Here is a 115,343-nt window from a genome sequence, read left to right as displayed (position 1 = left end):
CTATAAAAACTACGATTATATTATTACAGTTACTGCACCCGAGAAAACTCGAATAGATCGCGTACTAAAACGTGATAATGCGAGTATTGAAAAGGTGAAAGCAATTATTGCTAACCAATGGCAAGATGATGAAAAAGTTCGCCTATCGGACTTTGTAATAATAAATACTAACCTCGATAACACAAAAGCTGAGGTTCTGAAAACACATAACAAACTCTTAAAAAAAAGTAAATAAGATTAAGATTTTAACATTTTTGTTAATGTAAGGTTAAAAGCAAGGCTTACTAAATGTTAAAATATTAATTTTGAATGGATGAGTAAAAAAGTGTTTTTTGTACTAGTTATCCTAATGAGCCTGTCTTTGATAGGTATTATATTTGTGCAGAGCTACTACATTTCCAATTCTATTAGCAATAAGGAAGAAAACTTTAATTTTAATGTTAAACAAGCCTTAAGTAGGGTTGCTAAAAACATCGAAAATGAAGAATTTAGAGATCACGTTAATAAATTAAGGCCATTAATTATTAAGGATGTTGATGTTATTAAAGATACAACAGCAATACGTAATCTTTATGTTAAACAAGAAAACGACGCTATAAACGAAACGTTTGTTTATAGTTATGGAATACTAGAAGAAAATTACAAATTATCTCCTGCGCTCTTTGACATTGGTTTAGATACTATTAGTATTAAAAAAATTATTAGTGAAAAGCAAACGAAGGTTTTTAAAACAAACGAAATAGACGGTAAGGTTACTAATAATGAAGTTTTTGCTAATTATGGTAAAACTGAAAAAATATTAATCGATGATTATTACCGAGATTTCGCCTACAGAACACCAATACATCAGCGTATAACAAAAGAAAAATTAAACAGACAGCTAGAGCTGAAACTACATCAGTATGATATTAATATTGATTATGAGTTTGCTATTTATAGTAACGATTTGGCAACAAAAATACAGACAGAAGATTTTGAATTGGAAGACCAAGCAACAATGCAGGTTCCTATTTTTTCAGAAGATAATGGTAATTACAACTATCGTTTATTAGTTAATTTTCCAGACAGTAATAAATTTATATGGTCCTCTGTAATAGGTATGCTGGGCTTATCTATTTTATTTACGTCTATTATACTTATTGCTTTTGTTACAGCGTTAACACAAATAATGAGACAACGACAAATAGCAGAAATAAAAACAGATTTTATTAATAACATGACGCACGAATTTAAAACGCCAATTGCAACAATAAACTTGGCTTTAGATTCTATTAAAAATCCTAAAATAATAAACGATAAAGAAAAGGTAAAGCGTTACTTAGGTATGATACGAGAAGAAAACAAACGTATGCATGCACAAGTAGAAAATGTACTTAGAATATCTAAACTAGAAAAAAACGAATTAAACATTAGTAAGGAAGGTACTAGTTTACACGACTTAATAGAAGACGCTATATCTCATGTAGAGTTAATAGTAGAAGATAGACAAGGACATATAGAAACAGAACTTAAGGCAAGTAAATCTTCTGTATTAGCTAACGAGACGCATTTTATTAATGTTTTAGTTAACATATTAGACAATGCAATTAAATACTCGCCAGATGCTCCAAAAATTACTGTAGAAACAGTAAATGTTGGAAATAACATACTAGTAAGTATAAAAGACGAAGGTAGCGGAATGAGTAAAGCTGCTGTAAAGCGTGTTTTTGAAAAATTTTATAGAGAACATACAGGAAATATACATAACGTAAAAGGCCATGGTTTAGGCTTATCTTATGTAAAAAGAATAGTAGAAGACCATAGTGGTCATATATCAGTAACAAGTGAAAAAGGAAAAGGAAGTGCTTTCACGATAAAACTTCCGTTAATATCATAACATTATGGACGAACAAGAAAAGAAAATATTATTAGTAGAAGACGATCCAAACTTTGGAACAGTTTTAAAAGATTATTTAATGATGAATGACTACGAAGTTGTTCATGCTAAAAATGGTATGGAAGGCTTCGAAAAGTTTAAAAAAGACGATTATGATCTTTGTATCTTAGATGTTATGATGCCTTATAAAGACGGTTTCACTTTAGCGAAAGAGATTAGAGAGAAAAATGCCGAAGTGCCAATTATCTTTCTTACTGCTAAAGCAATGAAAGAAGATGTACTTAAAGGATATAAAGTAGGTGCAGACGATTACCTTAATAAACCTTTTGATAGTGAAGTGCTTTTAATGAAAATTAAAGCAATCATGACTAGAAAGGCAACAGATACGGTTGCAGATAGTAAGCAGTTTGAATTTAAAATAGGTAATTTCGATTTAAACTCTAAATTAAGATTCCTTACTTACAAAGGAGGAGAAGCTACCAAGTTATCGCCTAAAGAAAACGAGTTATTACGTTTATTAGCTTTACATGAAAACGATTTAATGCCAAGAGAATTAGCATTAACAAAAATATGGAGAGACGATAATTACTTTACTTCAAGAAGTATGGATGTTTACATAGCAAAATTACGTAAGTATTTAAAAGTAGACGATAAAGTAGAAATACTAAATATTCATGGTGAAGGCTTTAGATTAGTTGTAAACCCAGAATAATATATAAGACTATATAATATAAAAAAAAGCTACTGCATTTGCAGTAGCTTTTTTAGTTTTATTTATAAAAAAGATAAGTCTCTATCATTTTTAATAGTGCTTTTTGCATCTTTTTTTAATTCTTCAATTTCTTGACTTAAAGCTTCAGTGTAAGTATTGTTTTTACAATTTTTCTTTACATTATATAGCATGGCTAAAAGCTTTTGAACAAGAATAATATCATGTTTACAATAGGTTCTTAAAGCTGCCATAACTTGAAATAGTAACAATTTAAAATTTACAGTAGACATAGAAACCTTTATTTCATTATTAACAAGGCAGTAGGTAACATCTTTCTTTTTAGCTCTAATTACAAATAGCTGAGTTAAATAATCAATAGCATTAATTGCTGTTCCAGGATCGTTAACACCCGGAGACATTGCTTTTAATGCAATTTCGGTTAGTTGTTTAAAAGCTAGTACGTAATTGTCTTCAATCATTTCGCTTTTTGTAAACTCAAAATGCCTTAAAATACCATCTACTTGTTCTTCGTTTAATGCTTCACTTGCTTTAAATAAATCATCTTTAACTAGTATAAAACTACCTTTTACAGGTGTTATTTCAATTTTAGCATTTACTTTATCTGCAATTTCAGCGATATCTTTAATAGATACGTTTTGTAAATAACCACATACATTAGAGGTATAAACTTTCCAATTACTTGTATCATCAAACGTTCTTGTATCATCGTTTTCAATTAATACCTCAAGTCTCTTTTTAGAAGTATTAAATATTTTCTCCATAATATTACTAATCTGTATTTCTTGAGAAATAGAATGAATAAAGTAAATAAATGCAGCCAAGCAATTAAGCATAAAAAGTATAGCAAATAATATAGAAAATGCCGGTAACTGGTATTTGTTACTGTTAGGTTCTATAGATACCAAAATAAAAATACAGTAAATAATAGTTGCTAAATATAAGCCTAACACTATTTGGTGTCTTGTATTAGAAATTAATCCAGGTAATAATCTTGGAGAAAAATTACTAGAAGCTTGACTTAATAATATCATAACCATAGAAAAACTAAAAACCATTATAGAAATTAATCCAGCTATAAAAGTAGTAAGTAATGCTCTTGCAGTATCGGTGTTATTAATGGCTAATTCCGGAATAAATTCTAGTAAGTGTTTAGATACGCCTAACTTTTCTAGATAAAACATTAGGTAAGCAACTAAACAGCCTAAAAACCCTATTAAAGAAGGATAGAAGGCGATTTTATCTTTTAATCTATAAATTAATCTAAAGAATTGAATAGTTTTATCTTTCATAAAAAGTGTAATAAGCACTAATATAATATTAGTTTCTCTAAACTAGAGCTTATTTAAATTTACTTTCTATGGTAGTAAGTATTTCATTAACACTTGTTTCATAATCAAACCACAACGTGTTTTCATTACGTTTAAACCAAGTTAATTGGCGTTTAGCAAAACGTCGCGAGTTTTTTTTCATTTCTGCAATAGCAAAATCAAGCGTCCATTCGTCTTTAAAATAATTAAAGAGCTCTTTGTAACCAACAGTATTTAAAGCGTTAAGATGTTGCTTGTCTATAAGAGATTTTGCTTCTTCAAGCTGTCCTTCGGCCATCATAATATCAACACGTTTATTAATACGATTGTATATGGTTTCTCTTTCGGCAGTTAAACCAATAGTTATGGTTTTAAAATTACGCTTGTTTTTGTCTTTATTTAAAAACGAAGAATATGGTTTTTCACTTCCAATACAAATCTCTAAGGCTCTTATAACACGCTTAGGATTGTCTATCGCGATGGTATTGTAAGCTTCAATATCTAATTTTTTTAGCTGAAGCTGAAGCGCCTCCAGGCCGTTTTCAACCAATTCCAAATTTAGCCGTTCTCTGATGCTTTTATCCACCTCAGGAAAATAATCTAATCCTTTTGTAACAGCATCTACATAAAGGCCAGAACCACCAACCATAATTACATAATCATGAGATTTAAATAAAATATCTAAAGTTGCAATAGCTTCTTTTTCAAAAGCACCAACATTATACTCTTCTTCAATAGATTTGTTATGAATAAAATGATGCTTAGCTTGAGATAGTTCTTCAAGCGTTGGAGCAGCAGTACCAATTTGCATCTCTTTAAAAAACTGTCTAGAATCTGCAGATAGTATTTCGGTATTATAATGCTGGGCAAGTTTAATACTCAAACTTGTTTTTCCTATTGCTGTAGGTCCAACAATAGAGATAAGGTATTTGTTTTTAGAGTTCAATGAGTGGGTTTATTCTATATGTAAGTTGTGGCCGCAATTATAACAATACTCGGCACCATCTTTATGTCTTGTTGTTAAGCAATTCTGGCAAGATTGAGAGTTAAGCTGAACTTTATCAGGCTCACCATTATTTTCTTCGTCTTTTTTAGTAAGTGATTTGCTATACTCGGCAGAAACAATTCCTGTTGGTACAGCAATAATGCCATAACCTAAAACCATAATAAGCGTAGCAAGAAATTGACCAAAAGGAGTTTGTGGTGTAATATCACCAAAACCTACAGTTGTTAATGTTACAATGCACCAATAGACACTTTTAGGAATGTTAGTAAAACCATTTTCTTCGCCTTCTACTAAATACATTAACGTACCAAAAATAATTGAGGCAATAATTACAGCAAATAGAAACACAGATATTTTTGCACGACTAGATTTAATAGCACTAGCTAATTGGTTCGATGCTCCCATGTATCTCGCCAATTTTAAAATTCTAAAAACGCGCAATAAACGTAATGCTCTTAAAGCCACTAAAGCGTGACTTCCTGCTAATATAAAAGACAGATACATTGGGATAGTAGATAAAAAATCTATAATTCCATAAAAACTAAATATGTACTTTTTTGGTTTTTTTACGGTAATAATTCTGGCAATATATTCAATAGAAAAAAGAATAGTTACTAGCCATTCGCCAATGTATAATGCTTTGTGGTATCTAGCGTCAATAGAGCTAACACTCTCAAGCATTACCAGAGCAATGCTTGCAAGAATAAAAATAAGTAACACAACATCAAATAATTTACCGGCAGGTGTATCTGCTTCGTAAATAATCTCATGAAGTCTATTTCTCCAGTTGGCTTTAATTGGTTTACTCATAATTCAAAAATACTAAAAAGATTATTCCTTTGTATTAGGCTCAAATTTTAAAACCTTAAGGCGTTTATTTTTTCGTAAATAACTTTGTATTATATGCTGTGTGTATCTATTATTACTCATAGGAATGATAATAGATTTAAGAATGTCAATATTGTTTATTTGGTGATTTAAGTCGTAAAAACCATAGCCTTTAAAAGCGCCGTTTTCAATTAAAATAGCACTACGTTCATCTACTTTTCTACCTTTATCTATAATAATCATGTTTTGATCTTTATAGCTGTATTTTTCAATAAACTCGTTAACACGATTATTGTAAAGTACTGTGTTTTCTTCATTTAAACAAGCACCTTCACATTCTTTTAATTCGTATCTAAAACAACTATTGGTCGTTTTTTCTAAATCGCATAATTTTAAACATAAAGAATATGTTTCTACTGCACGATGTAAAAAGTCTTTAGCACTTTGCTTATTATTAAAAGTTGTTATAACCTTTTTGCGGCCGTCTGCATTAGCAATCGTTAAATTTATATAACCATTACTATCTGTAGAACTGTACAATGCATGAGAAATTTTTGTCTTTCTCATTGCACGGTTAAAAATAGGTTTGTTTTGTTTTATTTCGTGACTCTCTTTTAATAAAGCTATAAGTTCGCTTCCTGTAGCATCGTAAGTTACTGTTGCTACTTGAATTTGAATTTTTTTAGACTTTCTATCTGTACCAGTAAAATGCTGATTTATTCGTTTTTTAATATTCTTACTCTTGCCAATATAAATAATATTGCCCTCTTTGTTATGTATGTAATACACGCCTGTTTCCGAAGGCATTTGAGCAATAATATCTGTTAGTTTCGGTTCTAGTTGTAGCTTAGGATGCTTTCTTAAAAAGGTTTGAATAATGGTTTTTTCAACATCTTTACTCAATAATAATTTAAAGAGTTTTACTGTAGCTAGTGCATCTCCAGAAGCACGATGCCTGTCTGTAACCGGTATACCTAGAGAACGTACTAATTTACCTAAACTGTAAGATGGTAAATCTGGAATAAGTGTTTTTGCTAGCTCTACAGTACATAACGTTTCTCGATCGAAATCGAAACCTAATCGCTTAAATTCTGTAGTTAATATTCGGTTGTCAAATTGCGCATTATGTGCCACAACTACGCAGCCTTCAGTAATTTCTACAACTCGTTTTGCTATTTCGTAAAACTTAGGTGCATTTTTTAACATGTTACTGTTAATACCAGTAAGGTTTACAACAAATGGTTGGATTTCTCTTTCCGGATTTACTAAACTAATAAACTGGTCTACAATCTCGTGACCATCAAATTTGTAAATAGCAATCTCTGTTATGCCTTCTTCGTTATACTTACCACCTGTGGTTTCTATGTCTATTATTGCGTAGATACTGTATGTTGTTTTATTATATTACTAGTTGTAATTTCTGTTTCCAAAGATACTACTTCCTACGCGAACCATTGTACTTCCACAATCTATTGCTAGTTTGTAATCTCCACTCATTCCCATAGAAATAGTTTGTAGTTGGCAGTTTGTAGTTTCAGTCACTTTTAAATTTTCTAAAGTAGACTTTAAAAGTCTGAATTCTTTTTCAATTTGAAGTATGTTTTCTGTAAAAGTTGCCATTCCCATAACACCAATTACTTTAATATTTTTTAATGCTGAAAAATTTTCCGATTGTAAAATATTTGAAGCTTCTTTTGCAGACATTCCAAATTTAGAATCTTCTTCGGCTATTTTAATTTGAAGTAAACAGTCTATAACTCTGTCGTGTTTTAAAGCTTGTTTATTTACTTCTTTCAATAATTTAAAACTTTCGACACCATGTATTAAGCTAACAAAAGAAGCCATGTACTTTACCTTATTAGTTTGTACGTGTCCAATCATATGCCATTCGATATCTTTTGGCATTTGCTCGAACTTGTCTGCCATTTCTTGGATTTTGTTTTCTCCAAAAATGCGTTGCCCTGCATTGTATGCTTCCATTAAATCACTCACCGGTTTTGTTTTAGAAACGGCAACTAATGTTACGTGTTCAGGAAGTGTTTGTTTTATGTTGTTTAGGTTGTTTTCTATGTTCATTATTAATCAAATAGTTTTATTTCTTACAAATTTGTCCTTTTTGAGATATTGTTTGACCTTCGTTTGTAGTCATTGTTGCATCGTAAAACATGCACTTATTTTCAATGTTAATTTTTGAGACAATGATTCCTTTATTTGAATTAACCCAATTTTCATATTCATCCAATTCCATTTTAGATTCATCATAAGTCAACCGATAAGAACATTTATCAATCCATTCAATTTTTTCATATGTTGGATTACCATTATTTATTCCATTCTTCCATTCAGTTTGAGTTTTTATGTCCCTAATTACAATGTACTGTTGGACTTGTTTGTCTCTTTCTTTGTCAATTTTTCTAATACTATCATTTGAAACAATCGTGTAGCTTTTTGAAACTGATGTTTGAGGAATATAAAATTCACCTGTTTTAAAATCGTCACAGGTTAAATTTTGTGACCACGAATTCATCATTGTTAATAATGTTCCAATAATTAATATTTGTTTAATACTCATTGATTTTGTTTGTTTTAAAGAAGTTTGTTGTTTAGTTGTTTCAAAGAAATGACAAACACCTCAATAAATAACATTTGTCAAAACTCATAAATAGTAACGCCACTTCTCAGTTTAGGCTCAATATAAGTGCTTTTTGGTGGCATTTTAAGTCCATCGTCTGCAATGCGTTTCATTTGTTCTATTGTAGCAGGAATCATACCAAAACCGACTTTAAACTCACCACTGTCTATTTTACTTTTAAGGTTTACAATATCTTTTTTACCGCTTAAATAATCGATGCGTTTATCGTGTCGTAAATCTTCTATTTCTAAAATTGGTTTTAAAATGGTTTGATAGAGTAGTTGTGCATCGAGTTCATCTAAAGAGGTTTCAAATTTATAACTTGCTTTACGTAAGTATAGCGAATAAAACTCGCCATCTAAATACATACTAAAATGATGAGGTTTAGATGGTTTGTATGGCATAATACCACGGTTTTCTATACGGTACGTTGTGTCTAGTTTAATTAAAAACTCTTCTTTTGTTAATCCGTTTAAGTCTTTTGCAAGCCTATTAAATTCATGAATTTGCAACTCGGACTCTGGAATTAAGAAACTCATAAAATAATTATAAGTCTCATCGCCATTGTGGTTTTTGTTTTCGGCTTTTAAATTTTTACAAAGTAAATTTGATGAAGACGAACGATGATGTCCATCTGCAATATAAAGCGTGTTCATGCTAGCAAATGCTTCAGTAATTATTTTAATATGGGCTTCGTTATCTATTTGCCATAAATAATGTGTGTCTCTATAAGTGGTTGTGAATTCGAATTCTGCGCGCTCTTTCTGTATTTCGGTAATAACATTTGAAATAGCGTTATTATCAGGATAGGTGAGGAGCACAGGTTCAGCATTAAAACCAACCGTTTTTAAATAGTCTTTAAAAACAATTTCACGACTAGCTATAGTGTCTTCGTGTTTTTTTATAACATCGTTTTGGTAATCTTCTACACTTGCAGCCGCAACAATACCATTAAAGGTTTGCTGGTCGCGATCTACAATTTTATAAATGTAAAACGATGGTTTTTTGTCTTGTTTAAAAACACCATCTTCTTTAAATTCTAAATAGCGGTTTTTAACCAGTTGATAGCGTTCTGCACCAGAAATCTCCTTGGCATATTTGTAACCGGGATTAACAATATGTAAAAACGAAAACGGATTGTAATTTAAACGGCCTTCGCGTTCTGCTTGCGTATAACTTTGGTACGAGCGTGAAGCTACAAGGCTTACTTTATCTCGTGTTGGTTTTACTGCGCAAAAAGGTTTTATGTTTGCCATAATTTACTTCCTATAAATTCAGGAACCTATTTAATTAATTTTGTTATCGATATTATAATATGTAATTACGAATTTTTTCAATAAAAAAAACGTGGGAATCTATTTAATTGGATTTCAATTTAAGAGATTGCCACGTCCTTCGTCCTCGCAATGACAGCCTATTTAGCAATCAAAAAAGGAGGTTTATTTCAAAAATTGTTTAGCAACTTTTTCAGCTTTTCTACTTTCAGAGTAATCGTAAAAACCTTCACCAGATTTTACACCTAATTTTCCTGCACGTACCATATTTACTAATAATGGACATGGTGCATATTTAGGGTTTTTAAAACCGTCGTACATTACGTTTAATATAGATAAACAAACGTCTAAACCTATAAAATCTGCTAATTGTAATGGTCCCATTGGGTGTGCCATACCTAGTTTCATAACAGTATCAATCTCTTCAACTCCAGCAACACCATTATAAAGTGTTTCTATAGACTCGTTAAGCATTGGCATTAATATTCTATTGGCAACAAATCCAGGATAATCGTTTACTTCTGTTGGTGTTTTACCTAGTGTTCTAGATAATTCCATGATAGTATTTGTTACTTCGTCGCTAGTGTTATAACCACGAATAATCTCTACCAATTTCATAATTGGCACTGGATTCATGAAATGCATACCAATTACCATTTCTGGTCGAGAAGTTACTGCACCAATTTGAGTTATTGATATAGACGATGTGTTTGTTGCTAGAATAGTATCTTCTGGGCAAACCTCATCTAACTGCTTAAAAATCTTTAGTTTTAAATCAATGTTTTCGGTTGCTGCTTCTACAACTAAACTTGCAAATTCTACACCTTCTTTTACGCTAGTATATGTTGTTATATTTGATAAAGTATCAATTTTATTAGCTTCTGTAATTTTTTCTTTAGCGACCATTCTATCTAAATTCTTAGTAATGGTTGCAATTCCTCTTTTTAGTGAGTCTTCACTAATATCTATTAATTGTACTTTAAAACCTGATTGTGCAAAGGTATGAGCGATACCATTTCCCATAGTTCCTGCTCCAATTACTGCTACGTTTTTCATAAAAAAAAATATTGTTTTTTGTTTCCGCGAAGACGGAAAACTTATTTGTTTATTTAAAATATTTATAAAACTCCTCTTTCTTTTGATTTCTTTAAAATGAGAAATCAAAATTCATTCTCCTCTTTAGTTAAAGAGGAGAGTTAAAAACAGATTTAAAACTGATCGATAATCATACTAGCAACACGTAAAGCTTCAGTACCGTCATGTAATGTAACTATTGGTTTTGTGTTGGTGTTTATAGCATCAGCAAAACTTTCTAATTCATCTAAAATCGCATTGTTACTAGGCACATCTGGATTATCGAAATAAATTTGCTTTTTGATACCTTCAGCATTTTGAAGAATCATATCGAAATCTCCAGGAGTTTCTGGAGCGTCTTTCATTTTTACAACTTCACATTTTTTCTCTAAGAAATCTACAGATATGTAAGCGTCTTTTTGAAAGAAACGTGTTTTACGCATATTCTTTAGCGAAATTCTACTTGCTGTTAAATTAGCAACACAACCGTTTACAAATTCTATACGTGCATTTGCAATATCTGGTGTATCACTAATTACCGAAACGCCACTTGCAGAAACACTTTTAACTTTAGATTGTACAACGCTTAAAATAACATCTATATCATGAATCATTAAATCTAAAACCACAGGAACATCTGTTCCTCTTGGGTTAAATTCTGCTAAACGATGCGCTTCTATAAACATTGGGCTATCTAGTTGGTGTTTTATTGCTATAAAAGCAGGATTAAAACGCTCAACGTGCCCAACTTGTCCTTTAACACCATGTTCGGCAACTAAAGTTCTTAATGTTTCGGCTTCTTCAACAGTATTTGTAATAGGCTTTTCTATAAAAATATGTTTGCCCTTAGCAATGGCTTGTCTAGCACAATCGTAATGAGAAAGTGTAGGTGTTACAATATCTACCATGTCTACGGCATCTATTAAAGCCTCTATAGAATTAAAGTATTTATAACCAAATTCTGCTTCTACCTTTTTACCGTTCTCTTCACTAGAATCGTAAAAACCAACAAGGTTATATTTATTAGATTGATTAAGTAATCTTAAATGAATTTTCCCTAGGTGTCCAGCACCTAAAACTCCAGCGTTTAGCATTCTATTTACGTTTTTTTCAAAAATAAGATATTTACCTACGAATTTGGCAAATTTGATTATATTTTTAATGGGTATTAACAATATAATTAAAATCCATTATTTGCTTTTAAAACGAAAATTGTTTCATTAATTTTATCGTTCTAAACTTTCCACCATTTTGCAAGATACTTTTAAACATAAAGGCCTAAGACAACAATTAGTTAATATATTAGTAAACAAAGGTATTACCGATAAAGCAGTGCTAAATGCTATTGGAAAAATACCAAGGCATTTGTTTATGGATTCTAGTTTTTTAGACCATGCTTACCAAGATAAAGCGTTTCCTATTGCTGCGGACCAAACAATATCACAACCTTATACTGTAGCTTTCCAAACAGAATTAATGGAAATTACTAGAGGAGATAAAGTACTTGAAATTGGTACAGGTAGTGGTTACCAAACAGCTGTTTTGTGCGATTTAGGTGCTAAAGTTTATAGTATTGAAAGGCAGCAAGAGTTGTTTAAAAAAACAAGTAAGTTTTTACCAAAATTAGGATTTAGAGCTAAGAAATTTATTTTTGGCGATGGTTATAAAGGTTTGGTAGAAGAAGCACCTTTTAAAAGTATTATTGTTACAGCAGGAGCACCTTTTGTACCTAAGCCATTACTTGCTCAGCTTGAAATTGGTGGTCGCTTGGTTATACCTGTGGGAGATAACGTGCAAACCATGACGCTTTTTGTTAGAAAAGGTCTTAAAGAATTTGATAAAACGGAGTTTGGTGAGTTTCGATTTGTTCCGCTTTTAGAGGATAAGAATTAGTAGTTGGGTAAAGCTTTGGCCGAATCTAATTTTGTTACTCTGTTTTTATTTTGAAAAGATTCGTTTAACCCGACGAGGGTTATGAGTTGTTTTGATCTGTAAGATATTGGAAATATCTGTAAGGTTAAAATAACTTATAACCAAGAGTTCTTGTTTAGTGCGAAGCGTAGCTTTGCAATGAAGAAGAACTCGGGCGAAGCCCTCGTCGGGTTCTGGTTAATGCGAGCGTAGCGTAGCATTAACCAGAACGTGATTGTGTATGATTAGTGGCGTGTTTAAGCAACTAATTTAGCAAATAATTACTGAATAGAAAATCCGCGAGGATTTTCGTAAGTAGGCGAGAACTAGACATTAATTATACACGGTGTTGTGCATAGTTATTTTAATCTATCCATTCTCCTTTATTCGAATCGACTCTGATGAATTTTCCGTTAAAAGCATTATAGAATATTTCTTCTTTCAAATAAGTGTAATCTTTATTATATGTCTCATTAACAAATTTCCAAACTAAAATATTACTCTTTGAAAAATACTCCATTGCTATTTTAGTTTTGTCATTTTTGTAATAACCATCATCAGTTGCTTTTTTCTTTATTTCCGACAAACTAATTAAGCTGACTTTGTTTTTTGTTTTTGGAAATCCAATATCTTTTAAAATATTTCCATTTTCATCAAGATGAATTTTTGAAGAATACATAGCAATTCCTGATTCCAAATTTCTATAACCGAAACATAAATAGTAAGCTATTTTTGTCTTCGATTTTGGATTTCTTTTTTTGTATTCATCAATTTCGATTATTTGACCACCAATTAGATTGAAATCAGAATAATTTTTTGAACCAACTCTATTTTTTAAATACTCTGAAACCTTTTCCGCAATGTTTTTTGGCAGGTCAGACAGACTTCTTGGTTCTTTCGGATAATAATTACTGAAAGAGTATTGACTGCATCCTTTGGATAATAACTCGTTTGAACTAGCAATATAGTATTGATTCTTTTTTACGGAAATTGTCAAGGTATCATTTCTTGTAAGGTCAATTTCTTTCCAAATAGGTTCATATTTCAGATTGCTCACACTAATTTGGTAAGTAGCTAACGAATCAAAATCACGAACTCGTATTTTTTTTAATCCGATTTCATTTGTTGCTCCACAATTAGCAAATGTGTTTCCATTTTTATAAATATTTGAATAAAATCCGCAAACAGGTTCTCCAGTTTCCGAATCAACAAATTTCAAAGTTGATTGAGAATAACAGCCTAATGTAAGCATTAGTATTATTATGTTAATTGAGTTTCTCATAATTATGCACAATGTTTCGATGATATAAAAGCGTTTCAATGTTTTATATCATACGTTAAACGAAGTTCGACTATTTTTTTGAAAAGTCAAATTTGAACATAGATGAAATTTTTAATAGTCTTCTTAAGACTCTGTATAAATCTCATTGGTTTTTCTATATTCTGAAGGACGTTTACCCATAACTTTACTAAAGGTATTACTAAATGTAGGTAAGCTGCTATAACCAACCATATTTGCTATTTGAGAAATGTTATAATCGGAATTCATTAAATATTCTAGCGATTTAAATATTCTTAACTGTGTGTAATATTTAATAAAAGACATGTTTAAATCTTTCTTGAAAAGGCGGTATAGTGATTTATCTGTCATACTAAAATTGGAAGCCAATTTGGGTAATAGGTGTTCTTGATCAATTTTATCCGAAAGATATTTGGTAATGCTTATTAGTCTACTATCTGTTGGGTGTGGTAGTTCTAAGTGTAACGAATGCGATACACTTTGTTCTAAAAGTGTTTTAAAAGCATAAACAATTGGGTATTTGTTTTTGTGAGCTTTAGTAATATCGCCATTCCAGTTTTTTGTGAATAATAATAACTCCATTAATAGATTATTAATGTGATAAATGCCTTCTTTTTTATAAAACTCTGTAGTGTTAGATTGCATTGGAAAATACAAGTTTCGCATAACAACTTTTGGAGAACTAGGGTAGATGGCGTGTTTTATACCTGCTGGAATCCACATATAATGTCTAGCTGGTAAATAATACATTCTGGTATTAGTTTTAACATGGACTACGCCACCTTCGGTATATAAAAATTGTCCTTTATCATGACTGTGATGTTCAATAAATAAATCGTTCATAGTAGTATGGTAACAAAATATGCTGCTAGGATTTTTATCGACCTCTGTTAAGTAATATTTATTGTTCATAATAAATGGAGCAATTATATTTAATGCACTAAATTAATAAAACATTGTCTTTTATCAATAAAAAGACACTAAATATCTTACATAAATTGCCGAAGTATTTTTATTTAAAACACAGTATGCAGTCCAATTTTAATTAAATACTAAATTTTTTAACCCAAAAATTATAAAATACTCAGATTATGCAAAGAATAAATTATACACCTTATATCGATAAAATACAGACAGCAGAAAAGCGGCTTTATTAATAAATAATAATGATATTTTAGGTGTTAGTGGTTTTACAAAGGCAGGCGATAGTAAAGCTGTTTTGCCTATGATTGCAGAAAGAGCGCTTTATGAGGAGTTAAAGGTAACGGTATTAAGTGGCGCATCTTTAGGATATGATACGGATGCTAATTTAGCGAAAAATGGCGCTTTGCATAAGCGTATGCCATTTCAAGCAGATGCGACTTTAAGAAAAAGCATTAATAGTCATGATGTGCTTTATGTAGATCAGCATTTAGGGCAGACTGCAGATATGCTTCAAAAAATAGATACTTTTAAAATTGATGTTGCTATTATTGAAGCTGTTTCAATTACTGCTGATGGATTTATTGTACCAACAACATCTGTGGGTAATTCGCCTATATTTTTAGAAAAAGCAGATAAAATTATTATCGAAATTAATACCAGTTTTCCTGAAAGCTTTTTAGGATTACATGATATTAAAGTATTAAAAAAGCAACCTAATCGAGACATTATTCCTGTTGTAAGTTCGGATACTAGAATTGGTGATCCGTTTATTAAAATAGATCCTAGCAAAGTGGTTGCTATTGTTTATACTGCAATGCCAGATTCGCCTGCTGTTATTTCCGAACCAGACGAAAAAACTAAAGCTATTTCCAATCATATTCTTGAGTTTTTAGGTAAAGAAGTAGATGAGGGCAGACTAACAGAATCACTTTTACCATTGCAAGCAGGTATTGGGAAAACGGCTAATGCTATTTTAGCAGGTTTTACTACTAGTCGATTTAAAAATTTGACAATGTATTCTGAGGTGCTTCAAGACAGTACTTTTGACCTTTTCGATTCTGGAAAATTAGTGTTCGCTTCGGCATCCTCTATAACAGTTACACAAAAATGCTCGGATAAAATATTTAAAGATTTCGAGAACTATAAAAGCAAGCTGGTGTTAAGACCGCAGAATATTAGTAATGCTGCTGAGGTAATAAGCCGTTTAGGAATTATTGGAATTAATACCGCAATTGAGTTTGATATATACGGAAACGTGAATTCTACACACATTACAGGAACAAAAATGATGAATGGTATTGGCGGATCTGGTGACTTTGCTAGAAATGGCTACCTAAGTATTTTTGCTTGTCCTTCAATTTCTAAAGGAGGTAGTATTTCGCATATTGTACCAATGGTATCTCATACCGACCATACAGAGCATGATGTAGATGTTTTGGTTACCGAGCAAGGTTTAGCAGATGTTAGAGGTTTAGCACCTGTAGAACGTGCAAGGCTTATTATTAATAATTGTGTGCATCCAGAATATAGAGCGCAATTACTAAGTTATTTTGATAAGGCTTATAGTTTAGGCGGACAAACACCACACATTCTTAAAGATGCTTTTAGCTGGCACACGCAGCTTAAAACTAATGGTACTATGAAAATGAATACCTATGCTAATTGTGATGTTTAATTATTTTTTTTAAGGTTGTAAAACGTCATGCATCCCATAAAAAAACCAAAAATTAAAGCATGAATTAAAAACCGTCATATTTTAAAATTTTCACCATCAGCATAGTCAAATCCAGCCATAATACTTGCATAAACAATACCTCCAAATAGGCCGCCTGTTATTATAGATTTAACTTTTTTGGACATAGTGTTTTAAATATGTTAAGAGATAATTATTAATCTTTGTCTTGATCTTTATTTGCTTTAATAGTTAACGCCATAGAGACTATTATCAATGCACTAGATAATGTGGATAGCCAAAATCCACGGTTTATATAATCAGACATTATATAATTTACAAGCAATAAAATGACACTTGCAATAATTACTATTAATGGAAGTGTCTTTTTCATTGTTCAATTTTATAAGTTTCAACAAAAGGTTCCTGTTTTTATAAAACCTTTTCTCTGGTATAAATTAACTCTTTTTTTTATTCTATACTATTTATTCTGAAACAGCTTTAAGTCCTACAATTGAGATAATTAATGTAGTAATAAAAAATAGTCGCCATAATGTGGCAGGTTCTTTAAAAACAAAAATTCCAACCAACACAGTTCCTACAGCTCCAATACCTGTCCAAACCGCATATGCTGTACCAATAGGTAATTGTTGTGTTGCTTTTAAAAGAAGAAGCATACTTATAGCTACGCAAACAAAAAAGCCAATGTACCAATATGTTGACTCGCTTCCTGTAGCTTCTTTAGCTTTGCCAAGGCAAGCAGCAAAAGCAACTTCAAAAAGTCCGGCTATTATTAATAGTATCCAATTCATTTGTAATTAATTTCTTTATTTTGAAAATGCATTTAAAACTTCCATTGCTTTTTCAGTGTCTTTTGTATCTACAAAAATGTGATCGTGATAATAAGCAGCAACAACATTGCAGCTAATTCCGTTATGGGATAACGCATTCGAAAAAGCAGCTGTTAAACCAATGGCTTCTAAAGAGGAATGTACGGTAAGTGTAATCCATGAAGCCACAAAAGAATAGTCTAAGTTTAGTTGGTCTGCAACTTCCTTTTTAGCAATAATAGTGGTGCTTTCTTCTTCTTTAAAAGACATAACAATTTGGTTCAGGTTTATTTGTTCCAAATCATCAGTTTTACAAAACACAAATTCACCAACATTATGTTTTGGTTTCATAGACTTTAAAAGGACGTCTAATTTCGTTTCTCCGCTCATTTATTTAGTGTTTTTATCTAGTTTTTGTAATTCATTTAAAGTCGCTTTTCCAACACTGTGTGCAGATTGTGGGTTTTGACCAGTTACTAATCTTTGGTCTGTAACTACATGTGCTGTAAAAGGTGCAGATTTTTCGAAAATAGCACCGCGTTCTGTTAATTTATCTTCTAGTAAAAACGGAACTACATCTTCTAATTTTACTTTAACCTCTTCTTCGTTTGTAAACGCGTTTACTTTTTTACCATCTACAAGATACAATCCGTTACTTAATTTTATGTTTACAATTCCTGCAGGTCCATGACAAACAGCACTTACTACACCGTTGTTTTCATAAATTTGCTTTGCTATTTCTGCTATTTCTGTATTATCTGCAAAATCCCACATAGCACCATGTCCACCTGCGTAATGGATTGCTACATAATCTTCCGGGTTTACTTGGCTAGGTGTTTTTGTGTTTTCAATTTTATTACGATACTCTTCGTTATCCCAAAATTTCTTGTTGATAGCATCAGTCATATCAAAAGCATCTACAGGTGCTTTTCCTCCTTTTGGGCTAACAAAATCTATTTCGTAACCAGCGGAATGTAATACGTCCCAAGGATGAGAAACTTCGCCTAAATAATAACCTGTTTTTTCACCAGTATTTCCTTTTTCATTGTGGCTTGTAACTACAAATAGTATCTTTTTTAATGCATTGCTTTTTGTAGTTTCTGTTTTTACAGTTGGTTTTACCGCATTGTTTTTATTATTACAACTTGATAGTAAAGCTGTAAATGATAAAAGAAAAAATAGTGCTTTAATTTTTGTCTTATTTAGCATATCTAAAATGTGTTTTAAAATTAGTTTTTAGATTATTCTTAATTTATTAAAAGATGAATTTATCATCCCTAACAAAGAATAATATTACAGAGCAAAAATCTTAAACATTTTGAAGAAACTATTTAACAAATGATAAAAACGAAATTTATTTTATATTCGCTCTAATTCTACTTAAACTCACTTGAGTAATACCTAAATAGGAGGCAACATGAGATAACTGCACGCGCTGTATAATGCTAGGATAATTTTTAAGAAGCGCTAAATATCTTTGGGTTGCAGTGTTGAACTGTAAGGCAATAAGGCGTTCTTCGGATTTTATAAGTTCTAATTCCGCAAATTTACGTCCCCAATTAGCAATTTCAATGTCTTCTAAAAAAAGCTTTTGTAATTGTTCTATTTTTAACTCATAAAGCTCGCAATCTTCCAATAACTCTACATCTTCGTATCCTTTTTCATTATTGACATAGCTTTTCATAGAAACAATAGGAGCACCTTCTTTACCAAACCAAAATGTTATCTCATTTTCATCTGAATAAGCATAAGCTCTTGCTATTCCTTTTTTGATAAAATAAATACTGGTTTCAACTTTATTTGCTTTAAATAAAATATGTCCTTTTGGAAGTTTAGTTTCAATTATCGACTGCTTTATTAAATCTTTCGATTTAGTAGGTAGTGGATATATGTTATCAATAATTTGATTTATTTCCATGTACTTATTGGTGCTCAATTTTTCTAAAGTTAAGTTAGTTTTATGATAGAGGATTACTGTTTACTTAGTAATAAGTTAAAGACTAATCCCGAACATAACAGCATCGTTAATAAAACCACTTTGGTACGAACGTACATAATCCACACGTAAGAATCTAAATTTACCAAATCCAATATTATCTACACCAATAGAATATTCCGAATACGGTTTATTCTCTTGAGTAAACGCAGCTTTAGCGCCTAAAATAAGATTAAAGTTTAGTTTATTTATTAATGGAATCTTGTTTAATATATAACCATTAAAACGATATTCGGTATGCAGTTCTGCATAGCTATCGTTTGTACTTAGTCCATAGTAAGGTAGGTTTTTAAACGAGTATAAATAAGAACCGTCTAGCTTTACATTGGTTTGGTTACCATTAAAGTGGTGGTAATCCATAAAAGCAATATTATCTGCATTTGCAAAAAGACCACCTTGTGCATTGTATTCAAATTCACCCTTGTTACCAATATCTATACGTTGTCTTAATCGGGCTTTAAATTGGTCGAAATTATAATTAGAATCTGTTGCAGCAAAACCTTTTTCGTAACCTAAAGTAAGTGTTGGGTACTTGCTGTTAGGGATGTTGTATTTACCATCTGGATAGCTTAAATAGTCTTGAGCAAAATTAATTGTTGCATTTACATTAAGCTTTGCAATGTTGTGCGTGTTAAATGGTTTTGAGGTGAAATCGGTTTCGTCTAAAGGATTATTGCTTGTGTAAGCATCTCTAACTTCGTTAACCAATACATAATCCGAATTATTAAATAATGCCTTTCTACGTTCGAAACCTAATACAGAATTTAATCTAACACCATTAATAATTTCTTGGTAATATTGCCCTTGTACAAAACTTCTATCGTAAAGCTTCATATAATTATCTTCAAAAATAAGTGTGCTTACAAGGTTTTCTGTTTTAGAAATAGGGTTAGAGCTATTAAATTGTTCCGTTTTTACACCTCCAGATAAAGAGATATAACGATTGTTAGTACTATTGAATTTATAGCGAGCATTAATTGTTCCGCGTAAGCGATCGTCTGCTTCTCCATAATTAACATCTCCAGAAACACTAAAATAACGTTTGTACTCGTCGTAATTTTTAGTGTAACGCATACCAAGAGTTCCGTTCCAGCCTTGTACGGTGTTAAACGATATCTTCTCAATTGGAGAATCTATGCTAAAACGATAGTCTTTATGAGAGTTTTGGTAACTGTAACCGCCTAAAATATCTCCCAGTTTAAAAGTGTTGTGCTTTTTATCGATAGAATCTAAATAAGGTTTAGACTCTTTAATCAATTGGATACTGTCCTTTTTAAGGTAGTCTGTAGATTCTTCAATAGTTAAAGGCACAGGACGTTTTGCATCCCAAAAAAGTGAGTCTTTTTTATTAGAATTTTCTTCGAAAGACAAAACTTCTCTAGTAAAGTTTTTATCACTAAATCCCGGTGTAAAATTATAATTGCTATAAACAGAAGTATATCTGCCTTCTCCATTAAAACCAAAAAGGCCATATTTAAAATCGAGCGTTTGCGAAATTAAAGCCCAAACAGAATCGGTTTCCGAAAAGGAAAAGGTTTGTTTTATTTTAAAGACATCTATAGGTGGTATTCCTGATCTTTTTCCAGTAATACTAACGTCTGCTGCATAAATTACCCATTGGTCTTCTACAATGTAAATGTAACCTGAAAAAGCGGCATCGTTATCGCGTTTTGGTGTGATAAGTATTTTATTGATGAGGTTATTGTTGTTATCATAAAAAGTACCTTCAAGCTTGTATTTGTAATAATTAAAAGCATAATCTGCAATTGGAGAAATTACATTGTTTTCAAGTTCTATTGTGTTGTCGTAAAAGTTGTAATCTACATCTGAAGCGTTGTTAAAACTAAATCCATTAGAGTCTCCACTCACTTTGGATGCTAAAATTTTCTCTTTTAAACGTCTAGGTTTTTTATATTCAATTTCCGAGATAGTTTCAGATAAATAAATAATACCACTTCTTGTAGAGTCTAATGCTACATCTAACATTTCGTCAACATCTTGACCAAATACTTTTTTAGGAGCACCTTTAATTTTTATAAGTCCGCGAGAATAGAAATTGGCTTTGTATTCACTTAGTTTTTCTAAAACGTCTTTACGTTTTGCAATGGTATTTCTTATAATTTCATTTGCAGGATTTTCTTCGGAATTGATTACTACTTCACTTAGTGTAATATTTTCATCAATAAGCTTAACATCTAGAACATATGGAAAAGACGTAATAGAAACCTCTTTTTTAAGTGTTTTAAAACCTAAATATTGAAAAACAATAGTGTAGTCTCCTGTTTTAGAAATGTCTAAAGTGTAATTGCCTTCTTCATTTGTAGTTGTTCCTGTATAGGTGTCATTTAAATAAACATTAACAAAAGGAAGCGTTTCGGAAGTGTTGGAGGTTACGTTTCCAGTAATTTGTGCAAACGAAAAATTTGCAATAATAAACGAAAGGCAGAGTAGTTGGTATTTATTCATATTTAAAGGTTGGTTTTATTACTATAGACGCAATTTTTTGTAAAATGGTTGCCTGTAGATTAACCAAACTTAAATAAAATAAACAATTAAGGTTTTAGTTTTAACGGAACTTTAATTAATTATTAGTTTTTTGGTAGTTAAAGTGTTACTCGTTTTTACCGTTACTAGATATAATCCTTTAGAAAGATTGTTAACAGAAATACGGCTATTACTTTTGGTTAAATTAGTAGTAAACACTTGCTGTCCTAATAAATTATGAATCTCTAAACTTACGGCGTTATTAAAACTATTTAAATTAATATTTAAAACACCATTAGTAGGGTTTGGATACATTATAAAATTTGAAACACTTTTAGAGTCGACACTTAAGGTATTGTCTAAAGACAACATAGCAGCTTGCATATTAGGAAATGGACCAATGTTATTACCAGAGCCTTGTGGGATACCAGTATTAACCATTAACGTTCTTAATTCTTGTGAGGTCGAATAGTTTCCAGTTTGCGCTAACGCATAAGATTGTAGAACAGCTGTAAAACCTCCTATGATTGCAGTTGCAGAACTTGTGCCATTAAAGTTTGTTATATAGCTTTGATTAAAATCATCTCCATAATTTGTAGAAACCCATTGGTAGTATCCAATGGTAGATGCTCCAGTTCCCCAAGACTGAATGTTTACGCGTGAACCATAAGTTGAAATAGAGCTTGGAGCATGATTTGTATTCCCAATTCCTGCTCCAACTATTATAGCGCCACTGTCTCCTCTTGCATGGTAGTTGTTGTAAAAAGGGTCATCTAAGTCTTCACTTCCATTTCCTGCTGCTGCAACTATTACTATTCCTGCATCTGTGGCCGCTTTTGTAAGATCCCAAATGGCTTGTTCATATTCAGCAAGAACAAAATTATCATTTTGTCCATAAGTTTGCATTTCGTAAATAATTAGATCTCCAGCAGTAGAATTTGCAACAGCGTTAGAAGTTGCTAAAACGCGATTATAATCATATTCTTCTGTCCATTCTGGATATAAAATATATTCGTTTGCACCATGTGCTAGACCGCTTATTCCATAAGTTCCTTTATTTGCAATTATAATACCAGCTACGCTAGTACCATGCTCTGTATAACTAGTATTTATAATACTAGCGTTTATGGTAGTGTTAGGAGGAAGAGAAGTATTAGTGTGATCTAACTCTTCATGGTTTAGGTTAACACCATATTCAATTGCTCTAATATTTATTCCTGCTCCATTAACGCCATTGTTCCATGCATACCTTATATTATGACCTGGATCAGACTCTATGTAGTCTTGTGTGTTTTCTAAATTATTTGTTATAGGAGCAATATCATGTGGAGGAGCAATAGGTGTTGTTCTAGCACTATACGCGTAAAGTAATTGGTCTGTGTTTTTTAAGGTTTCAAGAAAAGATTCTTTTTCAGATTCTGTAAAAAGGCCTTCTATTCTAAAGGTGTTTTTTAAAGTGAAATTGGTTTTAGATAACCGACTTAGGTTTTCAATTTTAGCTTTTGTAAATCCGTAGGCATTATTAATTTCAAACACATAGTTTTCGTTTAAATTGACTAATTCAGAATGATTTAATACGGCTTTAGGTGAAGAGAATTCTAATTCTGAACTTAATTTAAAGTAAAAACGACTAAACTCTTTATTGGTTTGAGCCCAACTTGTTAATGTTGCTAATAATAAGGCGAAAACAAATACTATGCGTGTTTTATTAAAAGTCCTTAACATACGCTTTGAGTTTAGTTATTATGATCTTTTTTTATACGTGCTAAATCACGTTTGTTATCGCGATCTTTAATTGTTTCACGCTTATCGTATAGCTTTTTACCTTTTGCTAAAGCGATGTCTATTTTAGCGTATCCTTTTTCATTTAGAAATAAACGAAGTGGAATAATAGTTAAACCTGAATTTGTTACTTCCTTTTCAAGTTTTTTTAATTCCTTTTTATTTAAAAGTAATTTACGCTCTGCTTTTGGTGCGTGATTATAATAATTACCATAAACATATTCTTGAATCGTCATGTTAATTACAAATAGCTCTCCTTTTTCGTTAAATTCACAAAAACTTTCGGCAATAGAAGCTTTGCTATCTCGAATAGATTTAATTTCTGTACCTGTTAAAACAATTCCAGCCGAATATTTGTCTAATATCTCGTATTGAAATCTCGCCTTCTTGTTTAGTATGTTTACTTTTTTCTGCATTATGATACAAAACTAATCATTTTTAACTGTTTTAAAAGAAATATTATATTTCCTTACTCATTATTAACATTCCTCTTAATGGCTTGTGTAGTAAATCGAAATCTAAACTTGTTTTACCTGTTATTTTAAAGTGTTTTTTTGTGTAGAATTTTATAGCCTGTTCCTGCGTATCCATTGCTTTTAGCCACAAAAAAGTGTTGTTTTTTTCTTTAGCTCTTGTTTCAATCCAATTAAAAATGGTTTTTGCAACTCCTTTTCCTTGAGCTTCGACGCCTAAATACATTCTATGAATGTAGGTTCCATTTTTAAAGTTGTTTAAAGGCTCATTAAACTGTATCCTACAAATCCCTACAGGTTTGTTTTTGTAGATTATAAAATAATATTCAGCATTTTTATTGCTTAGTTCTAGTTTTAAGTTTGCTATGTTGTAAAACGTATTGACATAAAAACTACAATCTTCATTTTGCCATAAATGCTTGTAAGCTGGAGGATAAATACGATGGATTAGTTCAACTAAATTTAAATGAGAGTTTATAGTAACAGTTTCTAATTGTACGTTTTCACTAAGATTAATCAATATTAGTTACTTTAGAGGTGATGTTATTATCTTGTATGGTAACAGTAAAAAGTTTGCTATTAATAGTTTCGTCTATAGATTCATATTTCTCTTCACCAATAATTTTATTTACAAATGCTGGTGTAGTATTACTATGCCCAACAATTAAAACGGTTTTGTTTTTAGTATCCTTTAAAAAGTTTTTAATATCTAAAGTCTTAGGATTGTAAGGTGTAATCTCTATGTCCTTATCTATTGCTGTAGGCAGGGCAGTCTCGATAGTGCGTTTGTAATCCGTACTGTAAATAGCGTCTAAATCAATATTTTTAAAATGATTCGACCACCTTTTTGCTCTTTCTAAGCCTTTTACTACCAAATTTGGGTTTTGATTATTAGCATCGCTTTTATCCTTTTCGGCATGACGAATAAGGTAATAAGTGGTTGTTTCTTCATTTATCTGTGTTTCATTTTTAGTCTTAGCACAAGATATAGTGATAACAAGAATAAAGGATAGTAGTAGGTTTTTCATAAAAATAAATAAATTTAGGCAAGCTCTAATGCAATTTCTATCATCCCTTTAAAAGTGGTTTCCCTTTCTTTACTAGTTGTAGATTCTCCGGTAACTAAAGAATCTGAGATAGTAAGTAGTGTTAATGCATTAACGTTATGTTTGGCAGCAACGGTGTATAATCCAGCTGTTTCCATTTCAACACAAAGTACGCCAAATTTACTCCATTTTTTGTAAGATTCGAAGTCATCTTCATAAAACTCGTCACTAGTAAATACGTTTCCAGCTTTAACAGGTATGTTTTTAGCTTTTGCAGCCTCAACAGCTTTTTGGAATAATTCAAAATTTGCAGTAGGAGCGTAGTCTGCACCACCAAAACGTAATGTGTTTACACCAGAATTAGAAGAAGCGGCCATTGCCAAAACCACATCTCTAATTTTTATATGTTTTTGGTAAGAACCAGCACTACCTACACGAATAAGGTTTTTAACACCAAACTGTGTAATTAATTCATGGGTATAAATAGAAATACTTGGCACACCCATTCCTGTTCCCATTACCGAAACACGTTTACCTTGGTAAGTGCCAGTGTAGCCAAGCATGCCTCTAATTTCGTTAAAGCATATTGGGTTTTCAAAAAAAGTTTCGGCAATCCATTTTGCTCTTAAAGGATCTCCAGGTAATAAAATTGTTTCTGCGATATCGCCTTTTTGGGCTCCAATGTGTATGCTCATTTTGTTATTTTTAATAATTTTTTTCTTCGGAAGGGCTTTCGGTTACAATAGCAATTCCGTTAGAAGTTCCTATTCTTTCAACACCAATATTAATGTATTCTAATGCTGTTTTAGTATCTCTAATACCGCCTGAAGCTTTTATTTTAGCACCAGATTTTCCAATAACACTCTTCATTAGCTTTACATCGTTTAATGTTGCGCCTCCAGTTCCGAATCCTGTAGAGGTTTTTATAAAATTGGCGCCAGAGCTTATGGCAAGTTCACTTGCTTTTATAATCTCAATTTCTTCCAGATAGCATGTTTCTAGAATAACTTTAAGTGTATTGTTTGGCATTTCGTTTTTTACAGCTTCAATATCTTTGCAAACAGCATCAAAATCTTTGCTTTTTAGAAATCCAATATTTAAAACCATATCAATTTCATCTGCACCATCTTTTAAAGCTTGTTTGGTTTCTTGAACTTTAGCATTCGTGCTCATAGCTCCTAATGGAAACCCAATAACGCTACAGACTTTTATATCTGTGTTTTTTAATTCAGCTTTAGCTAAAGAAACATAGCAAGAATTTACACAAACGGAAAAGAAATTATATGTTTTGGCTTCGTTACAAAGTTTAATAATATCATTCTTTGTTGCAGTAGCTTTTAAAAGCGTGTGGTCTATGTATTTGTTTAACTCCATAAACTCAAAGTTACCGTTTTTACAAAAGTGATACAATGACATTTGTCATAAAAGTATATCTTTATAGCATATAACTATTTTAGATGGACATCAATAAAGATTACGATTTAGTATGCGTAGGAGGAGGTATCATGAGTGCAACATTAGCATTAATGGTAAAGCTTGTTAAGCCAGAAATTAATATTTTAATTTTAGAGCGCTTAAGTAAGCCTGCTCAAGAAAGTTCTGCTGCGTGGAATAATGCAGGAACAGGACATTCTGCTTTATGCGAGTTAAATTATACACCAGAAAAAGAAGATACGGTAGATTGTTCTAAGGCTTACAAGATTTGTACTCAGTTCGAGTTGTCTAAACAGTTTTGGAGTTTTTTAGTTGAAGAAAATTTGATTACAGATCCTAAAGATTTTATAAATCCGGTACCACATCATAGTTGGGTTACAGGAAAAGATAATGTTACTTTTTTAAAGAAAAGATTCGAAGCTTTAAAAGATCATTTTATGTTTGAAGGTATAGAGTTTACTGATTCTTTAGAGAAAATGAAAGCCTGGTTTCCGTTAATTGCAAATAATAGAAGTGAGGATGAGGTTATGGCTGCTACACGTATAGAACGTGGCGCAGAAATGAATTTTGGCTCTTTAACCGAAAAGTTATTTCATATTCTAGAAACTAAATACAATACACCTGTACATTGTAACGAAGAGGTTTTAGATATTGATCCAGACGATGATATTGAATGGTCTGTTGAGGTGGAAAATACAATAACAGGAGATAAGCAGTTATTCGATGCTGAACATGTATTTATTGGAGCTGGAGGAGGAAGCTTGTTGTTATTACAAAAAGTTGAAATAGAGGAAAAAGACGGTTATGGAGGTTTTCCAGTAAGTGGAGAATGGTTGGTTTGTAAAAACGAAGATTTAATAAATCAGCATTTAGGAAAAGTATATAGCAAAGCAGGACCAAACGATCCTCCAATGTCGACACCACATTTAGATACTCGTTTTATAGATGGTAAAAGACAATTAATGTTTGGACCTTATGCAGGTTTTAGTCCTAAGTTTTTAAAAGAAGGATCAACTTTAGATTTGTTTAAATCTATAAAAGCAGACAATATAAAACCAATGTTAAGTGCCTTTTGGGATAATTTACCGCTTACTAAATATCTTATAGAGCAAGTAATATCGTCTCATGAAGATAGAATGAACGATTTACGAAAATTTGTAAAAGATGCTAAAAGTGAAGATTGGGAACTTTTAGTAGCAGGACAACGCGTTCAAATTATTAAAAAAGATGAATATGAAGGTGGAAAACTACAATTTGGAACAGAGGTAGTAAAAAGTAAAGACGGAAGTATTACTTGTTTACTAGGTGCTTCTCCTGGAGCTTCAACAGCAACACATGTAATGTTAGAAGTTTTTGAGACTGCTTTTCCTGAAATTGTAAATTCTGAGGAAGGAAAACGAAAATTAGAAAAAATTGTTCCGATGTGGAAAACAGAGATGAATGCCGAATTGTTTAAAAAGACCATTGAAAACTCAGCCAAAGCTTTAGAACTATAAAATAAAAAAAGCGACATTAAACTTTACGTTTCATGTCGCTTTTTCAAACTAACTAACTTAACCATTACCCTAAAAACGAACTTATTCTTCGTTTATTTTAGCATTATTTTGATTTAACAATACTTTGTGATTTTATACGTCATTCAGAGCAAGGCGAAGCACCTTTTCAAAGTTTAATTTAATAAGATTCTTCAGTCATACTTCCTTCTGAATGACAACTTGTTTTTCATAGTTTAAACCTCTTCGGCAACCAAATCTCCTTGATTTCTAAACACTAATTGCTTATCGAAAGCATCAAGTAAGATAATACTATCTGTTGTTACTTTTCCTGATAAAATTTCTTTACTTAAAGCATTTAAAACTTCTTTCTGTATTACTCTTTTAACTGGTCTTGCTCCAAATTCTGGATCGTAACCTTTTTCTGCTAAGTAAGTAATAGCTTCTGGCGTAGCATCGAATATTATACCTTGTTTGGCAATCATTTTAGTAATACCTTTTATCTGTAGACCAACAATTTCTGTAATATTCTCTTTAGATAAAGGTGTAAACAAAATAGTATCGTCTATTCTATTTAAAAACTCTGGTCTAACGGTTTGTTTTAGTAAACCTAAAACATCCACTTTTGCAGCTTCCATGGCTGTTTCAATATCTTTTGTTGCAGCAAAACGGTCTTGAATTAACTGGCTTCCCATATTTGAAGTCATGATAATAATTGCGTTTTTAAAATCTGCAGTTCTACCTTTATTGTCTGTTAAATGGCCTTCGTCTAACACTTGTAATAAAATATTAAAAGTATCTGGATGGGCTTTTTCAATTTCATCTAACAATACAACAGAATATGGTTTTCTACGTACAGCTTCAGTTAATTGTCCACCTTCTTCGTAACCTACATATCCTGGAGGTGCACCAACCAATCTGCTTACTGCATGACGTTCTTGATACTCACTCATATCTATACGCGTTAAAGCGCTTTCGTCATCAAATAAATACTCTGCTAATGCTTTAGCGAGTTCGGTTTTACCAACACCAGTTGTTCCTAAAAATAAGAAGGTTCCAATTGGTTTTTGCGGATTCTGTAATCCAGCTCTCGAGCGTCTTACAGCATCACTTACAGCAACAATAGCTTCTTCTTGTCCAACAACACGTTTGTGTAACTCGTCTTCTAATTTTAAAAGTTTTTCGCGATCACTTTGTAGCATTTTGGTAAGCGGAATACCTGTCCATTTTGCAACAACTTCAGCAATGTCTTCGTAAGTAACCTCTTCTTTAATTAATGATGTTTCAGACTGTGCATTAAATTCTGTTTGCATTATCTCAAGTGCTTCTTGAGCTTCCTTGATTTTTCCATAACGCAACTCTGCAACTTTTCCATAATCACCATCGCGTTCTGCTCTTTCGGCTTCAATCTTAAAGTTTTCAATATCCTGTTTTGTATTTTGGATATTATCAACTACTGCTTTTTCACTTTTCCACTTTGCATTAATCTCGTTACGTTCTTCTTTTATATTTGCTAAATCGCTTCGTAAAGATTTTAATTTTGTTTCATCTTTCTCACGTTTAATTGCTTCAATTTCAATTTCTAACTGCATAACTTTTCTGTCTAAAACATCAAGTTCTTCAGGTTTAGAGTTTATTTCCATACGCAGTTTTGCTGCAGCTTCATCCATTAAATCAATGGCCTTGTCTGGTAAAAAACGATTGGTAATGTAACGTGTAGATAGTTCTACCGCTCCAATTATAGCTTCATCTTTAATACGTACTTTGTGGTGTGTCTCGTACTTTTCTTTTATTCCTCTTAAAATAGAAATAGCACTTTCAGTATCTGGTTCGTTAACCATTACCTTTTGGAATCTACGCTCTAAAGCTTTGTCTTTCTCAAAGTATTTTTGGTACTCATCTAAAGTGGTTGCACCAATAGCACGAAGTTCTCCACGAGCTAATGCTGGCTTTAAAATGTTTGCCGCATCCATTGCGCCTTGTCCGCCACCAGCTCCAACTAGTGTATGGATTTCGTCTATAAATAATACAATATCACCATCACTATTTGTTACTTCTTTAATTACGGCTTTTAAACGCTCTTCAAATTCACCTTTAAATTTTGCACCTGCAATTAACGATCCCATGTCAAGTGCAAATATTTGTTTGTCGACAAGGTTTTCTGGAATGTCTCCATCTACAATTCTATGTGCTAAACCTTCAGCAATTGCTGTTTTACCAGTTCCTGGTTCTCCAACTAATATTGGATTATTTTTGGTTCTACGTGATAGAATTTGAAGTATTCTTCTAATCTCTTCATCACGACCAATTACTGGATCTAACTTTCCGTCTTTAGCTAATTGATTTAAGTTTTTAGCGTACTTGTTTAATGCATTGTATGTTTCCTCTTGACTTTGTGATGTTACACGATCACCTTGTCTAAGCTCATCTATAGTTGCTTTTAAAACTTTTTCTGTAACTCCTTGGTCTTTTAAAACCTGAGCAATTTTACTTTTAGATTTAAAAATGGCTAATATTAAATGTTCGATAGAAACATACTCATCGTTCATTTTTTTAGCAATAATAGAAGCTTCGTTTAATGCCGTTGATGCTTCTCTTGAAATTGTTAATTCGCTTCCTGAAACTTTAGAGAAACTTTCAATTTGCTTGTCTAAAATTTGCTTTAACATAGGCACGTTTACATTCATTTTCTTTAAAATGAAAGGCAAAACGTTTTCATCAACTTCAAAAATAGCTTTAAAAATGTGTTCGTTTTCTATTTGTCCGTTGCCTAAACCTTGAGCAAGCAACTGTGCTTGCTGTATGGCTTCTTGCGATTTTGTTGTATAGTTATTAAAATTCATATTATAGTGTTTTATGATTTCTAAGCCTAAAACTTTGGATGTAGAAACCTTATTGTTTTTCTTTTTACTTTTAGCTATATTTCAATTATCTTACCAAACAGAAAGGCAGGACAAAATGACTGTTACGCGCTGAGTTTAGGTGACTTTTTGTCAGTTACAGGTTTTTTGTTTTGCATTTGTAAGTTAATCAAAAGGTCTCGACATAAATAATGATATATGTCATTAAATTGATATTTTTGTTTAATCTAAAGCAGTGAAAACTGCTAAAATAGAATTACTATGTTTGGAAAATTATTTGGAGGATCGAAAGAACCAAAAGAAGAGAAAATATTACCTTGGAAACAGTTAACAACTGTAGACCAACTTAATACTATAGAGAAATTGTCTAAAGGTAAAACGCAAGTTATCTTTAAACATTCTACGCGTTGTGGGATTAGTAAAATGGTTATGAATCAATTTGTATCTGCGTTTGATGTAGACGTTAATTTAGATTTGTATTATTTAGACTTACTAAGTTTTAGAGAAGTTTCTAACGAAGCTGGTTTTAAGTTTCAAGTGATGCATCAATCTCCACAATTATTAATTATTAAAAATGGAGTAGCAGTTGCTCATGCAAGCCATGGTGGTATTAATGAGATTGATTTAGCTAAATTTGTATAATAAATTAAAAAAATGAAAAAGGTATCGTTATTAATTTTTGTAAGCTTATTTGTTTTTGCATGTGGTAAAAACACTAAAAACGATGAGTTGCCTTCCAACAATTGGGAAGCTATGCAGTGGAATAATAAGCTAGATACTTCTTTGGTTTCTGGAGCTAGTTATTTGTCTGTTTATTCTCAAATTTATAGTACTACAGAGCATAAAACGCACGATTTAACATCTACTGTTAGCATAAGGAACATAAATAAAAAGGATACTGTTTTTATTAAAAGTGCTAAGTATTATGATACTAAAGGCGAATTAATGAGAACTTATTTTGAATCTCCAATTTTTGTAAAACCTATGCAAACCATTGAGATTGTTATAGACGAGAAAGACAAGACTGGTGGAACAGGAGCAAATTTTGTATTCGATTGGTTAGCTCCTAAAAAAGATAAAGCACCTTATTTTGAAGGTGTAATGATTACGACCTATGGACAACAAGGTTTGTCTTTTACTACTAAAGGTATAACTATTAATGAATAGAAACTCTTCTAGAGGCTATATTTTTTATAAATTCACATAATATTTAAATTTATAAAAATGAAAGTTTTAAAAGTTGTACTCTTCCTATTGCTGGTTACAAGTTTTTCTTGCAATAATGAAGATGATAGTTGCAACGATAGTGACATTCCAGTTAATTTTAATGTTAAAGTAAAATTGATTTCTACAACTGGAGAAAATTTATTTAATGATAATAATTTTGATGTATCATTATTAAAATTAACAGATCCCAACAGTGCTGTAGATAATCGTATGTTTTCTGAAATAATCGAAAACGGAGAAGCATTGATTGAGTTTGATGCTCTAAATATGAGTAGTGTTAGTTTTGTTTATAATGGTACAGAAAAGTTTTATTTTGGGTTTCATGATATACAAATGGAAACAGTGGACTGTACTATGCATGTTGCAAGTTACAAAGCAAAAAAGTTAAACGGAGATTTATTATGCGACTGTACCACAGGAGAAGTTGTAATTGTGACCTTATAGAACAATTGAGTGCTATGTAATTGATAATAAGACTTAAGTTAAGAAGAGAAACCTATAACAATTATTAGTTATAGGTTTTTTTTATTCAGAAAAGGCTTATTTTTGGTTGACCAGTTTGGTTAACCAATTATTACTAATCGTATATTTATCGAAATTTATTCACCTATATTAATTATAAATTAATGGCATTTTTAAAAAGTAGTATCAAATTTATTATTTTAATATCTGTTTTGTTGTCATTTTCTTGTTCGGAGAATACAGAAGAAGATGCATCTCCGCAGAATGAAACAATTGATGGAGATGGAGCAACTAATCAAGATAGCACAAATGAAGAAGGCTCAGGAGATGAAAATACAGATAATGATGATTCTCCAGGAAACGTATTAGGCTTAACAATGGATAATTGGAAGCTTAATGGATTTACAGGAAATCCAAATTCTAATGCCGTATATGAGGATAATGTTTTAGAAGCAATAAATAGTGACTACGACTCCTATAATGACCTTAATTATTTTTATACAGATAATGAATGGACTTATTTTAAATGTTATAGAGGTTTAGGAGGTTCTGCTAACTCTAATAACCCAAGAGTAGAATTAAGGGAGCTAAGTAATGGTAATAATGTTTATTGGGACGGTGGAAGCGGTAACAATACAATGACGTTTACCGTTAAAGTAGATCGATTACCTCAAGACACAGATAATGATGGAGGTGTTTTATGTTTTGCGCAAATACATGGACCTTCAAATACTGTGGACGATGTAATAAGAGTACAGTTTATTGGAGATGAGAACCAAACAACGGGAGGTGTAAGGTTAAAAATTAGTGGGTATATTACAGAGGTTGTTCAAAATAGTAGTTTAATAATTGATGATGGTTATCAATTAGGAACATCTTATACTTTTACAATAACTTATAATAACGGTACTGTAAAACTTTTTAAAGGATCGGAAGAAATATTTTCTGAAGATATAGGAACAAGCACTACTGGAAATTATTTTAAAGTTGGAAATTATTTGCAATCAGTACAAGGAGCAAGTTATACTGGTTCCCATGGTATTGTAGGAATTAAAGATTTAAGCATTACACATTAAGCATATTTGCATTTTAATTAAATATAAAAAAACGCCCAAAGTAATTTGGGCGTTTTATGCTTTTAGCTTCTATGGCTATAACGTGTTATTATATTTTTTAGTTTCAGTTTAAGGTCTTCACCAGTATCAAAAACCATTTGCTCATTACTAGGGAAACGTAATCTTCTATTTTTTAGAATTTGAACATCTTCATTTGTTAAAGCTCTTTTATCACCTCTTACGGTTGCATAAAGGTTGTCGAATACAAATTCACTATTTATAGGGAAGCTTTCTAAAATTTGATTCTGTTTTAAATCGCTATACACAACGTTAGCTATTACTTGAGTAGATTTAAACTGATTAAACTCATTAAGCCTTGCTTTTGCTATAATTATTTTATCTTGTTTTATGTCGTTACCAAGACTGTCTTTTACAACATTTCCATTTCCATCTAATACATATTCCCAACCATCGATAATGTTCTTTTGTCTCAATAATTGTTTCTCGGTAATACGTTCTGGAGATATATTTATTCTTTTTAATTGTAAAGCCATGGCATAGTCGTAATCTATAGTATTATTTGCGTTTGCATGATATACTGTCCAAAAATCGTTTAAACCATAAGTGTCAAAGTTTAGTAAATCGTTTTGTAAACGTGTTGGTATTATTTGTTGTGTTTGGTTTTCTATTTCTACAATAACATAATCTGTGCCTTGGTGATGTGCAACATCTATAAGCTGTCTTACATCTCTAAAGTTGGCATTTATACTTTCAATATATTCTAGAGTATCAAAAGCATTTCTATTATCTATTTTATTATCGCTTTGCATTAAGCTTACGGCAGTATCGTATTTGTAGTTAGATACTTTAGCTCTGTATTCTACTATAGAGTTAGTATAATTATTAAAATTTAAGTTTAATAATTTTCCATTAATATGTAAAGGCATTACGGCTTTTATAGCACGTTGTCTGTCTTCCATATCTAAATAAATATTAAATATATTTTGATACTGCTCAGGATTACCATCTTTTTTTAAATGATTGATATCATTATGGTTTTCTTCAACTACTTTATAAAAGGCATCTTGAAGCATAACAATGTAATCTTGCTTACGTTTTTTGTCTTTGTTGTTCTCCAACTTTTTAAGAGCATTGCTAATAGCCTGGTCGTAATTTCCAGAGTTTAGTTGTTTTTCAATTTGTTTTCTTCCAACACAAGATGTTAGTACAAGAAGAAGTACCGCTAATAATGTAAAATTTTTCATCTGTTCGGTTTTTATTGGTTTATACATAGTATAAAACCAATTAACGTGCCAAACTAAAAAAAGCCTTTAAACACTGGGTGTTTAAAGGCTTTTTTGAAAAGTAATGATTGTTGTTTATTTTTTATTAGAGTTAAAAACAGGTAACAGTTTAGTAGAAACTTCTCCAAAACCTATTCTTGTCCCGTCTTTTTCGCAGTAGCCACGCATAATAACAGTATCATTGTCATTAATAAATTTACGTTCTGTACCGTTATTTAATTTTACTGGTTTTTCACCTCTCCAAGATAGTTCTAGCATAGAGCCAAAAGAGTCTGGTGTTGGTCCAGAAATAGTACCACTTCCCATCATGTCTCCCGAGTTTATTGGGCAGCCATTAATTGTATGGTGTGTTAACTGTTGAGCCATTGACCAGTACATGTGCTTAAAATTAGAACGACTTACAATAGTTTCTTTAGCTTTTTCTGGTTGAATAGAAACTTCTAAATTAATATCGAAACTCTTTTTACCTTTTTGTTGAAGGTATTCTAGTTGTTTTTTTAATGGCTTTTGTCCTTCAACTCTATAAGGTTCTAAAGCATCTAATGTTACAATCCAAGGAGAAATAGATGAAGCAAAACTTTTTGCTAAAAACGGTCCTAATGGTACGTATTCCCATTTTTGTATGTCTCTTGCAGACCAGTCGTTAAATAAAACCAATCCGAAAATGTATTCTTCAGCTTCTTCAATTGGAATAGGTTCACCTAAATCGTTAGCATCTGTAGTAATAAAGGCCATTTCTAATTCGAAATCGACTAATTTACTTGGGCCAAAAACTGGTTGTGTTTCTCCTGCAGGTAAAGTTTGACCTTGTGGTCTGTGAACAGGTATTCCAGAAGGAATAATAGAACTACTTCTACCATGGTATCCAACAGGAATATGTAGCCAGTTTGGTAATAATGCGTTATCTGGATCTCTAAACATAGTACCTACATTTGTTGCGTGTTCTATGCTAGAGTAAAAATCTGTATAATCACCAATTTGTACAGGTAATTGCATTTCTATTTCGTCTAAACGAAATAATACAGCTTCTTTATGTTTAAGGTTTCCTTTTAGTGTCTCGTTTTCATCATCAAATATTTCAGCAATTCTATTACGAACTAAACGCCATGTTTTACGTCCATCTGCAATGAAATCGTTTAAAGTATCTTGAAGAAAAATATCATCAGTAAGTGGAATGCCTTCAAAATAGCCTAATTGGTGTAAAGCACCTAAATCTATTGCTGTGTCTCCAATTCTTGTTCCTATGGTAATAATATCGTCTCTTGTTAAAAAGACACCAAAAGGAATATTTTGAATTGGGAAGTCCGAATTTTTATCGACGTGTAACCACGATTTTCGGTCTGGATTATTAGCTGATAATGACATATGTATAATTGTTGATTTGTTGTTTATAAATTCTAAGTAAATATATGTTTTTTGAATTATTTACCGTGGTTATTTCTTATTTTTGATAAATTTTTAACGTTAATCAATTTTCGAAATCACGGAAATTACCAAAAGATAAGCATATGCAACGCGACGAACAAATATTTGAATTAATTGAAGCCGAAAAAAACAGACAATTAGAAGGTTTAGAATTAATTGCATCAGAGAACTTTGTAAGCGACCAAGTTATGGAAGCTACAGGTTCTGTTTTAACTAACAAATACGCCGAAGGTTATCCTGGAAAGCGTTATTATGGAGGTTGCGAAATAGTAGATGAGGTAGAGCAAATAGCAATAGACAGAGCTAAAACATTATTTGGTGCTGTTTATGCAAATGTACAACCGCACTCTGGAAGTCAAGCAAATACAGCTGTTTATCATGCGTGTTTAAAGCCAGGTGATAAAATTTTAGGTTTCGATTTATCTCACGGTGGGCATTTAACACACGGTTCTCCAGTAAATTTTTCTGGTAAATTATATAACCCTGTATTTTACGGAGTAGAAGAGGAGACAGGAGTATTAGATTACGATAAAATTCAAGAAATTGCAACGCGCGAGCAACCAAAATTAATTATTGCTGGAGCTTCAGCATATTCAAGAGATATTGATTTTAAACGTTTTCGTGTAATAGCAGATAGTGTAAATGCAATATTATTAGCAGATGTTTCTCATCCTGCAGGATTAATTGCAAAAGGAATTTTAAACGATCCTATTCCACATTGTCATATAGTTACAACTACAACTCACAAAACATTACGTGGCCCAAGAGGTGGAATGATTTTAATGGGTAAAGATTTTGAAAATCCCTTCGGAATTAAATTAAAAAATGGAAATTTAAGAATGATGTCTTCTTTATTGGATTCTGGTGTATTTCCAGGAAACCAAGGTGGCCCATTAGAGCATGTTATTGCTGGTAAAGCAATTGCTTTTGGTGAAGCTTTAACTGAAGAGTTTATGCATTACATGTTACAGGTTAAAAAGAATGCATCGGCAATGGCTGAAGCATTTGTAGCTAGAGATTATAAAATAATTTCTGGAGGTACAGATAACCATATGATGCTTATTGATTTAAGAAATAAAAATATTACAGGAAAAGAAGCTGAGCAAGCTCTTGTAAAAGCAGATATCACTGTTAATAAAAACATGGTGCCTTTCGATGATAAATCTCCTTTTGTAACCTCAGGAATTAGAATTGGAACTGCTGCAATTACAACGCGTGGTTTAAAAGAAAATGAAATGGAAGCTATTGTTAACTTAATAGACGAAGTTATAAATAATTATGAAGATGAAGCGGTACTAGAAGCAGTTGCTGTTAAAGTAAATGCTATGATGAGCGATTTACCTTTATTTAAGATGTAATTTTTTATATTCTAAATAATTACACATAAAAAATCCCACGCATTAACGTGGGATTTTTTTATGTGTAATTTTATTAACCTTGTATGGTTATTTTAGTTTTTGGACAAGGTTTTGCTGTATTGAGTTTAAGCTTTACTCGTTTTATTTTTTTTAGTTTATAATGGCTAGTAAGATTATTATTAAAATCATAAAATAAAAACTCTTCATAAATACCATTTGGAATATTTTTCTCTTTTTTCCATTCGTTATATGCAGTTGGATGTAAGAGAATAGGTGAGTGAAACTCTGTGTCTTCTTTGATGATATATTGAATTGCACCAATTTTTTTTCTCGTTTTCTTCTTCTTACTCTTTACATAGGTTAGTTTGTAGTTTTTAAGAAGTATATTATTTATTAATGTGTCTTGTAGATTAATAAACTTGTAATCTTTAATCCTATTTTTATATTGATTATAAACATTAGCTACATCTTTACAGTCTAAAATATCAATTTCAGCAGATTTAAAAAGCTTGTTTTTTAGAACTTTAACTTTAGAGTAATGTTTATCGGTATCAACAAATTCTAAAGAATAATTTAAGCTGTCGAGATTCTTAATTGTAATATAATAGCTATTATTTTTAGAATTAGTATAGAGATATTTTGTAAACGTACTATCTTTTATTGGAGTTATGGATTTACAATCATATTCTAATAAAGTATCGAACACATAAGATTTTTGAGCGAAGCAAAATGTAATATTTAGCAATACAGCTAAGGTGAATATTTTCATGATAGTATTTTTGTATTAAAAAGTAATATGCTGATAAGCACCTAAATCTGAAGAAGTAGTTCTATTTACGCCTAAAATATCAAGCGGAACTTGAGACGAAAATATTGTATTTCCTTCTGCATTTGCAGCAGAATCATTACCAATTAGCAAATCGTTATTAAAAGGTGCTCTAAAATCTGGCTCTTGATTACGGATTATGTTCTCGTAGTGTGTTGTATCATTAAAATCGTAATTATCACCACTTGGACTGCTAGACGAATCTTCAAACTTTACTAAACAATTTGTAAACTTAAAATTAAAGGTTACTGCAGGATCTGTTACTTCATCTAAAATAAACTCAGGATTATCGTTTCCGTAGATTATAGAGTTATTAAAATTAGCTTCGGTAAAAACGGTAACATTTGTAATGTTATTAGTATCTACAAAGAAGTTGTTAACTAAAAGTGCAGGGAACTGTCTAAAACTGTTATTCCAATAATTAGCAATTGTACTGTGTGTGAAATTATATTTTCCACCTTGTGTTAAAGCAACCGAAGACTGTCCAGCATTATTTACTACTAGATTTTCAGCTGTAATAGATGTGTTTCTTGCTAAAATACCATAGTTACTAAAGTTGTATAATTGAGAGTTAGTAATTGTTAATTTAGGTAGTGCTGTATCTGCATTGCCATCAATTAAAATACCGACTGTTCCATTTTTAATAGTAGCGTGGTTAATTGTGTTATTTATGCTATTTTCGAAAAGCCAGATGCTTCCCCATTGTCCAGGAACATCTGCGAATGCTGGTTCTAATCTGTCGCTTTCAAAAATGACTTCATTCTCCATAAGCTCTGGATCTGTACTTAAACTCCCGTTAACTTGCAATGATGCATTGTCTGAAACTAATAGACCTGAATTGGCATGGAAATGTACTCGTGCTCCAGCATCTATAGTTAGTGTTTCTCCGCTTGGTACAGCAGCATAACCATATATAACGTAAGGTCTTTGGTTGGTAAAAGATAGTTCAGATGGTAATAACTCACGACCTTGTATTTCTGTTTCTACCGGTTGCCCATCTACAGTTATAGTTAATGTTTCTATTACTCCTGTGGTGTTATCGCGATCTGGATAGATAAATACAGCATCTTTAACCAGTGTTACTAAATCTACGGATTGTAAATTACTACCGGCATCAAAATTTATTTTATCTGTATAAAGAAATTCATTTTCTAAAAGTGTTTGATTTTGAATGTCTATAGTTGTTTCTACAAAAATAAACAGGCTGTCTTTAGCTTGTATTTCTACATTGTTAAATGTTTGTCCTGCATTTCCATCTACATTTAATCTGTAGTTAGAAGCGGTGCCACGTTCTAAACCAATTGATGGAATAGAGATGTCATTATCACTTCTGTTATATACTTTTAAATTATAAGTGCTTGATCCTATGTTTGTGAAAACAGTATCTAAATAGACAGTATCTTTAGAGAATTCAAGGTTCCCTGTACTAGGAGCGAAGTCGAAATCTTGTCTGCAAGAGCTCCAAAACAGTAAAAAACTAAAAACAAAAAAAAAGTAAAGAATGCGTTTCATGTGGTAATATTTATTGTTTTTTATGCAACATGTTGTTTCGCATCTTTAATTAAAGAAGTAATTAACATACTTGTTGCATAAAAAGTAATGTATATAGTAGCTTTAAGCGACTAAAATATAACTTTTGAATTTATGTTTTAGTATGTATTTAGTTTAATTATAAAAATATTAGTCTGTTTTTTCTCTTTTGAAGTTTTTAATAATTGTATTGAATTCTTCACTAGCTTTAATAATGTTTTCTAATAAATCAAGGTCTTTATTTTCTGTCAATAATTTACTGTCAATATTTTTTGCTTCAACAAACTCAAAGAATAAGAATTTTTTATCTTTTTCTATGTCTAAGGTTTCTGTTAGCAGTGCGTCGTTAAAGAGCGAATGTTTGTTATTGAATAAGGAGATTAAATTCTCGTAAGAGACAGGTACAAAAGGATCTGCTTTGTTTTTATTTTTAAATAATTTAGCAACCAAACCAATAATTTTAATAATATCTAAATTGCCTTCTGGCATTTTACCGTATAAATGAGGATTGTTTTTTATGTCTTCTAAAAGCGCATTTTTTAAATTAGTTTCCGTGGCTTTTACGTCTGCTATTTTTTCTTTTTCAGTGCCATTAATGTTAACCTCCTCTAGTGTGTTTTTTGTTTCTTTAAGCTGAATAACTAAAGCTTCTTTTTCGTGAATAGGCTTCACGATAATATTTTGTGTTTTATAAAGAAAGGCACTTACTTTTAAAGTATCGTTAGTTTTCGCGGTAATGGTAAACGCTCCATTTTTATTAGTGTAGGTTATCTTTTTATTAGAAAGGTTCTCAATTTTAATATCTTCTATAGTTGAAGTAGCATTATAAATTACACCATTAACCGTTTGCGCTAATAATGTAATAGGACAGAATAAAATAAGGAGAATGTAAAATGGTTTCAAATGATTAATGCTATTGGTTGCGTTCCAAAAATAGGATTATATCATTATTATGTATTAGTATTTATAAAACTTTAACAGCTCATTTAGTAGGCTTTATGGAAATAATTTTAAAATATCTTCTGTTATACGAGCCGGTCTAAAAGTTTTGGAAGCCATAAAACACCATTTGGTTTCAGACTTAGCTAAAAGAGTGTTTGTTTTAGCATTTAAAATTTCGACTATTCTAATGCAAGTAACACCTTTTATATCTCTAACATAGGTTTTTAAAACAAGTTCATCATTTAAAAATGCTGGTTTTTTGTAATCGATTGTATGCGATAATAGTATCCAAAAATATTTATCGGTAATATTTTTAGGCGCATTCTCTAACCAATGCGATTTAGCCACACTATTAACCCAGTCTATATAACGCACGTTATTAACGTGGTTAAGTTCGTCGAGATCATCTTCTGTTACGGTGATGTTTTTTGTAAATGCTAACAAACTATTCTTTAATTATTTTAACCTCAAACAATTTATCCCAACGTTTTCCTGTAACAAAAATAGTTTGTGTTTCAGGATTGTAAGCAATACCGTTTAAAACATCAAGACCTTTATGTTTTGTTACGCGCTCTTTTAAAGGAGAGAAATCGATAACAGCCTCTGTAGCTCCATTTTCTGGATTAATTATTACAACACCATTTTTTTGATAAATGTTAGCGTATATTTTTCCGTTTATCCACTCTAGTTCGTTAAGCTTACCAATTTTACCTTTATTAGTATAGACTTGAATATTACCATCTTCAACTAAAGTTTCAGGATTTAAGTGCCATATTTTTTCGGTACCATCACTTTTATAAAGCATTTTACCATCGTTGCAAATTCCCCAACCTTCTTGGCTTTTGCCAAATTTAAACGTACTAGTACGCTCGAAAGTATCTGCATTATAAACAAAACCTTTACCGCTTAACCAAGTTAATTGGTAGATGTTGTTATTTAAAACAGTTAATCCTTCTCCAAAATAATTATCGGCTAAGTCTACGTTTTTAAGTACTTCTCCTGTTTTGTAATTTACTTTACGCAATTTACTTTCTCCTTTTTGTCCAGTACTTTCGTATAATTCGCCATTAAAAAATTCTAAGCCTTGCGTGTAAGATGTGATATCGTGAGGATAGGTATTTATAATTTCGTACCCAAATACTTTAGGAGCAACGTTATTTACAATAGATACATTTTGTATCGCAGTTTCTGTTTCTCCGTCGTATTTTATTGTAGCGATAATATCATGGCTTCCAAGTTTAAAATCTGTAAGCTTAGTCGTTTCACTTATTTCTTTATTATCTAGAGAATATGCTACCGATTCTATCTCAATATTTTTCGGATTTTGGATGGTAACTATCAATTCTTCGCCTAAAGCAATCGTTTTATTGGTAGTATTTGTAGAAATACTAAAGTTTTTTTTAGCAGAACTGTCTCCGCAATTAAATAATGTAATTGCTAAAATTATGATAAAGAGGTGTTTAAATACGTTCATTTTGTTCTTGTAATTTTAAGCAAGATATTTATTAAAATTCGGTTTAAAAAATGATTGTGATAAAAATAAAAGATTGTATATTTGCACCGGCAAGTCCTACACAACTAGCTCCTGTTGAATCCTCCAGGTCGGGAACGAAGCAAAGGTAAATGGTCGTAGCAGTGTGATGTAGGTAGCTTGCCTTTTTTTATACAAAAAACTTAAATCTTGAAAGCCTAGGCTAGTCAGGATTTTTTTTGTTTAATACATTCTCTTAAAAGAGAAATATCATTATTTAAGTATATTGTATTTTAAATTTTAATGTCTAATAATAAGGTATGTCTAAAGTTATATTAATTACAGGAGGATCATCGGGAATTGGAAAATCTATTGGAGAATATTTAAAGGCGTACGGTTATACTGTTTATGGTACAAGCCGAAGTCCTGAAAAATACGTCAATCATCCTTTTAAAATTGTAGGTTTAGATGTAAAAGATGTAGCGACTATTAATAACGCTGTAGCGGAAGTAATTGCTGCCGAAGGAAAACTAGATGTCCTTATTAACAATGCAGGAGTAGGTATAACAGGACCTATTGAAGAGATTCCTGAAGCCGAAATACAAAACAATTTCGATACTAATTTTTTTGGACCAATAAACGTTATTAAAGCTGTTTTGCCGCAAATGCGCAAGCAAAATAGCGGATTGGTAATTAATGTTACATCTATTGCTGGTTATATGGGGTTGCCTTATCGTGGAGTTTATAGTGCTAGTAAAGGAGCTTTAGAGTTATTAACGGAAGCTTTTAGAATTGAGTTAAAAGATTTTAATGTTAACATGACTAATATAGCACCTGGTGATTTTGCTACCAATATTGCAGCAGGTCGTTACCATGCACCTTTAAAAGACGATTCTCCTTATAAAAAATATGGAAGTGTGTTAAGCGATATAGACGAGCATGTAAATAATAGTAGTGATCCTATTGCTGTTGCAAAAATGGTTTTAAAAGTTTTAAAGACTAAAAAGCCAAGAACGCATTACAAGGTAGGCGATTTTATGCAAAAGTTTTCTATTGTTTTAAAGTTCTTACTTCCTGATAAGGTATACGAGAAAATGCTTATTAATCATTATAAGCTTTAACGGTTCTATTTTAATTAAAAAGTACTGATTAAAGATAAATAGTTAGCATCATAACTATTATGCTATTGCTTTTATTAATATCATTTTTTTAGGCATAACTTTAATTGTAACTTTGTAGTGCGTTAAGGATAGCAGCGGCATCCTTTTTTGCCATTAAAAGCAAAAAAGATATAGCGTATAGCCTGACCTTTAGGTAACGCCCAAAATAATAAACACAACTAAATATTTAATATGAAATTTTTTATTGACACAGCCAATCTTGCGCAAATTAAAGAAGCAGAAGATATGGGAATCTTAGATGGCGTAACTACAAACCCATCTTTAATGGCTAAGGAAGGCATTACAGGAACAGATAATATTTTAAAACATTACGTAAAGATTTGTAATCTTGTTGAAGGTGATGTAAGTGCCGAGGTTATTTCTACCGACTTTGAAGGTATGGTAAAAGAAGGTGAAGCATTAGCCGAATTACACGAACAAATCGTTGTAAAATTACCAATGATTAAAGATGGTATTAAAGCTTGTAAATACTTTAGCGATAGAGGTATTAGAACAAATGTAACTTTAGTGTTTTCGCCAGGTCAAGCTTTACTTGCTGCAAAAGCAGGAGCAACGTATGTGTCTCCTTTTATTGGGCGTTTAGACGATATTTCTACAGATGGTTTAAACCTTATTGCAGAGATTAGACATATATATGATAACTACGCTTTCGATACGCAAATTCTTGCTGCATCTGTGCGCCACACAATGCATGTTATAGATTGTGCTAAGTTAGGTGCAGATGTAATGACGGGTCCTTTAAGTTCTATCGAAGGTTTATTAAAACATCCTCTTACAGATATTGGTCTTGCTAAGTTTTTAGAAGATTATAAAAAAGGAAACTAAGTTTAAAAATTTAGTGCATAAAAAAAGGTCATGAAAATTAATTTTCATGACCTTTTTTCTTTATAATAATAATTAACTATTGGTTTAATAAGCCTAATAGTTCTTGTTCGAAACCTATACCAAACATATTTGCTTTCGCATTAACAATTTCTCCTTTTTTATCAAGGATAAATACTTTTTGTATTGGTTCTATAAATAGTGTTTCTTTAGCTTGCCTTGGTGCTTTAAAACGGTATTCGTTGTGCAGTCTAACATCGTATTTTGCTATAATATCAGATTGCTGCTTATAAGAAATAACATCTATATTAATGGCAATAAAATTAAACTCTGGATATTTTACATTTAATTCTTTTACTCGCTTGTGTGAAGAAATAAGATGATTTTTGTTGCCTTTAGACCAAAAATAAACAACTGTTGGTTTTTTTATTAGTCCGTGTAAGCTAACTTCTTTGTCGGCCGTATTAAGTAATTTAACTTCTGGAATTTTGTTTCCAGGGCTTAGCCTTTTATAAGAACATACAAATTGAGAAACTCTTTCTTTATCGCTATTGTTTGTGCTTTTTTCTTTAAAAGATTTAAGCATTGCATCGTAATCTTCGGGGCTTTTAGAGACGCTAATAAATTGCCCAATAACAAATCTTAATAAGCTATTTTTAATGTCTTCATTACTTACTTTTTTATCTATAAGATCAAGCTTGTCTAGGTTGTAATGGATATCTAATTTGTTATAAACACTATCGTTAGAGTGTGTGAAGTGTTTTTGTAATGCTAGGTTGTTAAAATGAAATCTTAAAAATGATATATAAGGACTGTAATCTTTTAGATTTACATTATTATAATCTATGCTCTCTCTGTAGGCGTAAAAGTCTCTAGGTAGACTTTTAAAAGCATCTAATTCTGATATTTTATAATTTGCTAAAGGATAGAGTTCTTTGTGTGCGTAATATTCGTAATAAATACTTGCTTCTGCAATTTCATTAAATAAGTTAGAAGTTTCTGTTTTGCGTTTAATTCTATCTAGTTTTTTTAGTTTTAAATCTCTAGATGCTCTATAAATACTATCGAATTCTTTAGATGTTTTTTGTCCTAAATCAAGAATTTTTTCATCTTCTTCTTCATTTAATAAATACATTTCCATTAGGAAATTATTTTCTTTAGCGCCTTTACCAACATAAACAAGAGACTCATCAAAATCTAAAGTATTTAAACGTAACATTAAACTATCGTTAGATTCAATTAGAAAATTTTGAAATTCTCTACCATCAAAAAAGCCAAAAATACCTGGCTCGAAATTGGTTAATGTATAAGAAAATCTATTCTGATGATTAAGTCGTACAGTATCTAATGGGATGTCGGCTTTTTTAATAACTATATAATCACTGTTTGGATTAATAATTTCTCCTCCAATATATGCTTTGTTAATAGAGCCGTCTACCTTATCTTTTTTACAAGACAATAGGGATGCCGCCAATATTACAATAAGAAATAAGGAATTAGATTTCATAGATAAGTACATGCAATAGTTATGGAAACAAAAATATGTTTTGAAATCGAATTGTGGTGTTAATGCGTTGTTAAATTGAATATAAAATAAGTTAATTGTCTAGACTTTAGAGTGTTGGTTAATAGATATAACAGAGCATTTGTTTTAATAAACCGAAGATATTATTTACTTTTGCAAAAAACTTACAAACGCTTTTATGTCAAGGAGTAATTAGCAATAGATTTATAAGTTTTTAGATTAAAAAATAGAATAAAAATTTTCTGAGATAAAAATATATACAATAGATGTTATCAGTTTCAAATCTTTCGGTACAATTTGGTAAACGTGTACTTTTTGACGAAGTAAATACAACCTTTAACAATGGAAATTGCTACGGAATTATAGGCGCAAATGGTGCTGGAAAATCAACGTTTTTAAAAATAATTTCTGGACAGCAAGATGCTAATTCTGGAAGCGTGCACTTAGAGTCGGGAAAACGTTTATCGGTTTTAACACAAGATCACAATAAGCATGATGAAGACACGGTTTTAGAAACTATTTTAAAAGGAAATCAGCCTTTATATAAATTGAAGTCTGAAATCGACGCATTATACGCAGATTATACAGATGCTAATGCAGAGAAAATAGGAGAGCTTCAAGTACAGTTTGAAGAAATGAACGGTTGGAATGCAGATAGTGATGCTGCTGCAATGTTATCTAATTTAGGTATTAATGCAGATTATCATTACTCTTTAATGGCAGATTTAGATGGTAAGCAAAAAGTACGTGTGTTATTAGCACAAGCGCTTTTTGGAAATCCAGATGTGTTAATTATGGATGAGCCTACCAACGATTTAGATTACGAAACTATTTCTTGGTTAGAAAACTTTTTAGCAAATTATGATAATTGTGTAATAGTTGTCTCTCACGATAGACACTTTTTAGATGCGGTTTGTACGCACATTAGTGATATTGATTTTGGTAAGATTACTCATTTTTCTGGAAACTATACGTTCTGGTATGAGTCTTCTCAATTAGCAGCAAGACAACATGCACAGCAAAACAAAAAAGCTGAAGACAAGAAAAAAGAATTAGAAGAATTTATTCGTCGTTTCTCTGCCAACGTAGCAAAAAGTAAGCAAGCTACTAGTAGAAAAAAGATGATTGATAAACTTAATATAGAAGATATTAGACGTACAAGTCGTCGTTATCCAGCTATTATTTTTGAACGCGATAGAGAAGCGGGAGATCAAATTTTAAATGTAGAAGGCTTATCAGCTAAGTTAGATGGTGAAGTTTTATTTAAAGACATCGATTTAAGTTTAAATAAAGGAGATAAAGTTGTTTTGTTTTCTAGAGATTCTAGAGCAACTACTGCTTTTTATCAGATTTTAAATAATAATTTAGAAGCAGATTCAGGTAAATTTGCTTGGGGAGTTACAACTACACAATCTTACCTTCCTTTAGATAACAGTGAGTTTTTTAATAACGATTTAACTTTAATAGATTGGTTACGTCAATGGGCTCAAACAGAAGAAGAAAGAGAAGAAGTAAATATTCGTGGATTCCTTGGTAAAATGATTTTTAGTGGAGAAGAAGCTTTTAAAAAATCTACAGTTTTATCTGGAGGTGAAAAAGTCCGTTGTATGTTATCTCGTATGATGATGACTAGAGCAAACGTTCTTCAATTAGATGAGCCTACAAACCACTTAGATTTAGAAAGTATTACTGCTTTTAATAACTCTTTAAAGAATTTTAAAGGAACTGTATTGTTTACTACTCATGATCACGAGTTTGCACAAACTGTTGGTAATAGAGTAATAGAAATAACACCAAATGGAGTTATAGATAAATACACAACTTTCGATGAGTATATGCAGGATGCTAAAATTAAAGAGCTTAGAGAAAAAATGTACGCGGTTAAAGCTTAATTAGTTTTAATTAACGATATAAAAAAAGCCTCAAAAATCTATGATTTTTGAGGCTTTTACTATTTAGTATAAATTACTATTCACTAGTTTCTAATTCTCCACGAACAGTTTCTACAATGCGTGTTGCAATAGCGATTTCACTTTCGTGAACGTAAACTTCTGGTTGTCCAATTAAGGATGCTCCAAATCCAGCTAATCGCCCAGACTCTGTTTCGTCTTTAATAACTGGATTTATGCCTTCGTCTTCCAAACGTTGTTTTATTACTTGAACAATAATAGTTCCTCCTGTGTAAATTTTTATGTATTCTGAATCATTCATAGCTTGTTGTATTAAAGGTTATACTTAAATATACGAAATAATAGGCATAAACTTACAGAGCAAAGTATAGTTTAAGTTTATTTTAAGAGATCTAAAGTCATGTTTTTTTCGTATATTATATAAAATGATTGTTAAATTGTTATGAGATGAATACTTCAGAAAGATTAAAATATAGAATATTGTTATTCCTTTTTGGTTTTTCGGTAATTATCAACGCACAAGAGACTTTTGAGATTGAAACGGCAACGACTCAAGATCTTTTAACGCATTCTCAAGTAGATATAGTTTCATTCTTATCGACTTCAAAAGAACATTCTACATTTTTAAAATTACTTAAAGCTACAGGAGTAGATGAAAAGATTTCTAGTGGAACTAGTTTTACGCTCTTTGCACCAACTAATGCCGGTTTCGAGAAGTTGCCAAAAGGAACCGTAGAGAATTTACTATTACCAGAAAATAAATACAAACTTATTAATATACTACAGTATCATATTATTGCAGGAAACATTAATACTACTGTAATGTCTAAGAAAATTAAAAGGAGTCGAGGTAAAGCCCAATTTAAAACTGAAAGCGGAGGTGTAATTACCATTTTTAATAAACATGGCATTTTTACAATTGAAGCAGAAAAGGGTAAAGGGATATTAATAGAGAACCCAGATAAGTTACAAAGCAATGGTTTTGTACATATAGTGGATACCGTATTAATACCTAGATAACTTAAAGGTTAAAACGAGTTTAACTCGCTTTATTCCGCTTTTAGGTAATTGTATATGCTGTAAGCTCCATAAGCGATAAATACAGCAGCAAGTATTAGTCTAAAGTTTCCGTAGTCTACACTATCAACATATAAGTGATTGTATATTCTATAACCTCCAATAGCAATAAAAGCTAAACCGGCAATTAAGGTCCATATATTTTTTTGCTTAGTTTTATTATTTTGTGTATCCATAGTATTGCTAAGTTTGAAGTGTTAAATAACAAAAAAAGAGCTTAATTAGTTCAAAATCTAATTAAACAGAATCTTTTTGTTATAAAAATGCCCAAAAAAGCATTTAACTTTTTTGGGCATTATGTAATTGTTTGTCTTGTATTTAAGAGTTTAAGTTAAATTCTTAATCCAACAGGAAGCAACTTTTTGTATTGTCTATTTCGCCTAATAAATTTAGCAATTTCAGGATTTGTAGGTACAACACTTAAATTGCGTTCTTCAATATTATCGAAAACTAATTTAAGAAAATCTGAGGTAAAGTTCTCGTCTTTAATCTCTTCAGGAATAATTAACTTAGTAAGGAAGATTTTTCGTTCTTGCAAAGAGTATTCAATCTTAGCAAAATGATCTCCAATTTTTAATTCAAATTGACGTTGAAATTCATTGTCAACTAATTCAGCAGCATCAGTCATATTTATAATAAGTTTAATTTATTGTTAAGGGAATAAAAAGAGTGCTATCTATTTTATAGCTTTACACAATTCAAAAATACGAAATTTTATTGTTAATTAATTCCTAATTACTGTTAAATACTTATGAATCAAGACGTAATACATGTTTATTTAATGCCAGGAATGGCGGCAAATCCGTCAATTTTTGATAATATCTCATTACCAGAAAATCAGTTTCAATTACATAAGTTACATTGGGAGATTCCTTTAAAAAATGAAACCATAAGTAACTATGCCTTAAGGATTATCGAAAAAATTGAGCATGAAAACATTGTGTTATTAGGTGTGTCTTTTGGTGGGATTTTAGTTCAGGAAATGAGTAAACATATTGCTTTAAGAAAGCTTTTTGTAGTGTCTAGTGTAAAAACAAAACATGAGCTTCCAAAAAGATTTAAAGTATTAAAAGCAACAAAGGCTTATAAGTTATTACCTACACAATTAGCAAGTAATCTGGATTTATTGGCTAAATTTTCGTTTGGGAATTTAATAAAGAAGCGTATAGACTTATATAAAAAGTATCTTTCTGTTAACGATAAATATTATTTAGATTGGTCTATAGATCAAGTTATTAATTGGGAGCAAGAAAATGTTATTACCGAGGCTATTCATATCCATGGAGAGAAAGACATGGTTTTCCCTCATAACTGCATTGAAAACTGCATTACGGTAAAGAATGGAACACATATAATGATTATAGATAAATACAAATGGTTTAATGAAAATTTACCCAAATTAATCTTAGAATAAATAAGGGTTTATGGTTAAATTATTATAATTTTATAAAAAATGAAATGAAGATGAAAATTGTACAAAAAACATTAGCAGGAATTGGTCTTTTATGCCTAGGAGCATTATTTATAAATGCCTTTCAAGAGGCTCCAACAGACGAAAATTTAGAAAAGAAAATTATAAACGATTATAATGTTTACGCATTACAAGTTCCCGATTATTTGGAGTTTGCAGGAGAGCGCGTACCTTTAAGTGATCCGGATGTTTTAGAACGTATGGATAAGGAGTTGTTGGTAAATACATACTGGCAGTCTAACGGTTTATTAATGTTTAAAAGAGCACAAAAATACTTTCCTATTATCGAGCCTATTTTAGCTAAAAATGGTATTCCAGATGATTTTAAGTATTTAGCAGTAATAGAAAGCGGATTAACAAATGCAAAATCTCCTGCAGGAGCAAGTGGTTTTTGGCAGATTATGAAAGCAACCGCTAGAGAAAATGGACTAGAAGTTAATGATAATGTAGATGAGCGTTACAATCTTGAAATGGCAACACAGGTAGCTTGCGATTATTTAAACAAATCTAAAGAACGTTTAGGTTCTTGGACTAATGCTGCTGCTGGATATAATGCAGGTAATTATGGAATCTCAAAAAGATTAGATGCACAGAAGGTCGACAATTATTACGATTTACTTTTGGGTCAAGAAACTGGTCGTTATGTATTTAGAATTATAGCTTTAAAAGAGATTTTGTCTAACCCAACAAAATATGGCTTTAATTTTAGAACTAAAGATTTGTATACAGCAATTCCAACATATAAAGTGTCTGTAGATACAGCTGTTACAGATTTTGCACAGTTTGCTAAAGATTTAGGAATTAACTATAAGATTTTAAAAATACATAATTCTTGGTTAAGAGAAAACAAATTAAATAATGCATCAAGAAAGCAATATTTTATTGATGTTCCAGAAAAAGGATATTATTCTACAACTCCATAAATGATAGAAATTTTAAAAGACAATTGGTTCAAGTTAATTATAATAGTTAATTATCTATTAGTTATTTCTGCTGTTGTAACTATTTTATTTAGAAAGATAAATCCAACAAAAACACTAACATATATTATTGTGCTAGTGTTTTTTCCGTTTTTAGGACTTTTGGTTTATTACTTTTTTGGTCAAGAATACAGGAAAAATAAAATATTCAATAGAAAGCATATTTTAAACGAGAAAATAATTAAAGATCTAAATAGGGATTTAAGCCAAGATAAAAGTGAACTTAAAGAACTTGAAGACGATTTATTAGAAGATAAAATAAAATTAGTAAAACTCCTTCAAGGAAGTGATAAATCGCCTTTAACACGATGTAATAAAGTTGAAATTTTAAACAATGGAGAAGTTAAATTTAAACGTCTTTTTGAAGATTTAAAGAATGCAACTCATCACATTCATCTAGAGTATTACATTATAAAAGATGATAATATTGGTACAGAACTATTAAATATACTCTGTGAAAAGGCTAAGAATGGAGTAGAGGTAAGGTTAAGTGTAGATGATGTGGGCTCAGATATTTCGCATAAAATGAAACAAAAGCTAAAAGATAGTGGCGTTCAACTTTTTTCTTTTATGCCAGTATTATTCCCGAAGTTTACAGGGCAAATGAATTATCGAAACCATAGAAAAATCGCTATTATAGATGGTTCTATTGGTTATTTAGGAGGTATAAACGTATCAGATAATTATGTTAATAAACCTGATAAAAAAGACTATTGGAGAGATACGCATATTAGAATAGAGGGAGAAGCTATAGTTACTTTACAAGTTCAGTTTTTAATCAATTGGGAGTTTGTATCAGAGTCTCAAGTAAAAATAATAAAAGATTATTTTCCTAATAAAGAATGTAAAGATAATGTAGCAGTACAAATAGCTGCTAGTGGTCCAGATACAGATTGGGCAAATATTATGGAAGTTATGTTTTCTGCAATTACTTCGGCTAACGATTATATATATTTAACAACACCATATTTTATTCCAAATGATGAGTTTATTATGGCATTGCAAATAGCATCGCGTAGTGGTATTGATGTTAGGTTATTAATTCCAGACGAAAGCGATTCCTGGATAGCTAAACATGCAACCAATTCGTATTTAGAGCGTTTGTTTGATGCTAATATAAAAGTGTACCGCTACACAAAAGGATTTATACACGCCAAAACAATGGTTGTAGACGATGTGTTTTCAACTATTGGAACTTCGAATATGGATTATAGAAGCTTTAAAATTAACTTCGAAATTAACGCTGTTATTTACGATAAGCAGAAGAGTGAAGAATTAAAAAGTTACTTTATTGAAGATCTTAAAAATGCTGAAGAAATGTCTGCCGAAGCTTGGCTACAAAGATCAAAGTTTAAAAAATTAAAAGAAGCCTATTGTAAACTTTGGGCACCTTTATTATAAGACTTTAAAACAAAAAAAAAGCTCACTATTGTGAGCTTTTTTTTTAATCTATTTTATTAGTTGGGCCTTTATTATCTAGAAGCTCTTCTTTGCGCTCTCATAGAACCACCTTGTCCATAGTGCTGTTTTGGAGCACCTTGAGCACGTTTCATGTTTGCTTTCATTTCTTTAATTTGATCTTTAAGCATATCATTCTTATCTAATTTTTGAGCTTCGTTAATAAGAATAGTAGCCTCTTGCTTCTTACGTTTAGAAAAAGCAATACCAGCTAAGTTTAATTTTGCCATAGCCATATCTTGATCCATACTTAAGCCTAAAGTAACCGCTTTTTTAAAGTGCTTTTCTGCTGTATTCATATCGCTTTGAGAAACCATTATACCTTGTAGATAGTAAAAGTATCCTTGTTGCTTAGTAACTAAAGCTGCTTCAGGATTTTTTATCTTATTAAGCCATTTTTGAGCACCTGGAAAATCTTGTTTACGTAATTTTAAAAAAGCTAGTAAAATAAATTCATTCTTAAAATATAAAAAGATAAAGATTAGTGCTAAAAAGATAAGCATAATACCATTACCAATACCACCTTCGGTAAACTGCCAAACTGCTGTTGCTAATATTAAACCAGCTATTATTAATTTAAATACTTTATTATACATTGTAATGCGTTTTTATTGTTTTTTAGAAATGCTTATTTATCATATAAGAGTGCAAAGAAACTCATTTTTTCTGAAATACCTATTGTTACGAATTGGATTTATGCTTCATTTTAGCCTTATTTTATTGCTAAATGCTTCATATTTAAAAATAAAACAATACTTAGTAAAATATTTTTTAAATAAGGTTTGTGAAATTAAAAAGTCGTTGTATATTTGCGCTCAGTTTTAGGGGTCACCCAAAACAATTAGATAGATTTTACAATTCAGATTTAAAAAAATAAGACAATGCCAAAAAGAACGTTTCAGCCATCGAAAAGAAAGAGAAGAAATAAACATGGTTTTAGAGAGAGAATGGCTTCTGCTAATGGTAGAAAGGTATTAGCTCGTAGAAGAGCAAAAGGAAGAAAGAAAATATCTGTTTCATCTGAAACTAGACATAAAAAATAATGATTAACAATTGTTAATATATTAAAGGCGTTACTTAGGTGTAACGCCTTTTTTTGTATCCTAGATTTACTATTTTTGCATCACATAATAAAAAACTAAAATGCCAAAGAACTCTAAATTAAAATCGATACTTATTATTGGCTCAGGACCAATTGTAATTGGGCAAGCCTGTGAATTTGACTACTCTGGAACACAAGCTTTACGCTCGTTAAGAGAAGATGGAATAGAAACTGTTTTAATAAATTCTAATCCAGCAACTATAATGACGGATCCTTCAATGGCGGATCATGTATATTTGTTGCCTTTAACTACAAAGTCAATAGTTAAAATATTAAAAGAACATCCTCATATTGATGCTGTTTTACCAACAATGGGAGGACAAACTGCTTTAAATTTATGTATTGAAGCAGATGAGAAAGGAATCTGGAAAGATTTCGATGTAGAAATTATAGGTGTTAATATCGACGCTATTAATATTACAGAAGATAGAGAAAAGTTTAGAGAGTTAATGCTTGCTATAGATATTCCTATGGCACCACAAGCAACAGCTACTTCTTATTTAAAAGGAAAAGAAATCGCTCAAGAGTTTGGCTTTCCTTTAATAATTAGAGCCTCTTTTACTTTAGGTGGAGCAGGTGCTTCATTTGTACATAAAGAAGAAGATTTTGACGAGTTATTAACACGTGGATTAGAAATTTCTCCTATCCATGAGGTTATGATCGATAAGGCTTTAATAGGTTGGAAAGAATATGAATTAGAGTTACTTAGAGACTCTAACGATAACGTTGTTATTATTTGTGCTATTGAAAATATGGATCCAATTGGTATTCATACTGGAGATTCTATTACAGTTGCTCCAGCAATGACATTAAGTGATAAAACGTATCAAAAAATGCGTGATATGGCAATCCATATGATGCGTAATATTGGTGATTTTGCAGGAGGTTGTAACGTACAATTTGCTGTAAGTCCAGATGAAAAGGAAGATATTATTGCTATCGAAATTAATCCTCGTGTGTCTAGATCTTCAGCATTGGCCAGTAAAGCAACGGGTTATCCAATTGCTAAAATTGCAGCAAAATTAGCTTTAGGTTATCACTTAGACGAATTACAAAACCAAATTACTAAATCTACTTCTGCCTTATTCGAGCCTACTTTAGATTATGTGATTGTTAAAATTCCACGTTGGAACTTTGATAAATTTGAAGGATCTGATAGAACTTTAGGTCTTCAAATGAAATCTGTTGGTGAAGTCATGGGAATTGGTAGAAGTTTCCAAGAAGCACTTCACAAAGCAACGCAATCTTTAGAGATTAAGCGTAATGGATTAGGTGCAGATGGAAAAGGTTATAAAAATTACGATCAAATTATAGAGAAATTAACCAATGCAAGTTGGGATCGTGTATTTGCTATTTACGATGCGATACAAATGGGAATTCCATTAAGTCGTATTCATGAAATCACAAAAATTGACATGTGGTTTCTTAAGCAATATGAAGAATTATATTTCATAGAAAAAGAAATTTCAACGTTTACAATAGATACAATCCAAAAAGATTTATTGCTTGAAGCAAAGCAAAAAGGTTATGGAGACAGACAAATAGCACACATGTTAAGCTGTTTAGAAAGTGAAGTATATAATAAAAGAGAAGAGTTAGGTATCAATAGAGTTTATAAATTAGTAGACACTTGTGCTGCTGAGTTTGAAGCAAAAACACCTTATTATTATTCAACTTTCGAAAGTGATGTTGAAACTGCAGATGGTAAACGTTTTGCAGATAATGAAAGTATTGTTTCCGATAAGAAAAAAGTAATCGTTTTAGGATCAGGACCAAATAGAATCGGGCAAGGTATTGAGTTCGATTACTGTTGTGTACATGGTGTTTTAGCTGCTGCAGAATGTGGTTACGAAACTATAATGATAAACTGTAATCCTGAAACTGTTTCTACAGATTTTGATACAGCAGATAAATTGTATTTTGAACCTGTATTCTGGGAGCATATTTACGATATAATTAGACATGAAAATCCCGTTGGTGTTATTGTACAGTTAGGCGGACAAACCGCTTTAAAACTAGCAGAGAAACTATCTAAATACGGTATTAAGATTTTAGGAACTAGTTTCGAAGCTTTAGATTTAGCAGAAGATAGAGGGTTGTTTTCTAACATGTTAAAAGAAAATAATATTCCTTATCCAGAATTTGATATTGCTACAACAGCAGATGAAGCAGCTGCAATTGCAGATGTTTTAGACTTTCCAATTCTAGTAAGACCTTCTTATGTACTTGGTGGACAAGGCATGAAAATTGTAATTAACAAACAAGAATTAGAAGAGCATGTTGTTAGCTTATTAGCACGTATGCCTGGAAACCAGTTATTATTAGATCATTATTTAGATGGCGCAATAGAAGCAGAGGCAGATGCTATTTGCGATGGTGAAAATGTTTATATTATTGGTATAATGGAACATATTGAACCTTGTGGTATTCATTCTGGTGATAGTAATTCTTTACTTCCTCCTTTTAATCTTGGACCTTTAGTAATGCAACAAATAATAGATCATACTAATAAAATTGCATTAGCTCTAAATACAGTAGGTTTAATAAATATTCAATTTGCAGTAAAAGACGATATGGTTTACATTATTGAAGCCAATCCAAGAGCATCTAGAACGGTACCGTTTATAGCAAAAGCTTATGGAGAGCCTTATGTAAATTATGCTACTAAAGTAATGTTAGGAGAGAAGAAAGTAACAGATTTTAATTTCAATCCGCAATTAAAAGGTTACGCAATTAAGCAGCCCGTTTTCTCTTTTAATAAATTTCATAATGTAAATAAAAAACTAGGTCCAGAAATGAAGAGTACTGGAGAAAGTATCTTATTTATAGACGATTTAAAAGACGATGAATTTTACAATTTATACTCACGTAGAAAGATGTATTTAAGTAAATAATAAGCATATTTATTATATTTTTAAAAGCGTGAATTATTTTATAATTCACGCTTTCTTAGTTAATGTATTGATGTAAATTCATAATAGTGGTGATTATTTTGTATTTTTAATAAAATTACACGATATGATTAAAAAATTACTCCTTACAATATTAACACTTGCAACGATAAATTTATCTGCGCAAACTGAAACAGTTACTATAGATTGGTCCATTGGGTCTAATTCTGATGTAATGCCTGCAACTGCTGTAACGAATGCAGATAGAACCATTGAGGTTGGAGATACTGTAGTTTGGAATTATTATGCAACAGGAACGCATACTGTAACTAGCGAACCTGGAAGCACAGAGACTTGGGATAGTGGTCTTATAGCATCTGGAACAAGTGTAACTTATAGCAAAACGTTTACTACTATTGGTACAAATGCTTATGTGTGTACACCTCACAATGGCAATATGTATGGAACAATAACGGTAGTAGCCGATGGAACATTAAGTGCTCCTCAATTTGAAGCACCAACAAAATTTTCAATTTATCCTAATCCAAGTAGTGATGTTATGAATATTAACATTCCTATGCTAACTGACGAAGGATTAAAACTAGAAATTTTTAATGTTTTAGGAAAGAAAGTATATACGCAACAGTTAAGTAAGCTATCGTCTAGCGTTAATATCGCGAAGTGGAATAGTGGATTGTATTTGGTAAGGTTAACATCTCCAGATCAAGATATTACTTTAACCAAGCGCTTTGTAAAACTTTAACGGTACAATTTGAACAAATAAAAAAGCCTTCAAAATATAATTGAAGGCTTTTTTATTTTTTAGTAGTTGTCCGGAAGCTCAATTTTTACTTTATAGTCTCTTAATTGATCTAAATAATCATGATGCGAAAAATCTTGATGATTAAATTCAGCTTGTCTTGATTTTTTTGTGTCTATACGTTTAAGAGCTTTTAAATATCTCTTTACTTCAGTTTTATCGTTTAATATTATACCGGGAACTTCAATAGATTTTCCATTATCATCCTTAGCTACCATTGTAAAATAAGAAGAATTACAATGTTTCATCTTACCAGTCTGTATGTTTTCTGCTTCAACACGAATACCAACAACCATAGAGGTTCTCCCAACATAGTTAACAGAAGCTTTCATTGTAACAAGTTCTCCAACTTCTATTGGACTTAAAAAATCTACAGTATCTACAGAAGCAGTTACACAATAGGCTTTAGAATGTTTGCTAGCGCAAGCAAAAGCAATGTTATCCATAATACTTAATATATAGCCTCCATGAATTTTTCCGCTAAAATTAGAATGAGAAGGCTTCATTAATTCTGAAAGGCTAATCCTTGAGCTGTCAACTTTTTTATAGTTTGGCATAATCTATTGTTGGTTATTAGAATTGTTTAACTCTACTTTGGTAATAAAATATTTAGTGTCTCCAAGCCAAAACAACGTTTTGTAGCGTTCAAAATAAGTTAATTTTACCATACGTCCTTGGTATTTGTTTAGGTCTTCAACAACTTTGGTTTCTCCGCTTTCTACAGAAAATTCAAAAATTTGTGCTTCGCTAACACCTTGGCTAATTTCTCCTTCCCAAGTTTTAAACATAAAGCCTTTGTTAGTAAATTTAACTAATTCACCAGCGCGAACACCTTCACTATAAGATACGTAGTATATAAATGCAAAATAACCTGCAGCTATAAGTAAAATGACTACAATGGATTTAAATAAAAATTTTATCATAATATTAGTTTGTTAATCGTCGATTTGAGCGCGTTTTATAATTTTTTCAGGCAATGCTTTTTTAGCTTTGGCACCAAGTTTTTTAATTTTTTCTACACTAGTTACAAGGTTTCCTTTGCCTTCAACTAACTTATTCATTGCGGCAGAGTAGTCCTTTTTAGCATCGTCAATTTTCTTGCCAACGCCAGTTAAGTCTGTTACTAAGCCATGAAATTTATCGTATAAAGCACCTGCTTGACGCGCAATTTCGATAGCATTTTGTTGTTGTTTTTCGTTATTCCACATACTATCTACAGTACGTAAAGTCGCTAAAAGCGTAGATGGTGTAACAATAACAATGTTTTTTTCGAAAGCTTTATTGTATAGTGAGTTGTCTGCATTTATAGCTACTGCAAAAGCAGGTTCAATTGGTACAAACAATAATACAAAGTCCGGACTTTCTATGTCGTATAAATCTTCGTATTTCTTTTCAGAAAGCTGATCTACGTGTCTTCTAATAGAATTAATATGTGCTTTTAAATACGTTTCTCTATCTTCATCTTCTGCATTAACGTAACGCTCGTAATCTGTTAAAGAAACCTTACTATCAATAATCATTTTTTTGTTATCTGGTAAGTGTAGTACAATATCTGGTAATACTCTTGAGCCATCTTCTCTTGTAAAATGTTGTTGTACAAAATACTCTCTGTCTTTTTCTAATCCAGATTTTTCAAGCACGCGTTCTAGAACAAGTTCTCCCCAATTTCCTTGCATTTTACTATCACCTTTTAAAGCTCTAGTAAGGTTTGTTGCCTCTTTGGTCATTTGTTGGTTTAAATCTTTTAAGCCTAACAATTGTTCTTTTAAAGCAGAATGCATGCTTATGCTTTCCTTTTGGGTATCGTCTACTTTCTTTTCGAACGTAAGTATCTTTTCTTGTAACGGATTTAAAATGTTTTTAATGTTTTCTTTATTCTGAAGTGTGAATTTCTCACTCTTTTCATCTAAAATTTTAGTGGCTAGTAATTCAAAATCCTTACGTAATTGTTCCTGTCTTAATTCAACTTCTTCATCACGCTTTAAGTTTAACTTCTTAAGATTTTCGAGATCTGCATTTTTTCTAGCAAGTTCTTCATTTAAAAAGTCTTTTTCACGACGAATACCTTCACGTTCAGTTTCAATTTTAGAAATAGTGATTTTAAATTCATCTAATTTAGAATTTAGGACTGTATTTTGTTTTTCAGCTTCTGTATTATGAAACTGTTTAAACTCGTTAAGTTGCTGTTGTAAGTTGTTATTGCGTTCTTCTAAGGTGCTTTTTTCGCTTTTACTTTTTAGTTTAGTAAATACCATGCCTATGTATGCTCCAGCTATGGCAGCAATAAAAATGGCAAGAATGAGGATTATGTTGTCGTTCATAATAAGTAATTATAAGTAGATGTAAAAGTAATAAATTATATAGGTTATAATTTATTCGTTAAGAGTCTTTCTTAACATTTGAAAAATCATATTTTTTCATTGTTTTCTGAAGTATTTTCCAATGATTACGCAACTGTCTTTTTATTTCTGGAGCTTCTAATTCGTCTGCAGCTCTGTATGCATATCTTAAATAATTACCTCTAAATTTTCTGTCAAAATATTCAGTCTTTGCTTTACCGTTAATGTAATCTGTTCTTTTTGCTGGTAGTAACCTAGATTTTTCTCCTTTATAACTAAACAGTCTGTATATTTTTCTTTTAAATATAGGCGCTTCGTCTAGAAGGTGTCTTTCTTTTATGGTTTCTACTCTTTTGTGTTTTCGTTTTACGGTTTCCTTCATTTCTCTATAAAACTTAGCTAAGTTTTTAGATTTAATTAATGTTTGATACCCATAAAATTCGAAACCTAAATAATTTAAAGGTAGGTTTTCTTTTAAACTATTATCATTTTCAATTTTGTATGATTGTAATCGGTCATTATTTATTTTGAAAAGTGTTTTTTCTGTTTTCTCTAATGATACGGTTAACTTGTTCTTTATCATTTCGCTTTTAACAAATTCCTCAATTAATGCTATTTGGTTTTCATTACAAAGCATAACAATATCATCTGAATAACGTCTATAAAACACATCGTGCTTTAAAGTTAATTCTTTTATAACAGACTCATCAAAAGCAAGCATATAAATATTGGCTAATAATGCACTAATAGGAAGTCCTTGAGGTATTCCCATTAGTTTTTTGTCTTTATCTTGTTTCTGGTTCTTATGAATTATAATATCAGAATCAATTAAATCTTTAATGCTATTAAAAAACGTGTGTTTTCCTTCTTTTTTAAGTTTGGCTAATTCCTTCTCATCAAAATGACCATTTTTTGTTTTTAAGTCTTTAAGCTTTACATAAGAAAACCTCGTAGTTGCTTTAAAAACGTTAAAGTGATCTTTAGGTAATGTTTTATAGCCTAAAATTTTCGCCCAAGCTAATTTTAATTTTTTATGATTTAAACTAGGAAAGAAATTTTCTATATCTAAAACTAGTGCAACACAATTTTCTCGTCTTTTAATTTCATCAAAAACATCTTTTGCAAAATGCACATTGTTTTTAAATTTTACTTTGTCCTCAGTTTCTATTTGCCTATAGGCAGTTATAGCATTAGACAATAAAGTGTTTTGTTTTAAGTAAGCCTCGTATTTTGGTGTAATAATTTGTTGTGCATAATACGAATATACATGCGCATCTAAATGTGTAGCATACAGTATTTCTCTAATTTTAGTATTTGAAATTACATTACCATCTTTAACCTTTTTATGAGACCTTTTTTGTACACCGTTAAAGTCTGATAATTTATAACGCCTTTGTTTAATTTCTTTAAAAATAAGAGGAGAGAAGGCGTGTTTAGCCACCTTTTTTTGATTGGTTACATAGTGCTCAATATTTTTTCTAATAGACATTGGTGTCTTATTAGTAAAATGTGGATAACCTCTGTCTTTAAACCAATCTTTTTGTGCTTTCATATTTTAAATAAAAGTAAAAGAAGTTCTCGCACGTATTTATAACAGAATAAAACTTACACCTTAAAAAAGGATTGAACCATTAGCCGAGTTCTCGACTCACGTTGCAATTATACGTCTAATAATAAATAACTATATGATAGCACTTACAAAATTAATATTCAACTTAGTCTTAGAGACCTTAGATATAAACCAGATGATGGTGTTTCTAACGGACCTTATAAGAATTATTGAGGTAGTAACGTTACTACCGAAGATAATTTCTTATATTTACTGTAACAAAGCTGACAGAAATACATTTTACTTAATCACCATATTTATTATCCTTTTTCACTTGAAAAAGTCGGATTAAGTGATTGGTTAAAAACCAATACAGCAGTTCAACAAATGTTTTATTCCTTTTAACTAAAGAACTTCCTTACTTTGAGGTAAATATACTATTATTCTTATCTTTAGTGAAAATTAAATCAAGAATATGACTGTATTTGAAATAGGAGATATTGTAACAATTAAATCGCATCCATTATTTAGTTCTGCTCCAAAACAAATTAATGAATTTCCAGCTCAAGTACCACCACTAATGTTAGTAAAAGAGGTGATATATGAAAAGGAAGATAAAAAGAAAGTTTATAGTGATGTAATTGAAAATGCACAAATAGCAGATGTAGTTAAATATATATGTGTTTTCTTTAATGCAAATAAAAGTGAATTTGTAGAAAAGGAAGTATACCATTCGTTATTAGAATCTTACTTAAAATTGATTTATTACAGAAAACCTGAAAAAGATGATAAGAAAATTGATTTAGATAAACAACTTGTACCTGAAGTTTCTAAATACACTCTTGTTTCTAATTACTTGTATGGTAAAAAAGTTCAGTTTAAAACAAAAAAATTAGAGCATAGGAAATCTTATAGTAATTCAGGTGAAAGAATTCCAGGTTCATCATTTCAAACACCAGATTTTATATTGTCAGGAATAAAGAATGAAGAACAAAAAGATTTGTTTTTTCATGATGGAGAACCAAAAAGGAAGATAACCAAGCAGTTGTATAGAGTAATGTGGTTTAACCATGTTCAACAAAAATTTAGCGAGCACTATTTACCTAAAGAGTTTTTTGTTGAAAATTTAGATATTTAATACTTCTATTTCTTAACTCGAAAACTACCAGAAGCTTCATCAAAAACAATTAAATCGCTTGGAAATAAATTATTAAAAGCACCTTGCTTTATAAGGTTTGCAGGTGAGTTTGAAACGACTTCAGTTTTAGTCATAACTATCATTGTATCGCATAATTGGATTGCCAAATCTATTTCGTGAGAAGAAAATAATATGGTTTTACCAGTTTCTTTAGCTAGCTGTTGAAGTAGTTTAAGAATGTATGCTTTGTGATACATATCTAAATGGGAGGTAGGTTCATCTAGAATTATTAAGTCTGTATCTTGTGCTAATGCACGTGTAATCATTACTTTTTGAAGCTGTCCATCACTAAGTTCAAAACATTTTTTATGTTTTAAATCTTCAATGTTTGTTTGTGTAATGGCTTTGTTTATTATCTCAATATCAGTTTCAGATAAACTACCTACCCAATTAGTGTATGGTTGTCTACCAAGTGCAACAAGTTCGAAAACCGATAAGTTTTTAGAGGCTATTTGTTCGGTTAAAACTAAACTCATAGCTTGTGCTAACTCTAAATTATCGTATTCATTTAAAGGTTTATTATTTAAATAAAGAGATCCAGCTAATTCGGGTTGTACTTGCGTTAAGGTTCTTAATAATGTAGATTTTCCAATACCATTAGCACCAACTAATCCTATTAATTGTCCTTCTTTTAATTCTAAATTAATATTAGAAGCAATAATAGTTTCAGCCTTTTTAGACTTGTAGCCAATGGAAAGGTTTTTGGTTTCTAGGATGGTATGTTCTATTTTATTTGTCACTAGTTTATCTTCTTTTTTATTCCTTTTAAAGCTGCTTCGCGCTTTTTTTTAAACTTTCCGAGTTTTCTTCGAAAACACACCTTTCTTCAACTGAAGAGAGGAACTAGTACCGAATTTTATCGTTTGCCAACTTCCAACTTCCAACTTCACACTTCTAACTTTTTTACACTAAAACACCATTTTACGTTTTCTAACCAATAACCAAATAACAATAGGCGCTCCAATTAATGAGGTTATGGCGTTAATAGGCAACGTATAATCGCTTGTTGGTAATTGTGCAATACTATCGCAAATAAGCATAACAATGGCACCAATTAAAAACACGGCTGGTAATAATATTTTATGATTTGAGGTATTAAAAACTTGTCTTGTTATATGCGGAATTGCTAAACCTATAAAAGCTATTGGTCCGGCAAAAGCAGTTATTGTTCCTGCTAATAAGCTGGTTGCTATAATAACTATTAATCTGCTTTGTTTAATATTTAAACCTAAACTTTTAGCGTAATTTTCGCCCAATAAAAGTGTGTTTAATGCTTTAATTGAAGCGATGCTAAATACAATTCCAAGCGCGTAAATGAATCCAAATATTTTAAGTTCGTTCCATTGTAAATCGCCTAAACTCCCAAAGCCCCAAAAAATGTAACGTTGTAATTCTTCGGCAGAACTAAAATAAGAAAGTACACTTACTACAGCTGCGGTAACGCTTCCAAACATAAGTCCTATTATTAATATTGCCATGGTGTCTTTTACTCTTGAAGACACTATTAAAACAGTTAATAATACCAGAAAACTACCTAAGCTTGCTGCAATAACTAAACTCCATTTAGAGATTAAAAGTGTAGCAAAGAAACCACCAAAAACCGATGATCCCATAATTAACAAAGCAACGCCTAAACTTGCTCCAGAGGTAATACCTAAAACAAACGGTCCTGCTAATGGATTTCGAAATAAAGTTTGCATTAATAGTCCCGAAATACCTAAACCAGAGCCAACCAAAATAGCTGTAAAGGCTTTTGGTAATCTATAATTTTGAATAATATAGTTATCTGTAGTACCTATTAAACTTTCAAAAATGGTTTTAAAAGGAATCGATACAGAGCCTAAACTAATATTAGCAAAAAAACACAGTATTAATACTAATGTTAATACTGTAAAAGAAAATTTATATGTGTTGGTATTTGGCAATTATTTTAAAGGTTTAAAAAAGTAAGGTGTGTAATTTTGTAATAATTCAGGATGACAGATTTTAATAATATCTTTTAAAACTAAATCTGGTCTTGCAGTTCCAAGCTCGTAATATAAAACGCCTCCAGTTTCTCCTGTAGTATTTGAAAAAGTGTATATGTTTTTGTTTTTAAAAGCATCAAATTTTGTGTAATGCTCGTTTCCTTTTTCTAGTGCTTCAAAACTTGAGTAGTATGATGGACTTAACCATAAATCGGCAGTTTTAGCTTTATCGAAAACTGTTTCAAAGTTTAACGCTAAACTACCAGTTCCAGTAGTTTCACTCCATAAGTAATTAACGTTAGCATCTTTTAATATCTGTGCCTCTGTACTTGCTCCATTTGGTAAATACCAAATATCTTTATACATGGCACCACTTAATATAGTTGGTTGTTTAGTAACCTTCGCTGCAATTTTTTTAGCTTCTAAATAGTCTTTTTCAATACTGTTAAAAATAGAATCGGCTACTTTTTGTTTATTATAAAGTACACCAAAAAACTTAATCCACTCTGCTTTTGCTAAAGCTGATTTTTCTACCCAATCACCATTATATATTACAGGAATATTAGCATTTTTAATAGTTTCTAACGACTTGCTTTTTCCATCGACTCCAAAAGCAACAACTAAGTCTGGATTGAGATTTAGTAAAACTTCAGTATTTATACCTTCGTTTTTACCAAGTTCTCTTACGTCTCCACTATCAATTCTTGCTCTGGTTTTTTTAGAAGAGATATAGTCTGTTCCAGGAAAACCAATTAAGGTTTCTTGAACACCTAAAAGTTCAAGAGCAGGAATGTGTGTTGTAGAAGTGACTACAATTTTTTCTATTGGTGTTGTAATGATACCATCGAACTCGTCTTTATTAAAAGTGATTTTTGGTAATATGCTTTTGTTAACCAAAACGTATTTATATGTTTTTTCAGATTTTGGCCAAGGACTATTAATTGTTATGATTTTAAAATTTTCGTTATGTGTAATCGAAAATCCATCAGCATATTTTAATTCAGATTTAGCAACATCTTGCTTTATTTCAGGATTTGGTTTTACTTCTTTTTTGCAAGAGGTAATGCCTAATATTATGAAAAGTAGAAAAGATAAAAAAGACTTGTTTTGTAACATTTGTAACATTTAAATAGATGAGATTCTTTTAAATTTATATAAAATTTAAGTCATGAAAGACGGTCCAAATTTAACAATATATATACTAGGAGGCATTATTTTGCTACATTTTTTAGTAGGCTTCATTTATCTATTCTATAAACTGACTAAGAAAAAGTAAGTTTAATTAGTCTGCATTTAAAAAAGAATTTACTTTTGCAAAGAATTTTGGTTTGACTTTGCAATAAAGTAAAGTTAATTAAAAGGGAATCAAGTTAAAACCTTGAACTGTTCCCGCAACTGTAATCTTTGTTCACGTTTGTGAATGCTTGTTATCACCCTTCAAGTCACTGGAAAAAATTTCTGGGAAGACAGATAGCAAGACGAGAGTCAGGAGACCTGCCATTTTCAATATCGTAAAAATCTTCGGGAGAAAGGTTTTAAGATTATGAAACAAAGTATTCTATTTTTATTAGGTGTTCTTTTTAGTTTAAGCATTGTAGCTCAAACTAAGCTAGATTCTGTCCAGAAGTTAGAGGAGGTTGTTTTAAACGATGTTAAGCTTAATCAAAACGCAGCAGGTTTTAAAGTCACTGTTCTAAACGATTCAATTTTAAGTAAAAACAACTCGACTTTTACTAATCTATTACGTTTCAATTCTAATATCTATTTTAAAGAAAATGGTTATGGAATGGTGTCTTCACCATCTTTTAGAGGAACAAACGCTTCTCAAACTGCTGTTATTTGGAATGGTATTTCTATAAACTCTCAACTTAATGGGCAAACCGATTTTAATACCATAAACACTAACAACATCAATCAAGTGGTTATTAGAAATGGAGGAGGAAGTGTGCAATATGGAAGTGGAGCAATTGGAGGAAGTATTCATTTAGATAATACCTTAGATTTTAGTTCGCATTTAAAAAACGACGTCAAGCTTAATTATGGCAGTTTCAATACTAAAAACGTAAGTTTTGTAACCGATTATGGTAACGAGAAGTTTGCTTTTAATATTGGTATAAATTATATAGATTCAGAAAATGATTATAAATATTTAAGTAAAGATCAAGTAAACGAAAATGGTGCTTTTAATAATTTAAGTTTGAGCGCTAATTTGGGTTATTTTATGTCTGATAAAGATGTTATAAAGCTATACCATCAGTCTTTTTTAGGTGAAAGAGAATTTTCTGGAACAACTGCAACACCTTCTAAGAGTAAATACGAAGATAGAAACTCTAGGTCTATGTTAGAGTGGTCAAGAAATGGTTTGTCTTATACGTCTGCGTTAAAGGTTGCTTATATAAAAGAGCATTTTGATTTTTTTCAAAATAAAGATTCTGAATTCTTTTCTTTTGGAGAAGTCAGTACGTTATTATTAAAACATAATTTCGATTATAAGTTATCTAAAACATTATCTGTAAAAAGTATTTTAGACTATAATTATTTTGAAGGTGAAGGAAGTAGTTTTGGTGAGCCAAATAGGAGAGCATTTTCTGCTACAGGACTGCTACAATACAACCCTAATAAAAAAGTGAATTTAGGTTTTAATGTGCGTCAAGATGTAATGTCTAATTTTAAAAGCCCATTGCTATTCTCGATGGATGGTGCTTTTCGTTTTTCGAACCACTATAAGTTAAAGATTAATGGTTCTAAGAATTTTAGAGTTCCAACATTTAACGATTTATATTGGCAACCTGGTGGAAACTTAGACTTGGTGCCAGAGTCTTCTTATCAAGTAGATTTAGGCCATGTTGTTTCTTTTAATTGGTTAAAATTTCAATTAAACACTTATTATATTTCAACTGAAGATTTAATACAATGGCAACCAGGTTTGTCTGGATTTTGGTCACCTCAAAACATAGCTAAGTCTCATAGTTATGGTGCAGAAGTAGGAGTTGATATTACAAAAACATTTAATAAACATCAATTAAAATTTACTTCTAATTACTCTTATACTGTATCTGAGAATTTAGAGACTAATAAACAGTTAATTTATGTGCCTTTTCATAAAGCAAATGTCTCTTTAGCATATAGCTTTAATAAATTTTCTGCATATTATCAGCATTTATTTAATGGTAGTGTTTTTACAACTGCCGATAATTTAAAAGGTTCTTTTTATAGTTTAGAACCTTACGATGTTGCTAATTTAGGACTTAACTATAAAATAATTAAAACAACAAAAAACGAATTGGATTTAGGCATAAACATTAGTAATATTTTTAATGAAATTTATCAAAATGTAGCTTTTAGACCAATGCCAAACAGAAACTTTAATATTCAATTACACTATAAATTTTAAAACAATTATGAAAAAGATTATTTATTCAATTTTAACGCTTTCACTGTTAGTATTTTCATGTTCTAATGATGACGATTTAGCAACACCTTCTGAGCCTTTAGGAGATTATGAAAACGGAATTATTGTAAGTACAGAAGGTGGACCATCTTCAATTTCTTACATATCTAACGATTTATCTACTTTAGAAAATCAAGTTTATTTTAATGTTAATAATGAAAACTTAGGAGTGTATTTACAGTCTGTAGGTTTTAATGGAAATAAAGCTTATATCGTTGTAGATGCAGGAACAATTACAGTTGTTAACCGTTATACATTTGAAAAACTAGGTGAAATTTCTACAGGATTATCATTACCTAGATATATTGCTTTCGATGGTGATACTGCTTATGTATCTGATTGGGCAGATCCTAGTGATGCTACAGATGATTACATTGCTGTTGTAGATTTAAACTCTAACACTGTAACATCTACAATTGCTGTAGGTGAAGGACCAGAGCAAGTTTTAGTAAATTCTAGCAAACTTTATGTTTCTCATAAAGGAGGTTATAGTACTAATAATATTGTTACTGTAGTTAATACTGCAGATAGCACTACAGATACTATAATTGTAGGTTCTAAGCCAGATGAAATGGCTATTAATAATCAAGGAGATTTAGTTGTATTATCTGGAGGTAACGAAAGTTGGACAGGAAATGAAACACAGGCTTCAATTACTAAAATTGACATGTCTGATAATTCAATTATTTCTGCTTTAACTTTTGCAGATGGTGAGCACCCAGGTTTAATGGCATACGATAATGGTATGGCATATTACGTATTAAACAACGAAGTATATGGTTTAACAGATGCTGCTACAGCATTACCAGCAACTTCTTTATTTTCTATTACAGCAAGTTATGCTTATGGATTATCTGTTAAAAATAATGAGTTGTTTCTTGCAGATGCAAGTTTTTCAGCAAACAGTACTTTGTTTGTGTACGATATAGCAACAGGAACAGAAACTAATAGTTTTGCAGTAGGAATAGGGGCTTCAAAAATCTACTTTAACTAATAAGTTATAATTTTTACATTAATCAATTCTCAAGTCAAAATTTAACCTAAAAAAAAGCCTGCATTTTGCAGGCTTTTTTATTTAGTATAAATCGCAAAACCAGAAACCGGTTTTTTCGTTTGTTGTATTAGGCGTATCGTATTCTCGATATATCTTCTCTCCAATAGAGAAGGGAACAGGTGTTTTAAAAATTGGACCATCGTAACAAAAGGTATGGAATTCACCATTTTCTCCACAAACATCTACATCTTCGGGTAAGTTTTCTATAAGTTCTTTTGTTAGGGTTTTGCCAACAAAGTCTTCAGATAGGTGTTTTGCGCTAGCACATACTACTATTGCTTTAAACCCAAGATCTAAAAATTCTGTAATAAGTGCTTTGGTGTCTCTTTTCCAAAGTGGAAAGACTGTAGAAATACCTACTTTACTTAAATTAGTTTCTCGATATGCTTTTAAGTCTTCTAAAAAAATATCGCCAAAAACACTGTGTGTAAATCCTTCAGTTTTTAGGCTACTTATTGCCTGAGTCATTATTGTTTCGTAATCTTCCATACTCGGTTGTTCTGGAAGATTAATAGTTTGAAGCGGTATCTCTAATAATTCGGCCTGTTTAATTAATAATGAGACTGGTAAGCCATGCATGGTTACTCTATTATAATGTGAATTAACAGAGGTGACTAGTTTTTCTACGGAAAAACGTTCGTCTTTAAGTAAGTGATATAATGCTAAAGCAGAGTCTTTTCCAGTACTCCAATTAAAATATGTTTTATTGCTCAATATACATTTCTTTAGAATGAGGTAATAAATCGTTACTATCAAATACCGTTTTAGAAACTTTACCTTTTGGAGTATTTGCAACTTTATTAGTAGTAGAAATATGTGCTAAAGCTTCGGCTAAAAGAGGTTCGTTTGCATCTCCTAAAACACCGTAGTTGTTTACTTGTTCTTCAATTTCTATTAAAGGATTTAAGCCTTCTTCAGGTACTTGATCATCATTTTTATTTACAGTAATAGCAACTAGAGGTTGCATAGCATAAGTATGTCTAGGGTCTGGTTGAGATCTTGTAAAATCTGGAGAATCGTATAATGTAATTGAAGCTTGAGATTTACCAACTGTCTGCGTTCCAATTTGAATAACTTCAATATAAGCATCTAAACTGTTAATAACCATTTCACTAGCCGAAGCTGACGATCCTGTTGCTAAAACATATACTTTATTTAGATTTAAGTTATTAAGTGTAGAACCATTGTTATTATCTACAAATGTGTAATTAAAGTTGTTGCCTTGTTGTTGGCTATTGTATTTCAATTTGGCAAAAACTTGACCAGTATTATTGCCTGTAACCAAACTACCTAAAAGCGTTGCTGTATTTACAGAACCTCCTGGGTTATATCGTAAATCGAGAACCAAATGCTGTACATTATTAGCCTGAAATGTACCAAAAGCAGTATTTAAAGCATTATTAAAATTACTAACAAAACCATTGTACATAAGGTAACCTACATTTTCACCTTCTACTTGAAGTATTTCTGTTTTAAAAACAGGATTTTCTGTGTATTGTATTTTAGAAAGCGCAACAGTATTTGGAGTAGCATCAATAGTATCATCGTCTGTTGCTGAAGTGCCATTGTCATTATATTCGGCAAAACTTAAGGTGTAATTATCTTGACCTAAAAGTGTAGACCAATTATTAACGGTTAGTTGTGTGCCATTTACAGCGTTAAATAAATCACCTCTTTGTAATCCGTTAGCTTCAGCACTTGTATTTGGTAAAACAAATCGAACTATCCCATAAAGATTACTACCTCCTGGAGTGTAACGTTTAAGTCCAAATTCCATTCCGTTAGATTTTGTAATACCATCAAATTGCTGTTCAAGTGCAATATAATCGTCTGTAATCCAGCTAAATCTATCTGTATTTGTTCTGTCGTAAATTAGACTTTCGAATAAAGATTCAGGTGAGTTAAAACCATTTAAATAGCTGCTAAAATTACTGCTATTGGCTTTGTCTTCAATTAAATTAGGAACACTATCTTTATATAAGTAGTAAGAATCTAATCCACGATAAACAAATTCATTTATATCTAATGTGCTAATTGGATTATCGTCTAAATCTTCAAAACAACTAGTAAAAAGTAGAGGCAACAGTAAGGTAACAAGAATTATCTTGGATGTTTTCATATATGGTAATGTTTTCTTTTTCAGCTTAAAAGTACTCACTTTTAATTTAATAAAATATTTTTTGAAAATAAATTGTAACAAATCAGAAACATGTTCGTCGTAATAACATAAACCAACCAATTAAATGACACAGTTAGAGTTTTTAAATATTGTGACGCCTTTTAAAGATAAGGTCTTTAGACTAGCAAAAAGATTGCTTGTGTCTAGAGAAGAGGCTGAAGATGCAACGCAAGAAGTATTAATTAAACTGTGGAAGAATAAAACGAAGATAAAAGACTATAAAAACGTTGAAGCATTTTCAATGACCATGACAAAGAATTTTTGTTATGATAAGTTAAAGTCTAAGCAAGCACAGAATTTAAAAATTGTGCATAGTAATTATCAAGATCATAGCGTTTCGCTTCAAAAAGAAGTAGAATTAAATGATAGTATTGATTGGGTTGGAAAAATAATGGAAACATTACCAGAACAACAAAAAATGGTAGTACAATTAAGAGATATAGAGCAGTACGATTTTAAAGAGATTGCCGAAATGCTTGATATGAATGAGACTGCAATACGTGTAGCCTTATCAAGAGCAAGAAAAACAATAAGAGAAAAATTAACAAATACACACAATTATGGTGTTAAATAATATAGAAAACTTACTAGAAAAGTACGAAAACGGTGAGACATCACTAAAGGAAGAGCAGCAGTTAAAAGACTATTTTTCGCAAGAAACTGTAGCGCCACATTTAGAAATGTACAAGCCAATGTTTAGCTATTTTTTGGTAAGCCAAAAAGAACAGTTCACTAAACAACTACCACTAGAAACTAAAAAAGCATTTAACTTTAAGTGGTTATCTGTTGCAGCAGTTGCGGTTCTTATGCTATCTATTTATGTTTTTAAACCTAATAATTTAGGTGGAACAAGTATAACAGATGCAGAAAAAGTTGAAATTAATAATGCTAAAGAAGCCTTAGCGATCATGTCTAAACACTTTAATAAAGGCACTGCTCAAGTAGGTTATTTAGGTGTAATTAATAAAGCTGGCACACAAGTTGACTATTTAAAAGAAATAACGAATCCTATGAATCGCTTATTTAAAAGGTAATTAAAAATTGAAAGTGTACCGAGCGTAAAACTAATTTAAAGCGCAAACACATTTTACAGTACTAACAATTAAAAAGAAAAAAATGAACACAATAAATAAATTAAACACGATGAAAAAATCACTAATTGTATTTGCTTTTGCAATACTATTAATGCCATTAACAGCAATGGCACAAAGCAATATTTTCGATAAATATAGCGATAACGACAATGTAACATACGCTTCTATAAAGCCAAAAATGTTTCAAATGTTAGCGAAAATTAATATTGAAACAGACGATAAAGAATCTCAAGAGTTTATGGATATGGTAAAAAGCATTACCAGTTTTAAAACTTTAGCTACAGACGATAAAGTTGTTGCTGGAGATATTGCTAAATGGGTAAAGTCTCGTTCTAATTCTTTAGAGGAGTTAATGGAAATTAAAGACGATGGCGTAGTAGTAAAATTCTATGTTAAAGAAGGTAAAAACGAAGATTTTGTAGCAGAGCTTTTAATGTTTGTAAATGGCTTAGATGCGGTTACTAAAGATTTAGATGTTTCTGTTAATGGAAAGAAAAGAGGTATGGAGTCTGTATTGGTTTCTTTTACAGGAGATATCGATTTAAACCAATTATCTAAGCTTATTAATGCTTTCGATTTACCAGGCGGAAAAGAGCTTGATAAAAAGAACAATAGATAATCAGCTTAAAAAATCATCAATCAAATAAATCAAGTGTGCTAAATCTTTTGTATCTAAAATGAAGATTAAAAGTACATAGCATACAACCACTAAAATATAAACTCATGAAATCAATTATAAAAACCGTTTGCTTAAGTCTAGTTTTAGCACTTGCATTAGTAAGTTGTAAAGACGAAGCCTCAATACAAAACTATTTTGTAGAGCATCAAGATTTACCAGAATTTTTAACCATAGACCTATCACCAAAAATGATAGATGTTTCTAAAGTTGAATTAAACGAAGAGCAAAAAGGTGTTTATAAATCTTTTGAAAAGGTTAATATTTTAGCATACAAAGCTAAAGATGTAAGCAAAGAGAACTATACTCAAGAATTAGAAAAGGTGAAAACTATTTTTAAAAACAAAAAGTATAGTGAGCTAATGGAGTTTAGCGATAAAGGTATTAAGTTTAGAGTTAATACTATTGGAGACGATGATGCTGTAGATGAGTTTTTAGTACTTGCAAGCTCTAACGAATTTGGATTTGCTGTTGTAAGAGTGTTAGGAGACGATATGAAGCCTGAAAAGCTGTATCAACTATTATCACAAATGCAAAATGCAGATGTAGATGGAAATCAACTTCAAAAAGTTATGGATTATTTTAAAGGATAAACTATAGTTTATATATATTAAAAAAGGCTTATCGTGAGATAAGCCTTTTATAATTTGTATAGTTTCTAGAAGCAAAGCAATCTAGATTCTTTTCTATATTCCTGTATAGTTACTTGGCGAAATTGCTTTTAATTCTGTTTTAATAGCATCGCTTACTTCTAGAGTATCAATAAAATTAGAAATAGACGTTTTAGTAATCGCTTCGTTAGTTCTTGTTAAGCCTTTTAAAGCTTCATAAGGATTTGGGTAAGCTTCTCTTCTAAGAATGGTTTGTATCGCTTCTGCAACTACAGCCCAATTATTTTCCAAGTCTTGCGCAAACTTAGGTTCATTAAGTAACAATTTATTCAATCCTTTTAAAGTCGACTGAAAACCAATAAGTGTATGCCCAAACGGTACACCAACATTACGTAACACAGTACTATCTGTTAAATCACGTTGTAAACGTGAAATTGGTAATTTTGCCGATAAATGTTCGAAAATAGCATTTGCAAGACCTAAATTACCTTCAGAATTTTCAAAATCGATAGGATTTACTTTATGTGGCATTGCACTACTTCCTACTTCTCCAGCTTTAATTTTCTGTTTAAAGTATTCCATAGAAACGTACGTCCAGATATCGCGATCTAAATCTATAATAATAGTGTTTATACGTTTTAAACAATCGAATAAAGCAGCCATATGGTCGTAATGCTCAATTTGTGTTGTTGGGAAAGAATGCGATAATCCTAATTTATCTTGTACAAAAGCACCACCAAAAGCGCGCCAATCTATTGTTGGATACGCAACTTTATGTGCATTAAAATTTCCTGTTGCACCACCAAATTTAGCTGCACTTGGGATATCATTTAATAAATTAAATTGCTCTTTTAAACGTACAGCAAATACTTCAATTTCTTTTCCTAAACGTGTAGGAGAAGCTGGCTGACCATGAGTTCTTGCTAACATTGGGATATCTGCCCAATCACTAGCTAGTTCCTCTAAGCGTTTTAATAACTCGAAATAACGAGGTACATAAACAGCGTTCATAGCATCCTTAATACTTAAAGGAATGGCAGTATTGTTTATATCTTGAGACGTTAAACCAAAGTGGATAAACTCTTTGTATTGTTCTAAACCTAGTTTATCAAATTCCTTTTTAATAAAGTATTCAACCGCTTTTACATCGTGGTTTGTAACACTTTCAATGTCTTTAATTGCTTGCGCATCTTCAGTAGTGAACTCTTTGTATATTTTACGTAAATCTTCAAAAACTGAAGGGTTAACACCTTCTAATTGTGGTAAAGGTTGTTCGCAAAGTGCAATAAAGTATTCTATTTCAACTAGAACACGATATTTAATTAGAGCTTCTTCACTAAAGTAGTCACCTAATATTTCAATTTTATTTCTATAACGTCCATCTATTGGTGAGATGGCATTTAATACATTTAAAGACATAGTTGTGTGTTGTTTTGTTTCAAATTTTGAAAGGCATAAAGATAGTTTTTTTCAGTAGAAGTTCTAAGCTTCAAGTTATAAGTTTTTGGCACTTATTAACTAGTTTTAAACACCTCGTTAATTGCTAAAAACGTAAAGCGGACACGTAAAAATGTATTCATTTTATTATTATGGCGTTTCTTTTTACAATCTTAACAGGTAAAAAACCTGTCAAGATTGTAAAAAGTCAGGTTTTCCGCTATATCTTTTTTTTGCCATATATGGCAGCAAAAAAAAGGATGCCACATCAACCCTTAACGCGCTTACTCTAATACTAACTGTTGTTTTAAAAAAGCCGCTTCGCGCTTATCGCAAACCATCCGCTTTTTCTTCAAAAAACCACCTTGCTTTAACTAAAGAAAGGAGTGCTTAGCGATTTAATTATTTTACTAACTATTTTTTAATAATCCGTGATAATCTAAGAAATCCGTGTCTAAAAATCACTTCCCAATCTTCTTCAAAATATGTCGCGCTCTCGCTTTAAAACCAGAACTCTGCATTTGGTAATCACGTTCTAAAATTAAAACCAATTCCGGATGTATCCAATCGTAATCTCGCCCTAAAAGAAATAGACTATTCATAGCATACGCTTTAGGTGCTATTTTTTCGTCGTTAATCATCCAATCAAAACAAGCTTCAATAATTTTTTCTTTATGTTCTGGGCCTAATGCTTTTTTAATAGCGTTATCTTGTTTGCTGTACAAAGCTTTTACTAAATATTCACATACTTTAGCAACAGGTCTTACTGCAGGATCTAAATGTACTCTGTGTATGTTTTGGGTAAAAGAATCTAAAAAAGGAATTATAGTCTCTAGCTTTTCACCACACATAAATTCGAAAACCCATGCAGCACGAGGTGATATTTTATCGTCTACCATAAAAAGAATATCTAACAGTTTAGGTATTAGGCTAGTGTGGTTAATAACCATATTTGCATAGTATAACCGCTTTTCTCTAGAGTGGTTTACATAATTTAATTCTTGGTATAAGGCTTCAGTAGTCAAATGAAATTATTATTTTTAGGCTTTAAAATTAAGAAAAATGAAATGAGCATGTTGTTTTTTTGTTATTAATAACGAATAATATGCAAAAACTTGATAAATTTAAAGATATGAAAATTGTAAAAAAGATATTACTCCTATTATTAGTAGCATTTGTAATCGCTCAGTTTTTTGGGCCAGAAAAAAATGAAGGTTCATTAGAATCTGTAACTGCATTTTTAGAAGAAACTAAACCACCAGAACATGTAAAAACAATACTAGAGCAAGCGTGTTTCGATTGCCATAGTGATGCAACGCGTTATCCTTGGTATAGCAATATTACACCAGTAAATTATTGGATGGCAGACCACGTAAAACACGGAACAAAACACTTTAATGTTTCTAAATGGGAAGGTTCTTCTGTTAAAAGAAAAGACCATAAAATGGAAGAGTTAATAGAAATGGTAGAAGCTAAAGAAATGCCATTGCCATCTTACACTTGGTCGCATGGAGAAGCTAAATTAAGCGAACAACAAATTGAAGCCGTTTTAAAATGGGCTAACCAAGTAAGAACCATGTATGCTTTAGCACCAAGACCTCAATAATTTTAACTAAAAGTAGCGTTATTTTTATACAACATTTTTAAACTATCCCTCTTGAATAAAAAACTACTTATTATCGGTTTCGTTTGGCCAGAACCTCAAAGTTCTGCAGCAGGAAGCCGAATGATGCAATTAATAGAAATATTTAAAGCTAAAAATTACGATATTACTTTTGCCACAGCTTGTGCTAAAAGTGATAATGCTTTCGATTTAAAAGAAATAGGAGTCAAGACAGAAAACATTGTCCTTAACAATTCTAGTTTCGATGATTTTATAAAAGACTTAAACCCAAATGTGGTGTTGTTCGATCGTTTTATGATAGAAGAGCAGTTTGGTTGGAGAGTTGCAGAACACTGCCCAAAAGCATTAAGAATACTTGACACAGAAGACTTACATTGTTTAAGACGCGGCAGACACCAAGCCTTAAAAGATAATACTGTTTTCGATATAAGTCACTTATATAATGATACCGCAAAACGAGAAGTCGCTAGTATTTATAGATGCGATTTGTCTATTATCATTTCGGAAGTAGAAATGGGAATTTTAAGAGAGCAATTTCATGTTAACGATGGCTTACTTTGCTATCTACCATTTTTAGTAGATGCTATATCTCAAAAATCGCAAAAAGCATTACCAGATTTTAAAAGCCGAGAACACTTTGTTACCATCGGTAATTTTCTACATCAACCTAATGTAGACGGATTAATACATTTAAAAGAAAACATTTGGCCACTAATAAGGAAAAAGTTACCTAAAGCCGAAATCCATATTTATGGTGCTTATTTAACAGAGCATGCAAGACAATTAAACAACAAAAAAGAAGGCTTTATTATTAAAGGCTATGCAGAGGATGTAAGTAGTCTTATGCAAAATTATAGAATTTGTTTAATACCATTACGTTATGGCGCAGGACTTAAAGGTAAAATTTTAGACGCCATGTTAAATGGAGTACCATGTGTAACAACAAGTATTGGTGCAGAAGGCATGTATGGCGATTTAGAACCTAATGGTTTTATAGAAGATGAACCAAAAGACTTTGCCGAAAAAGCAGTCGAACTTTATACTAATAAAATTTTCTGGGCAGGAAAACAGAAACTAGGTGTTAACATTGTTAATATTCGTTTCGATAAACAACTTTATGCAAAAGATTTTCTTCTTAAGGTAGAAAACACACAAAATGCTTTAGAAATCCACCGTAGAAATAACTTTACAGGTAGTATGCTTATGCACCACACGCTGCAAAGTACAAAGTTTATGAGTAGATGGATAGAAGAGAAGAATAAAAAGGAATAGTTTATCTTTTAATATACTCGCTACTAATTTTTAAATCATAATTATGAAAACTTCCGCAATCAAAAAAACAATGCTATTAGTATTATTAGGTTTTACCGTTATGGTAAATGCCCAAATGAATACTAAGCAAGTAGACTCATTAGTAAATTATGCTATGAGTAAATTTAATGTTGCCGGTTGTGCTGTTGCTGTTGTAAAAGATGGCAAAGTAATTCATAGTAAAGGTTATGGAGTAAAATCTATAGTCACTAAAAGTCCTGTAAACGAACACACGCAATTTGCAATAGCATCTAATAGTAAAGCATTTACTACCGCGGCTTTGGCGATTTTAGTTGAAGAAGGAAAAATTAATTGGTTAGATAAAGTAAAAGATCACATTCCTGAGTTTACAATGTATAACCAATATGTTGAAGATAATTTTAATATCCAAGATTTAGTAACACATCGAAGCGGTTTAGGATTAGGTATGGGCGATTTAATGTTTTTTCCTGATGGTACCGATTTTAAAATGGAAGATTTACTAAGCAGTTTTCAGTATTTTAAACCAGAGTCTGCTTTTAGAACCAAATGGGATTACGATAATTTATTATACATAGTAGCAGGAGAACTTATTGCTAGAAAAAGCGGTATGACTTGGGAAGCCTTTATTAAAAGGAATATCCTAGAGCCATTGGCTATGGATAATACTTATGCTTCTTTAGATAGAATAAAAGACACCAGTAATCTATCTGCATCGCATGCTGTAGAGAATGGAGAGATTAGAGTAATACCAACTTTTAAAGAAATGATGAATGGTGCTGCAGGTGGTATTTTCTCTAATGCAGACGATCTTTCGAAGTGGATGTTACTACAATTAAATAAAGGAAAGTTTGGCGACAGTTTAAAGCAGCAATTATTTTCGAAACAAAACCATCGCGAGATGTGGAAAGTGCATACTGTTATGAGTGCAGATCCAAATCCAAGATACAATTCTCACTTTGCAGGTTATGGATTAGGTTGGTTTCTATCTGATGTAAAAGGCAATATGAAAGTAGAACACACAGGCGGATTACCAGGGATGTTATCTAACACCGTTTTAATTCCAGATCTTAATCTTGGTGTTGTTATTTTAACCAATACTAGCGACGATGGTGGCGCATTATTCTCGGCAGTAGCAAATGCTATAACAGACGATTATTTAGGCTTAGACAACTTTAATTGGGTAGATAAATACGCAGCATATTACAAACAACGTGCTACAGGAGATGGAGATGCTTCAAAAAAAGTATGGGATGCTATTGCAACTGTAGATGCTTCGCATATTAAACACAAAAACTATACAGGTTTTTATAAAGACAATTGGTTTGGTAAAGCCGAAGTATTTAAAAAGAAGGGAAAACTATATATTCAGTTTTTACGCTCACCAAAACTAAATGGAGAATTACAATATTATAAAGATAATACCTTTGCTGTAAAATGGGAATACCAAGACATGAATGCAGATGCTTTTGTAACTTTTAGTTTAGATGCAAAAGAGAAAGCACAAAGTATTGCTATAAAAGGTATTTCACCAAACATCGATTTTAGTTTCGATTTTCAAGATTTAGATTTAAAACGTGTAATTGATTAAAGGATTAGTATTCTGTTATTCGTTTTGTCATTCCTGCGAAGGCAGGAATCCACTTTGTATAGTTTAGAGTCTGTAATTCAGAGCAAAGCGAAGAATCTAAAATAGAGACAGTTTTGTTTTTAGAGATTCTTCAGTCATGCTTCCTTCTGAATGACATTTGTACTTGTTTCTACCATTCTTAATTGATTAACAAAGTACTATTGTATGTCATTCCTGCGAAAGCAGGAATCCACTCTATATTCATAATGGATTCCTGCCTTCGCAGGAATGATAAAACGAAGAGTGACAAAACGAAGAACCTAAATATTCAAACAGTTTAGTTTTTAGAGATTCTTCAGTCATACTTCCTTCTGAATGACATTAGTACTTGTTTCTACCATTCTTAATTGATTAACAAAGTACTATTGTATGTCATTCCTGCGAAGGAAGAAATCCACCTTGTATTGATAATAGATTCCTGCCTTCGCAGGAATGACAAAACGAAGAATGAAAAAACGAAGAATGAAAAAACGAGAAACGATAAAACAACAAGTGTCAAAACACAAAAAAGCCTCAAAAATTTAATTTCTTGAGGCTTTTTTTATATATAAGATTTTGCGTTACTATTATGCAACAACATCTTTCTTTTTAATTTTTCTGTAAGTAAACGAGTTAAAAATACTACGTTTAGCAAAACGTGTTTGCTTATCACTTTGAGAAAATTTAATGTATAATGCTTTATTAACACCAAAGTACTCGTAAGTATTACCATCTAAAAAAGTAACTTCTAAAAGTAAACCTTTATGTTTCCAATCCATAATAGGAGAAGTGATAGTAGTATTGTATTCTTCTGAATTAGCAGCATGAGTTTCTGGAGCAATACTAACTAAAAAGTGGTAAGCGTCAATAACTTTACGTCCCATTTCTTCTGCTTCTGCAGCTTTTTCATCTTCATCTTGAAACTTATCTGGATGCCATTCCTTTACTAGGTTTCTATACTTCTTTTTAAGCTCTCCAAGTGTTGGTTTTGCTTCAACTTGAAATAATTTTCTGTACTCGTTAATACGCTTCATAATAAATGCTATTTTTAATAGTGCGCGAAAGTACTCTTTTGTTTTGGATTTAGAGGTTTAAATCTTTAAGAAGTTTGTTTTTAGGTGGTTTCGAATTTAAACTACCGTTTATGTATAAGAACACTTGTGTGTTTGTGTGCGAGTATTTTCCGCAGAAAAATCAGATGAAACAAAAGAGCAACTGATTTTATTTAAGCACTAATTTAGCATTTTTTCATACACGATGTTGGCGATAGTACTTATTTCCATCTATAAATGTTAGGAATTATTTCCAATATAATTTTAGTATCTGAAATAAAAATAATTTTATTCAATTCCGTTTTTTTGTTTGTCTTATAAACTTTAATAGTTAAAAGTTGATTTTTTGAATCATAGTATAAATTTAATAATTCAGTATTTCTTGAAGATGTTAATTTAAATTTCGGATTAAATTTTTTTGCTAGTTTATGGAATCGGTCATTATTTATCGATTGATTATTTTCGACTTCAATCATAGTCGCAATATTTTCAAGATTGTAAGTAAATTTAATTGTTTCAGTCTCATTCAGTTTTTTTACTTCAAAATGATTTCCATCAGTTTTGGATTCCGTTATGTTTTTTTTTCCGAATTTCGTTTGAACTTCTTCGAAATTCAAATTAATTTGAGAATAACTAATTATTGATGTTAAGAAAAATATTATTGTAATAATTTGTTTCATATTAATTAGAGTTTCCAATATTATTGCCAACGTTTATGTATAATGTATCGAACATGATTCCGTTCCAATGAATTATGTTCAACGGTAGTTTAAATTCAAATTTCGACAATTTTTTTATAAAGTGTACTTTTAATAAAGAGAATATTAGCCTTTTTCTTAATTTCGCGTTCTCAAAGAAATAAATATGATTACAGTAGATAACTTAGCAGTAGAATTTAGTGGTACAACCTTATTTAGCGATGTAAATTTCGTTATTAATCCTAACGATAAGATTGCACTTATGGGAAAGAATGGCGCAGGAAAATCTACTATGATGAAAATTGTAGCAGGCGCTCAAAGTCCTACTAGAGGAAAAATAAGTCATCCAAAGGAAACTGTAATTGCATACCTTCCGCAGCATTTACTAACACAAGATAATTGTACTGTTTTTGAAGAAGCATCGAAAGCATTTGCTCACGTTTTTAAAATGAAGAGCCAAATGGACGAGTACAATAAAGCTTTAGAAACAAGAACGGATTACGAGAGCGACGAGTACATGTCTATTATCGAAAAAGTGAGCGAATTAGGCGAACTGTATTATGCTTTAGAAGATGTTAATTACGATGCTGAGGTAGAGAAAGCCTTAAAAGGTCTTGGTTTTAAGCAAGAAGATTTTACAAGATTAACTAACGAGTTTTCTGGAGGTTGGAGAATGCGTATTGAGTTGGCTAAAATTTTGCTTCAGAAACCAGATTTAATTTTATTAGATGAGCCTACAAACCACATTGATATAGAATCGGTAATTTGGTTAGAAGATTTCTTAGTTAATAAAGCCAATGCGGTAATGGTTATTTCTCATGATCGTGCTTTTATCGATAATATTACCAATCGTACTATAGAGGTTACTATGGGACGTATTTACGATTATAAGGCTAACTATTCACATTACTTACAATTAAGAGAAGAACGAAGAGTACACCAAGTAAAAGCATACCAAGAGCAGCAAAAGTTTATTGCAGATAACCAGCAATTTATTGATCGTTTTAAAGGTACTTTTTCTAAAACAAACCAAGTAACGTCTAGAGAGCGTATGCTTGAGAAGTTACAAATTATAGAAATTGATGAGGTTGATAATGCAGCTTTAAAATTAAAGTTTCCATCTGCACAACGTTCTGGAGATTATCCGGTAATGGTAGAAGATTTAACTAAAAGTTACGGTGATCTTACGGTATTTAAAAATGCAAGTTTCTCTATTGCTAGAGGTGAGAAAGTAAGCTTTGTGGGTAGAAATGGTGAAGGTAAATCTACCATGATTAAATCTATTCTTGGCGAAATAGAAGTAGAAGGGAAGTGTAATTTAGGCCATAATGTACAGGTTGGTTATTTTGCACAAAACCAAGCCGCTTTATTAGATACAGAATTAACTGTTTTTCAAACAGTAGATTTAGTAGCAAAAGGCGATGTAAGAACACAAATTAAAAATATTTTAGGTCGTTTTATGTTTAAAGGCGACGATATAGAAAAGAAAGTAAGTGTATTATCTGGAGGAGAAAAAACCAGATTGGCAATGGTAAAACTATTATTAGAGCCTGTAAACTTGCTTATTCTCGATGAGCCTACAAATCACTTAGATTTAAAATCTAAAGATGTTTTAAAGGAAGCGCTTCAAAGTTTCGATGGTACGCTAATATTAGTATCTCACGATCGTGATTTCTTACAAGGTTTATCTCAAAAAGTATTCGAATTTAAAGACCAACGTGTTATCGAGCATTTTGAAACTATTGATGCCTTTTTAGAAAGAAACCGTATTAAAAGCATTAAAGAAATGAACCTATAGGTTTTACTTCTTTTTTACTTTTTCTTTAAGCCAATCTACACTTCTTTTTGCAGATTTAGGCGCATTAAAACGGTAGCCGAAATAGAGTTTTGCATAACTTCTATCACTAATAATATTGGTTTTTGATTTAGCATTAGAAGCTTTAGAATCGAAATTAAAATTAGCACCTGCAACAAAGTCTGGAGAGGTATAACCAAAGTATAAGCCTAAGTCTAAAGCTGTAGTAAATAAAGTATTTTGCTCGTTTATATCTCCTAAAGCGTAGTTTGTAAAACGGACACCAATAGCTGGAGAAATAGAGGGCGTAACAAACCAGTTTTTTTCTAAAACCCAAGTGTAGTAATAATCTGAAGCTATAGAAAGGTTATAAAAGTTTTGAACTTCTTTGTCGTCTAACACATAATCGGAAATACGTTGGTAACCATAACGCAAGCTTGGTATTAAACTTCCTGCACTTTTGCGTTGCCACTCGGTATTATATAGCACGTGTTTTAGTGAGAAGTTTGGATTCATAACGTAAGAAGTTGCACCATTCCAACTGATAGTTTTAAAGTTAGGAAACTCCTCTTGCATACCTTCTAATATTTCACCATCTCTATAAAAACCACGAACACGTCTGTATTGAATATTCTGTATCCATTGTTTTATAAACAAATTCACTTTAATATCCTGAAAAGATGTTTTATAAGGCAAGTTTCTCGCTTTTGGCGAAAAACCAATACTTATACCCAGAAACTCATAATTAGCAGATAGCGTAAATTTAAAATTGTTATTAGCCGTTAAGCTAAAATTCTCGGTATCGTTATTTTGTATGGAATACGATTCGGTTTGTGTATTAATATTTGCTTTAAGCATTATTTTATGCTTAAAAGAGGTAATGTAAGTAGAGTCGTTTTCGGTTTCTTGGCTGTAGCTAAAAACAGTAAAACACATTAAAAATACGAGTAAGCTATACTTCATTTAATTACAGTAGATTAATAAATTGTTTAACACCTTTGGTTGCAGTAGCTTCTATAACAGTTAAGTTTTTAGATTCACCAATAGAAGGCTTTGGGTCTATAAAATAAGTGGCAGTGTTTTCTGGTACATAATGCATTAAACTAGCAGCAGGATATACTTGCATAGAAGTGCCGATAATAAGTAAAATATCTGCTGTGTTACAAATTTCTATGGCTTTATCAATCATTGGTACCGCTTCTCCAAACCAAACAATGTGTGGTCGTAATTGGTGTCCGTTTTTGTCTAAATCACCAAGATTTAAATCGGCAGTCCAAGGTTTTACTACTGCTTCATTTTTTATAGAACGCACTTTTAATAATTCGCCATGTAAATGATACACGTTACTACTTCCTGCACGTTCATGTAAATCGTCTACATTTTGTGTAATAATAGTTACTTTGTAAGTACTTTCTAAAGCTGCTAAATCAAAATGTGCTGCATTCGGTTTAACCGTTAATAGTTGTCTTCTGCGTTGGTTATAGAAATCGAAAACCAATTCAGGATTAGCCTTAAAACCTTCGGGAGAAGCAACGTCCATAACGTTATGTCCTTCCCAAAGCCCATTAGCGTCTCTAAAGGTTTTAAGCCCGCTTTCGGCACTTATTCCAGCTCCAGTAAGTACAACAATGTGTTTCATGTATTTGTTAATTATTATCTTTTTGTATTAAACCTGTTAATGAAGGTTTCAATATAATAAAATCTTTAAGCCTTAAAGTTAGTATTATTTCTTTTAAGGTTGGCAGACTTGCGATTAATCTGTAATTTTGTTTTGCTATTATAACAGTAATTAAAACCTAATCCATAATGAAAACGTTTTTTAAAGTATTAATATTAATGCCATTAGTGCTAATAAGCAGTTGTAGATCGGACGATGCAGAAACAGATCAAGTAACAGATTTAGCATCTAAAACATATACACTTAATACAGTTGATAATTCTGGAATTTCTGGTACGGTTCGTTTTATTAAAAATTCGAATTTTACACTAAGTATAGAATTAAGACTATTAGGTACTGTTAATAATAACTACCATTCTGGGTTTTTATACATGGACAATGCTGCTAACGATGGTGAAGATGTTGCGATAACTTTAGATGTTGTCGATGGAGATACAGGAATGAGTACAACGGTATTTACAAGTTTAGATGACGATACTCCAATTTCTTACGAAGAGTTATTAAATTTCGATGGTTATATAGAAGTTAAGTCTAACGATGTAAACTTAAACACACCAGTAGCAAATGTAGATATTGGACAAAATGAATTAACTACCAACCAAGTAACTTATAATTTAGAAGAGCGTAATTTAAATAATGCTTCTGGAATAGTTACTTTTAAAGAGCGGTTAAATGGTGAAGCTTTAGCTATTTTTAGCTTAACAGGAACGCCAGCAAGTGGAGAACATCCTGCTTTTATACGTTCGGGAAATATGGCAGCGGCTTCTGGTGCTACTATTTTTACTTTTAATAATATTAAAGGAATAACAGTAGTTAACGAAACCTCTGGATTAAACGAAACAAGAGGTGTTAGCCAAACAAATGTAGCGGAACTAGACAATGGTACTGCTTTTATGTATAGCGATGTTATTGCTGTAGATGGTTATATAGATGTAGAATTAAGTACAACTAACACTCTTTTAATTGCTCAAGGCAATATTGGAAGTAACTAATACATTTTACAGTATTTTAATATAGAGTTTAAAACCTGGTGCTATTGTATCAGGTTTTTTTATTTTTACGTTATGATTGATATTAAACTGATAGAACACCTAGAAACCTACCTTACCGAAAATAGGTTAGAACGTTTTCATAAAGTCTTAGAAGGCCGTACAAAACACTTTACAGTAGCTACAGAAGACGTTTACCAATTGCATAACACAAGTGCTGTAATACGTAGTTGCGATGTGTTTGGTATACAGGAAGTAAGTATTGTTGAAGAAACAAACACCAAACGTATAGACAGAGAAATTGCTATGGGCGCCCAAAAATGGGTAGATTTAAATAGATACCAATCGGTAAAAGAATGTATTAAGGATTTAAAACAACAAGGTTATCAAATAGTGGCAACTACACCACATACAGACGATTGTGAGTTGCATGATTTTGATGTAACTAAAAAGTCTTGTTTCTTCTTTGGAAGGGAAACCGAAGGACTTTCTGAAGCTGTTTTAAAAGAAGCTGATGTTTTTATGAAGATTCCAATGGTTGGTTTTACAGAGAGTTTAAATATATCTGTATCTGCAGCAATTACTTTGCAACATGTAACTACAAAGTTGAAGAAAACGGATATTGATTGGCGTTTAACCGAAGAAGAAAAACTTGAGAAGCGTTTAGATTGGTGTAAAAAAACAATTAAAAGCTATGGCGAAATTATTGAACGTTATCATGAAAAAGAATAGTTTAATTGTTCAGTAGTCAGTGAAATAGGAATTAAATAAAAAGCCTCAAAAATCTTAGATTTTTGAGGCTTTTTATTTTGTACTGGAGACTATATGTTATCCACGTTTTCTATCACGACTTAGCACTTTGTACTCTTCGTAGCATTGACTAATAGCGTCTAGCATTTGAAGGTCGTTTGCACTATTTATAAAATCTTTAGAGTAATTGCATTGCGATACAATCTCATCTAAATCTACTCTAGTTAATTGTAATAAGACCATTAGTGTTTCTCTATCGAAACGAGAGGCTAAAAGATTTCTAATTTCGTCATCTTTTTTCATCTGTTTAAGCTTCTTTAATTCGTTACCTTTTCTACTAAATGTATTGTAGAGAAAATCTAACGGATTAAATATGGAACCTAAAACCTTACTAATTGTATTTGGCGATTTATTATTTCCTGCTTCGTATCCTGTACTTAAACCAGAAATACTATAACGGTAATTTGTATTTACTTGTACTTGCTTTATATCTAACTCTAAGTAACCAGTAAGTTGTAATTCGTTTACAACAATCTCTTCTAAGGCAAGTGCTAACTCTGTTAATGTAATTTTAGAGCTTCCAAATTTTAACCAATCGTTAGTTACACGTACTTTAATAGATTTGTAACCTACATAAGTAAGGTGTAATGTATCGTTTACTTTGGCTTTAAGTTTAAATTCTCCTTTAGTGTTAGTAGATGTACCAATAACCTGATTAAGGTTTACAATATTTACATTGTCTATTGGTCCATTAGTTTGAGAATCTATTATAACACCTTCTACAGCTTCTTTTTCACGTGTTTCCTCTACTTGAGCAAATGCATATGATGAACTTATAATTAAAAAAAGTAGGGAAAGAAAATATTTCATAGTTAGAATATAAGCTATAAAAGTACTAAACAAATTTTATTTAGTACTCTTATAACATTGTATTTGACTTAATATTAACAAAAAAGTTTAATTCTTATAGAAATAAGAATTAAACTTTTTAGGAATCTTTATAAATATTTGGGTATTTATTTAGTCTTTTCTTCTAGAACGACCAGATCTTGAGTGTGTAGTTTTAAACTCACCTTTATCTCTGTCTCCGCCATCGCTTCTTCTAGAACGTGTTGGTCTATCGTCGCTGCTACGTCTTCTATCGCTAGAACCTTCGCTGCGTCTTCTATCACCTCCGCCACTAGAGCGTCTGTCTCCACCGCCAGATCTTCTTCTGTCTCCGCCACCGTCACGACGTCTTCCGCCGCCGCCACCAGAACCACCACGTCCACGACCACCGCGACTTGGTTTATCTTCAGTAATTTCAACGTTTACAAAACGACCTTCATGCTTGTAATCTGTAAAGAAAGCTAATACTTTCTCTTGGTGTTCTTTTTCTGTATTAAAGAAAGAGAATGTGTCTTTACAATCTACTTTAAATACATCGTCACGACCTAAATCTAAAACTTCTTTTAAGAAATCTTTTAATTTCATCCAGTCGAAACCATCTTTTTCACCAACGTTAATAAAGTAACGTGCAGCGCTTCCACTAGATTCACGACCTTCACGGTTAGGATCTCCAGCAGCAACATTTAAGTTTTTAGACTTCTGGTAGTAGTTAAAGAAACGTGTGAATTCTACAGAGAAGAACTTTTTAATTAATTCTTCTTTTGAAGTTTCTTCAAATAAAGTATTAATATCTTCTAAGTATTTATCAATCTCATGATTGATTTCTGTATTATGAATTTTATTTGCTAAAGACATTAACTGTACTTCGCAAATAGCCATTCCGTTAGGAATTTCTTTTAATTCAAATTTCTTGTTTATAATACGTTCGATACTTTTTAATCTACGTACTTCACTTTTAGAAACAATAACCATAGAAACACCAGTTTTACCAGCACGACCAGTTCTACCAGAACGGTGCGTATACGTTTCTATTTCATCACTTAATTGGTAGTTAATTACGTGTGTAATATCATCTACATCAATACCACGTGCAGCAACATCTGTTGCAACAAGCATTTGTATTTGACGAGATCTAAATTGCTTCATCACAATATCACGTTGATTTTGAGATAAATCACCATGTAATGCTCCAGCACTGTAACCATCTTCAATTAAGTTTTCGGCAACTTTTTGTGTATCACGTTTTGTTCTACAGAAAATTACTGAAAATATATCTGGATTAGCATCTGCTAAACGTTTTAAAGCTTGGTAACGATCGCGAGCGTTCACCATATAGTATTCGTGCGATACGTTAGAGGTACTTTCGTTTTTATGACCAACAGTAATTTCCTGTGGGCTATTCATAAATTTCTTTGCAATAGTTGCAACCTCTCTTGGCATTGTTGCAGAGAACAACCAAGTATTTTTATCTTCTGGAGTTCCAGAAAGAATATCTGTGATATCTTCTTTAAAACCCATGTTAAGCATTTCATCAGCTTCATCTAAAACCGAATATTGGATTTTAGTAATATCAACTAATCTACGCTTAATCATATCTTTCATACGACCCGGAGTAGCTACTATAATCTGTGCACCACGTTTTACTTCGCGCGCTTGATCTGTAATGCTTGATCCACCGTAAATTGCAACAACGTTTAAACCTTTACAGTATTTACCGTAAGCTTTCATTTCGTTTGCAATTTGTAAACAAAGTTCACGAGTAGGAGATAGTATTAAACCTTGAGTTGTACGACTACTAACGTCAATTTTCTGTAACATTGGGAAACCAAATGCAGCAGTTTTTCCAGTTCCAGTTTGCGCTAACGCTACTAAATCTGTCTCTTCGTTTAATAAAATTGGGATTGCTTTTGCTTGTACTTCAGATGGTGTTTCGAAACCTAAATCTGTAATACCTTGTAATAGTTCTTCGTTAAGACCTAAATCTTGGAATGTGCTCATTCTTATTTTATGTATTTCAATGTCAATCTATTTTGGTGTTACGAATAGAAGTGCATTGAACATACTTAACCTAAAACTTCTAGTAACACATCCTCACTCTGAGGAGTAAATAACGCATATGCGTTTTTTCAAGGTGCAAAGGTACGTAATTATTTAGGATATTCAATTTTTATAATTTTTAACTGCTATTTATTGCCCGGAAGTCTATTAAATACAGCTATTTTTCATTTTGCTAAAGTGTTTGTTTATTACTAATTGGCGATTAATATTTTAATAAAGTAAATAATAATGTAGTTTTTATAACACGCGGAATGTGTTAAATAAATGTTGTTTACGCGAAAGAAACTTTATTTAGATCAATTAGAGAAAGGAAAGAATGCTGCGCAAAATGAATTTGATGGAGAATGATTTTACTACTTCAATCTTTTTTGAATAGATTTAATAACGAGGTTTGTAACTTCGTATTTAAACTATCGTTGTTGCGTATGGTTAGTTGTGTGGTTAAGTAACTAATTTAGTAAATAAAGTACGAACGGTGAAATTCAGGAGGAATTTCCCAAGTGAGCTAAGACCAGCGATAAAACTTATACGCTGTTAGTAGTAGTTGTATTTTATCTTCTCTTCTCGTGATCAATAATTTCCTTTATTGGTTTCAAGTCTTTTGATTCTTTTAGGGTTGAAAATATTTCAGCTTCATTATTTATGAGCTGAATTGAGATTCTTGTGTAAAGTTTCACATACTCCAATGATTTTTGAATCATTTCTTTTGTCATCTCCTTGTTAAAAAAATCATTTGGCATTATGAACTCATTTTCATTAGTCCAATTAACATAAATAGATTGATTTTTAAAATCATTCAATTTTCCAATTTCAGTTTTTAAATCAATAATTTTATTCTCATTAAATATTTCTAATAATTTAAAGTTTTTTATTTTCTCTTTGTGATTTGTAAATCGCTTTCTTACTTTTTTTATATCGATTTTTTCATTCCAAACTATAAAAGATATAATCTTTAATAGCATTGCACATTTTGATGATTCCTCAATTGCAAAATGACTTAATAAATAAGCTCTCGCGTATTTTTCATTTTCAAACAGTATTTCTGCTTCATCTATAAGTTCTTGTGCGTTGTTTATATTTTTAAGAATTCCTTCTTTTAAATTATCAATTTCAAGTTTCATATAAAATGCTATGAGTTTTTATTACTGCTAACGTGTTAACTGATATGAAACCGTTTGAATGTTTTATATCAAACGATAGTTTAAATACGAAGTTAGTTTTTTTTATAAAGTACTCAAAAATTGAACAAGTAAAGCAACCGCTTTCCCACGATGTCCAATCTCATTCTTCAGTTTTAAATCTATTTCAGCAAAAGTTTCAGTATATCCATTTGGCATAAAAATAGGATCGTATCCAAAACCTTGGTTTCCTTTTTTGTCTAGGGTAATTTCACCTTTACAAATACCTGTAAACGTTTTTAAATCACCATTTAAGTGCAGAGAAACTACGGTTTTAAATTGGGCATTTCGGTTTGGTTTCTCTTTTAAGTTGTTTAAAAGCAAATCCATATTATCGTTAGCATCGCGTTGCGGTCCTGCGTAACGCGCACTAAAAACACCAGGCTCGTTATTTAGAGCTTCGACTTCAAGTCCTGTGTCGTCTGCAAAGCAATCGTAGCCATAATGCTCTTTTATGTATTCGGCTTTTTGTATGGCATTGCCTTCAATTGTATTTTGGGTTTCTGGGACATCTTCAAAGCAGCCAATGTCTTTTAGGCTTAGCAATTTTATGTGATCGGGAATTAAAGATTGTACTTCCTTTAATTTATTTAGGTTGTTTGTAGCGAATACGAGTTGCATGATAGAATATTTAAAAAGTAAAAATACAATTTACTTAAAAATTAATGTTTAAAAAGTGTAACGATTTCATTAAATATAGACAGATTAGGTTATATTGTTAAATCTTAATTAAATAAAACCAAACACCATGAAAAAATGTATTAGCCTATTATGTATTGTATTATTTATGTCTTGTAATAATGCCGAACAAGCAAAAAATATTGTTGGAGAATGGGAGTGTGCAAGTTGGATAAATAATGCAACAGGAGCAGATAATTGTAATAATAATGTTTCTTTTAATTTTAACGAGGACGGTACGTATAGTTCAAAAATACAATCGGCTAATGCTGAAGGAAGCTATAAAATAGTTAACAATTTATTGTATTGTACACCAATTGATAAAATGGAAATTGCGGTAGAAATTAATAAACTTACTAAAGATACCTTAGCGTTTACAATGAGTCGTTCTGGAAATAAAGAAGTTATGACTTTGGTTAAAAAGTAGTCTTATCTATGATGATAAGGTTCATTCTTTAAAATAGTAAAACCACGATATAATTGTTCAATTATAAATAGCCGCACCATTTGGTGAGAAAAAGTCATTTTCGATAGAGAGATTTTTCCTTTGGCTTTACTGTAAACGTCTTCTGAAAAACCATAAGGGCCACCAATAACAAACACAAGTTGTTTTATTCCAGAATTCATGTGTTTTTGCAAGTAGTTAGAGAAACCTACGCTATCATGTTGTTTACCGTTCTCGTCTAGCAGAATTAAAACATCTGTTGCGCTTAACTTATTTAAAATAAGATCACCTTCTTTTTGTTTTTGTTGTGCTTCGCTTAAGTTTTTTACATTTTTTATATCTGGTATAATTTCTAAATTAAACTTAATATAAAAGCCTAAACGTTTTTGATATTCATCAATTAAAGCTTGAAGTTGTTTGTTGTCTGTTTTGCCTATGGCAACGAGTTTAATAGTCATTAGAAGCAGTGTTTTGAGTGAGATTTATCGAATTTAAAAAGCCCGGAACCTGTAATTGGATATTTTTCTCTAGAGTCTTTCCAATCATTTTTTAGTGTAGTCCAGTTTTTAGTTAGAACTATTTTTTTTACCAGTTTATCATTCAAATGTCCTCCACTTAAAAAATATTCTCCATTCGGTTTTAGAATTAAAGTATCGTACTGGTAAAGTATTTTAAAAAATGTGCTTTTAATAATACTTCTAGCTTTAATTATATTTAATTTAGAATTTTTTGAATTGCTTAGTTCTGAATTGGAAAAAGTATATAAAACCTTTATGTTATTTAGTTTTTCAAATTTCTGTGTACATTTTCTTATATTTCTAATATGTGTTTTCTCATTCCTTTCATAAGTTTTTTTGTTATAATTATTATGATGAAGAGGCTTTCCGTTTAAAGTACTAATATGGGTTTTAGCATGGTTGTCATGTTTTTTTTTAGCAGAACTGTAGGAGTAAATAGAATCGAAGTTTTTTAAGATAATTGTTTCTCCTGAATCAATTTTTATATTAGAGTCTTGATTTAGTAATAATCTTATTTGTTCGTAATTTTTAGCACTTAACTTGTTGAAAGAGAATTTTTTTAAAACTTTATAAATTGCAAGACTATCTGTTTTATATTCTACACACTTATTAGTTTTGTATTTACATTTAGCAATATAAGTAACCAAATTCATCTCTTTTAAATCCTCATCGATATAGATTTTTTTTACATTTTGGGATAAGGAAACTAAAGAAGAAAAAAGAAAAATAAAAGAGAATAAAAATTTTAATTTCATGTTAAATAGTTGCGTGTAGATGCTAAACTACAATTAAATTTTAATAATCGTAAATCAATTTCTTATTTTAGCTGAAACAATTTTTATCTATGATTTCTCAAGAACAATTTAATAAAGAAATAGAGTTAATAATCGCTAATGCCATTCGTGAAGACGTAGGAGATGGAGATCACAGTTCGCTATCATGTATTCCTGCAACAGCACAAGGCAAAGCAAAGCTTTTAGTTAAAGACGATGGAATTATTGCAGGAGTAGAATTTGCAAAGCAAGTATTTGCTTACGTCGATCCAGAAATGAAAGTAGAAACACTTATAGAAGATGGAAACAAGGTTAAGTACGGAGATATTGTTTTTTATGTAACTGGAGCGTCACAATCTATTTTAAAAGCAGAACGTTTAGTGCTTAATGCTATGCAGCGTATGAGTGCAATTGCTACAAAAACTAAAATGTTTGTAGATTTATTAGATGGTACAGGAACTAAAATTTTAGATACCCGTAAAACCACTCCAGGTATTCGCGCATTAGAAAAATGGGCTGTTAAAATTGGAGGAGGAGAGAACCATAGGTTTGCACTTTACGATATGATTATGCTTAAAGATAACCATATTGATTTCGCAGGTGGAATTACTAAAGCCATAGAAAAAACACAACAGTATTTAAAAGATACCAATCGGGATTTAAAAATTATAGTTGAAGCTAGAGATTTAAACGAAATAGAAGAGATCTTGAAAACCGATGGTGTTTACAGAATTTTAATAGATAACTTTAATTACGAAGATACTAGAACGGCTGTTAAACTTATTGGCGACAAATGTTTAACCGAAAGTTCTGGTGGTATTAACGAAAAAACAATTAGAGATTACGCACTTTGTGGAGTAGATTATATATCGTCTGGCGCATTAACGCATTCTGTTTATAATTTAGATTTAAGCTTAAAAGCTGTAGATTAAACATAATGCCAGAAAATATAGAAAAAGAATTATTGGAAGAACAAAATGTCGAAGGACAGTTAAATGAACAACTACTAAAGAAGAAGCTGCTCAAAATTCCGGTGCTTAATATTGTAATAAAATTATTAAGTAAAATAAAACTCCCAGGTTTAGAAGGTTTATCGCTTTACGATTTGTTAGAGCTCTATGTAATAGGTATTGCAAAAGGTGCATTAACAACACGAGCAAGCGCAATCGCGTATAGCTTTTTTACTGCGCTATTTCCATTTTTACTTTTTATAATAATTGTTATACCAAGTATTCCAATAGAAGGTTTCGAGAATGATTTTTTAGCTTTTTTAGAATCGGTATTACCACCTACGACTTCAGATTTCTTTTCAGAAAATATTTTTGATGCTTTAAAAGGAAATAATGGTAATACAGGATTATTATCTACAGTTTTAGTGGTTGCCATTTTTTTAATGACTAATGGTGTAAACGCACTATTTTCAGGTTTCGAAAATTCGTACCATCAGCAACTCACACGTAACGCTTTCAAGCAATATTTCTTTGCTATGGGAGTGGCTTTAATTTTGTCTTTATTATTAATTTTAACAGTAGCCTTTTTAGGGTATTTTCAAATTTATGTGGTAGATAATACTATTACTTTTTTCGAAGATCATGGATACGATGCTAAACGTAAAGCCGATTTATGGGCAAGAATTGCACAATATAGCTTCTTTGTTATTATTACATTTTTAGCAACAGCAACGCTGTATTATCTTGGAACACGAGAAGGTAGAAAAGCTAGTTTTTTCTCTGTAGGTGCTTTATTTACAACTATATTAATAATGCTAACTTCATATTTGTTTGGTATTTATATAGAAAATTTTTCACGTTATAACGAGCTTTACGGTTCTATTGGTGCCTTATTAATATTGCTGTTTTATTTGTGGTTAAACGCAAATATTTTGCTGCTAGGTTTCGAGTTAAACATGGCATTAATGGGACTAAGAAAACAACAAGACAATGAGTAAATATCTGCTAATTTTTATGCTTTTAATTTCCTTTTCAGGAAATGCCCAAGACATTTTTGGAAAATGGAAAACGATAGACGGACAAAATAACGAAGCAAAATCTATAGTCGAAATTTATGAACGAGATGGAGAAGTTTTTGGGAGGATTATAGATATCTTGAATCCTGAAAATAAAGAAGCACTCTGTACTAATTGTGAAGGAGAGGATTACAACAAACCTGTGTTAGGTTTCGAACTGATTAAAAACCTATCTAAAGACGGTAAGTATTATAAAAACGGTACTATTTTTGACCCAGAACATGGTAAGAAATTTAAATGCAGATTAATGCTAACCGAAGATCCAGATGTATTGCAAGTACGCGGTTATGTAGCATTTTTGTATTCTACGCAATATTGGCAACGTGTAGAGTAGTTTTTAGTATGCAGTTAATAGTTATTAATTCAACAATCCAATAATCTAAAAAAACAATTGAGCCATTTTATAGACGTCATATTAGCCATTCCGCTAGAAAAAATGTTTACTTATAGCATTACACAAGCCGAATCCCAATTTTTAAAAGTTGGTATGCGTGTATCTGTGCCTTTTGGTAAAACAAAAATACATACGGGTTTAGTTGGTGCAATACATACCAATCCGCCTTTAGTGTATGAGGCGAAAGAGATTCATCAAATTTTAGACGAAACACCTATTGTTACTCAAAAGCAATTAGAACTTTGGCAATGGATTGCAAAATATTATATGTGTACTGTTGGCGAAGTTATGCGTGCAGCTTTACCAAATGCTTTTATTCTTGAAAGTGAAACACTAGTGAGTAGAAACTTAAAAAAGGAGATAAAAGATACCGATTTAAAAGACGATGAGTATTTGGTTTACGAAGCCTTACACCATCAGTCGACATTAAAGATTCAAGAGATTTCTAGTATTCTAGATAAAAAGAATGTGCTTCCTGTTATTAAAAGATTAATAGAAAAAGAAGTTATTTTATTGCAAGAAGAAATTTACGACAAATACAAGCCTAAGTATGTTAGATACGTTAAGCTTATGCCTGAATATACTAGCGAAATTGGTTTGCATGAATTGTTAAACGACTTAAGCAGAGCCGAAAAGCAAAGACAAGTAGTTATGACTTTGTTTTCAATTTCGGCAAAAACAAAAAAACCTGTAAAGGTTAAAGAGCTGATAGAGGAGAGTGGAGGTTCTTCGGCAATTGTAAAAACCTTGATAGATAAAGGTGTTTTAGAAGAGTATCATATTCAAACAGATCGTGTGCAATATGATGGTGATGAAAATGAAGAAACCAAAGCATTAAACGAATACCAAACCAAAGCACTTGAGGAAATAGAGGCTTCTTTCGAAACACAAAATGTTACGCTTTTACATGGTATTACTTCTTCTGGTAAAACTGAAGTTTATGTAAAACTGATAGAACAAATTTTATCAGAAGGTAGGCAGGTATTGTATTTGTTGCCAGAAATAGCTCTAACCACGCAGTTAGTGGTGCGTCTTCAAAATTATTTTGGAGAACAAGTAGCTGTGTTTCATAGTAAGTACTCGGCTCATGAACGTGTTGAGGTTTATAATCAAGTATTGGGTAATTCCGCGAAAGCGAAAATAGTTTTAGGCGCACGCTCGTCTATATTTTTACCATTTAATGATTTAGGATTAATAATAGTGGACGAGGAGCACGAGCAATCTTTCAAGCAATTCGATCCTGCACCACGTTATCATGCAAGAGATGCAGCAATAGTTTTAGCGCATTTACACAAGGCTAAAACATTGTTAGGTAGTGCAACACCAAGTTTAGAAAGCTATAATAATGCTATTGAAAATAAATACGGATTAGTAGAAATTAACCGTCGTTACAACAATGTGCAATTGCCAGATATCGAGTTGGTAGATCTTGCAGAGAAGTATAAAAAGAAACGCATGAAAGGTCATTTTAGCGATAGAATGATTGAGGAAATCACAGAAGCTTTAGAAGAAGGGTATCAGGTGATTTTGTTTCAAAATAGAAGAGGTTATTCGCCAATTGTAGAGTGTAATACTTGTGGGCATTCGCCACAGTGTACAAATTGCGATGTAAGTTTAACTTACCATCAATACAGAGGTCAATTACGTTGTCATTATTGCGGTTATACTAGTGCGATGTTGCAAAAATGTATGGCTTGTGGTACTTCTAGTTTAGATACTAAAGGTTTTGGTACAGAACAGATAGAAACCGAAGCAAAAATGCTATTTCCTAAAGCCAATGTTGGTAGAATGGATTTAGATACCACAAGAGGTAAACATGGTTACGAGAAAATAATTACGGCTTTAGAGCAGCAAGAAATAGATATTTTGGTAGGCACACAAATGCTTACTAAAGGTTTGGATTTTAGAAATGTAAAATTAGTTGGTATTATGAATGCCGATAACTTGCTTAATTTTCCAGACTTTAGAGCGCATGAACGTAGTTTTCAGTTAATGCTTCAGGTTTCTGGTAGAGCAGGTAGAACACAAAAAAGAGGTAAGGTGTTAATACAAACTTATAATCCTTTACATAGAATTTTACAGCAGGTTTCAACTAACAATTATATTGAGATGTTTAAAGAGCAGTTGCAGGAACGTCGCGATTTTAAATATCCTCCATTTTATAGGTTAATAAAAGTAACTTTAAAACATAGAGATTATAATAAGGTAGAAACTGCCAGCGATTGGTATGCTAAATCTTTACGTCAGGTTTTTAAAGGTAATGTTTTAGGTCCTGAATTTCCGCCAGTATCGAGAGTTCGAAATCAATATTTAAAAAATATTTTAATAAAAATTCCACAGCCACAATCTTTAGCGAAAACAAAAGGTGCGATTAAGAAAATTAATACAACTTTTGAAGCTGTTGGTGCTTTTAAAGGTGTTCGTGTTGTTTTGAATGTGGATAATTATTAGATAGAGGCGTTGAGCAATGTTTTATTGCTGCTGCTGAAAAATGATTATTTTTTTAATAAATAGATAATTTAATTTTAATAAATCATGTTAAACATTGCTATTGGAGTTATATTATCATTCATAGGTATTTTGATTGTTAAGTATTATGAAGAAAATTTAAGTGAACTTGGAGGACTCACATTTAAAATAAGAGTAGGAGGCCTAGGTCTTCTTATAATAGGTTTGTTTATTGTTTTAAAAGAATTTGATATAGTCTAACTTTTTGTCATTCCTGTGAAGGCAGGAATCCACATTAAGTTTTAATTTTATTATATATTCCTGCCTTCGCAGGAATGACAAAAAAGAGTAAGTTTTAAACAAAAAAATCCTATTCTCTCGAATAGGATTTTAAATTTTATAAAATTTGTTTCAGCCTAAATATTATTCAAAGCATCAACAAGTAAAGTCTTTTTGTTTCTACTTAAAGGAATCTCGTAAGAACCAACTTCAACATTTTTACTGTTAAATCGATCTACTTTATCCAAATTCACAATGTAGGATTTATGAATTCTTAAAAACTTACCTTCAGGTAGTTCGCCTTCAAAAGCTTTCATTGTAGATAGTACTACAAGAGAAGTGTCTTCGGTTACTAGTTTAACGTAATCACCAAGTGCTTCAATCCACTTAATGTCTTTAATATATACTTTACGTTTTTTAAGGTTACTTTTAACAAAAATATGTTCACCTTCAGTCTCGTTAAAGTCTAATTTAAGTTTGTGTTGTTCTAGAGCTTTGTCTACCGCTTGATTAAAGCGTTCACGATTAATAGGTTTTTGTAGGTAATCTGTCGCATCGTAGTTAAAAGCTTTAAATGCGTATTCTGTTTTTCCTGTAACAAAAATAATTTGTGGTTTGTTATTTAACACGTCTAATAGTTCGAAACCATTAAGTACCGGCATCTCAATATCTAAAAAGATAAGGTCTACCTTATGTGTATTCAAGCCATTTTTTGTTTCTAAAGCACTGCTGTATTCAGCAATGAGGTTTAAGGAGTTGTTATTCTCGATTAGCTTAACTATTGAAAGTCTTTGTATTGCCGAATCGTCAACTACTACACAATTTAGAGTCATAGCGTATATTTTATTTGGGTTTAATTATCGACAATGTTACAAAAAATTCGGATTAAAACCAAAAAACATCGCTTAAATGTAAATTTTAACAAATTTCATATTCCTAGTAAAGTAATAACTTAGTGATAGTGGAATAAGTAAGTCTATTATTTAATTAAAAAAGAATTGTGTGTTATTACAAAAAGAGTTATTTTTGCACTCATTTTAACACAAATAAATAGATTTTTATGAATCATTATGAAACTGTTTTCATCTTAAATCCCGTTTTATCTGATACACAGATAAAGGAAACAGTACAGAAATACGAAGAATTTCTTACTAGTAGAGGAGCAAAGATGGTATCAAAAGAAGATTGGGGACTTAAGAAGTTAGCTTACCCAATCCAAAACAAAAAAAGTGGATTTTACCACTTATTTGAGTACACTGTAGAAGGTGAACACATCAACGCTTTAGAAGTAGAGTTTAGACGTGATGAGCGTTTTATGCGTTACTTAACTGTAGCTTTAGACAAGCACGCGATTTCGTGGGCAGAGAGAAGAAGAGTTAAACTTAAACAAAAAGCGTAATTATGGCATCTATCGAGCAACAAGCAAAAGGAAAGAAAGAAGGAGAAATTAGATATTTAACGCCTTTAAATATTGACACGAACAAGCAGAAAAAGTATTGTCGTTTCAAGAAATCTGGAATTAAGTATGTAGATTACAAAAATCCAGACTGGTTAATAGGTTTTATAAACGAGCAAGGTAAAATTTTACCAAGACGTTTAACAGGAACTTCTTTAAAATACCAAAGAAAAGTATCTGTAGCAGTAAAAAGAGCGCGTCACTTAGCGTTATTACCTTATGTAACAGATTTATTAAAATAAAATTATCATAACAATGGAACTTATATTAAAACAAGACGTTGAAAATTTAGGATTTAAAGACGATGTTGTAACGGTTAAGAACGGTTATGGTAGAAACTTTTTAATTCCTACAGGTCACGCTGTATTAGCTACAACTTCTGCAAAGAAAGTATTAGCTGAGAACTTAAAGCAACGTGCATTCAAAGAAAAGAAAGAAATCGAAGATGCAACAGCAATTGCTGATGCTATCAAAGGTTTAGAGATTAAAATTGCTTCAAAAACTGGTCAAGGAGACAAGTTATTTGGTTCTGTAAACAACATTAATGTTGCAGAAGCATTAGAAAAAGAAGGTCACGCTATAGATAAAAAATTCATCTCAGTAACAGGTGGAAATGTTAAACGTTTAGGGAAGTATGATGCTTCAATACGTTTACATAGAGAAGTATCTGCAGAGATTCAATTCGAAGTTGTAGCACAAGCTTAAAAATACTTTTGTTAACGTTATGTTAATAAAATATTAATATTAAAAGCCACTTATTATAAGTGGCTTTTTTTTTTGTAGTAATTTAGTAGTGAATTAATTATGCGTGCATAATAGTATTAACAACAACATAACTCACTGCAAAATGAAAAAACAATTACTTTCAATTTTACTTATGTTTTTTGTCGCTGTGGCATTTGCTCAGGTTACGACATCTAATATAAAAGGTCTCGTTTTAGATGAGATGAATGAACCTTTACCAGGAGCCAATGTGCTTGCTGTGCATACACCAACAGGTACTAAGTTTGGTGGAGCAACAAATTTCGATGGTCGTTTTAACTTACTTAATCTTAAAGTAGGTGGTCCATATTCTATTACAATTAGTTTTGTAGGTTACAAAGAACAAGCTTTTACCGATGTTTATTTAACTTTAGGTAAAACGCAAAACTTAGACATTACTATGGCTTCAGATAGTCAGTCTTTAGAAACTGTTGTTATTACAGGAACAGGTGGAACTGGTACTTTTGGTAGCGATCGTACAGGAGCAGAAACTAGTGTAGGAAGAAGAGAGCTTACAAGTTTACCAACAATTTCAAGATCTGCTGCAGATTTTACTAGACTAGAACCTTCGTCTTCAGGAAACTCTTTTGGTGGTAGAAATGATCAATTCAATAATTTTAGTTTAGATGGTGCCGTTTTTGGAAACCCTTTTGGATTGGATGCTGCAACAGTTGGTGGGCAAACAGATGCACAACCAATTTCTTTAGATGCTATAGATCAAATTCAAGTATCATTAGCGCCATACGATGTTACACAATCTGGATTTACAGGAGCGTCTGTAAATGCAGTAACTAAAAGTGGAACAAACGAATTTCATGGTACTGTATATGGTTTTACTAGAAACGAAGATCTTACAGGTGGTAAAATTAAAGGAGAAGATGTTTTTAAAGCAGATTTAGAACAAACACAATACGGATTAAGTGTTGGTGGTCCACTTATTAAAAACAAATTATTCTTTTTTGCAAACTTCGAAAAAGATGAACGTACAGATTTAGGTGCACCTTTTACTCCTAATAGAGGTTCTGGTGCAGTAAATGAGTCTATTGTTGCAGAACAGGATTTAATGGATGTTAGTAATGCTTTATTAAACTTAGGCTATAATCCTGGGAGATACGAAGGTTTTAATTACAATTCGAACTCTACAAAAGGAATTTTTAAGATCGATTGGAATATTAACGATAATAACAGATTAGCAGTAATCTATAATTTCTTAGATGCATCAAAAGAAAAACCAGCACACCCAACAGCTATTGGTGTTAGAGGTCCAAGTTTTAGAACGTTACAGTTTGAAAACTCTGGTTACGAAATTAATAATAAGTTAAATTCATTTCAAATAGAATTAAATTCAACTTTACCAGGAGATGTTACAAACAAATTACAAATCGGTTATACTCATTTCGACGATTTTAGAAACCCGTTATCTGGTCCAGCACCAGTAATAGCTATTCAGGATGGAGCAGGTTCAAATTATATTATTGCAGGTCATGAACCATTTTCAATTAACAATAAATTAGACCAACGCGTTTTTCAAGTAACGGATAATATGAACTTTGTTAAAGGAGATCATACTTTTACTGTAGGATTTAACTTTGAAAAATTTGAATTTAAAAATTCATTTAACTTAGTTAATTACGAATCTTTCAACTTTGGTATCTTTCCTTATTACGGATTATTCTCTCCGTATCCGGATGTACAAACATTCTTAGACAATGCACAACCAGGTGGTGTTGTAGACCAGTATTTAGGAGCAACACAAAATGCTTTTAATCAATTTAATGCTAATGGAGATGGAAATGATGGTGGTTGGAAATTAGCAGAACTTAACGTTGGACAATTAGCTTTTTATGTTCAAGATGAATGGAATGTTACAGATAATTTTAAGCTTACTTACGGTATACGTTTAGATAAACCATTATATTTTGATACTGCAGATTTAATACAGAAATATATTAATACAGAAAATGGAGCTACAAGAGACAACTCTGTTACTTATTTTAATCCAAATACTAATGAAGAAGTTACTTTAGAGTCTACAAAATTACCAGACAGTAAACCATTAATTTCTCCAAGAGTTGGGTTTAATTACGATGTTAAAGGTGATAATACTTTTCAAGTACGTGGTGGATCTGGAGTCTTTACAGGTCGTTTTCCTTTTGTTTGGTTAGGTAACCAAGTAAGTGGAGCAGACGATGGTTTCTTTCAAATAATAGATCCAGAATACAAATGGCCACAAGTTTGGAGAACAAATATTGGAGGTGATTATAAATTTGATAATGGAGTAGTATTAACTGCAGATGTATCCTATACTAAAGATATTAATGGAGCGCATGTACAAAACTGGGGATTAAGAAACCCAACCGAAACTTTAAATGCACCTGGAGATAATAGACCAGTGTATGCAGATGGAGATAAAGGCAATAATGCTTACGTGTTTACAAACTCTAACAAAGGACGTATTTGGAACTATACATTAAAGGCTCAAAAAACGTTTGGAAAAGGTTTCTATACAAGTTTAGCTTATAACCATTTAGATTCTAAAGATGTAAACTCTATAGAAGCAGAAATTACAGGAGATGCTTTCGATTTTAATCAAGTATCTGGAAATGCAAATGATGCTGTTTTAAGTGCTTCTAAATATGGAGATAAACACAGATTTATAGGTGTAGCAAGTAAGAAATTTACTTATGCTAACGATAAATGGTCTACAACATTATCTACATTTTTTGAGTATGCACAAGGCGGACGTTTTAGTTATACTTATGCAGGAAACATAAATAACGATAGTTCAGGTCAGAATAATGATTTATTATATGTGCCAACAGCAGGAGAATTACAACAAATGCAGTTTTCTGGAACACCAGCAGAGCAAGCTACACAAGCAGCAAACTACGAAGCATACATTCAACAAGATGATTACTTAAGCGAAAAAAGAGGTGATTATACAGATCGCTACGGAGCATTAGCACCATGGAGAGGGAAATGGGATGTTAAATTATTACAAGATTATAAATTTAGCACAGGAGACGGAAAAACAAACACCATCCAAATAAGTGTAGACGTTCTTAACGTTGGAAACTTATTAAATAGCGATTGGGGAATTGTACAACTTCCTAATAATGTAAGTCCTGTTTCTGTGTCTGTAGACCAATCTACAAATACACCAACATATTCTTTTAACGAGTCTAATCAAGAAACTTTTGGTTATAACACGTCATTATTATCAAGATGGCAAGCACAAGTAGGAGTGCGTTACATTTTCTAATAACAAACCATAATAATTTATGTAAATTTGCGCTTCTAAATTTTTTAGAAGCGCATTTTTTATATAGAAACGTTTCTAATTTTTAAAATTAACTTTAATTATAACGCTTTCGCGGAAACACCAATTTATGAAGCATTTTTATTACATACTATTAGTTGCCTTTTTTGTGTCTTGCAAGAACGATGTTTCTAATACATCAACTTCAACTGAAGCTGAAACACAAACTATTAAAAAGTCAGCATTAATTGAAACTTTTAAATATTCGGAAAATGCAGCGCCAATTATAAGTGTTCATCGTGGAGGAAAAAGCATTAAAAATTATCCAGAAAACTGCTTAGAAACATTACAATATGTAAACGATAGTATTCCTGCTATTTACGAAATTGATGTTGCTAAAACCAAAGACGATAAGCTAGTATTATTACACGATAATACTTTAGAGCGTACAACAACAGGAACAGGAAAATTAACAGATTATACATACCAAGAGTTAAACACTTTTAATTTAGAAGACGATTTTGGAAACGAAACCACTTTTAAAGTGCCATTATTTACAGACGTATTAAAATGGGCAAAAACTAATAATGTAGTGTTAACTGTAGATATTAAACGTAGTGTGTCTGTACATGCAGTAATAGATGCTATTAGAGCAGAGAAAGCAGAAGATGTTTGCCTAATTATAACTTACGATATGGAACAAGCGCAAAGAGCTTATAAATACGCTCCAGAATTGTTGCTATCTGTTTCTGCAAGAAATGAAAAAGAACTAGGTTGGTTGTTAGACTCTAATATTCCAACAGAAAATATGTTCGCATTTACGGGTACACGTTTGTCTCCAAACGATTTTTATAAAAAAGTACAATCTCATGGTATAAAAACCATTTTAGGTACTTTAGGTAACTTAGATAGCCAAGCAGAAGCAAAAGGAGATGTACCTTATAAAGTTTGGCAAGAAAAAGGAATAGATGTTTTTGCAACAGATAGACCTTTCGCTGCAGCAAAGGCGCTAGGTGTTAAAAAATAGAATAATAAATTAATAATATTCCCGTTTTTTGGGAGCAAAAAAATATTTTTTTTGATGAAATATTCAAGACTTACAAAAGAACAATTTGAAGAATTAGAACAAGAATTTATTAACTTCTTGGCTACACAATCTATAACAGGAGACGAGTGGGTTAATTTAAAAGCCAATAAGCCAGAATTAGCAGAAATGGAATTGGATATTTTTAGCGATTTAATTTGGGAAGGTGTTTTAAATCAAGCTAAATATTTAGAACATATTTCGCCAAGCGATATTCATTTATTTGCATTAAACGAAGACCATATGCATTTGGTTGGTATTAAAGTGAAAGAAGAAGAGGTAGATTTAACTACTACTGAAGGTTTTAATTGGCTACGCGCTAATTTAATGCACGATAACGTAGAGTTTGTACAAGCTAAAAAAGACTACAGCGAAGAAAAAAACTTAGATAAGTTTACACTTATTCAGCAAGGCTCAAATATTACAAAAGGAGAGTTGTACGAGTATATGTTTAAGTTAATAAATTAACGAATTCTTGCGAAGGCAGGAATCTCATAAATAGTAGAAATAATTTTCTTTACTATTTCAAATTAATTCTTCTATTTTTGTCATTCCGCACTTGATGCGGAATCTAAATTTAAGATAACGTCACTTCGTGTGATTCTGAAATATTAGGAATCGTATCGAGAAGACCTAAAACAGATCCCTTTTTTTTAAGGGAATTATTATGGCACAAAAACCAAGCATACCAAAAGGAACAAGAGATTTTAATCCAGAACAAGTTGCAAAACGTAACTATATTTTTAGCACTATAAAATCCCAGTTTCAGACTTTTGGTTTTCAACCTATAGAAACACCAAGTTTTGAAAATAGCGATACTTTAATGGGAAAGTATGGTGAAGAAGGTGATCGTTTGATTTTTAAAATTTTGAATTCTGGTGATTATTTATCTAAAGTAAATGATGAATTATACGCTGAAAAAGATTCAAATAAAACGACAGCTAAAATCTCAGAAAAAGCACTACGCTACGATTTAACAGTGCCTTTTGCGCGTTACGTTGTACAGCACCAAAACGATATAGAATTTCCATTTAAGCGTTATCAAATGCAGCCAGTTTGGAGAGCAGATAGACCACAAAAAGGACGTTTTAGAGAATTTTACCAATGTGATGCAGATGTTGTTGGTAGTGATTCACTTTGGCAAGAAGTAGAGTTTATACAGTTATACGATAACGTATTTACAGCTTTAGGTTTAAAAGGCACAACTATAAAAATTAATAACCGTAAAATATTATCTGGTATTGCAGAAGTAATTGGAGCAAGCGATAAGCTTATCGATTTTACTGTTGCTTTAGATAAGTTAGATAAAATAGGAGAGGAGAAGGTAAAAGAAGAAATGTTAGGTAAAGGTATTCCGCAAAGTGGGATTGATAAATTGCAGCCATTATTTTCTTTATCTGGTGATTTTGAAGCTCAGATAGAAAGCTTAAAAGGTATTCTTAGTACTTCCGAAGAAGGAAAAAAAGGTATTGAAGAATTAGATTTTATAAACGAGGCTATTTCTAGTTTAGGTTTACAATCTGCAAAACTACAACTAGATGTTACTTTAGCCCGTGGTCTTAACTATTATACAGGTGCTATTTTTGAAGTTTCTGCACCAGAAGGTGTAAAAATGGGCTCTATTGGCGGCGGTGGAAGATATGCTGATTTAACAGGTGTCTTTGGATTAAAGAATGTAAGTGGTGTAGGTATTAGTTTTGGTTTAGATCGTATTTATTTAGTGCTTGAAGAATTAGGGTTATTTCCAGAAACCATTGCAAAGAGTACTGAGGTTATGTTTATTAATTTTGGTGATAAAGAAGCGTTGTTTTGTTTAAAAGCAGTTAAATCTTTACGTAAAAACGGTATTAATGCAGAATTATATCCAGATAAAATTACCAACGGTAAACACATGAAAAAACAAATGAACTACGCTAACAAGCGAGAGATTCCATTTGTGGTGTTAGTAGGCGAGGAGGAAATGAATACTTCGGTTTATACTTTAAAAAATATGATAACAGGCGAGCAGACTAAAGTGTCTTTAGAAACGCTTATTACTGCGGTTAAGTAAAACTTATAATATTGAATAAAAAAAGCCTGAAATTTAATTTCAGGCTTTTTTGTTTCTATATTGTATGTTCTGTAATATTATTTAATTAATATTTTTTTTGATAGCCTTTTAGACTCTGTGTTTAAAACAAGAATGTAAGTTCCTTTGCTTAAATTATTTGTTTGAATAACTATTTTATGCTCGGGAGTTACTAAGTTGTACTGTGTTTTTAATTGTCCGTTAAGGTTAAAGATTTCTACAGATGTAATGGTTTGAGAATTCGGATTATTAATTTTAATACTCTTAGTGTTGTTAAAAAATTGTAACTTTAATTTAGTGCCAACCACTTCTTGTGTTTCGTTATTAGCTTCAATCTCTGTAATATTTTCTTCAGCTTCAGCTTCTGTCTCTATTTCAACTTCAATTTCCTCTTCTTCATTAGAAGTAGAATCTTCGTTATTGTTTAGAAACCTTAATTCAAAACGGTTTAAATAAATACCAGCTGGTAAGTCTATAGTAAAGCCAGAATTACCTTTAATATTATGGTAGCTATTATTGTTATTATCGAAAATAGCAATTTCTAAAGCTTCAGGAACATTTATTAATTCGTCTATAGATATAGTGCTAACGCCATCTGTGGCAGTATGCAATCCTAGAGGTAGAACAGAATCTTGATTTATAATATCTATTCCTTGAATTAAAAAGGTTCTAGTTCCAATCATCCAATACATATCGTCTGGATGATTTTCAAAACTTTCAGCATCATATCCAAAGTCAATACCAGCTGTTGCGTTACTGTCTTCGGTTACTAATATTTGTCTGTGAATTTGGTTTGCAGAAGAAAACCCTAAACGAATTTTCATTCTTTCGTCTCCATTAGTTTGAGCGAATGCGTTAAAGAAAGCGGTTAAAAAAAGAATGGATAATAAAGGTGATTTTAGCGAGGGAGCCGTCATTTGTTGGTTGTTTTTAATAGCGTTATTAAAAGGTTAATAACTCAAATTTATGACTTAAAGTGAGTAGCGAGTAATATTATCTGTGATTAACCCATAAAAGCGATTTGGTGATTTTTTTTGCATTTTTTTAGGATTAAATACATTATTACAATTTTTATTATTTAATAATAAGTGTATTACGCAGTTTGAGGTTGTATTTTGTTGCTGTTTTATTAAAAATAATAAAGCCCTAAAGAAGACTTTAGGACTTTGGATAATGAAAAAAACTTAGAAAATATTTGAAAACTTGATATTGGTTATTTAATTAGGACTTTTTTAGATAACCTACCATCTTTTGTCTTTATTTCTATAATATAAGTTCCAGCACTTATATTGTTAGTGTTAAGTTTTATGCTGTTTTGGTTTTTAAGATTATTATAAACAATTACAGATTGACCTAGCACATTATACATTTCAACTTTATTAATTTTTTTAAGCTTAGGATTATTTATCACAATAGATTTGCTATTGTTTGCAAAATAAAACTGAATATCTGTTTTCGATGTTTCGAAATCGTCTGTACTTAAAGAGTTGTCCTCGCTAAAAAGCAATTCGAATCTGTCTAAATAAGTTCCAGAAACGATATTAAAACTATAACCAGAATTATTTTTAATATTATGATAAGTGTTATCTTCTTTATCTAAAAGGATAATATCTAAAGAGTCTGGAATATTGTTTAATCCATCAATTTGAATAGTACAAAGTCCATTTGAAGAGGTGTTAAGACCTAAAGGAAGAGTAGTGTTTTCATCGATAGTATCTATACCTTGAATAAGAAAATTACCATTTTCTATTATCCAGTACATATCACTAGGTTCTTCTGTGTTCAATTCGGCATCATAGCCAAAATCAATTCCAGATGTTGCATTTTCATCTGCAGTGACTAGTAATTGTCTGTGTGTGTTGTCCGGACATGTAAAACCTAAGCGAACTTTTGGTCTTTGGTCTCCATTAGATTGTGCGAATAAGTTGGTAGAAAGGGTTATTATTAAAAATAATAATAGAGCTGGTTTGTTAGTAGGTGTTTTCATAAGTAGGTTTTTTTTTGTAAAAAATAACTTAAGAGGGATCAGCTATATATTGTGATTAAAAATATATTTTTTGTAAATATACTAAAATAATCGATTAAGAACCTATTTATTCGTTGTAATGAGTGAAAAAAATATTGATTTTCTTTAAAATGTGTTTAGTCTAGTTAATTAAAGTTTTGATATACTGTGATTTAAGATTAGTTTTTGAGAATAAAAAAATCCCTAAAAAAATTTAGGGATTTTAAAAATATGTACTTTAATTTAAAGAAAATCGATATGGTTTTTATTCTATTAAAACCTTTTTAGATAGTTTACCTTCGTTTGTTTGTATTTCTAATATATAACTACCAGTGCTAATATTATTTGTTTTAAGTTTTATGTAATCTTGATTTTCAAATTCATTATACATTACAATAGATTGACCTAAAATATTAAATATTTCGACTTTAGTAATGTTTTTAAGCATAGGGTTATTTATTACAATACTTTCGTTATTGTTTGCAAAATAGAATTGAATACCTGTTTCAGACGTTTCGAAATTTTCTGTGCTTAAAGTATTGCTATCACTAAAATGAAGTTCGAATCTGTTTAAGTATTCTCCAGCAGGTAAGTCTATTGAAAAATCAGGGTTGTTTCTAATGTCATGAAATGTATCTGTAACAGTATCGTAGATAAAAATTTCTAAACTAGCAGGAACGTTTTCTAAAGCATCAATTTTAATTGAATTTATACCGTCTGTATTTGTTTTTATTCCTAAAGGAAGAACAATTCCGGCTTCAATTTCATTAGTACCTTGTATGCTAAACTTGTTATTATCAACAAGCCAAAACATATCTGTATTTAATTCTTCAGTATTTTCTGCATCGTATCCAAAATCTATTAATTCTGTTGCGTTACTGTCTCTAGTTACTAGTAATTGTCTGTTAAACGAATCTGAAGAGATAAAACCTAGTCTAATTTTTAATCTATTGTCTAATTGATTATTTGTATTACTACTCGATTGTGAACTACTGTTTCTTAAGAATACAGAGTTTACATTTTCCTTTTGAAACGCACGTTGGTTATTATTAAAGTTAATAGAACCACCATCTGCTGTTCCTGTAATAAAGAAACCTTGTGCTACAGGAATATATTGTCCTGGTGTTTTTGTCCCATTACCACCAGTAGGGTCTGGAGCACCAGTATCGTAGTTATATTTTACTGCTGGAATACCACCAGAAAGATTGTAAATAGCGTAACCTCCTTGGTATCCTACAGTATTGTGTGTACCACCTCCAAAATGTTCCCAGTAATAAATTGCTCCTGTTGTTTCTGTATTATCTAAAATAAATTTATTAGCATCCATTGCAGAAGCATAAGGGTTACCAACTAAATAATCTTTTTGGTTATCTATGTTAAGAGTAATTGCACCATTATTAGGTTTTCCTTCTAATATATAGTTTTGTGACAATGCTAAGTTGTTACCTGTGTCTGTAACACCTTTCATAGAGAAACCTTCACCAGCTAACATAGAACCAGTGCTTCTAACATGTTCCCAATTGTAGTAATTTGTAGATAAATTTGCGTATTTCCAAATCCAAAAATCTGCAATACCAATTGGTGTTCCTGGAGCAGACGGTGTTCCATTATAGCTATTGGTAATGAAATTGATATTTAAAGGAGCGTTAGGATCTGATCCATCATTAAATATTTGCGGCACATTATAGCTGTTATTATTTGTTGTGCTGTTGCTAGCTCCTACGGGAGATGACCAATAGTTATAGGTGTATAAATCTTGAGTACCTTGTTGATCGCGCTCTAAGGTTCCAGAACTTGCACTATCTAAATCAGAATTATGTGTTTGTATTAACTGAGACTCTCCATCTAAATCAATTTTTCCATCTAATTTTAAATAGTGAGAAACTGTTAATCCGTTTCCTGAGTTTGTACTAGTATCTCCTGTTAAAGTTAATTTGTTTGCTATAACGTTAAGCGATAATACTGAGCGATTGTTATTGTTTGCTGATGGTAATGAAGCGTTGTCTAAATCTATATTATGGCTAGTTTCAACAATGTTCCAATCTACAGTAATGCTATTATCTACTATAGATGTGGTACCAGGAATTGTTTGTACGTTTCCATTAAGCCAAGTAGAATTTAAGTCCCAATTTGTTCCAACAGCACTTTTATAAGGTAATGGAGCTGTTTGGAAATCTACAGTGTTTAAGTTTCTTAAAGCACCTTGTATATTATTGCCTGATTCATCATTCGTATTTGTGTATGTATATATAGACATTGGGTAATAGCCGGCCAAATCTGTCCATGGTATTGATGCTACATCATTTTTTGTGATTGTTGTAGGTACAATTTTACCACTTACAAAGTTTGAATTGTTTTCAATTTCTTGATTCATGATGTATTGCAATTGAGCTTGTGTTAGCTCTGTATCCCAAATTCTAACTTCGTCAATATTACCTCTAAAATGTCTTGTAGGCGTAGTTTTTCCAGCTGCAGCAATGTGAAAAGACTGGTTTGTACTAACTGGAGGAGTTCTATTTGCAGATCTATCAAAAACGCCATCAATATACAGGTATAGTCTAGTACCATTGTAAATAGCGGCAACATGGTGCCATTCGTCATCAGGAATTGTGGTTGAAGTAGCTAGTTGTTGTGTACCATTACCATTAATCCAACGCATTTGAATTTTGTTATTATTTAAGATTCTAAAATCATAACCTTCTGTAGATCCTTCGTCGCATTTTGATAGTATTGAAGCAGTACCGCTATCTGCCGCATCTCTTTTAATCCAAGAAGAAATTGTAAAGCCAGATGGATTTAAATCTAAAGCATCTTCCATGTCAATGTAGTCAGCAGTACCATTAAAATATATAGAACGTTCTACTATTGTTTGTGGAGCATATCCGAAAGTAATATATTTTGTTCCGTTAAAATCGTAATCAGTTATTAAGTTTGAACCATCAATTTCCATAACTCTATAATCAGCAGTAGGATCAAATACAGGAGTATTAGAGACAAACATGTAATAGTTACCTGGAGGACTAATGTTCCTAATCGCATTTTGTGGTATAGAAATTTGTACTTTTCCAATATCTCCACCATTTTCAACAACTTTCCAAATACGCTGCATGCCTAAAAAGCTAACAGGAGTAGATAGGCCAGATATCCCTGAACTCATATCTACAGATATAACGGTTGGAGCTGCGTCTAAACTTGCATTGTTATTTCCCCAAACTAAAAAGTTTTCATTAGCTATAGTATTTGTGTTATTTGTTTTATTTAGGCTATTTGTGTTATATATCTCAGTTAAGCCCATGGTTAAAACACCTTCAATAGGACCTGTAGCATCGGTAGCATTATTAATACTGCTAGATTGTTTTTGGTTTAATTCTGCAATATCATCACGACCAATAGCTGCAATATCATAATTAAAACCTAAGTTGGCCGATTGATCCCATATTACATTGCCTTGACTATCTACATAATCTTGTGAAACACCATTAACTCCTAAAGTAATTCCGTATTTAATAGCTAGATATGATTGTATTCTATTGTGTTCTTGAGTAAGGTTATTATCAGATTTTCTAGAGTTATAAGTAATTACTTCTGCAATACGACCATTAAAACTTCCATTCCAGTATTGACTTCTTCCTAACCAATATCTTCCGTTATTTATAGTAGTGTATCTAGATATGTCGTTAGTTTCATTACCAACTTGGTTGGCATTGAAATATAATTCCATATCGGAATTAGTTGCATTTTGTCTAATATTTATTATTTGAATTTGATTGTAATCTGTTCCCGAATTTGTATCTGCTCTTGCGTAACCATTTTCTGTTGGATTATCAATTGTTTCACTAGTGGTCCCAATACAATAAGTTAATCTTTCGTTTGAGATTCTTCCGGTATAAGAACCATATCCAAAACCTGTTACATCTTCAGCATAACTTTGTGCCAAAGGATCAGAACTTGTAAAAGTATCTAAGGGAATCATAGAGCTTGTAACTTCTGGATTTGGCATTAAAACAACAAACATATCATTAGAGTTAAAACCTCCAGTGCCTTTTAATTCATCTCTATTAGTAAGATATGTCATGTCAGCATAGGCAGTGGTATTGTCGTTTTCGAACTCAATTACAGGATTAAAGTTCATGTTTTTTGAAAGATTATCTCTGTAAACAGGTTCTTGTCCAGGTACCACTACTTCAGCGTGATTTCCTTTACCATTATCTACCCATTGTGAGACGTTAGATCCATCAGAACCATAAGTTGTTCCATCTAATTGATCTGCCTTTAGCCATAAATCTAGATTATTAGTTACACCTCCTGGTCCAGTAGTTGGTGTATTAAATATTGTGCCAGAAATAGTTATATCATCAATCATAACGTAATCACCTATAGTGCTAGCATCGCAACGAATTCTGAAACGACCGGGAGTTAAGAGAGAAAATGAATAATCTGCTGCCATTAAAGTAGCAGTCTTACTATAGTATATTACTGAGTTTGAATTTTGGAAGTCTGCAGATTTTGATGCTACATTTCCAGATACAAATCTAGCAACGGTCTCCCAGCTTGAAAAAAGGCCACCATCATGGTATTCAACAAAAAAATCTTCACCATTTTCCATGCTGGATACCGTGAAGAAAAATTTAACATCAACTTTATCATAAAGAAATAAACTGTAAGATGGAGATGTCATAGAAGAATCATCACCAAGATTATCTCTTAACCAAAAACTATTACTTCCACCGTAGGCATAAGTAGTACTAGTATTACGGTAAGCTTCCATAGCTCCAGTCCAACCTTGATTTCCAGATTCAAAATCGTAAAAACCAAGAGTAGTTACAGTTTGTGCATTCGTAGTTTGAGTATTAATTAAGCTGTAAAATGCTATAATAAAAAGTAAGGTTGTTTTAAGGGGATAATTTTTCATAAGCGATTATGTCGATTTGGGAAAATCTATTTTAGTATTCGTATACAAACGTACGGTAAAAGAAAACTGTTTTAGTATTCATATGCAAACGTACGGTAAAACTCTATTAAATGCAAATATAGTCGATGAAATACATGTTTTGTTTTCAGTTTGCTGATTTTTAGAAGATTATAGTTTTATTAAAAGTGTTTTTTAAACTTATAAAAATGTATTTCGTCGGATTTTTTTGAATTAAAAACAAAAAAAGTCGAGCAATGGCTCGACTTTTTTGATGTTAAAATATTTGTTCGATTAAAATTTAATTAATTTTTGAGTATGAATTGTTATACTTTTAGAAGTAGCTATTTTTAAGAAATATGGAGCTTGATCTAATTTTTCTAATTCAGTAACTTTAATTTTTCCATTTAATGGAGTAGAGTTCTTTCTATAAATAATTCTACCATTTAAGTCGAAAATTGTAATTAATAGACGTTCATTATTTAATCTTAATGGCAGTTTGATGTCTATATAAGAATTAAATGGGTTAGGACTGATACTTATGTTTTCATTTTCAAATTCAATAGTTCCTAAAGTTTCTTCATCAAAGCCATCACAATTTTCATCAATACCGTTTTGTGGAATATCAGTTGCATCAGGATTAATAGAATTATTAGTATCGTCGCAATCGGTATCATCAGAAACGTAGCCCATTGGTTGAGTACAGTCTAAAATCGAATTATTGGCATCTCCAAATCCATCATTATCTGTATCAGCATAGTAAGTGATAGCTGTGCCATCATTAGTTACTTCCCACATACATGTAGTTTCATTAAACGTTGCAGTTTCATAGCATTCCGTTGTAGGTTCTGTTTGTTGTGTTCCAGTTACTACCCAAGTACAATATGTTGAAGAGTTTTCATCGGTATCAAACGTTGCAGTTTCGTAACATGCTGTTGCAGGTTCTGTTTGTTGAGTTCCTGTTACTACCCAAGTGCAATATGTTGAAGAGTTTTCATCGGTATCGAACGTTGCTGTTTCGTAACATGCTGTTGTAGGTTCTGTTTGTTGTGTTCCAGTTACTACCCAAGTGCAATATGTTGAAGAGTTTTCATCGGTATCGAACGTTGCTGTTTCGTAACATGCTGTCGCAGGTTCTGTTTGTTGTGTTCCAGTTACTACCCAAGTGCAATATGTTGAAGAGTTTTCATCGGTATCAAAAGTTGCTGTTTCATAACATGCTGTCGCAGGTTCTGTTTGTTGTGTTCCAGTTACTACCCAAGTACAATATGTTGAAGAGTTTTCATCGGTATCGAACGTTGC

108 protein-coding genes, 1 other RNA gene, 1 pseudogene and 1 riboswitch (1 of these 111 running past the window's edge) are annotated in these 115,343 nt (G+C 31.4%); of the genes and pseudogenes, 48 read left to right on the top strand and 62 right to left on the bottom strand.

Annotated features, from left to right (window positions below; genetic code table 11):
* The 3 genes from coaE to Q0935_RS12065 all read left to right on the top strand — a co-directional run.
* Positions 1-235, top strand: the end of a protein-coding gene (gene coaE, locus Q0935_RS12075; protein WP_299386357.1) for a dephospho-CoA kinase. Its footprint begins 353 nt before the window's first position; 235 of the gene's 588 nt are visible here — the last part of the coding sequence; its start codon lies beyond the left edge, outside the window; its stop codon occupies positions 233-235.
* Positions 236-349: 114 nt separating this feature from the next.
* Positions 350-1,876 (top strand): sensor histidine kinase KdpD, encoded by a 1,527-nt coding sequence (locus Q0935_RS12070; protein WP_299386353.1) that lies wholly within the window; start codon positions 350-352, stop codon positions 1,874-1,876.
* 4 nt (positions 1,877-1,880) lie between these two features.
* Positions 1,881-2,588, top strand: coding sequence for a response regulator transcription factor (locus tag Q0935_RS12065; RefSeq protein WP_055436521.1), 708 nt, complete (start codon positions 1,881-1,883; stop codon positions 2,586-2,588).
* A 62-nt stretch (positions 2,589-2,650) separates the two neighbouring features.
* Here Q0935_RS12065 and Q0935_RS12060 read toward each other — a convergent pair whose 3' ends face one another.
* The 9 genes from Q0935_RS12060 to Q0935_RS12020 all read right to left on the bottom strand — a co-directional run bounded on the left by Q0935_RS12060 (position 2,651) and on the right by Q0935_RS12020 (position 11,824).
* The gene (locus tag Q0935_RS12060; protein WP_299386348.1) at positions 2,651-3,898 is read right to left on the bottom strand and encodes a DUF2254 domain-containing protein; all 1,248 of its coding nucleotides are present in this window, start codon (positions 3,896-3,898) and stop codon (positions 2,651-2,653) included.
* Between the two features lie 49 nt (positions 3,899-3,947).
* Positions 3,948-4,862 (bottom strand): tRNA (adenosine(37)-N6)-dimethylallyltransferase MiaA, encoded by a 915-nt coding sequence (gene miaA, locus Q0935_RS12055; RefSeq protein WP_299386343.1) that lies wholly within the window; start codon positions 4,860-4,862, stop codon positions 3,948-3,950.
* Positions 4,863-4,871: 9 nt separating this feature from the next.
* Positions 4,872-5,732, bottom strand: coding sequence for an ion transporter (locus Q0935_RS12050; RefSeq protein WP_299386339.1), 861 nt, complete (start codon positions 5,730-5,732; stop codon positions 4,872-4,874).
* A 21-nt stretch (positions 5,733-5,753) separates the two neighbouring features.
* Positions 5,754-7,133 (bottom strand): exonuclease domain-containing protein, encoded by a 1,380-nt coding sequence (locus Q0935_RS12045; protein WP_299386562.1) that lies wholly within the window; start codon positions 7,131-7,133, stop codon positions 5,754-5,756.
* Positions 7,134-7,157: 24 nt separating this feature from the next.
* Positions 7,158-7,826 (bottom strand): YggS family pyridoxal phosphate-dependent enzyme, encoded by a 669-nt coding sequence (locus tag Q0935_RS12040; RefSeq protein WP_299386334.1) that lies wholly within the window; start codon positions 7,824-7,826, stop codon positions 7,158-7,160.
* Positions 7,827-7,842: 16 nt separating this feature from the next.
* Positions 7,843-8,322: a hypothetical protein gene (locus Q0935_RS12035; RefSeq protein ID WP_299386330.1), complete on the bottom strand. Its 480-nt coding sequence runs from the start codon at positions 8,320-8,322 to the stop codon at positions 7,843-7,845.
* Between the two features lie 77 nt (positions 8,323-8,399).
* On the bottom strand, positions 8,400-9,638 hold the full coding sequence (locus Q0935_RS12030) for a DUF1015 domain-containing protein (RefSeq protein ID WP_299386326.1): 1,239 nt from the start codon (positions 9,636-9,638) through the stop codon (positions 8,400-8,402).
* A 183-nt stretch (positions 9,639-9,821) separates the two neighbouring features.
* Entirely contained in the window at positions 9,822-10,712 is an 891-nt protein-coding gene (locus Q0935_RS12025; RefSeq protein ID WP_299386322.1) for a 3-hydroxybutyryl-CoA dehydrogenase, read from the bottom strand.
* Between the two features lie 152 nt (positions 10,713-10,864).
* A complete protein-coding gene (locus Q0935_RS12020) occupies positions 10,865-11,824 on the bottom strand; it encodes a Gfo/Idh/MocA family protein (RefSeq protein WP_100998729.1) in 960 nt (319 codons plus the stop codon).
* Between the two features lie 157 nt (positions 11,825-11,981).
* Here Q0935_RS12020 and Q0935_RS12015 point away from each other — a divergent pair, with 157 nt between their 5' ends.
* Positions 11,982-12,623, top strand: a complete 642-nt coding sequence (locus tag Q0935_RS12015) for a protein-L-isoaspartate(D-aspartate) O-methyltransferase (protein ID WP_299386312.1) — start codon at positions 11,982-11,984, stop codon at positions 12,621-12,623.
* 382 nt (positions 12,624-13,005) lie between these two features.
* Here the strand turns inward: Q0935_RS12015 and Q0935_RS12010 are convergent, their stop codons facing one another.
* Together Q0935_RS12010 and Q0935_RS12005 are read right to left on the bottom strand one after the other, a co-directional pair.
* Positions 13,006-13,893 (bottom strand): hypothetical protein, encoded by an 888-nt coding sequence (locus Q0935_RS12010; RefSeq protein WP_299386309.1) that lies wholly within the window; start codon positions 13,891-13,893, stop codon positions 13,006-13,008.
* A gap of 153 nt (positions 13,894-14,046) precedes the next feature.
* Positions 14,047-14,853, bottom strand: a complete 807-nt coding sequence (locus tag Q0935_RS12005; RefSeq protein ID WP_299386305.1) for an AraC family transcriptional regulator — start codon at positions 14,851-14,853, stop codon at positions 14,047-14,049.
* A 179-nt stretch (positions 14,854-15,032) separates the two neighbouring features.
* On the opposite strand from Q0935_RS12005, the pseudogene Q0935_RS12000 reads away from it, so the two are divergent.
* Positions 15,033-16,540: pseudogene (locus Q0935_RS12000) on the top strand (succinate CoA transferase).
* Between the two features lie 214 nt (positions 16,541-16,754).
* On the opposite strand, the gene Q0935_RS11995 reads toward Q0935_RS12000, so the two are convergent.
* The 12 genes from Q0935_RS11995 to deoC all read right to left on the bottom strand — a co-directional run bounded on the left by Q0935_RS11995 (position 16,755) and on the right by deoC (position 26,522).
* Entirely contained in the window at positions 16,755-16,931 is a 177-nt protein-coding gene (locus tag Q0935_RS11995; protein ID WP_299386301.1) for a hypothetical protein, read from the bottom strand.
* A 91-nt stretch (positions 16,932-17,022) separates the two neighbouring features.
* Complete coding sequence (locus Q0935_RS11990) at positions 17,023-17,349, bottom strand: multidrug efflux SMR transporter (RefSeq protein WP_299386299.1); 327 nt, start codon at positions 17,347-17,349, stop codon at positions 17,023-17,025.
* A 15-nt stretch (positions 17,350-17,364) separates the two neighbouring features.
* The gene (locus Q0935_RS11985) at positions 17,365-17,757 is read right to left on the bottom strand and encodes an ACT domain-containing protein (protein WP_299386296.1); all 393 of its coding nucleotides are present in this window, start codon (positions 17,755-17,757) and stop codon (positions 17,365-17,367) included.
* Positions 17,758-18,576, bottom strand: a complete 819-nt coding sequence (locus Q0935_RS11980; RefSeq protein ID WP_299386292.1) for a type 1 glutamine amidotransferase domain-containing protein — start codon at positions 18,574-18,576, stop codon at positions 17,758-17,760.
* 145 nt (positions 18,577-18,721) lie between these two features.
* Positions 18,722-19,285, bottom strand: a complete 564-nt coding sequence (locus Q0935_RS11975) for a Crp/Fnr family transcriptional regulator (protein WP_299386558.1) — start codon at positions 19,283-19,285, stop codon at positions 18,722-18,724.
* 75 nt (positions 19,286-19,360) lie between these two features.
* Positions 19,361-21,829 (bottom strand): DUF5686 and carboxypeptidase regulatory-like domain-containing protein, encoded by a 2,469-nt coding sequence (locus Q0935_RS11970; protein WP_299386288.1) that lies wholly within the window; start codon positions 21,827-21,829, stop codon positions 19,361-19,363.
* A gap of 111 nt (positions 21,830-21,940) precedes the next feature.
* Complete coding sequence (locus tag Q0935_RS11965) at positions 21,941-23,572, bottom strand: S8/S53 family peptidase (protein WP_299386284.1); 1,632 nt, start codon at positions 23,570-23,572, stop codon at positions 21,941-21,943.
* A gap of 11 nt (positions 23,573-23,583) precedes the next feature.
* Positions 23,584-24,045 carry an SsrA-binding protein SmpB gene (gene smpB, locus Q0935_RS11960; protein ID WP_299386279.1) on the bottom strand — a complete coding sequence of 154 codons (462 nt, stop codon included), beginning with the start codon at positions 24,043-24,045 and terminating at the stop codon, positions 23,584-23,586.
* Positions 24,046-24,088: 43 nt separating this feature from the next.
* Positions 24,089-24,622 carry a GNAT family N-acetyltransferase gene (locus Q0935_RS11955; RefSeq protein WP_299386275.1) on the bottom strand — a complete coding sequence of 178 codons (534 nt, stop codon included), beginning with the start codon at positions 24,620-24,622 and terminating at the stop codon, positions 24,089-24,091.
* Entirely contained in the window at positions 24,615-25,130 is a 516-nt protein-coding gene (locus tag Q0935_RS11950) for a histidine phosphatase family protein (protein ID WP_299386270.1), read from the bottom strand. The genes Q0935_RS11955 and Q0935_RS11950 overlap by 8 nt, the downstream gene beginning before the upstream one ends.
* A 14-nt stretch (positions 25,131-25,144) precedes the next feature.
* Positions 25,145-25,843: a purine-nucleoside phosphorylase gene (gene deoD, locus Q0935_RS11945; RefSeq protein WP_299386266.1), complete on the bottom strand. Its 699-nt coding sequence runs from the start codon at positions 25,841-25,843 to the stop codon at positions 25,145-25,147.
* Positions 25,844-25,853: 10 nt separating this feature from the next.
* Complete coding sequence (gene deoC / locus Q0935_RS11940) at positions 25,854-26,522, bottom strand: deoxyribose-phosphate aldolase (RefSeq protein WP_299386262.1); 669 nt, start codon at positions 26,520-26,522, stop codon at positions 25,854-25,856.
* Positions 26,523-26,605: 83 nt separating this feature from the next.
* Here deoC and mqo point away from each other — a divergent pair, with 83 nt between their 5' ends.
* Positions 26,606-28,078, top strand: a complete 1,473-nt coding sequence (mqo, locus tag Q0935_RS11935; RefSeq protein ID WP_299386257.1) for a malate dehydrogenase (quinone) — start codon at positions 26,606-26,608, stop codon at positions 28,076-28,078.
* A 233-nt stretch (positions 28,079-28,311) separates the two neighbouring features.
* Here the strand turns inward: mqo and clpB are convergent, their stop codons facing one another.
* Positions 28,312-30,918 carry an ATP-dependent chaperone ClpB gene (clpB, locus tag Q0935_RS11930; RefSeq protein ID WP_299386253.1) on the bottom strand — a complete coding sequence of 869 codons (2,607 nt, stop codon included), beginning with the start codon at positions 30,916-30,918 and terminating at the stop codon, positions 28,312-28,314.
* A 273-nt stretch (positions 30,919-31,191) separates the two neighbouring features.
* Between clpB and ytxJ the strand changes: the two genes are divergently transcribed.
* The 4 genes from ytxJ to Q0935_RS11910 all read left to right on the top strand — a co-directional run bounded on the left by ytxJ (position 31,192) and on the right by Q0935_RS11910 (position 33,701).
* Positions 31,192-31,578 carry a bacillithiol system redox-active protein YtxJ gene (gene ytxJ, locus Q0935_RS11925; RefSeq protein WP_055436545.1) on the top strand — a complete coding sequence of 129 codons (387 nt, stop codon included), beginning with the start codon at positions 31,192-31,194 and terminating at the stop codon, positions 31,576-31,578.
* A gap of 12 nt (positions 31,579-31,590) precedes the next feature.
* Positions 31,591-32,103, top strand: coding sequence for a DUF3124 domain-containing protein (locus tag Q0935_RS11920; protein ID WP_299386250.1), 513 nt, complete (start codon positions 31,591-31,593; stop codon positions 32,101-32,103).
* Positions 32,104-32,160: 57 nt separating this feature from the next.
* On the top strand, positions 32,161-32,607 hold the full coding sequence (locus tag Q0935_RS11915; protein ID WP_299386245.1) for a hypothetical protein: 447 nt from the start codon (positions 32,161-32,163) through the stop codon (positions 32,605-32,607).
* A gap of 182 nt (positions 32,608-32,789) precedes the next feature.
* A complete protein-coding gene (locus Q0935_RS11910) occupies positions 32,790-33,701 on the top strand; it encodes a polysaccharide lyase family 7 protein (RefSeq protein ID WP_299386242.1) in 912 nt (303 codons plus the stop codon).
* Between the two features lie 62 nt (positions 33,702-33,763).
* Here the strand turns inward: Q0935_RS11910 and Q0935_RS11905 are convergent, their stop codons facing one another.
* Both Q0935_RS11905 and fahA read right to left on the bottom strand, forming a co-directional pair.
* Positions 33,764-34,945 carry a hypothetical protein gene (locus Q0935_RS11905; RefSeq protein ID WP_299386238.1) on the bottom strand — a complete coding sequence of 394 codons (1,182 nt, stop codon included), beginning with the start codon at positions 34,943-34,945 and terminating at the stop codon, positions 33,764-33,766.
* A gap of 114 nt (positions 34,946-35,059) precedes the next feature.
* On the bottom strand, positions 35,060-36,349 hold the full coding sequence (gene fahA / locus Q0935_RS11900; protein WP_299254334.1) for a fumarylacetoacetase: 1,290 nt from the start codon (positions 36,347-36,349) through the stop codon (positions 35,060-35,062).
* Positions 36,350-36,492: 143 nt separating this feature from the next.
* On the opposite strand from fahA, the gene glyA reads away from it, so the two are divergent.
* Complete coding sequence (gene glyA, locus Q0935_RS11895) at positions 36,493-37,767, top strand: serine hydroxymethyltransferase (RefSeq protein WP_299386233.1); 1,275 nt, start codon at positions 36,493-36,495, stop codon at positions 37,765-37,767.
* A gap of 73 nt (positions 37,768-37,840) precedes the next feature.
* Here the strand turns inward: glyA and Q0935_RS11890 are convergent, their stop codons facing one another.
* The 5 genes from Q0935_RS11890 to Q0935_RS11870 form a co-directional block, all read right to left on the bottom strand.
* On the bottom strand, positions 37,841-38,536 hold the full coding sequence (locus Q0935_RS11890; RefSeq protein ID WP_299386229.1) for a hypothetical protein: 696 nt from the start codon (positions 38,534-38,536) through the stop codon (positions 37,841-37,843).
* A 15-nt stretch (positions 38,537-38,551) separates the two neighbouring features.
* The gene (locus Q0935_RS11885; RefSeq protein ID WP_299386224.1) at positions 38,552-40,105 is read right to left on the bottom strand and encodes a hypothetical protein; all 1,554 of its coding nucleotides are present in this window, start codon (positions 40,103-40,105) and stop codon (positions 38,552-38,554) included.
* Between the two features lie 168 nt (positions 40,106-40,273).
* Positions 40,274-41,026, bottom strand: coding sequence for a hypothetical protein (locus Q0935_RS11880; protein WP_299386220.1), 753 nt, complete (start codon positions 41,024-41,026; stop codon positions 40,274-40,276).
* A 93-nt stretch (positions 41,027-41,119) separates the two neighbouring features.
* A complete protein-coding gene (locus Q0935_RS11875) occupies positions 41,120-41,509 on the bottom strand; it encodes a thioesterase family protein (RefSeq protein WP_299386216.1) in 390 nt (129 codons plus the stop codon).
* Between the two features lies 1 nt (position 41,510).
* Positions 41,511-42,539, bottom strand: a complete 1,029-nt coding sequence (locus Q0935_RS11870) for a glutaminyl-peptide cyclotransferase (RefSeq protein ID WP_299386211.1) — start codon at positions 42,537-42,539, stop codon at positions 41,511-41,513.
* Positions 42,540-42,626: 87 nt separating this feature from the next.
* Between Q0935_RS11870 and ffs the strand changes: the two genes are divergently transcribed.
* The 3 genes from ffs to fsa all read left to right on the top strand — a co-directional run bounded on the left by ffs (position 42,627) and on the right by fsa (position 44,542).
* An RNA gene (gene ffs, locus Q0935_RS11865) (signal recognition particle sRNA small type) lies at positions 42,627-42,725 on the top strand.
* A gap of 131 nt (positions 42,726-42,856) precedes the next feature.
* On the top strand, positions 42,857-43,657 hold the full coding sequence (locus tag Q0935_RS11860; RefSeq protein ID WP_299386207.1) for an SDR family oxidoreductase: 801 nt from the start codon (positions 42,857-42,859) through the stop codon (positions 43,655-43,657).
* Between the two features lie 231 nt (positions 43,658-43,888).
* Positions 43,889-44,542 (top strand): fructose-6-phosphate aldolase, encoded by a 654-nt coding sequence (fsa, locus tag Q0935_RS11855; protein ID WP_299254358.1) that lies wholly within the window; start codon positions 43,889-43,891, stop codon positions 44,540-44,542.
* Positions 44,543-44,618: 76 nt separating this feature from the next.
* Here fsa and Q0935_RS11850 read toward each other — a convergent pair whose 3' ends face one another.
* Positions 44,619-45,998, bottom strand: coding sequence for a hypothetical protein (locus Q0935_RS11850; protein WP_299386203.1), 1,380 nt, complete (start codon positions 45,996-45,998; stop codon positions 44,619-44,621).
* A 332-nt stretch (positions 45,999-46,330) separates the two neighbouring features.
* On the opposite strand from Q0935_RS11850, the gene Q0935_RS11845 reads away from it, so the two are divergent.
* Positions 46,331-47,956, top strand: coding sequence for an ABC-F family ATP-binding cassette domain-containing protein (locus Q0935_RS11845; protein WP_299254364.1), 1,626 nt, complete (start codon positions 46,331-46,333; stop codon positions 47,954-47,956).
* 76 nt (positions 47,957-48,032) lie between these two features.
* Here Q0935_RS11845 and Q0935_RS11840 read toward each other — a convergent pair whose 3' ends face one another.
* Positions 48,033-48,275, bottom strand: coding sequence for a DUF2007 domain-containing protein (locus Q0935_RS11840; protein ID WP_299254367.1), 243 nt, complete (start codon positions 48,273-48,275; stop codon positions 48,033-48,035).
* Positions 48,276-48,421: 146 nt separating this feature from the next.
* Here Q0935_RS11840 and Q0935_RS11835 point away from each other — a divergent pair, with 146 nt between their 5' ends.
* Positions 48,422-48,994 (top strand): fasciclin domain-containing protein, encoded by a 573-nt coding sequence (locus Q0935_RS11835; protein WP_299386199.1) that lies wholly within the window; start codon positions 48,422-48,424, stop codon positions 48,992-48,994.
* Positions 48,995-49,023: 29 nt separating this feature from the next.
* Here Q0935_RS11835 and Q0935_RS11830 read toward each other — a convergent pair whose 3' ends face one another.
* Both Q0935_RS11830 and Q0935_RS11825 read right to left on the bottom strand, forming a co-directional pair.
* Positions 49,024-49,227, bottom strand: coding sequence for a hypothetical protein (locus Q0935_RS11830; RefSeq protein ID WP_299386194.1), 204 nt, complete (start codon positions 49,225-49,227; stop codon positions 49,024-49,026).
* A 155-nt stretch (positions 49,228-49,382) separates the two neighbouring features.
* Entirely contained in the window at positions 49,383-49,679 is a 297-nt protein-coding gene (locus Q0935_RS11825; RefSeq protein WP_299254373.1) for an N-acetyltransferase, read from the bottom strand.
* A gap of 123 nt (positions 49,680-49,802) precedes the next feature.
* Here Q0935_RS11825 and Q0935_RS11820 point away from each other — a divergent pair, with 123 nt between their 5' ends.
* From Q0935_RS11820 to cls, 3 genes are read left to right on the top strand one after another with little or no spacing between them, the layout of a single operon-like run.
* Positions 49,803-50,465 (top strand): alpha/beta hydrolase, encoded by a 663-nt coding sequence (locus Q0935_RS11820; protein WP_299254376.1) that lies wholly within the window; start codon positions 49,803-49,805, stop codon positions 50,463-50,465.
* A gap of 50 nt (positions 50,466-50,515) precedes the next feature.
* Positions 50,516-51,445 carry a lytic transglycosylase domain-containing protein gene (locus Q0935_RS11815; RefSeq protein WP_299386190.1) on the top strand — a complete coding sequence of 310 codons (930 nt, stop codon included), beginning with the start codon at positions 50,516-50,518 and terminating at the stop codon, positions 51,443-51,445.
* Positions 51,446-52,903, top strand: a complete 1,458-nt coding sequence (gene cls / locus Q0935_RS11810; RefSeq protein WP_299386186.1) for a cardiolipin synthase — start codon at positions 51,446-51,448, stop codon at positions 52,901-52,903. It abuts the gene before it with no gap.
* Between the two features lie 71 nt (positions 52,904-52,974).
* Here the strand turns inward: cls and Q0935_RS11805 are convergent, their stop codons facing one another.
* The gene (locus tag Q0935_RS11805; protein WP_299254385.1) at positions 52,975-53,556 is read right to left on the bottom strand and encodes a DUF2892 domain-containing protein; all 582 of its coding nucleotides are present in this window, start codon (positions 53,554-53,556) and stop codon (positions 52,975-52,977) included.
* A gap of 285 nt (positions 53,557-53,841) precedes the next feature.
* Between Q0935_RS11805 and rpmH the strand changes: the two genes are divergently transcribed.
* From rpmH to Q0935_RS11790, 3 genes are all read left to right on the top strand, one after another.
* Entirely contained in the window at positions 53,842-54,003 is a 162-nt protein-coding gene (gene rpmH, locus Q0935_RS11800) for a 50S ribosomal protein L34 (RefSeq protein ID WP_028281753.1), read from the top strand.
* 100 nt (positions 54,004-54,103) lie between these two features.
* Positions 54,104-56,956, top strand: a complete 2,853-nt coding sequence (gene carB / locus Q0935_RS11795; RefSeq protein WP_299386181.1) for a carbamoyl-phosphate synthase large subunit — start codon at positions 54,104-54,106, stop codon at positions 56,954-56,956.
* Positions 56,957-57,080: 124 nt separating this feature from the next.
* Positions 57,081-57,716 (top strand): T9SS type A sorting domain-containing protein, encoded by a 636-nt coding sequence (locus Q0935_RS11790; RefSeq protein WP_299386177.1) that lies wholly within the window; start codon positions 57,081-57,083, stop codon positions 57,714-57,716.
* Between the two features lie 59 nt (positions 57,717-57,775).
* Here Q0935_RS11790 and Q0935_RS11785 read toward each other — a convergent pair whose 3' ends face one another.
* The 4 genes from Q0935_RS11785 to Q0935_RS11770 are packed head-to-tail and all read right to left on the bottom strand — an operon-like array spanning position 57,776 to position 61,664.
* Positions 57,776-58,330, bottom strand: coding sequence for an acyl-CoA thioesterase (locus Q0935_RS11785; RefSeq protein ID WP_299386172.1), 555 nt, complete (start codon positions 58,328-58,330; stop codon positions 57,776-57,778).
* Between the two features lie 3 nt (positions 58,331-58,333).
* The gene (locus Q0935_RS11780) at positions 58,334-58,696 is read right to left on the bottom strand and encodes a 6-phosphogluconate dehydrogenase (protein ID WP_299386168.1); all 363 of its coding nucleotides are present in this window, start codon (positions 58,694-58,696) and stop codon (positions 58,334-58,336) included.
* Between the two features lie 12 nt (positions 58,697-58,708).
* Entirely contained in the window at positions 58,709-60,094 is a 1,386-nt protein-coding gene (rmuC, locus tag Q0935_RS11775) for a DNA recombination protein RmuC (RefSeq protein WP_299386164.1), read from the bottom strand.
* 58 nt (positions 60,095-60,152) lie between these two features.
* Positions 60,153-61,664: a reverse transcriptase domain-containing protein gene (locus Q0935_RS11770; RefSeq protein WP_299386159.1), complete on the bottom strand. Its 1,512-nt coding sequence runs from the start codon at positions 61,662-61,664 to the stop codon at positions 60,153-60,155.
* 472 nt (positions 61,665-62,136) lie between these two features.
* On the opposite strand from Q0935_RS11770, the gene Q0935_RS11765 reads away from it, so the two are divergent.
* Positions 62,137-62,799, top strand: coding sequence for a hypothetical protein (locus Q0935_RS11765; protein WP_299386155.1), 663 nt, complete (start codon positions 62,137-62,139; stop codon positions 62,797-62,799).
* 5 nt (positions 62,800-62,804) lie between these two features.
* Here Q0935_RS11765 and Q0935_RS11760 read toward each other — a convergent pair whose 3' ends face one another.
* The 3 genes from Q0935_RS11760 to Q0935_RS11750 all read right to left on the bottom strand — a co-directional run bounded on the left by Q0935_RS11760 (position 62,805) and on the right by Q0935_RS11750 (position 65,942).
* The gene (locus tag Q0935_RS11760; RefSeq protein ID WP_299386152.1) at positions 62,805-63,599 is read right to left on the bottom strand and encodes an ABC transporter ATP-binding protein; all 795 of its coding nucleotides are present in this window, start codon (positions 63,597-63,599) and stop codon (positions 62,805-62,807) included.
* A 168-nt stretch (positions 63,600-63,767) separates the two neighbouring features.
* Positions 63,768-64,784, bottom strand: a complete 1,017-nt coding sequence (locus Q0935_RS11755) for an iron ABC transporter permease (protein ID WP_299386149.1) — start codon at positions 64,782-64,784, stop codon at positions 63,768-63,770.
* Positions 64,785-65,942, bottom strand: coding sequence for an ABC transporter substrate-binding protein (locus tag Q0935_RS11750; protein WP_299386550.1), 1,158 nt, complete (start codon positions 65,940-65,942; stop codon positions 64,785-64,787). It abuts the gene before it with no gap.
* A 191-nt stretch (positions 65,943-66,133) separates the two neighbouring features.
* Positions 66,134-66,343, top strand: a riboswitch (cobalamin riboswitch).
* 26 nt (positions 66,344-66,369) lie between these two features.
* Between Q0935_RS11750 and Q0935_RS11745 the strand changes: the two genes are divergently transcribed.
* On the top strand, positions 66,370-68,220 hold the full coding sequence (locus Q0935_RS11745; protein ID WP_299386144.1) for a TonB-dependent siderophore receptor: 1,851 nt from the start codon (positions 66,370-66,372) through the stop codon (positions 68,218-68,220).
* A gap of 7 nt (positions 68,221-68,227) precedes the next feature.
* Positions 68,228-69,271 (top strand): hypothetical protein, encoded by a 1,044-nt coding sequence (locus Q0935_RS11740; RefSeq protein ID WP_299386140.1) that lies wholly within the window; start codon positions 68,228-68,230, stop codon positions 69,269-69,271.
* Positions 69,272-69,352: 81 nt separating this feature from the next.
* Here the strand turns inward: Q0935_RS11740 and Q0935_RS11735 are convergent, their stop codons facing one another.
* Positions 69,353-70,045 carry a diphthine--ammonia ligase gene (locus Q0935_RS11735; protein ID WP_299386135.1) on the bottom strand — a complete coding sequence of 231 codons (693 nt, stop codon included), beginning with the start codon at positions 70,043-70,045 and terminating at the stop codon, positions 69,353-69,355.
* Positions 70,035-71,450: a S41 family peptidase gene (locus tag Q0935_RS11730; protein ID WP_299386131.1), complete on the bottom strand. Its 1,416-nt coding sequence runs from the start codon at positions 71,448-71,450 to the stop codon at positions 70,035-70,037. The genes Q0935_RS11735 and Q0935_RS11730 overlap by 11 nt, the downstream gene beginning before the upstream one ends.
* 124 nt (positions 71,451-71,574) lie before the next feature.
* Here Q0935_RS11730 and Q0935_RS11725 point away from each other — a divergent pair, with 124 nt between their 5' ends.
* From Q0935_RS11725 to Q0935_RS11710, 4 genes are all read left to right on the top strand, one after another.
* Entirely contained in the window at positions 71,575-72,084 is a 510-nt protein-coding gene (locus tag Q0935_RS11725) for an RNA polymerase sigma factor (protein WP_299386127.1), read from the top strand.
* Positions 72,071-72,544, top strand: a complete 474-nt coding sequence (locus tag Q0935_RS11720; protein ID WP_299386123.1) for a hypothetical protein — start codon at positions 72,071-72,073, stop codon at positions 72,542-72,544. The genes Q0935_RS11725 and Q0935_RS11720 overlap by 14 nt, the downstream gene beginning before the upstream one ends.
* A gap of 109 nt (positions 72,545-72,653) precedes the next feature.
* Positions 72,654-73,223, top strand: a complete 570-nt coding sequence (locus Q0935_RS11715; protein ID WP_299254435.1) for a DUF4252 domain-containing protein — start codon at positions 72,654-72,656, stop codon at positions 73,221-73,223.
* A 104-nt stretch (positions 73,224-73,327) separates the two neighbouring features.
* Positions 73,328-73,873 carry a DUF4252 domain-containing protein gene (locus tag Q0935_RS11710; RefSeq protein ID WP_299386119.1) on the top strand — a complete coding sequence of 182 codons (546 nt, stop codon included), beginning with the start codon at positions 73,328-73,330 and terminating at the stop codon, positions 73,871-73,873.
* Between the two features lie 93 nt (positions 73,874-73,966).
* Here Q0935_RS11710 and purB read toward each other — a convergent pair whose 3' ends face one another.
* Complete coding sequence (purB, locus tag Q0935_RS11705) at positions 73,967-75,310, bottom strand: adenylosuccinate lyase (protein ID WP_299386116.1); 1,344 nt, start codon at positions 75,308-75,310, stop codon at positions 73,967-73,969.
* A gap of 479 nt (positions 75,311-75,789) precedes the next feature.
* On the bottom strand, positions 75,790-76,353 hold the full coding sequence (locus Q0935_RS11700) for an adenylosuccinate lyase (RefSeq protein WP_299386114.1): 564 nt from the start codon (positions 76,351-76,353) through the stop codon (positions 75,790-75,792).
* Between the two features lie 107 nt (positions 76,354-76,460).
* On the opposite strand from Q0935_RS11700, the gene Q0935_RS11695 reads away from it, so the two are divergent.
* From Q0935_RS11695 to Q0935_RS11685, 3 genes are all read left to right on the top strand, one after another.
* The gene (locus tag Q0935_RS11695) at positions 76,461-76,934 is read left to right on the top strand and encodes a heme-binding domain-containing protein (protein ID WP_299386545.1); all 474 of its coding nucleotides are present in this window, start codon (positions 76,461-76,463) and stop codon (positions 76,932-76,934) included.
* Positions 76,935-76,985: 51 nt separating this feature from the next.
* Entirely contained in the window at positions 76,986-78,224 is a 1,239-nt protein-coding gene (locus tag Q0935_RS11690) for a glycosyltransferase (RefSeq protein ID WP_299386112.1), read from the top strand.
* Positions 78,225-78,294: 70 nt separating this feature from the next.
* Entirely contained in the window at positions 78,295-79,833 is a 1,539-nt protein-coding gene (locus tag Q0935_RS11685) for a serine hydrolase (protein ID WP_299386110.1), read from the top strand.
* A 605-nt stretch (positions 79,834-80,438) separates the two neighbouring features.
* Here Q0935_RS11685 and Q0935_RS11680 read toward each other — a convergent pair.
* Together Q0935_RS11680 and Q0935_RS11675 are read right to left on the bottom strand one after the other, a co-directional pair.
* Positions 80,439-80,885, bottom strand: a complete 447-nt coding sequence (locus tag Q0935_RS11680; RefSeq protein ID WP_055436585.1) for a KTSC domain-containing protein — start codon at positions 80,883-80,885, stop codon at positions 80,439-80,441.
* 239 nt (positions 80,886-81,124) lie between these two features.
* On the bottom strand, positions 81,125-81,583 hold the full coding sequence (locus Q0935_RS11675; RefSeq protein WP_299386106.1) for a hypothetical protein: 459 nt from the start codon (positions 81,581-81,583) through the stop codon (positions 81,125-81,127).
* A 184-nt stretch (positions 81,584-81,767) separates the two neighbouring features.
* Between Q0935_RS11675 and Q0935_RS11670 the strand changes: the two genes are divergently transcribed.
* The gene (locus tag Q0935_RS11670) at positions 81,768-83,399 is read left to right on the top strand and encodes an ABC-F family ATP-binding cassette domain-containing protein (protein WP_055436587.1); all 1,632 of its coding nucleotides are present in this window, start codon (positions 81,768-81,770) and stop codon (positions 83,397-83,399) included.
* Between the two features lie 3 nt (positions 83,400-83,402).
* Here Q0935_RS11670 and Q0935_RS11665 read toward each other — a convergent pair whose 3' ends face one another.
* Both Q0935_RS11665 and Q0935_RS11660 read right to left on the bottom strand, forming a co-directional pair.
* Positions 83,403-84,359, bottom strand: coding sequence for a DUF4421 family protein (locus Q0935_RS11665; protein WP_299386103.1), 957 nt, complete (start codon positions 84,357-84,359; stop codon positions 83,403-83,405).
* Positions 84,360-84,363: 4 nt separating this feature from the next.
* A complete protein-coding gene (locus tag Q0935_RS11660; protein WP_299386100.1) occupies positions 84,364-85,035 on the bottom strand; it encodes an NAD-dependent deacylase in 672 nt (223 codons plus the stop codon).
* 167 nt (positions 85,036-85,202) lie between these two features.
* Here Q0935_RS11660 and Q0935_RS11655 point away from each other — a divergent pair, with 167 nt between their 5' ends.
* A complete protein-coding gene (locus tag Q0935_RS11655) occupies positions 85,203-86,066 on the top strand; it encodes a hypothetical protein (protein ID WP_299386098.1) in 864 nt (287 codons plus the stop codon).
* 72 nt (positions 86,067-86,138) lie between these two features.
* Positions 86,139-86,795 (top strand): RNA methyltransferase, encoded by a 657-nt coding sequence (locus Q0935_RS11650; protein ID WP_299386095.1) that lies wholly within the window; start codon positions 86,139-86,141, stop codon positions 86,793-86,795.
* A 96-nt stretch (positions 86,796-86,891) separates the two neighbouring features.
* On the opposite strand, the gene Q0935_RS11645 is transcribed toward Q0935_RS11650, so the two are convergent.
* The 4 genes from Q0935_RS11645 to Q0935_RS11630 form a co-directional block, all read right to left on the bottom strand.
* Positions 86,892-87,683: a carboxypeptidase-like regulatory domain-containing protein gene (locus Q0935_RS11645; RefSeq protein WP_299386091.1), complete on the bottom strand. Its 792-nt coding sequence runs from the start codon at positions 87,681-87,683 to the stop codon at positions 86,892-86,894.
* 150 nt (positions 87,684-87,833) lie between these two features.
* On the bottom strand, positions 87,834-89,699 hold the full coding sequence (locus Q0935_RS11640; RefSeq protein WP_299254480.1) for a DEAD/DEAH box helicase: 1,866 nt from the start codon (positions 89,697-89,699) through the stop codon (positions 87,834-87,836).
* A 611-nt stretch (positions 89,700-90,310) separates the two neighbouring features.
* Positions 90,311-90,880 (bottom strand): AbiV family abortive infection protein, encoded by a 570-nt coding sequence (locus tag Q0935_RS11635; RefSeq protein ID WP_299386088.1) that lies wholly within the window; start codon positions 90,878-90,880, stop codon positions 90,311-90,313.
* A gap of 102 nt (positions 90,881-90,982) precedes the next feature.
* Positions 90,983-91,558 carry a non-canonical purine NTP diphosphatase gene (locus Q0935_RS11630; protein ID WP_299386086.1) on the bottom strand — a complete coding sequence of 192 codons (576 nt, stop codon included), beginning with the start codon at positions 91,556-91,558 and terminating at the stop codon, positions 90,983-90,985.
* A 127-nt stretch (positions 91,559-91,685) separates the two neighbouring features.
* On the opposite strand from Q0935_RS11630, the gene Q0935_RS11625 reads away from it, so the two are divergent.
* Positions 91,686-92,042, top strand: a complete 357-nt coding sequence (locus tag Q0935_RS11625; RefSeq protein ID WP_299386083.1) for a lipocalin family protein — start codon at positions 91,686-91,688, stop codon at positions 92,040-92,042.
* A gap of 2 nt (positions 92,043-92,044) precedes the next feature.
* Here the strand turns inward: Q0935_RS11625 and rlmH are convergent, their stop codons facing one another.
* Together rlmH and Q0935_RS11615 are read right to left on the bottom strand one after the other, a co-directional pair.
* Positions 92,045-92,518 carry a 23S rRNA (pseudouridine(1915)-N(3))-methyltransferase RlmH gene (gene rlmH, locus Q0935_RS11620; RefSeq protein WP_299254494.1) on the bottom strand — a complete coding sequence of 158 codons (474 nt, stop codon included), beginning with the start codon at positions 92,516-92,518 and terminating at the stop codon, positions 92,045-92,047.
* Positions 92,518-93,333, bottom strand: a complete 816-nt coding sequence (locus Q0935_RS11615) for a hypothetical protein (RefSeq protein ID WP_299254497.1) — start codon at positions 93,331-93,333, stop codon at positions 92,518-92,520. Before Q0935_RS11615 ends, rlmH begins: the two co-directional genes overlap by 1 nt.
* 89 nt (positions 93,334-93,422) lie before the next feature.
* On the opposite strand from Q0935_RS11615, the gene nadC reads away from it, so the two are divergent.
* From nadC to Q0935_RS11590, 5 genes are all read left to right on the top strand, one after another.
* The gene (gene nadC, locus Q0935_RS11610; protein WP_299254500.1) at positions 93,423-94,283 is read left to right on the top strand and encodes a carboxylating nicotinate-nucleotide diphosphorylase; all 861 of its coding nucleotides are present in this window, start codon (positions 93,423-93,425) and stop codon (positions 94,281-94,283) included.
* A gap of 5 nt (positions 94,284-94,288) precedes the next feature.
* Positions 94,289-95,299, top strand: coding sequence for a YihY/virulence factor BrkB family protein (locus Q0935_RS11605; protein ID WP_299254503.1), 1,011 nt, complete (start codon positions 94,289-94,291; stop codon positions 95,297-95,299).
* Complete coding sequence (locus Q0935_RS11600) at positions 95,292-95,711, top strand: DUF2147 domain-containing protein (protein ID WP_299386080.1); 420 nt, start codon at positions 95,292-95,294, stop codon at positions 95,709-95,711. The genes Q0935_RS11605 and Q0935_RS11600 overlap by 8 nt, the downstream gene beginning before the upstream one ends.
* 57 nt (positions 95,712-95,768) lie before the next feature.
* The gene (priA, locus tag Q0935_RS11595; RefSeq protein WP_299386077.1) at positions 95,769-98,222 is read left to right on the top strand and encodes a primosomal protein N'; all 2,454 of its coding nucleotides are present in this window, start codon (positions 95,769-95,771) and stop codon (positions 98,220-98,222) included.
* 84 nt (positions 98,223-98,306) lie between these two features.
* The gene (locus Q0935_RS11590; protein ID WP_160318801.1) at positions 98,307-98,480 is read left to right on the top strand and encodes a hypothetical protein; all 174 of its coding nucleotides are present in this window, start codon (positions 98,307-98,309) and stop codon (positions 98,478-98,480) included.
* Positions 98,481-98,635: 155 nt separating this feature from the next.
* On the opposite strand, the gene Q0935_RS11585 is transcribed toward Q0935_RS11590, so the two are convergent.
* Complete coding sequence (locus Q0935_RS11585; protein ID WP_100995371.1) at positions 98,636-99,331, bottom strand: LytTR family DNA-binding domain-containing protein; 696 nt, start codon at positions 99,329-99,331, stop codon at positions 98,636-98,638.
* A gap of 227 nt (positions 99,332-99,558) precedes the next feature.
* Between Q0935_RS11585 and rpsF the strand changes: the two genes are divergently transcribed.
* The 7 genes from rpsF (at position 99,559) to hisS (ending at position 107,109) form a co-directional block, all read left to right on the top strand.
* The gene (gene rpsF / locus Q0935_RS11580; protein ID WP_055436602.1) at positions 99,559-99,897 is read left to right on the top strand and encodes a 30S ribosomal protein S6; all 339 of its coding nucleotides are present in this window, start codon (positions 99,559-99,561) and stop codon (positions 99,895-99,897) included.
* Positions 99,897-100,196, top strand: a complete 300-nt coding sequence (gene rpsR, locus Q0935_RS11575) for a 30S ribosomal protein S18 (RefSeq protein WP_198520124.1) — start codon at positions 99,897-99,899, stop codon at positions 100,194-100,196. Before rpsF ends, rpsR begins: the two co-directional genes overlap by 1 nt.
* A 13-nt stretch (positions 100,197-100,209) precedes the next feature.
* Complete coding sequence (gene rplI / locus Q0935_RS11570; RefSeq protein WP_299254516.1) at positions 100,210-100,659, top strand: 50S ribosomal protein L9; 450 nt, start codon at positions 100,210-100,212, stop codon at positions 100,657-100,659.
* 142 nt (positions 100,660-100,801) lie between these two features.
* Positions 100,802-103,978 carry a carboxypeptidase regulatory-like domain-containing protein gene (locus tag Q0935_RS11565; protein WP_299254519.1) on the top strand — a complete coding sequence of 1,059 codons (3,177 nt, stop codon included), beginning with the start codon at positions 100,802-100,804 and terminating at the stop codon, positions 103,976-103,978.
* Positions 103,979-104,105: 127 nt separating this feature from the next.
* The gene (locus Q0935_RS11560) at positions 104,106-105,002 is read left to right on the top strand and encodes a glycerophosphodiester phosphodiesterase family protein (protein ID WP_299386070.1); all 897 of its coding nucleotides are present in this window, start codon (positions 104,106-104,108) and stop codon (positions 105,000-105,002) included.
* A 54-nt stretch (positions 105,003-105,056) separates the two neighbouring features.
* On the top strand, positions 105,057-105,527 hold the full coding sequence (locus Q0935_RS11555) for a DUF6495 family protein (RefSeq protein ID WP_299254525.1): 471 nt from the start codon (positions 105,057-105,059) through the stop codon (positions 105,525-105,527).
* A 199-nt stretch (positions 105,528-105,726) separates the two neighbouring features.
* Positions 105,727-107,109: a histidine--tRNA ligase gene (gene hisS / locus Q0935_RS11550; protein WP_299386067.1), complete on the top strand. Its 1,383-nt coding sequence runs from the start codon at positions 105,727-105,729 to the stop codon at positions 107,107-107,109.
* A gap of 77 nt (positions 107,110-107,186) precedes the next feature.
* Here hisS and Q0935_RS11545 read toward each other — a convergent pair whose 3' ends face one another.
* From Q0935_RS11545 to Q0935_RS11530, 4 genes are all read right to left on the bottom strand, one after another.
* Positions 107,187-108,044, bottom strand: a complete 858-nt coding sequence (locus tag Q0935_RS11545; RefSeq protein ID WP_299386065.1) for a T9SS type A sorting domain-containing protein — start codon at positions 108,042-108,044, stop codon at positions 107,187-107,189.
* A 296-nt stretch (positions 108,045-108,340) separates the two neighbouring features.
* The gene (locus Q0935_RS11540) at positions 108,341-109,114 is read right to left on the bottom strand and encodes a T9SS type A sorting domain-containing protein (protein WP_299386062.1); all 774 of its coding nucleotides are present in this window, start codon (positions 109,112-109,114) and stop codon (positions 108,341-108,343) included.
* Positions 109,115-109,397: 283 nt separating this feature from the next.
* Positions 109,398-114,044 carry a LamG-like jellyroll fold domain-containing protein gene (locus tag Q0935_RS11535; protein WP_299386061.1) on the bottom strand — a complete coding sequence of 1,549 codons (4,647 nt, stop codon included), beginning with the start codon at positions 114,042-114,044 and terminating at the stop codon, positions 109,398-109,400.
* A 291-nt stretch (positions 114,045-114,335) separates the two neighbouring features.
* Positions 114,336-115,343, bottom strand: a 1,008-nt coding sequence (locus Q0935_RS11530; protein WP_299386059.1) for a T9SS type A sorting domain-containing protein, incomplete at its 5' end; no start/stop codon positions are given.

The sequence above is a fragment of the uncultured Lacinutrix sp. genome (genome assembly GCF_947500605.1).
Lineage (GTDB): Bacteria > Bacteroidota > Bacteroidia > Flavobacteriales > Flavobacteriaceae > Lacinutrix.
This window is presented reverse-complemented; position numbering and strand designations above follow the sequence as displayed.

What these genes read in the sequence shown, in the direction of transcription:
- Q0935_RS11560 (WP_299386070.1), top strand. Translation starts at nt 104,106, where the DNA reads ATGAAGCATTTTTATTACATACTATTAGTTGCCTTTTTTGTGTCTTGC.
- Q0935_RS11815 (WP_299386190.1), top strand. Translation starts at nt 50,516, where the DNA reads ATGAAAATTGTACAAAAAACATTAGCAGGAATTGGTCTTTTATGCCTA.
- carB (WP_299386181.1), top strand. Translation starts at nt 54,104, where the DNA reads ATGCCAAAGAACTCTAAATTAAAATCGATACTTATTATTGGCTCAGGA.
- Q0935_RS11630 (WP_299386086.1), bottom strand. Translation starts at nt 91,558, where the DNA reads ATGCAACTCGTATTCGCTACAAACAACCTAAATAAATTAAAGGAAGTA.
- Q0935_RS11645 (WP_299386091.1), bottom strand. Translation starts at nt 87,683, where the DNA reads ATGAAATATTTTCTTTCCCTACTTTTTTTAATTATAAGTTCATCATAT.
- Q0935_RS11715 (WP_299254435.1), top strand. Translation starts at nt 72,654, where the DNA reads ATGAAAAAATCACTAATTGTATTTGCTTTTGCAATACTATTAATGCCA.
- Q0935_RS12020 (WP_100998729.1), bottom strand. Translation starts at nt 11,824, where the DNA reads ATGCTAAACGCTGGAGTTTTAGGTGCTGGACACCTAGGGAAAATTCAT.
- Q0935_RS11660 (WP_299386100.1), bottom strand. Translation starts at nt 85,035, where the DNA reads ATGAAACACATTGTTGTACTTACTGGAGCTGGAATAAGTGCCGAAAGC.
- purB (WP_299386116.1), bottom strand. Translation starts at nt 75,310, where the DNA reads ATGTCTTTAAATGTATTAAATGCCATCTCACCAATAGATGGACGTTAT.
- Q0935_RS11540 (WP_299386062.1), bottom strand. Translation starts at nt 109,114, where the DNA reads ATGAAAACACCTACTAACAAACCAGCTCTATTATTATTTTTAATAATA.
- rmuC (WP_299386164.1), bottom strand. Translation starts at nt 60,094, where the DNA reads ATGAACGACAACATAATCCTCATTCTTGCCATTTTTATTGCTGCCATA.
- Q0935_RS11625 (WP_299386083.1), top strand. Translation starts at nt 91,686, where the DNA reads ATGAAAAAATGTATTAGCCTATTATGTATTGTATTATTTATGTCTTGT.
- Q0935_RS11870 (WP_299386211.1), bottom strand. Translation starts at nt 42,539, where the DNA reads ATGAACGTATTTAAACACCTCTTTATCATAATTTTAGCAATTACATTA.
- clpB (WP_299386253.1), bottom strand. Translation starts at nt 30,918, where the DNA reads ATGAATTTTAATAACTATACAACAAAATCGCAAGAAGCCATACAGCAA.
- Q0935_RS11885 (WP_299386224.1), bottom strand. Translation starts at nt 40,105, where the DNA reads ATGAAACGCATTCTTTACTTTTTTTTTGTTTTTAGTTTTTTACTGTTT.
- Q0935_RS11995 (WP_299386301.1), bottom strand. Translation starts at nt 16,931, where the DNA reads ATGAAAAAGACACTTCCATTAATAGTAATTATTGCAAGTGTCATTTTA.
- Q0935_RS12005 (WP_299386305.1), bottom strand. Translation starts at nt 14,853, where the DNA reads ATGAACAATAAATATTACTTAACAGAGGTCGATAAAAATCCTAGCAGC.
- Q0935_RS11585 (WP_100995371.1), bottom strand. Translation starts at nt 99,331, where the DNA reads ATGACTCTAAATTGTGTAGTAGTTGACGATTCGGCAATACAAAGACTT.
- Q0935_RS11765 (WP_299386155.1), top strand. Translation starts at nt 62,137, where the DNA reads ATGACTGTATTTGAAATAGGAGATATTGTAACAATTAAATCGCATCCA.
- Q0935_RS11545 (WP_299386065.1), bottom strand. Translation starts at nt 108,044, where the DNA reads ATGACGGCTCCCTCGCTAAAATCACCTTTATTATCCATTCTTTTTTTA.
- Q0935_RS11605 (WP_299254503.1), top strand. Translation starts at nt 94,289, where the DNA reads ATGCCAGAAAATATAGAAAAAGAATTATTGGAAGAACAAAATGTCGAA.
- Q0935_RS12065 (WP_055436521.1), top strand. Translation starts at nt 1,881, where the DNA reads ATGGACGAACAAGAAAAGAAAATATTATTAGTAGAAGACGATCCAAAC.
- Q0935_RS11890 (WP_299386229.1), bottom strand. Translation starts at nt 38,536, where the DNA reads ATGAAAATATTCACCTTAGCTGTATTGCTAAATATTACATTTTGCTTC.
- deoC (WP_299386262.1), bottom strand. Translation starts at nt 26,522, where the DNA reads ATGGAGTTAAACAAATACATAGACCACACGCTTTTAAAAGCTACTGCA.
- Q0935_RS11990 (WP_299386299.1), bottom strand. Translation starts at nt 17,349, where the DNA reads ATGAATTGGATACTATTAATAATAGCCGGACTTTTTGAAGTTGCTTTT.
- Q0935_RS11675 (WP_299386106.1), bottom strand. Translation starts at nt 81,583, where the DNA reads ATGAAACAAATTATTACAATAATATTTTTCTTAACATCAATAATTAGT.
- Q0935_RS11950 (WP_299386270.1), bottom strand. Translation starts at nt 25,130, where the DNA reads ATGAAAAACCTACTACTATCCTTTATTCTTGTTATCACTATATCTTGT.
- Q0935_RS11830 (WP_299386194.1), bottom strand. Translation starts at nt 49,227, where the DNA reads ATGGATACACAAAATAATAAAACTAAGCAAAAAAATATATGGACCTTA.
- rlmH (WP_299254494.1), bottom strand. Translation starts at nt 92,518, where the DNA reads ATGACTATTAAACTCGTTGCCATAGGCAAAACAGACAACAAACAACTT.
- Q0935_RS11695 (WP_299386545.1), top strand. Translation starts at nt 76,461, where the DNA reads ATGAAAATTGTAAAAAAGATATTACTCCTATTATTAGTAGCATTTGTA.
- Q0935_RS11640 (WP_299254480.1), bottom strand. Translation starts at nt 89,699, where the DNA reads ATGAGCACATTCCAAGATTTAGGTCTTAACGAAGAACTATTACAAGGT.
- fahA (WP_299254334.1), bottom strand. Translation starts at nt 36,349, where the DNA reads ATGTCATTATCAGCTAATAATCCAGACCGAAAATCGTGGTTACACGTC.
- Q0935_RS11785 (WP_299386172.1), bottom strand. Translation starts at nt 58,330, where the DNA reads ATGCCAAACTATAAAAAAGTTGACAGCTCAAGGATTAGCCTTTCAGAA.
- rpmH (WP_028281753.1), top strand. Translation starts at nt 53,842, where the DNA reads ATGCCAAAAAGAACGTTTCAGCCATCGAAAAGAAAGAGAAGAAATAAA.
- smpB (WP_299386279.1), bottom strand. Translation starts at nt 24,045, where the DNA reads ATGCAGAAAAAAGTAAACATACTAAACAAGAAGGCGAGATTTCAATAC.
- Q0935_RS11915 (WP_299386245.1), top strand. Translation starts at nt 32,161, where the DNA reads ATGAAAGTTTTAAAAGTTGTACTCTTCCTATTGCTGGTTACAAGTTTT.
- Q0935_RS12025 (WP_299386322.1), bottom strand. Translation starts at nt 10,712, where the DNA reads ATGAAAAACGTAGCAGTAATTGGAGCAGGAACTATGGGAAATGGTATC.
- Q0935_RS11745 (WP_299386144.1), top strand. Translation starts at nt 66,370, where the DNA reads ATGAAACAAAGTATTCTATTTTTATTAGGTGTTCTTTTTAGTTTAAGC.
- Q0935_RS11635 (WP_299386088.1), bottom strand. Translation starts at nt 90,880, where the DNA reads ATGAAACTTGAAATTGATAATTTAAAAGAAGGAATTCTTAAAAATATA.
- Q0935_RS11980 (WP_299386292.1), bottom strand. Translation starts at nt 18,576, where the DNA reads ATGCTAAATAAGACAAAAATTAAAGCACTATTTTTTCTTTTATCATTT.
- Q0935_RS11970 (WP_299386288.1), bottom strand. Translation starts at nt 21,829, where the DNA reads ATGAATAAATACCAACTACTCTGCCTTTCGTTTATTATTGCAAATTTT.
- Q0935_RS11965 (WP_299386284.1), bottom strand. Translation starts at nt 23,572, where the DNA reads ATGTTAAGGACTTTTAATAAAACACGCATAGTATTTGTTTTCGCCTTA.
- Q0935_RS11860 (WP_299386207.1), top strand. Translation starts at nt 42,857, where the DNA reads ATGTCTAAAGTTATATTAATTACAGGAGGATCATCGGGAATTGGAAAA.
- Q0935_RS11750 (WP_299386550.1), bottom strand. Translation starts at nt 65,942, where the DNA reads ATGTTACAAAACAAGTCTTTTTTATCTTTTCTACTTTTCATAATATTA.
- Q0935_RS12010 (WP_299386309.1), bottom strand. Translation starts at nt 13,893, where the DNA reads ATGCTTACATTAGGCTGTTATTCTCAATCAACTTTGAAATTTGTTGAT.
- Q0935_RS11910 (WP_299386242.1), top strand. Translation starts at nt 32,790, where the DNA reads ATGGCATTTTTAAAAAGTAGTATCAAATTTATTATTTTAATATCTGTT.
- Q0935_RS11685 (WP_299386110.1), top strand. Translation starts at nt 78,295, where the DNA reads ATGCTATTAGTATTATTAGGTTTTACCGTTATGGTAAATGCCCAAATG.
- cls (WP_299386186.1), top strand. Translation starts at nt 51,446, where the DNA reads ATGATAGAAATTTTAAAAGACAATTGGTTCAAGTTAATTATAATAGTT.
- Q0935_RS12030 (WP_299386326.1), bottom strand. Translation starts at nt 9,638, where the DNA reads ATGGCAAACATAAAACCTTTTTGCGCAGTAAAACCAACACGAGATAAA.
- fsa (WP_299254358.1), top strand. Translation starts at nt 43,889, where the DNA reads ATGAAATTTTTTATTGACACAGCCAATCTTGCGCAAATTAAAGAAGCA.
- Q0935_RS11840 (WP_299254367.1), bottom strand. Translation starts at nt 48,275, where the DNA reads ATGAATGATTCAGAATACATAAAAATTTACACAGGAGGAACTATTATT.
- Q0935_RS11730 (WP_299386131.1), bottom strand. Translation starts at nt 71,450, where the DNA reads ATGAAAACATCCAAGATAATTCTTGTTACCTTACTGTTGCCTCTACTT.
- Q0935_RS11985 (WP_299386296.1), bottom strand. Translation starts at nt 17,757, where the DNA reads ATGAGCGGAGAAACGAAATTAGACGTCCTTTTAAAGTCTATGAAACCA.
- Q0935_RS11600 (WP_299386080.1), top strand. Translation starts at nt 95,292, where the DNA reads ATGAGTAAATATCTGCTAATTTTTATGCTTTTAATTTCCTTTTCAGGA.
- Q0935_RS11820 (WP_299254376.1), top strand. Translation starts at nt 49,803, where the DNA reads ATGAATCAAGACGTAATACATGTTTATTTAATGCCAGGAATGGCGGCA.
- glyA (WP_299386233.1), top strand. Translation starts at nt 36,493, where the DNA reads ATGCAACGCGACGAACAAATATTTGAATTAATTGAAGCCGAAAAAAAC.
- Q0935_RS11655 (WP_299386098.1), top strand. Translation starts at nt 85,203, where the DNA reads ATGAAAACGTTTTTTAAAGTATTAATATTAATGCCATTAGTGCTAATA.
- Q0935_RS11615 (WP_299254497.1), bottom strand. Translation starts at nt 93,333, where the DNA reads ATGAAATTAAAATTTTTATTCTCTTTTATTTTTCTTTTTTCTTCTTTA.
- Q0935_RS11975 (WP_299386558.1), bottom strand. Translation starts at nt 19,285, where the DNA reads ATGGAAATAAATCAAATTATTGATAACATATATCCACTACCTACTAAA.
- Q0935_RS11920 (WP_299386250.1), top strand. Translation starts at nt 31,591, where the DNA reads ATGAAAAAGGTATCGTTATTAATTTTTGTAAGCTTATTTGTTTTTGCA.
- Q0935_RS12050 (WP_299386339.1), bottom strand. Translation starts at nt 5,732, where the DNA reads ATGAGTAAACCAATTAAAGCCAACTGGAGAAATAGACTTCATGAGATT.
- Q0935_RS11725 (WP_299386127.1), top strand. Translation starts at nt 71,575, where the DNA reads ATGACACAGTTAGAGTTTTTAAATATTGTGACGCCTTTTAAAGATAAG.
- Q0935_RS11680 (WP_055436585.1), bottom strand. Translation starts at nt 80,885, where the DNA reads ATGAAGCGTATTAACGAGTACAGAAAATTATTTCAAGTTGAAGCAAAA.
- Q0935_RS11565 (WP_299254519.1), top strand. Translation starts at nt 100,802, where the DNA reads ATGAAAAAACAATTACTTTCAATTTTACTTATGTTTTTTGTCGCTGTG.
- Q0935_RS11590 (WP_160318801.1), top strand. Translation starts at nt 98,307, where the DNA reads ATGTTAAACATTGCTATTGGAGTTATATTATCATTCATAGGTATTTTG.
- Q0935_RS11790 (WP_299386177.1), top strand. Translation starts at nt 57,081, where the DNA reads ATGATTAAAAAATTACTCCTTACAATATTAACACTTGCAACGATAAAT.
- Q0935_RS11555 (WP_299254525.1), top strand. Translation starts at nt 105,057, where the DNA reads ATGAAATATTCAAGACTTACAAAAGAACAATTTGAAGAATTAGAACAA.
- Q0935_RS11780 (WP_299386168.1), bottom strand. Translation starts at nt 58,696, where the DNA reads ATGATAAAATTTTTATTTAAATCCATTGTAGTCATTTTACTTATAGCT.
- Q0935_RS11770 (WP_299386159.1), bottom strand. Translation starts at nt 61,664, where the DNA reads ATGAAAGCACAAAAAGATTGGTTTAAAGACAGAGGTTATCCACATTTT.
- deoD (WP_299386266.1), bottom strand. Translation starts at nt 25,843, where the DNA reads ATGAGCATACACATTGGAGCCCAAAAAGGCGATATCGCAGAAACAATT.
- Q0935_RS11825 (WP_299254373.1), bottom strand. Translation starts at nt 49,679, where the DNA reads ATGACTGATGCTGCTGAATTAGTTGACAATGAATTTCAACGTCAATTT.
- Q0935_RS11710 (WP_299386119.1), top strand. Translation starts at nt 73,328, where the DNA reads ATGAAATCAATTATAAAAACCGTTTGCTTAAGTCTAGTTTTAGCACTT.
- mqo (WP_299386257.1), top strand. Translation starts at nt 26,606, where the DNA reads ATGGACATCAATAAAGATTACGATTTAGTATGCGTAGGAGGAGGTATC.
- Q0935_RS12070 (WP_299386353.1), top strand. Translation starts at nt 350, where the DNA reads ATGAGCCTGTCTTTGATAGGTATTATATTTGTGCAGAGCTACTACATT.
- Q0935_RS11535 (WP_299386061.1), bottom strand. Translation starts at nt 114,044, where the DNA reads ATGAAAAATTATCCCCTTAAAACAACCTTACTTTTTATTATAGCATTT.
- Q0935_RS12035 (WP_299386330.1), bottom strand. Translation starts at nt 8,322, where the DNA reads ATGAGTATTAAACAAATATTAATTATTGGAACATTATTAACAATGATG.
- rplI (WP_299254516.1), top strand. Translation starts at nt 100,210, where the DNA reads ATGGAACTTATATTAAAACAAGACGTTGAAAATTTAGGATTTAAAGAC.
- Q0935_RS12060 (WP_299386348.1), bottom strand. Translation starts at nt 3,898, where the DNA reads ATGAAAGATAAAACTATTCAATTCTTTAGATTAATTTATAGATTAAAA.
- rpsF (WP_055436602.1), top strand. Translation starts at nt 99,559, where the DNA reads ATGAATCATTATGAAACTGTTTTCATCTTAAATCCCGTTTTATCTGAT.
- Q0935_RS11740 (WP_299386140.1), top strand. Translation starts at nt 68,228, where the DNA reads ATGAAAAAGATTATTTATTCAATTTTAACGCTTTCACTGTTAGTATTT.
- Q0935_RS11845 (WP_299254364.1), top strand. Translation starts at nt 46,331, where the DNA reads ATGTTATCAGTTTCAAATCTTTCGGTACAATTTGGTAAACGTGTACTT.
- Q0935_RS11805 (WP_299254385.1), bottom strand. Translation starts at nt 53,556, where the DNA reads ATGTATAATAAAGTATTTAAATTAATAATAGCTGGTTTAATATTAGCA.
- Q0935_RS11650 (WP_299386095.1), top strand. Translation starts at nt 86,139, where the DNA reads ATGATTGATATTAAACTGATAGAACACCTAGAAACCTACCTTACCGAA.
- Q0935_RS11720 (WP_299386123.1), top strand. Translation starts at nt 72,071, where the DNA reads ATGGTGTTAAATAATATAGAAAACTTACTAGAAAAGTACGAAAACGGT.
- Q0935_RS11905 (WP_299386238.1), bottom strand. Translation starts at nt 34,945, where the DNA reads ATGAAAAATTTTACATTATTAGCGGTACTTCTTCTTGTACTAACATCT.
- Q0935_RS11665 (WP_299386103.1), bottom strand. Translation starts at nt 84,359, where the DNA reads ATGAAGTATAGCTTACTCGTATTTTTAATGTGTTTTACTGTTTTTAGC.
- Q0935_RS11670 (WP_055436587.1), top strand. Translation starts at nt 81,768, where the DNA reads ATGATTACAGTAGATAACTTAGCAGTAGAATTTAGTGGTACAACCTTA.
- nadC (WP_299254500.1), top strand. Translation starts at nt 93,423, where the DNA reads ATGATTTCTCAAGAACAATTTAATAAAGAAATAGAGTTAATAATCGCT.
- Q0935_RS12040 (WP_299386334.1), bottom strand. Translation starts at nt 7,826, where the DNA reads ATGAACATAGAAAACAACCTAAACAACATAAAACAAACACTTCCTGAA.
- Q0935_RS11835 (WP_299386199.1), top strand. Translation starts at nt 48,422, where the DNA reads ATGAATACTTCAGAAAGATTAAAATATAGAATATTGTTATTCCTTTTT.
- hisS (WP_299386067.1), top strand. Translation starts at nt 105,727, where the DNA reads ATGGCACAAAAACCAAGCATACCAAAAGGAACAAGAGATTTTAATCCA.